Source organism: Synechococcus sp. CBW1004 (assembly GCF_015840715.1).
In the GTDB taxonomy this organism is placed as follows: domain Bacteria; phylum Cyanobacteriota; class Cyanobacteriia; order PCC-6307; family Cyanobiaceae; genus Cyanobium.
The window spans coordinates 671,601-785,431 of the sequence record NZ_CP060397.1; the positions used below are offsets into that span (position 1 = coordinate 671,601).

The 113,831-nt window shown below is 67.0% G+C and carries 102 protein-coding genes, 2 tRNA genes, 1 other RNA gene and 2 pseudogenes (2 of these 107 cut by a window edge); 43 read left to right on the forward strand and 64 right to left on the reverse strand.

The genetic code is table 11. The features are described from left to right. Window positions 1-212, reverse strand: partial view of an alkaline phosphatase family protein gene (locus H8F25_RS03220; RefSeq protein ID WP_231597037.1) — the 5' end (the start) only. 2,674 nt of this gene lie to the left of the window's left edge; 212 of the gene's 2,886 nt are visible here — the first part of the coding sequence; it begins with the start codon at window positions 210-212; its stop codon lies beyond the left edge, outside the window. Between the two features lie 1,118 nt (window positions 213-1,330). Between H8F25_RS03220 and H8F25_RS03225 the strand changes: the two genes are divergently transcribed. Together H8F25_RS03225 and H8F25_RS03230 are read left to right on the forward strand one after the other, a co-directional pair. Then, window positions 1,331-2,314 carry an IS5 family transposase gene (locus H8F25_RS03225; protein ID WP_197210200.1) on the forward strand — a complete coding sequence of 328 codons (984 nt, stop codon included), beginning with the start codon at window positions 1,331-1,333 and terminating at the stop codon, window positions 2,312-2,314. Window positions 2,315-2,582: 268 nt separating this feature from the next. Further along, a complete protein-coding gene (locus H8F25_RS03230) occupies window positions 2,583-3,566 on the forward strand; it encodes an IS5 family transposase (RefSeq protein ID WP_197211990.1) in 984 nt (327 codons plus the stop codon). 769 nt (window positions 3,567-4,335) lie between these two features. Here the strand turns inward: H8F25_RS03230 and H8F25_RS03235 are convergent. Together H8F25_RS03235 and H8F25_RS03240 are read right to left on the reverse strand one after the other, a co-directional pair. After that, the gene (locus tag H8F25_RS03235) at window positions 4,336-4,818 is read right to left on the reverse strand and encodes a PilZ domain-containing protein (RefSeq protein WP_197211991.1); all 483 of its coding nucleotides are present in this window, start codon (window positions 4,816-4,818) and stop codon (window positions 4,336-4,338) included. A gap of 246 nt (window positions 4,819-5,064) precedes the next feature. Continuing rightward, complete coding sequence (locus H8F25_RS03240; protein WP_231597038.1) at window positions 5,065-5,325, reverse strand: hypothetical protein; 261 nt, start codon at window positions 5,323-5,325, stop codon at window positions 5,065-5,067. A 96-nt stretch (window positions 5,326-5,421) separates the two neighbouring features. Here H8F25_RS03240 and H8F25_RS03245 point away from each other — a divergent pair, with 96 nt between their 5' ends. Then, on the forward strand, window positions 5,422-6,507 hold the full coding sequence (locus H8F25_RS03245; protein WP_197211992.1) for a class I SAM-dependent methyltransferase: 1,086 nt from the start codon (window positions 5,422-5,424) through the stop codon (window positions 6,505-6,507). Window positions 6,508-6,601: 94 nt separating this feature from the next. Here H8F25_RS03245 and H8F25_RS03250 read toward each other — a convergent pair whose 3' ends face one another. From H8F25_RS03250 to H8F25_RS03280, 7 genes are all read right to left on the reverse strand, one after another. Beyond that, window positions 6,602-6,835, reverse strand: coding sequence for a hypothetical protein (locus H8F25_RS03250; protein ID WP_197211993.1), 234 nt, complete (start codon window positions 6,833-6,835; stop codon window positions 6,602-6,604). A gap of 135 nt (window positions 6,836-6,970) precedes the next feature. Then, the gene (locus H8F25_RS03255) at window positions 6,971-7,354 is read right to left on the reverse strand and encodes a hypothetical protein (protein WP_197211994.1); all 384 of its coding nucleotides are present in this window, start codon (window positions 7,352-7,354) and stop codon (window positions 6,971-6,973) included. A 212-nt stretch (window positions 7,355-7,566) separates the two neighbouring features. Further along, window positions 7,567-9,813, reverse strand: a complete 2,247-nt coding sequence (locus H8F25_RS03260; protein ID WP_197211995.1) for an ATP-binding protein — start codon at window positions 9,811-9,813, stop codon at window positions 7,567-7,569. A gap of 143 nt (window positions 9,814-9,956) precedes the next feature. Continuing rightward, window positions 9,957-11,603, reverse strand: a complete 1,647-nt coding sequence (locus tag H8F25_RS03265; RefSeq protein ID WP_197211996.1) for a hypothetical protein — start codon at window positions 11,601-11,603, stop codon at window positions 9,957-9,959. Next, the gene (locus tag H8F25_RS03270) at window positions 11,582-12,901 is read right to left on the reverse strand and encodes a hypothetical protein (protein ID WP_197211997.1); all 1,320 of its coding nucleotides are present in this window, start codon (window positions 12,899-12,901) and stop codon (window positions 11,582-11,584) included. The genes H8F25_RS03265 and H8F25_RS03270 overlap by 22 nt, the downstream gene beginning before the upstream one ends. 305 nt (window positions 12,902-13,206) lie before the next feature. Continuing rightward, window positions 13,207-13,860, reverse strand: coding sequence for a class I SAM-dependent methyltransferase (locus H8F25_RS03275; protein ID WP_197211998.1), 654 nt, complete (start codon window positions 13,858-13,860; stop codon window positions 13,207-13,209). A gap of 4 nt (window positions 13,861-13,864) precedes the next feature. Next, window positions 13,865-14,050: a hypothetical protein gene (locus H8F25_RS03280; RefSeq protein ID WP_197213389.1), complete on the reverse strand. Its 186-nt coding sequence runs from the start codon at window positions 14,048-14,050 to the stop codon at window positions 13,865-13,867. 73 nt (window positions 14,051-14,123) lie between these two features. Here H8F25_RS03280 and H8F25_RS03285 point away from each other — a divergent pair, with 73 nt between their 5' ends. Further along, the gene (locus tag H8F25_RS03285; RefSeq protein ID WP_197211999.1) at window positions 14,124-14,297 is read left to right on the forward strand and encodes a DUF2256 domain-containing protein; all 174 of its coding nucleotides are present in this window, start codon (window positions 14,124-14,126) and stop codon (window positions 14,295-14,297) included. A gap of 55 nt (window positions 14,298-14,352) precedes the next feature. Here the strand turns inward: H8F25_RS03285 and H8F25_RS03290 are convergent, their stop codons facing one another. The 5 genes from H8F25_RS03290 to H8F25_RS03310 form a co-directional block, all read right to left on the reverse strand. Next, window positions 14,353-14,514 carry a hypothetical protein gene (locus H8F25_RS03290; protein ID WP_197212000.1) on the reverse strand — a complete coding sequence of 54 codons (162 nt, stop codon included), beginning with the start codon at window positions 14,512-14,514 and terminating at the stop codon, window positions 14,353-14,355. 270 nt (window positions 14,515-14,784) lie between these two features. Further along, window positions 14,785-15,174: a hypothetical protein gene (locus tag H8F25_RS03295; protein ID WP_197212001.1), complete on the reverse strand. Its 390-nt coding sequence runs from the start codon at window positions 15,172-15,174 to the stop codon at window positions 14,785-14,787. 67 nt (window positions 15,175-15,241) lie between these two features. Continuing rightward, entirely contained in the window at window positions 15,242-16,042 is an 801-nt protein-coding gene (folP, locus tag H8F25_RS03300; RefSeq protein ID WP_197213390.1) for a dihydropteroate synthase, read from the reverse strand. Window positions 16,043-16,178: 136 nt separating this feature from the next. After that, complete coding sequence (tpiA, locus tag H8F25_RS03305; protein ID WP_231597304.1) at window positions 16,179-16,880, reverse strand: triose-phosphate isomerase; 702 nt, start codon at window positions 16,878-16,880, stop codon at window positions 16,179-16,181. 71 nt (window positions 16,881-16,951) lie between these two features. Continuing rightward, the gene (locus H8F25_RS03310) at window positions 16,952-17,155 is read right to left on the reverse strand and encodes an RNA-binding S4 domain-containing protein (protein WP_197212003.1); all 204 of its coding nucleotides are present in this window, start codon (window positions 17,153-17,155) and stop codon (window positions 16,952-16,954) included. Between the two features lie 42 nt (window positions 17,156-17,197). Here H8F25_RS03310 and H8F25_RS03315 point away from each other — a divergent pair, with 42 nt between their 5' ends. Next, on the forward strand, window positions 17,198-18,946 hold the full coding sequence (locus H8F25_RS03315; protein WP_197212004.1) for an ABC transporter ATP-binding protein: 1,749 nt from the start codon (window positions 17,198-17,200) through the stop codon (window positions 18,944-18,946). A 45-nt stretch (window positions 18,947-18,991) separates the two neighbouring features. Further along, entirely contained in the window at window positions 18,992-19,216 is a 225-nt protein-coding gene (locus tag H8F25_RS03320; protein WP_370525869.1) for a DUF6447 family protein, read from the forward strand. A 131-nt stretch (window positions 19,217-19,347) separates the two neighbouring features. Here H8F25_RS03320 and H8F25_RS03325 read toward each other — a convergent pair whose 3' ends face one another. The 4 genes from H8F25_RS03325 to H8F25_RS03340 form a co-directional block, all read right to left on the reverse strand. Then, complete coding sequence (locus H8F25_RS03325) at window positions 19,348-20,367, reverse strand: ABC transporter substrate-binding protein (RefSeq protein WP_197212006.1); 1,020 nt, start codon at window positions 20,365-20,367, stop codon at window positions 19,348-19,350. 11 nt (window positions 20,368-20,378) lie between these two features. Continuing rightward, complete coding sequence (locus H8F25_RS03330) at window positions 20,379-21,167, reverse strand: ABC transporter ATP-binding protein (protein WP_197212007.1); 789 nt, start codon at window positions 21,165-21,167, stop codon at window positions 20,379-20,381. Then, entirely contained in the window at window positions 21,164-22,144 is a 981-nt protein-coding gene (locus tag H8F25_RS03335) for an ABC transporter permease (protein WP_197212008.1), read from the reverse strand. Before H8F25_RS03335 ends, H8F25_RS03330 begins: the two co-directional genes overlap by 4 nt. Window positions 22,145-22,534: 390 nt before the next feature. Next, entirely contained in the window at window positions 22,535-23,212 is a 678-nt protein-coding gene (locus tag H8F25_RS03340) for a DUF3386 domain-containing protein (protein ID WP_197212009.1), read from the reverse strand. 74 nt (window positions 23,213-23,286) lie between these two features. Here H8F25_RS03340 and H8F25_RS03345 point away from each other — a divergent pair, with 74 nt between their 5' ends. After that, complete coding sequence (locus H8F25_RS03345) at window positions 23,287-23,823, forward strand: clan AA aspartic protease (RefSeq protein ID WP_231597039.1); 537 nt, start codon at window positions 23,287-23,289, stop codon at window positions 23,821-23,823. On the opposite strand, the gene carB is transcribed toward H8F25_RS03345, so the two are convergent. Next, window positions 23,777-27,088, reverse strand: a complete 3,312-nt coding sequence (gene carB / locus H8F25_RS03350) for a carbamoyl-phosphate synthase large subunit (protein ID WP_197212010.1) — start codon at window positions 27,086-27,088, stop codon at window positions 23,777-23,779. The two genes, H8F25_RS03345 and carB, sit on opposite strands and share 47 nt — an antisense overlap. 172 nt (window positions 27,089-27,260) lie before the next feature. Here carB and H8F25_RS03355 point away from each other — a divergent pair, with 172 nt between their 5' ends. The 6 genes from H8F25_RS03355 to H8F25_RS03380 all read left to right on the forward strand — a co-directional run bounded on the left by H8F25_RS03355 (window position 27,261) and on the right by H8F25_RS03380 (window position 31,736). Continuing rightward, window positions 27,261-27,896 carry a DUF3318 domain-containing protein gene (locus H8F25_RS03355; protein ID WP_197212011.1) on the forward strand — a complete coding sequence of 212 codons (636 nt, stop codon included), beginning with the start codon at window positions 27,261-27,263 and terminating at the stop codon, window positions 27,894-27,896. Continuing rightward, a complete protein-coding gene (gene rsfS / locus H8F25_RS03360) occupies window positions 27,889-28,362 on the forward strand; it encodes a ribosome silencing factor (protein ID WP_370525802.1) in 474 nt (157 codons plus the stop codon). The genes H8F25_RS03355 and rsfS overlap by 8 nt, the downstream gene beginning before the upstream one ends. Before the next feature lie 44 nt (window positions 28,363-28,406). After that, window positions 28,407-28,913 carry a CGLD27 family protein gene (locus H8F25_RS03365; RefSeq protein WP_197213392.1) on the forward strand — a complete coding sequence of 169 codons (507 nt, stop codon included), beginning with the start codon at window positions 28,407-28,409 and terminating at the stop codon, window positions 28,911-28,913. A 25-nt stretch (window positions 28,914-28,938) separates the two neighbouring features. Beyond that, window positions 28,939-29,913 (forward strand): asparaginase, encoded by a 975-nt coding sequence (locus tag H8F25_RS03370; protein WP_197212013.1) that lies wholly within the window; start codon window positions 28,939-28,941, stop codon window positions 29,911-29,913. A 56-nt stretch (window positions 29,914-29,969) separates the two neighbouring features. Beyond that, window positions 29,970-30,046, forward strand: a tRNA-Met gene (locus H8F25_RS03375). Window positions 30,047-30,152: 106 nt separating this feature from the next. Beyond that, complete coding sequence (locus H8F25_RS03380) at window positions 30,153-31,736, forward strand: GMC oxidoreductase (protein WP_231597305.1); 1,584 nt, start codon at window positions 30,153-30,155, stop codon at window positions 31,734-31,736. 333 nt (window positions 31,737-32,069) lie between these two features. On the opposite strand, the gene H8F25_RS03385 is transcribed toward H8F25_RS03380, so the two are convergent. Next, the gene (locus H8F25_RS03385; protein WP_197212014.1) at window positions 32,070-33,314 is read right to left on the reverse strand and encodes a sirohydrochlorin chelatase; all 1,245 of its coding nucleotides are present in this window, start codon (window positions 33,312-33,314) and stop codon (window positions 32,070-32,072) included. 110 nt (window positions 33,315-33,424) lie between these two features. On the opposite strand from H8F25_RS03385, the gene H8F25_RS03390 reads away from it, so the two are divergent. From H8F25_RS03390 to H8F25_RS03400, 3 genes are all read left to right on the forward strand, one after another. Continuing rightward, window positions 33,425-34,081 (forward strand): ParB-like protein, encoded by a 657-nt coding sequence (locus tag H8F25_RS03390; RefSeq protein ID WP_197212015.1) that lies wholly within the window; start codon window positions 33,425-33,427, stop codon window positions 34,079-34,081. Window positions 34,082-34,141: 60 nt separating this feature from the next. Beyond that, window positions 34,142-34,588, forward strand: a complete 447-nt coding sequence (locus H8F25_RS03395; protein WP_197212016.1) for a universal stress protein — start codon at window positions 34,142-34,144, stop codon at window positions 34,586-34,588. An 82-nt stretch (window positions 34,589-34,670) separates the two neighbouring features. Then, entirely contained in the window at window positions 34,671-35,183 is a 513-nt protein-coding gene (locus tag H8F25_RS03400) for a hypothetical protein (RefSeq protein ID WP_197212017.1), read from the forward strand. A gap of 38 nt (window positions 35,184-35,221) precedes the next feature. On the opposite strand, the gene H8F25_RS17925 is transcribed toward H8F25_RS03400, so the two are convergent. The 3 genes from H8F25_RS17925 to H8F25_RS03410 form a co-directional block, all read right to left on the reverse strand. Then, entirely contained in the window at window positions 35,222-35,353 is a 132-nt protein-coding gene (locus H8F25_RS17925; RefSeq protein ID WP_255518303.1) for a hypothetical protein, read from the reverse strand. Between the two features lie 22 nt (window positions 35,354-35,375). Next, window positions 35,376-35,618 (reverse strand): Nif11-like leader peptide family natural product precursor, encoded by a 243-nt coding sequence (locus tag H8F25_RS03405; RefSeq protein WP_197212018.1) that lies wholly within the window; start codon window positions 35,616-35,618, stop codon window positions 35,376-35,378. 269 nt (window positions 35,619-35,887) lie between these two features. Continuing rightward, on the reverse strand, window positions 35,888-36,754 hold the full coding sequence (locus tag H8F25_RS03410) for a hypothetical protein (protein WP_197212019.1): 867 nt from the start codon (window positions 36,752-36,754) through the stop codon (window positions 35,888-35,890). Between the two features lie 48 nt (window positions 36,755-36,802). On the opposite strand from H8F25_RS03410, the gene H8F25_RS03415 reads away from it, so the two are divergent. Further along, the gene (locus tag H8F25_RS03415; RefSeq protein ID WP_197212020.1) at window positions 36,803-37,756 is read left to right on the forward strand and encodes a GGDEF domain-containing protein; all 954 of its coding nucleotides are present in this window, start codon (window positions 36,803-36,805) and stop codon (window positions 37,754-37,756) included. 70 nt (window positions 37,757-37,826) lie between these two features. Here H8F25_RS03415 and H8F25_RS03420 read toward each other — a convergent pair whose 3' ends face one another. Next, window positions 37,827-38,918, reverse strand: coding sequence for a ligase-associated DNA damage response exonuclease (locus H8F25_RS03420; protein WP_197212021.1), 1,092 nt, complete (start codon window positions 38,916-38,918; stop codon window positions 37,827-37,829). A 212-nt stretch (window positions 38,919-39,130) separates the two neighbouring features. Between H8F25_RS03420 and H8F25_RS03425 the strand changes: the two genes are divergently transcribed. Next, entirely contained in the window at window positions 39,131-40,219 is a 1,089-nt protein-coding gene (locus H8F25_RS03425; RefSeq protein ID WP_197212022.1) for a class I fructose-bisphosphate aldolase, read from the forward strand. A 42-nt stretch (window positions 40,220-40,261) separates the two neighbouring features. Here the strand turns inward: H8F25_RS03425 and nadA are convergent, their stop codons facing one another. Beyond that, window positions 40,262-41,203, reverse strand: coding sequence for a quinolinate synthase NadA (gene nadA, locus H8F25_RS03430; RefSeq protein ID WP_197213393.1), 942 nt, complete (start codon window positions 41,201-41,203; stop codon window positions 40,262-40,264). Between the two features lie 128 nt (window positions 41,204-41,331). On the opposite strand from nadA, the gene H8F25_RS03435 reads away from it, so the two are divergent. From H8F25_RS03435 to H8F25_RS03445, 3 genes are all read left to right on the forward strand, one after another. Further along, the gene (locus tag H8F25_RS03435; protein WP_197212023.1) at window positions 41,332-42,222 is read left to right on the forward strand and encodes a TIGR04168 family protein; all 891 of its coding nucleotides are present in this window, start codon (window positions 41,332-41,334) and stop codon (window positions 42,220-42,222) included. After that, the gene (locus H8F25_RS03440) at window positions 42,216-43,280 is read left to right on the forward strand and encodes a hypothetical protein (protein ID WP_197212024.1); all 1,065 of its coding nucleotides are present in this window, start codon (window positions 42,216-42,218) and stop codon (window positions 43,278-43,280) included. The genes H8F25_RS03435 and H8F25_RS03440 overlap by 7 nt, the downstream gene beginning before the upstream one ends. 329 nt (window positions 43,281-43,609) lie before the next feature. Continuing rightward, window positions 43,610-44,395: a glycoside hydrolase family 104 protein gene (locus tag H8F25_RS03445; protein WP_231597040.1), complete on the forward strand. Its 786-nt coding sequence runs from the start codon at window positions 43,610-43,612 to the stop codon at window positions 44,393-44,395. A gap of 282 nt (window positions 44,396-44,677) precedes the next feature. Here H8F25_RS03445 and H8F25_RS03450 read toward each other — a convergent pair whose 3' ends face one another. Then, window positions 44,678-45,442, reverse strand: a complete 765-nt coding sequence (locus H8F25_RS03450) for a TPM domain-containing protein (RefSeq protein WP_231597306.1) — start codon at window positions 45,440-45,442, stop codon at window positions 44,678-44,680. Between the two features lie 201 nt (window positions 45,443-45,643). Between H8F25_RS03450 and H8F25_RS03455 the strand changes: the two genes are divergently transcribed. Next, window positions 45,644-46,861 carry a class I SAM-dependent methyltransferase gene (locus tag H8F25_RS03455; RefSeq protein WP_231597041.1) on the forward strand — a complete coding sequence of 406 codons (1,218 nt, stop codon included), beginning with the start codon at window positions 45,644-45,646 and terminating at the stop codon, window positions 46,859-46,861. Window positions 46,862-46,905: 44 nt separating this feature from the next. Next, window positions 46,906-47,610, forward strand: a complete 705-nt coding sequence (locus H8F25_RS03460) for a hypothetical protein (protein ID WP_231597042.1) — start codon at window positions 46,906-46,908, stop codon at window positions 47,608-47,610. A gap of 39 nt (window positions 47,611-47,649) precedes the next feature. Here H8F25_RS03460 and aroB read toward each other — a convergent pair whose 3' ends face one another. The 5 genes from aroB to H8F25_RS03485 form a co-directional block, all read right to left on the reverse strand. Then, window positions 47,650-48,798 (reverse strand): 3-dehydroquinate synthase, encoded by a 1,149-nt coding sequence (gene aroB / locus H8F25_RS03465; protein WP_197212027.1) that lies wholly within the window; start codon window positions 48,796-48,798, stop codon window positions 47,650-47,652. 45 nt (window positions 48,799-48,843) lie between these two features. Beyond that, complete coding sequence (locus H8F25_RS03470; protein WP_197212028.1) at window positions 48,844-49,191, reverse strand: phenylpyruvate tautomerase MIF-related protein; 348 nt, start codon at window positions 49,189-49,191, stop codon at window positions 48,844-48,846. 120 nt (window positions 49,192-49,311) lie between these two features. Next, a complete protein-coding gene (recQ, locus tag H8F25_RS03475; protein WP_231597043.1) occupies window positions 49,312-51,156 on the reverse strand; it encodes a DNA helicase RecQ in 1,845 nt (614 codons plus the stop codon). A gap of 125 nt (window positions 51,157-51,281) precedes the next feature. Next, window positions 51,282-51,629 (reverse strand): hypothetical protein, encoded by a 348-nt coding sequence (locus H8F25_RS03480; protein WP_197212030.1) that lies wholly within the window; start codon window positions 51,627-51,629, stop codon window positions 51,282-51,284. 35 nt (window positions 51,630-51,664) lie between these two features. Then, window positions 51,665-52,048: a heavy-metal-associated domain-containing protein gene (locus tag H8F25_RS03485; protein WP_197212031.1), complete on the reverse strand. Its 384-nt coding sequence runs from the start codon at window positions 52,046-52,048 to the stop codon at window positions 51,665-51,667. A 175-nt stretch (window positions 52,049-52,223) separates the two neighbouring features. On the opposite strand from H8F25_RS03485, the gene H8F25_RS03490 reads away from it, so the two are divergent. The 5 genes from H8F25_RS03490 (at window position 52,224) to H8F25_RS03510 (ending at window position 56,961) form a co-directional block, all read left to right on the forward strand. After that, window positions 52,224-53,117 (forward strand): carbohydrate ABC transporter permease, encoded by an 894-nt coding sequence (locus tag H8F25_RS03490; RefSeq protein ID WP_231597307.1) that lies wholly within the window; start codon window positions 52,224-52,226, stop codon window positions 53,115-53,117. A 123-nt stretch (window positions 53,118-53,240) separates the two neighbouring features. After that, window positions 53,241-54,575: a 5-(carboxyamino)imidazole ribonucleotide synthase gene (locus tag H8F25_RS03495; protein ID WP_197212033.1), complete on the forward strand. Its 1,335-nt coding sequence runs from the start codon at window positions 53,241-53,243 to the stop codon at window positions 54,573-54,575. A 6-nt stretch (window positions 54,576-54,581) separates the two neighbouring features. Next, a non-coding RNA gene (ssrS, locus tag H8F25_RS03500) (6S RNA) lies at window positions 54,582-54,765 on the forward strand. A gap of 282 nt (window positions 54,766-55,047) precedes the next feature. After that, window positions 55,048-55,434, forward strand: coding sequence for a hypothetical protein (locus H8F25_RS03505; RefSeq protein ID WP_197212034.1), 387 nt, complete (start codon window positions 55,048-55,050; stop codon window positions 55,432-55,434). 357 nt (window positions 55,435-55,791) lie between these two features. After that, the gene (locus H8F25_RS03510; protein WP_231597308.1) at window positions 55,792-56,961 is read left to right on the forward strand and encodes a C39 family peptidase; all 1,170 of its coding nucleotides are present in this window, start codon (window positions 55,792-55,794) and stop codon (window positions 56,959-56,961) included. Window positions 56,962-56,968: 7 nt separating this feature from the next. On the opposite strand, the gene H8F25_RS03515 is transcribed toward H8F25_RS03510, so the two are convergent. The 3 genes from H8F25_RS03515 to clpS all read right to left on the reverse strand — a co-directional run bounded on the left by H8F25_RS03515 (window position 56,969) and on the right by clpS (window position 58,066). Further along, a complete protein-coding gene (locus H8F25_RS03515; RefSeq protein WP_197212036.1) occupies window positions 56,969-57,394 on the reverse strand; it encodes a hypothetical protein in 426 nt (141 codons plus the stop codon). Between the two features lie 88 nt (window positions 57,395-57,482). Continuing rightward, on the reverse strand, window positions 57,483-57,764 hold the full coding sequence (locus tag H8F25_RS03520) for a DUF2103 domain-containing protein (protein WP_197212037.1): 282 nt from the start codon (window positions 57,762-57,764) through the stop codon (window positions 57,483-57,485). Between the two features lie 35 nt (window positions 57,765-57,799). Continuing rightward, window positions 57,800-58,066 (reverse strand): ATP-dependent Clp protease adapter ClpS, encoded by a 267-nt coding sequence (clpS, locus tag H8F25_RS17515; RefSeq protein WP_231597044.1) that lies wholly within the window; start codon window positions 58,064-58,066, stop codon window positions 57,800-57,802. A gap of 246 nt (window positions 58,067-58,312) precedes the next feature. Here clpS and petN point away from each other — a divergent pair, with 246 nt between their 5' ends. The 4 genes from petN (at window position 58,313) to H8F25_RS03545 (ending at window position 61,479) form a co-directional block, all read left to right on the forward strand. After that, entirely contained in the window at window positions 58,313-58,414 is a 102-nt protein-coding gene (gene petN / locus H8F25_RS03530) for a cytochrome b6-f complex subunit PetN (RefSeq protein ID WP_197212039.1), read from the forward strand. Next, on the forward strand, window positions 58,392-58,559 hold the full coding sequence (locus H8F25_RS03535; RefSeq protein WP_197214075.1) for a hypothetical protein: 168 nt from the start codon (window positions 58,392-58,394) through the stop codon (window positions 58,557-58,559). The genes petN and H8F25_RS03535 overlap by 23 nt, the downstream gene beginning before the upstream one ends. A 164-nt stretch (window positions 58,560-58,723) precedes the next feature. Further along, window positions 58,724-59,929 carry a CofH family radical SAM protein gene (locus H8F25_RS03540; RefSeq protein WP_370525870.1) on the forward strand — a complete coding sequence of 402 codons (1,206 nt, stop codon included), beginning with the start codon at window positions 58,724-58,726 and terminating at the stop codon, window positions 59,927-59,929. Next, on the forward strand, window positions 59,926-61,479 hold the full coding sequence (locus H8F25_RS03545; protein ID WP_197212041.1) for a hypothetical protein: 1,554 nt from the start codon (window positions 59,926-59,928) through the stop codon (window positions 61,477-61,479). Before H8F25_RS03540 ends, H8F25_RS03545 begins: the two co-directional genes overlap by 4 nt. Here H8F25_RS03545 and psb29 read toward each other — a convergent pair. Then, on the reverse strand, window positions 61,442-62,170 hold the full coding sequence (gene psb29, locus H8F25_RS03550; RefSeq protein WP_197212042.1) for a photosystem II biogenesis protein Psp29: 729 nt from the start codon (window positions 62,168-62,170) through the stop codon (window positions 61,442-61,444). The genes H8F25_RS03545 and psb29 overlap by 38 nt on opposite strands. 123 nt (window positions 62,171-62,293) lie before the next feature. On the opposite strand from psb29, the gene clpP reads away from it, so the two are divergent. Then, window positions 62,294-62,884, forward strand: coding sequence for an ATP-dependent Clp endopeptidase proteolytic subunit ClpP (gene clpP, locus H8F25_RS03555; RefSeq protein WP_197212043.1), 591 nt, complete (start codon window positions 62,294-62,296; stop codon window positions 62,882-62,884). Window positions 62,885-63,314: 430 nt separating this feature from the next. Here clpP and ftsH read toward each other — a convergent pair whose 3' ends face one another. From ftsH to pyk, 4 genes are all read right to left on the reverse strand, one after another. After that, window positions 63,315-65,240: an ATP-dependent zinc metalloprotease FtsH gene (ftsH, locus tag H8F25_RS03560; protein ID WP_197212044.1), complete on the reverse strand. Its 1,926-nt coding sequence runs from the start codon at window positions 65,238-65,240 to the stop codon at window positions 63,315-63,317. A gap of 193 nt (window positions 65,241-65,433) precedes the next feature. After that, window positions 65,434-65,754 carry a DUF1830 domain-containing protein gene (locus H8F25_RS03565; protein ID WP_370525804.1) on the reverse strand — a complete coding sequence of 107 codons (321 nt, stop codon included), beginning with the start codon at window positions 65,752-65,754 and terminating at the stop codon, window positions 65,434-65,436. 134 nt (window positions 65,755-65,888) lie between these two features. Beyond that, the gene (locus tag H8F25_RS03570) at window positions 65,889-67,118 is read right to left on the reverse strand and encodes an ABC transporter permease (RefSeq protein WP_197212046.1); all 1,230 of its coding nucleotides are present in this window, start codon (window positions 67,116-67,118) and stop codon (window positions 65,889-65,891) included. A 144-nt stretch (window positions 67,119-67,262) separates the two neighbouring features. Further along, window positions 67,263-69,029 (reverse strand): pyruvate kinase, encoded by a 1,767-nt coding sequence (pyk, locus tag H8F25_RS03575; protein ID WP_197212047.1) that lies wholly within the window; start codon window positions 69,027-69,029, stop codon window positions 67,263-67,265. A gap of 76 nt (window positions 69,030-69,105) precedes the next feature. Between pyk and H8F25_RS03580 the strand changes: the two genes are divergently transcribed. Beyond that, a complete protein-coding gene (locus H8F25_RS03580; protein ID WP_197212048.1) occupies window positions 69,106-69,435 on the forward strand; it encodes a nucleoside triphosphate pyrophosphohydrolase family protein in 330 nt (109 codons plus the stop codon). Window positions 69,436-69,446: 11 nt separating this feature from the next. Beyond that, window positions 69,447-70,025, forward strand: a complete 579-nt coding sequence (locus H8F25_RS03585; RefSeq protein ID WP_370525805.1) for a hypothetical protein — start codon at window positions 69,447-69,449, stop codon at window positions 70,023-70,025. 93 nt (window positions 70,026-70,118) lie between these two features. Here the strand turns inward: H8F25_RS03585 and H8F25_RS03590 are convergent, their stop codons facing one another. From H8F25_RS03590 to ilvA, 3 genes and pseudogenes are all read right to left on the reverse strand, one after another. Beyond that, entirely contained in the window at window positions 70,119-70,400 is a 282-nt protein-coding gene (locus H8F25_RS03590; protein ID WP_197212049.1) for a YggT family protein, read from the reverse strand. A gap of 331 nt (window positions 70,401-70,731) precedes the next feature. Continuing rightward, window positions 70,732-71,259, reverse strand: a pseudogene (scpB, locus tag H8F25_RS03595) (SMC-Scp complex subunit ScpB); the annotation flags it as partial. Window positions 71,260-71,422: 163 nt separating this feature from the next. Further along, entirely contained in the window at window positions 71,423-73,045 is a 1,623-nt protein-coding gene (gene ilvA / locus H8F25_RS03600) for a threonine ammonia-lyase, biosynthetic (protein ID WP_197212050.1), read from the reverse strand. A gap of 99 nt (window positions 73,046-73,144) precedes the next feature. Between ilvA and dxs the strand changes: the two genes are divergently transcribed. Beyond that, complete coding sequence (gene dxs, locus H8F25_RS03605; RefSeq protein WP_197212051.1) at window positions 73,145-75,070, forward strand: 1-deoxy-D-xylulose-5-phosphate synthase; 1,926 nt, start codon at window positions 73,145-73,147, stop codon at window positions 75,068-75,070. A gap of 196 nt (window positions 75,071-75,266) precedes the next feature. After that, window positions 75,267-76,484: an NAD(P)/FAD-dependent oxidoreductase gene (locus tag H8F25_RS03610; RefSeq protein ID WP_231597045.1), complete on the forward strand. Its 1,218-nt coding sequence runs from the start codon at window positions 75,267-75,269 to the stop codon at window positions 76,482-76,484. A 73-nt stretch (window positions 76,485-76,557) separates the two neighbouring features. On the opposite strand, the gene psaK is transcribed toward H8F25_RS03610, so the two are convergent. The 3 genes and pseudogenes from psaK to H8F25_RS03625 form a co-directional block, all read right to left on the reverse strand. Further along, on the reverse strand, window positions 76,558-76,815 hold the full coding sequence (psaK, locus tag H8F25_RS03615; RefSeq protein ID WP_197212052.1) for a photosystem I reaction center subunit PsaK: 258 nt from the start codon (window positions 76,813-76,815) through the stop codon (window positions 76,558-76,560). Window positions 76,816-76,943: 128 nt separating this feature from the next. Then, the gene (locus H8F25_RS03620; protein ID WP_197212053.1) at window positions 76,944-77,294 is read right to left on the reverse strand and encodes a DUF3593 domain-containing protein; all 351 of its coding nucleotides are present in this window, start codon (window positions 77,292-77,294) and stop codon (window positions 76,944-76,946) included. A 107-nt stretch (window positions 77,295-77,401) separates the two neighbouring features. Beyond that, window positions 77,402-77,692 (reverse strand): annotated as a pseudogene (locus H8F25_RS03625) (DUF2499 domain-containing protein); the annotation flags it as partial. A gap of 50 nt (window positions 77,693-77,742) precedes the next feature. On the opposite strand from H8F25_RS03625, the gene csaB reads away from it, so the two are divergent. Continuing rightward, window positions 77,743-78,846 carry a polysaccharide pyruvyl transferase CsaB gene (gene csaB / locus H8F25_RS03630; RefSeq protein ID WP_197212055.1) on the forward strand — a complete coding sequence of 368 codons (1,104 nt, stop codon included), beginning with the start codon at window positions 77,743-77,745 and terminating at the stop codon, window positions 78,844-78,846. Window positions 78,847-78,989: 143 nt separating this feature from the next. Here the strand turns inward: csaB and H8F25_RS03635 are convergent, their stop codons facing one another. After that, window positions 78,990-79,862: a metallophosphoesterase gene (locus tag H8F25_RS03635; RefSeq protein ID WP_197212056.1), complete on the reverse strand. Its 873-nt coding sequence runs from the start codon at window positions 79,860-79,862 to the stop codon at window positions 78,990-78,992. 248 nt (window positions 79,863-80,110) lie between these two features. Between H8F25_RS03635 and H8F25_RS03640 the strand changes: the two genes are divergently transcribed. Continuing rightward, window positions 80,111-81,970 (forward strand): CHASE2 domain-containing protein, encoded by a 1,860-nt coding sequence (locus tag H8F25_RS03640; RefSeq protein WP_231597046.1) that lies wholly within the window; start codon window positions 80,111-80,113, stop codon window positions 81,968-81,970. Window positions 81,971-81,987: 17 nt separating this feature from the next. Here the strand turns inward: H8F25_RS03640 and glsA are convergent, their stop codons facing one another. The 4 genes from glsA to H8F25_RS03660 form a co-directional block, all read right to left on the reverse strand. Further along, window positions 81,988-83,805, reverse strand: a complete 1,818-nt coding sequence (gene glsA / locus H8F25_RS03645; protein WP_231597047.1) for a glutaminase A — start codon at window positions 83,803-83,805, stop codon at window positions 81,988-81,990. A gap of 226 nt (window positions 83,806-84,031) precedes the next feature. Next, complete coding sequence (locus H8F25_RS03650; protein ID WP_197212059.1) at window positions 84,032-84,727, reverse strand: hypothetical protein; 696 nt, start codon at window positions 84,725-84,727, stop codon at window positions 84,032-84,034. A 23-nt stretch (window positions 84,728-84,750) separates the two neighbouring features. Continuing rightward, window positions 84,751-86,031: a CHAT domain-containing protein gene (locus H8F25_RS03655; protein WP_231597048.1), complete on the reverse strand. Its 1,281-nt coding sequence runs from the start codon at window positions 86,029-86,031 to the stop codon at window positions 84,751-84,753. Continuing rightward, complete coding sequence (locus tag H8F25_RS03660; protein ID WP_197212061.1) at window positions 86,028-99,029, reverse strand: YDG domain-containing protein; 13,002 nt, start codon at window positions 99,027-99,029, stop codon at window positions 86,028-86,030. Before H8F25_RS03660 ends, H8F25_RS03655 begins: the two co-directional genes overlap by 4 nt. A gap of 297 nt (window positions 99,030-99,326) precedes the next feature. Between H8F25_RS03660 and H8F25_RS03665 the strand changes: the two genes are divergently transcribed. Continuing rightward, window positions 99,327-101,015 carry a ShlB/FhaC/HecB family hemolysin secretion/activation protein gene (locus H8F25_RS03665; protein WP_197212062.1) on the forward strand — a complete coding sequence of 563 codons (1,689 nt, stop codon included), beginning with the start codon at window positions 99,327-99,329 and terminating at the stop codon, window positions 101,013-101,015. Between the two features lie 117 nt (window positions 101,016-101,132). On the opposite strand, the gene H8F25_RS03670 is transcribed toward H8F25_RS03665, so the two are convergent. The 7 genes from H8F25_RS03670 to htpG form a co-directional block, all read right to left on the reverse strand. Beyond that, window positions 101,133-101,729 (reverse strand): peroxiredoxin, encoded by a 597-nt coding sequence (locus H8F25_RS03670; RefSeq protein WP_370525807.1) that lies wholly within the window; start codon window positions 101,727-101,729, stop codon window positions 101,133-101,135. Window positions 101,730-101,902: 173 nt separating this feature from the next. Next, complete coding sequence (rpmB, locus tag H8F25_RS03675; RefSeq protein WP_197212063.1) at window positions 101,903-102,139, reverse strand: 50S ribosomal protein L28; 237 nt, start codon at window positions 102,137-102,139, stop codon at window positions 101,903-101,905. A gap of 229 nt (window positions 102,140-102,368) precedes the next feature. Further along, entirely contained in the window at window positions 102,369-103,400 is a 1,032-nt protein-coding gene (locus tag H8F25_RS03680) for an ABC transporter ATP-binding protein (RefSeq protein WP_231597049.1), read from the reverse strand. Continuing rightward, complete coding sequence (locus tag H8F25_RS03685) at window positions 103,397-104,197, reverse strand: carbohydrate ABC transporter permease (protein WP_197212064.1); 801 nt, start codon at window positions 104,195-104,197, stop codon at window positions 103,397-103,399. Before H8F25_RS03685 ends, H8F25_RS03680 begins: the two co-directional genes overlap by 4 nt. After that, window positions 104,194-105,108: a carbohydrate ABC transporter permease gene (locus H8F25_RS03690; protein WP_231597050.1), complete on the reverse strand. Its 915-nt coding sequence runs from the start codon at window positions 105,106-105,108 to the stop codon at window positions 104,194-104,196. The genes H8F25_RS03685 and H8F25_RS03690 overlap by 4 nt, the downstream gene beginning before the upstream one ends. Window positions 105,109-105,149: 41 nt before the next feature. Next, complete coding sequence (locus tag H8F25_RS03695) at window positions 105,150-106,442, reverse strand: extracellular solute-binding protein (protein WP_231597051.1); 1,293 nt, start codon at window positions 106,440-106,442, stop codon at window positions 105,150-105,152. 259 nt (window positions 106,443-106,701) lie between these two features. Further along, entirely contained in the window at window positions 106,702-108,621 is a 1,920-nt protein-coding gene (htpG, locus tag H8F25_RS03700) for a molecular chaperone HtpG (protein ID WP_197213409.1), read from the reverse strand. A gap of 131 nt (window positions 108,622-108,752) precedes the next feature. On the opposite strand from htpG, the gene H8F25_RS03705 reads away from it, so the two are divergent. Beyond that, on the forward strand, window positions 108,753-109,496 hold the full coding sequence (locus H8F25_RS03705; protein ID WP_197212066.1) for a DUF3598 family protein: 744 nt from the start codon (window positions 108,753-108,755) through the stop codon (window positions 109,494-109,496). Between the two features lie 25 nt (window positions 109,497-109,521). Here H8F25_RS03705 and H8F25_RS03710 read toward each other — a convergent pair whose 3' ends face one another. The 4 genes from H8F25_RS03710 to H8F25_RS03725 form a co-directional block, all read right to left on the reverse strand. Further along, window positions 109,522-109,746, reverse strand: coding sequence for a 4Fe-4S dicluster domain-containing protein (locus H8F25_RS03710; RefSeq protein WP_197212067.1), 225 nt, complete (start codon window positions 109,744-109,746; stop codon window positions 109,522-109,524). 24 nt (window positions 109,747-109,770) lie between these two features. Next, window positions 109,771-110,946 (reverse strand): ATP phosphoribosyltransferase regulatory subunit, encoded by a 1,176-nt coding sequence (locus tag H8F25_RS03715; RefSeq protein WP_197212068.1) that lies wholly within the window; start codon window positions 110,944-110,946, stop codon window positions 109,771-109,773. A gap of 150 nt (window positions 110,947-111,096) precedes the next feature. Continuing rightward, window positions 111,097-112,008 carry an inositol monophosphatase family protein gene (locus tag H8F25_RS03720; RefSeq protein ID WP_197212069.1) on the reverse strand — a complete coding sequence of 304 codons (912 nt, stop codon included), beginning with the start codon at window positions 112,006-112,008 and terminating at the stop codon, window positions 111,097-111,099. A 98-nt stretch (window positions 112,009-112,106) separates the two neighbouring features. Beyond that, on the reverse strand, window positions 112,107-112,475 hold the full coding sequence (locus H8F25_RS03725; protein WP_197212070.1) for a 2Fe-2S iron-sulfur cluster-binding protein: 369 nt from the start codon (window positions 112,473-112,475) through the stop codon (window positions 112,107-112,109). A gap of 59 nt (window positions 112,476-112,534) precedes the next feature. On the opposite strand from H8F25_RS03725, the gene H8F25_RS03730 reads away from it, so the two are divergent. Then, window positions 112,535-112,621: transfer RNA gene (locus tag H8F25_RS03730), tRNA-Ser, on the forward strand. Window positions 112,622-112,815: 194 nt separating this feature from the next. On the opposite strand, the gene H8F25_RS03735 is transcribed toward H8F25_RS03730, so the two are convergent. Then, complete coding sequence (locus H8F25_RS03735) at window positions 112,816-113,019, reverse strand: hypothetical protein (protein WP_197212071.1); 204 nt, start codon at window positions 113,017-113,019, stop codon at window positions 112,816-112,818. Between the two features lie 197 nt (window positions 113,020-113,216). On the opposite strand from H8F25_RS03735, the gene H8F25_RS17930 reads away from it, so the two are divergent. After that, window positions 113,217-113,345 (forward strand): hypothetical protein, encoded by a 129-nt coding sequence (locus H8F25_RS17930; RefSeq protein WP_255518304.1) that lies wholly within the window; start codon window positions 113,217-113,219, stop codon window positions 113,343-113,345. Between the two features lie 91 nt (window positions 113,346-113,436). On the opposite strand, the gene pstB is transcribed toward H8F25_RS17930, so the two are convergent. Next, window positions 113,437-113,831: the 3' end of a phosphate ABC transporter ATP-binding protein PstB gene (gene pstB, locus H8F25_RS03745; RefSeq protein WP_197212072.1), read on the reverse strand. It continues 421 nt past the right edge of the window; only the last 395 of its 816 coding nucleotides appear in the window; its start codon lies beyond the right edge, outside the window — the gene reads right to left on this strand; its stop codon occupies window positions 113,437-113,439.

A 113,831-nucleotide genomic window follows, 5' to 3' on the forward strand; every position in this document is an offset into this window, starting at 1 on the left:
CCGTGCTTCGAGGGACGCTTGCCAGTGGCGATGCTCGTCCAGAGCATCGGCGAGAGATCGGGGTAGAGGGTGGCGTGGTTCCCGTGCACGCCACGGGCCATCAGCCCGGCGAGATTGGGCATCAACCCCGCCGCCAACAGCGGGCGGATTACCTTCCAGTCAGCCGCATCCCAGCCCAGAAGTAGCACCTTAGTGGCGGAATTATCAGGCATTGCAGGGGGAAGATTGATTTCGGATTACGCACAAGGAAAACATCGCTCTTGAAAGGAAGAGCCAAGGGCGTTGAATCTGATAACGCGATCTGGGACTGAGTTTTAGAATGCGCCAAGTGCTGAAAAACGACTAAGGCAGCAGACATCATGGAGTCCCAGATGCAGGCGCTCTAGAGGAAGAGGAGTGCCGGGCATTCCGGAGACGGCGGCGCAGACGGCGTGACTGCCCGTACACCAAGACGAGGGCTGGAAGGGCTGACGGGCCGGGAACGGCGGCTGGTCCGATGTCGCCGGCGGGGAGGAGAGCCCCCGTGCTTTCATAAGCCCATTGTCCCAACGTCACTGAGTAGGGGCTGGTCTGATAGGGACCGGCTTCGCCGCCCGTCATAGCCTTGACCTCAAGCCATCCATAATTGAGAGTGCCAGCATTGTCAAATCGGAACAGCAGGTATTGGGACGGGCCCGAAAATGGCAAGCGGCCAAGATTGATTATACTGCCGCCAGAATCAGCCCCAAGATTAACATTCGCGAAGCTCCCACCGTAAGTACCACCAGCCGAGAATGTTTCTCCGGCATTGACAAGAGCGGCTGGATTTAAACCCGGCCCGGATTTTCGCCAGAACATTTTGGGGCCGGCCACGAATACGCCAACATACCCGGAGCCCGATTGCGAACCGCCACCATTGACAGTTGCCCTTGTTCCCACGAAAATCTCGGCTCCATCAGCCAGGGGGGCCTGCACAAACCGCTCCTGCCCAGGCTGCCATCCCACGACAACATTATTCAAGTTGCTGCCTACAATGACGGCTGCAAGGGCTGGATCGGGGATGGCAATTGAAGCGGCTGACGCCGACAAAACAAGGATGGGATTAAGAAGGGACAAGCTCGAACCAGGACCTGAGGCAGCCTTGCCATCAAGAGATGCGACAGAGCGAAAACTGTGACTTTCCATACTAAAATTAATTAGTACACGTTATTGTACATGATCTCATCTACTTGTCAAGGGCGCCTCAAATAATCTACATTTGCCCGCCAACCTCCGAGCATCAGGGCCTATTAGGGAACCCCTGAAAAACCCGATAGAATCAGTACAGTTCCAATAATGAGACTGGCAGCGGATGGCGGCCCCCCTCCAGTTGGGTTTCACGGACTACGAGCAGACCTACGCCAAGAAGAAAACGCGCCGGCAGCGCTTCCTCGATGAGATGGAAGCCACAGTGCCCTGGGATCCTTTCCTGGCCTTGATTTCGCCTGTGTACCACAGGCCTTCTGCCAAGGGCGGGCGCCCACCGTTTCCGCTGGAGGTGATGCTGCGCATCCACCTGCTGCAGCAGTGGTTCACGCTTTCCGATCCCTTGATGGAGGAGATGCTGATCGATACCCCCTGCTTCCGCCGCTTTGCTGGGATCGACATGGTTGAGGACCGGATCCCTGACGAGACGACGATCCTGAACTTCCGCCACCTCCTGGAAGAGAATCGGATAGCAGAGCAGATCCTGGAGACGGTGAACCAGAGCCTGCGGGAGAAGGGCGTGATGCTTAAGGAGGGTACGATCCTCGATGCCACAATCATCAACGCTCCCAGTTCAACCAAGAACAAGACGGGCGAGCGGGATCCTGAAATGCACTCGGTGGCCAAAGGCAACCAGTGGTTCTTTGGGATGCGGTGCCACATCGGTGTGGATGCAGCCTCGGGTCTGGTCCATTCCGTGGTGAGCACGGCTGCCAACGTCCATGAGCTGAACACGGCACCCGATCGCGTCCATGGCGAGGAACGCGTGATCTACGGCGACTCTGGCCACATCGGCATCGAAAAGCGTGAGGCGTTCAAGGACTGCGAAGCAGAGATGCGCATCGCCATGAAGCCCGGACAGCGCCGAGTTCTACCGGACACCCCAGAGGGAAGACTGCTGGATCTGATGGAGGCGGCGAAAGCACATGTCAGGGCAAAGGTGGAGCATCCATTTCGGATCATCAAGTGCCAGTTTGGATTTCGGAAGGTCTTCTACCGAGGCATCCGCAAGAACAACCTCAAGCTGACGATGCTGTTTGCCCTCGCCAATCTCTGGATGGTGCGCGAACGTTGTCCTTCTACAGCGTAAATGACAGAATAAGTGTGCCATCTTGAGGGTGAGCAGCCAAAAATGATCGGGGAACTCACGAGAAATAAGCCAGTCAGGCCCTGGATTGGAGTACCTGGCGAGTAGCCAAGGACAAAATACCCCACTTGTGTCTCATTGGCGAGAATGAGACACGCTTGCGCTCAATTCCCGGTCTTGATCAGAGCTTCCTTAGAAGTCTGTCCCAGTTAGGGAACCCCTGAAAAACCCGATAGAATCAGTACAGTTCCAATAATGAGACTGGCAGCGGATGGCGGCCCCCCTCCAGTTGGGTTTCACGGACTACGAGCAGACCTACGCCAAGAAGAAAACGCGCCGGCAGCGCTTCCTCGATGAGATGGAAGCCACAGTGCCCTGGGATCCTTTCCTGGCCTTGATTTCGCCTGTGTACTACAGGCCTTCTGCCAAGGGCGGGCGCCCACCGTTTCCGCTGGAGGTGATGCTGCGCATCCACCTGCTGCAGCAGTGGTTCACGCTTTCCGATCCCTTGATGGAGGAGATGCTGATCGATACCCCCTGCTTCCGCCGCTTTGCTGGGATCGACATGGTTGAGGACCGGATCCCTGACGAGACGACGATCCTGAACTTCCGCCACCTCCTGGAAGAGAATCGGATAGCAGAACAGATCCTGGAGACGGTGAACCAGAGCCTGCGGGAGAAGGGCGTGATGCTTAAGGAGGGTACGATCCTCGATGCCACAATCATCAACGCTCCCAGTTCAACCAAGAACAAGACGGGCGAGCGGGATCCTGAAATGCACTCGGTGGCCAAAGGCAACCAGTGGTTCTTTGGGATGCGGTGCCACATCGGTGTGGATGCAGCCTCGGGTCTGGTCCATTCCGTGGTGAGCACGGCTGCCAACGTCCATGAGCTGAACACGGCACCCGATCGCGTCCATGGCGAGGAACGCGTGATCTACGGCGACTCTGGCCACATCGGCATCGAAAAGCGTGAGGCGTTCAAGGACTGCGAAGCAGAGATGCGCATCGCCATGAAGCCCGGACAGCGCCGAGTTCTACCGGACACCCCAGAGGGAAGACTGCTGGATCTGATGGAGGCGGCGAAAGCACATGTCAGGGCAAAGGTGGAGCATCCATTTCGGATCATCAAGTGCCAGTTTGGATTTCGGAAGGTCTTCTACCGAGGCATCCGCAAGAACAACCTCAAGCTGACGATGCTGTTTGCCCTCGCCAATCTCTGGATGGTGCGCGAACGTTGTCCTTCTACAGCATAAATGACAGAATAAGTGTGCCATCTTGAGGGTGAGCAGCCAAAAATGATCGGGGAACTCACGAGAAATAAGCCAGTCAGGCCCTGGATTGGAGCACCTGGCGAGTAGCCAAGGACAAAATACCCCACTTGTGTCTCATTGACGAGAATGAGACACGCTTGCGCTCAATTCCCGGTCTTGATCAGAGCTTCCCTAAATCTACGCGAGCCAGCAGCGCGCCGCTTATGTGTGCCAAAGGTTATTGACTATCTGTCATAAATGCATGTCGCTAGCGCAGTGCCTAGTGGGATATGGCTAATAGTTCCCAGCCCTCGTCTTGTCAGGCATATCGCATTTGCAATCGTTCTTCTGCTTCGATGATCCCTATCTCGCGACGGTCCCGGAAATATGCGCTTGTCTCTGGCTGGCCCAAGAATTGTCCCCAAGATCGTCCACAAGGAGGCCTTGTGTATCTCCCTGAGACTCATTTAACTGACTGGCTTTCTGCGCCAGCGCCCTCACCCCCACGAGTTCGTCATGTACTACGACGCCTGATCGCAGGACGATCGACCGATGTCACGCAGGGAAGGGCATCTGCGCCCTGCCTGACATCCAGCATCCACACGCCCCCGTCGGTTCCTCCGCCTCCAGCGGCAACCGGCGGGGGCGTTCCCTTCAAGGAAGACCGCAGCAGACCGTGGGCTGCCGCCAGTCTCCTGCCGGCGTGATGGGTTTCCTGTTGGGTGGAATGGGTCCTCAAGGCAGCCCTGCGGACCCATGGCTCCGTTCAGGGTCACCCCACGGCCCTTCCGTTCCGGGACATCGGGCCGGAGCCTCGGCCCAGTTCGAGTTCCTGCGGCAGGGCCTGCAGCGGCGGGTCGAATGCGACCCCCACAGCTGTGATCCAGTCGCGCACCTCCTGCCAGCACACCCTCAGGCGAAGGCGATCGAGCCCACCCTGGCCGGAGTTGCCGGCTCCGTGGCTGTGGAGTTCTCCCATCTCGCCGCGGCGCAACTCCACCAGTGAGCTGATCAGCAGGCACGCCCCGCCGAGGCTGAGATCCAGCAACTGCACCGGCATCGGAGGGAACAGGCCGCTGTCGAGCTCTAGGTGACAGCTGAACGGGTTCTCCAGCGGGTGGCGCTGATGGGAACGGCGCTCCTCCCAGTTCTGGCGCCAGTCCTGGCGCGCCTTCTCGAGATCTTCCTCGCTGGCGAGGCTTGCGGCATCCAGACTCGCCGTCCGGGAGGGTTCATCGGGTGGCAGATCGATCATCGGCTCGGGGTGACCGGCCGAGGGTTCGTGCCTGGAGAAACCTGGCACCACTGCCCCGACCTTTGCGGCGAACTTAATCACGGTGGTCAGCTGTTTGCGTCAGCTGCAGCACCGCTGCCTGTGATCGGCGTGGGGAAGGGGCGCACTCTTGTGCGATCGGGCTGGCGCGCGGTGATCGATTCCTCCACGTTCGGGGTTCAGCTGGTGTGGCTCCACGCGGCGCGGACCCCGTTGCGGGCCGGCGGCTCAGCCCTGCGGGCGCATCTGGGCGATGGCGCTGTCGTGCAGATGCTTCTCATGATCCTGGCGCTTCTTCCATGCCATCTGCTGGCCAATCGCGTCGGCATCGGCGTGTTCATCGGGGTGCGTCGTGATCTGGGCCAGATCTGCCTCATGACGGCGACGCTCCCGTTCGTGCTCACTCGCCCAGGCCACGAACTCCGGATCGGCGTGAGGATCGGAGCCGGCGGCGTGGCTGGCGGCGGCTGGCGGTTCGCTGGCGCTCATGGCGACAAGGATCTGGGTCCGGCTCCAGCCTGGCCCGTTCCGTGGACGCCCGGGCGCTGCTTCACAGGTCTTCAAACAGCGGCCTGACCTGCTGGAATGACTGCTCCCGCTGTGCCGTCGATCGTGGCCGAGACCCTGACCAAGCTGGCCTATCAGACCATGCAGCAGGGCAAGAGCCTGATGGGGCTCTTCCACAAGGAGACCAGCACCCGGCTGATGGAGCTCCTCGCTCCGCAGGCCAGCCCCAGGACCGAGCCGGTGCCGGCCCAGGTGCTCCAGGATCTGCGTGCCTCAATGGAGCAGCTCACCGAGCGCGACTGGCAGGACGCCGCGGCGGGGGTGTACCCGAGCTCCCTGCTGTTCGATGCTCCCTGGTTCGACTGGGCGACCCGCTACCCCCTGCTCTGGCTGGATCTGCCCCAGACCTGGAACCGTCGGCGTGAGCGCAACGTGCGCGATCTCCCTACGGACATCGATCCCCAGGACTACCCCAGCTACTACCTGCAGAACTTCCACCATCAGACCGATGGCTACCTGAGCGATCACTCGGCCGCTCTGTACGACCTGGGCGTCGAGATCCTGTTCAACGGCACCGCCGATCCGATGCGGCGTCGCATCCTCGCCCCGCTGCGTGCCGGTCTGGAGGCCTTTGTCGGTCGCCCGCCGGGCTCCCTGCGGGTGCTCGATGTGGCCACCGGCACCGGCCGAACCCTGCGGCAGCTGCGCGGCGCCCTGCCGCAGGCGCAGCTGGTGGGGCTCGATCTCTCCAGTTCCTATCTGCGACAGGCCAATCGCTGGCTGTCGCAGCTGCCCGGCGAGCTGCCCCAGCTCGTGCAGGGCAATGCCGAGGCCATGCCCTTCGCTGAGGGTTGCTTCCAGGCGATCAGCTGCGTGTATCTGCTGCATGAACTGCCCTCGGAAGCTCGCGCCAATGTGATCAGCGAGCTGTTCCGCCTGCTGGAGCCCGGTGGTGTGCTCGTACTGGCCGATTCGGTCCAGCTGCAGGACTCGCCCCAGTTCCGCGTGCCGATGGAGAACTTCCGTCGCGTCTTCCACGAGCCCTACTACCGCGACTACATCACCGATGACATCGACGCGCGGCTGGCCGGGGTGGGCTTCGAGGCGATCAACGCCGAGAGCCACTTCATGACCCGGGTCTGGAGCGCCCGCAAGCCCGGCTGAGCGGGGCGGAGGCGCGCTGCCGCGCGTGTTGTCCCACTGGGCCGACCGTGCTGGTCAGCCCCTTGTCGAGAAGCGCTCGCTCCATCCAAGGCGATCAGCGCTGCAGCACCCGGGCGAGGATCAGCCCCAGCCCTCCCCACCGCAGCACCGTCCAGAAGCGGTCCGCGGCAGCTTCCGGTGCCACCAGGGCCGTGGGGAGCGGATCGAGCAGGCGCTGGGCGAGGGCCAGGCGCTGCCTCTGGCGCCGCTGGGCGCTGCTGCTGCTGGTCTCCTGCCCGGCCTGGGGAGCCTGGGACAGGGCCAGCAGGTCCTCCAGCGGATGCAGCAATCCGCGACTGCGGGGCCGGTTTCTGGAGTCCCGCCCTCGCGGAGGACCTTGCCGGTGTTGAAGGGGTGGCATGGCAGTCGCTGGCCGACCCCCAGGATGCCTGACCCCCAACCCGGGTGTCAGTCCACCCCCCACTCAGATCAGTGTGATGCTCTCGAGCAGGCGGCGGCAGTGCATCAGCCGATCGCCGTCGATCGCCCAGCAGGCCACCTGGGCCGCAGTGCTCTGCGGGGTGTCGTGGAGTTCGTCCACCACGGCCTTGTGATAGCCCTCCAGTTGTTGCAGGAGAGCCAGGGCGATCTGCTGACACTCCCAGGGCTGGAGGTCCTGGGTCAGCAGCAGCGCCAGGGTCTGGGCCACCCGTCCCTCTCCGTCCTGGGGTGGGGGCTGGTCTTGCGAGGCGAGGAGCCGCTGCATTGCAACCAGTTCGCCGGGTGTGGAGGGAATGGAACGCTGATCAGGGCCGGCAGTGGATCCCCGCAGAGCACCGTTGCCGCCCAGAACATCCTGCGCCGGCAATTCCGGATGTCCTTCCGCGTTACGGTCCGGTCGGCTGTCCCCTTGGTCGTGGAAACGTGGACCGGTGCTGCGTGGTGCGTTCATGCGGACCTCCTGCCTGGATGACTTCAGCATCCACCCGTCTGCCGCTGCTGACGCATTTCTGATGCGAAAGACGCAAGAACCCTCCTCTCCCATGGAGATCGTCGGCGTGGGCGGAGGCCGCGGTGCTCCTAATCCCGTCGCCAGCGGTTCGGGAACCGCAGCATCGGCGTGCTCTCGTCCGTGTCGGCGGAGCGCGGCCGATCCCGGCCCTGCAGGCCTTGGTTCCCACAAGCGGTCTGAGGGAGCGCCCCAGGGTCCACTCCCTGCACGGCGAGGCTGTCGCGGCAGCGTTGAATCAGTTCCAGGCGCATCGTCTCCGGCTGCTCGATCCGGATCCCGGCGCCGAAGGAGAACAACCAGGTGCGCAGATCGACGTCGCTCGCCAGGGTCCAGACCGGCAGATCCAGCTCGATCGGATAGGGGTGGCTGTCGTCAGCCGGATTCGGCTCCAGCACATGGGGCGCCCGTGGGTGATGCCACCAGGTGTCCCCTGCAAGGGGCCTGGAGAAGCGGCAGTGTTCGAGCGGATACCGCCGCAGTCCTTCGCGCAGGAAGGCGAAGGCCCAAGGTGCGCAGCAGAAGCGCAGGGTCGCCAGGGCGCTGGCGCGGCGCTGGGGTGTGGCGCTGCTGATCGCGAGCTGCTGCGAGAGGTCTTCGCCGAAATAGATGCCGCCGCTGCAGTGCAGCAGTCGCTCCAGGCGAGCCAGTGCCGTGGCATGGGCCTCGTCGCTCCGATGCAGATCCCCCTCGGCCCCGACGAGGGACAGCCGGTCGAGCCGCTCGCTGCGGATGAGGCCCTGCTCGCGGCCGAGGTGATCCTCCTCGAACAGCAGGTACCAGCCGACGTTGTGGAAGATCAGCTGCAGGGGCCACACCCGCAGCTCGCCGCTGGGGCTCTCGGCATGGCTGCCGGCCCAGTCGAAGCGGCGCAGCAGCACGCGACGGCGTGTCACGATCGCCCGCTCGATCATCTCGACGCGGCGTGGTGCCGCCAGGGAATCGGGGCGCACCAGGGCGCTGTCCGTCACCACATGGCGGGCATAGCGGCGCACCGGCGTGCTCTCCTCCCGGCTCAGCCCAGCCCAGTCGAGCCGTTCATCCAGTTCGGCCAGCAGGCTCTGGGCGGAGGGATCGGCCAGTCGTTCGGCGGCCTGACGCACCACATCGTGGACCTCGCGCAGGCGGGGCGCGGACAGGACCGCCGTTCCTAGGCAGTACCCGTGGCGCACATTGTCATGGCGAGCGCGGAAGCCGTAGGGGGTGAGGATCTTCTCGACGTCCTTGCGCAGGCTGGCGCTCTCCCCCGGCAGGTAGCCGCCGGGGATGGCGCCGGTGGCGGCGATCAGGTGCTGCTGCAGGCTGGTGCCGCTCCGGCGCTGACGATCGAAGGGGGTCTGCAGCAGATGGCGCAGTAGGGTCATCGCCCGCTGGAACACCGGTGCGTCCCCCATCGGAGGCACCCCGCCACGCATGCCGCCGAGCCTGTCGCCGCCCGGAGGCGTTGCTGCCAGCTGAATCGGCGTCTGCTTCGGGCTGACGCTGCAGAAGCCGTTGTCCTCCAGCCAGGTCAGATCGCCGCGGATGGCGCTCACATCGCCGTAGCACTCGCCGTGGAGGCGCGCCAGACAGGCGGCCGCCCGCTCGGCCAGATCCCCTTCGGGCATGGGCGAGAGCAGGCTCTGCAGTTCGGCGGTTGTGCCGGGATCGCCTCCATCGAGATCGGGGTAGGTGATGAGCAGCCGGATCAGATACAGCAGCCGCTCCAGGTCCAGCAGACGCGAGTAGCCGTGTCGCTGCAGCTTGCGTTCGCGGTTGCCCGCCGCCCGGATGCGCTGCTCCAGACCCTGCAGGTGTGCTCGCAGCACCGGCTCCAGCTCACTCTGGTGCGTGGGCACGACGCTGCAGATCGCCGCGAACCCCTCCGCCCGGCAGGGGCCGAAGTGGGGATCGGCCAGAGCCGCGGCCATCTCCTGAATCACCGGCACCGGGACCGGTCGATCGCGGCGGGCATTCCATTCCAGGCAGGTCGGCAGGGGCGTGAACAGCCACCAGCCGATCCACTCCACCGGAGTGGGCAGCACCAGGGCCTGGGTCAGGGCCAGGCGCCAGGCCCTGCGGGCATGGGTGGCATCGACGATCACCGGAATCCCCTTCTCCACCGCCGCGATCAGGCGTTGCTGGAGCGGCGTCTGGATGTCTCGCCAGGGACCCTGCACGGCGGCATCGCCGAACACCTCGGCGCGGATCGCATCGGTGGAGAGGATCAGAACCGGCGGTTCACCCTGGTCCGTCAGCAGCGGTGCCAGGGCATGGGCGAGGGTGGTCTTGCCGCTGGCAGGCGGGCCGATCAGCAGGTGACAGCGCAGGGTGGCCATGCCGGGAGGCGGTGCAGAGGATCCTTGTTCGCACGAACGCTACCGGCCGTGGCGCTTGGAATTGCGGTCCGGGTTGCGGCGCTCCCGGCCGCCTTGGGCTGCGCCATGCACCGGGGCTGGCTGATGGCGGCGAAGTCTTCCCTTCAGCCTTCGAAGCGATCGCGGAAGCGCGTCGAGATCGCGTTCATCGCCACCATCATCAGTCCGACACCGACAAACACGAGGCCCCGTAACACCGGATCCGCCTGCGCCATGTCGAGCGACACCAGCCGCAGCAGGCAGGCCGCCAGCCCCAGCAGCGAGGCCTGCCGGAACCGGTTGTCACGGAGCACGACGCCGAGGACGAAGATCGCGAAGGCCTCCGCCGCCCAGAGAAGCGTGAGCAGCGCCGCGTCATACCGCTGGGCCAGATGCAGAGCCACCAGCACAAACAACGGCACCAGAAGCCAGCGGTGTGTCTGCCGAGCCAGACGAGCGCCGATCCACTGCAGCAGCCTGCCGCCGCCGGGATCGATCAGGGCGTTTGCCGGCAGCCAGCGATGGCAGAGCAGAGCGAACAGCCCCTGCAGCAGCATTGCCAGCAGCGTGATCACCGCGGGTGTCGCCAGTGGCGGGGTTCCAGGGGGCGCCGCCGTGCCGAGCTGTCCCAGGGTGGCCAGGAGCGCCATCCAGTAGATGAACACCGCGTAGAGGCCGATCCGAGGGGCCAGCCATCGCCGCAGTGGCCGGCTCAGCAGTGCCAGGGCCAGGAGCGACCATGCCATCGGTCGCAGCCGAGCCTCCACCTCCATGACCGTGGTGACCATGGTCCCCAGCAGGAGGAACTCCACGAACCAGGGGTGCAGGGCACGCCATAACAGCGAGCGGCGCAGTGTCGCTGAAGCCGGGAACCGCCACCAGCCCAGCAGCACCGCCAGCCCCAGCAGCGCGATCAGCAGCCGCGTCCGCACGGCCAGGCCGGCCAGCTCCACCACGCTGGAGCTCGGTGCGATGACCAGGAGGAAGGCCCCGCTGAACGCCAGCAGAGAGCCCAGGCCCATCACCAGAGCGTGGTTCACCTCCCGGCCATGCAGGCGGTCTGCGGCCAGCAGCCACGTCAGCGACAGCAGCAACCAGGCCATCCCGGGCAGAAGCGGCGAGATGGGCCGCAGCAGCATTAGTGCCGCCAGGCCGGCGGTGACGCCGAGCAGATCGAGCGCCAGGCTGCGGCTCAACCCCCGGCGGGCGCTCAGCCGTGTGGCCAGGGCCAGGCCTGTCAGCGGCAGCAGCTGGCCCAGCACCGCGCCGGTGGATGGGTCGCTCAGCAACGTCCAGAGCCATGCCCCCAGGTGCGCGCCTCCGACTGCCAGAGCCGTGGCTCGTCCCAGGCCCGGTGGCTGCCGGCAATGCTCCAGGAGCAGCAGGCCGCCCATGCCGCCCAGGGCCAGGAGCGGCCGCCAGGCAGGCGCCACCATCGCGGGGCCGATGAACATCAGGGCCCCGGCCAGCCAGCCCAGAAGCGGAGGCAGGGGCACCGGGACGGCGCGCTGCTGGAGCCCTTGCGTGACACCCGCCACCAGCGCACCGCCACCGATCAGCAGGCCGGCGTGCCGGAAGCGGATCGCTGCGGGCACAGTTGCGTCTGTTATCAGGCTGCCGATACCCAGCAGCAGCAGTAGCAAGGTCGCCACCACCACGATCACCCAGCCGATCCGCAGCACGATGGGGGGCTGTCCCTGCAGGCTCAGGCGCAGGAACAGCACGCTTTCCAGCAGCAGCAGCGCGCTGATCAACAGGGCGTCGAGCCCCACGGCCCGAGGCTGAGCAGAGCGACCATCACCAGGCTCTGACTGATCAGCAGCTGGCACAGGTGAAGGCCTTCCCCGCCGCTCTGTCGTGCCCGGAAGGCCAGCAGCAGCGCCGCCGCCGCCAGCACCAGCAGCCCGGCTGCACGCCAGGCAGCCAGCGGCGGAACCACCGCAAGGGTCAGAGCCAGCCCGGCCCATCCACTGATCAGTGCAGCCAGCCGCCAGGGGGCCAGCCGTCGACCCTGACCAGGGTTCTGCTGGAGAAGGATGCTGCTGCCGAACGCCAGCGCGGCGGCCATGAGTGCCTGGGTGCGCAGTCCCGGCGCGTCGTTCAGCTGGTTGGCGACCCGTACCAGCCAGCTCAGCTCGAATAGGCTGTAGCCGGCGTTAACCAGCAGCCGATGCCGGTTCCAGGGGCGACCGCGGGGAAGGATCTGCCCGCACAGCCCCACCAGGCTGGCGATCCAGAGGGTGCTCGTGTCCTGTTCCACCAGCGCCAGCGGCACCAGGTTCACCAGCACATGCAGGGAGGCGACGGTCGGATGGCGGGTGAGGACGGCCAGCAGCAGGTTCAACGCCATCCCCGCCAGTGCCAGCAGCAGGCCTTGCAGGGGATCGTTCAGCCACTGCAGTCCCACCTGCGGCAGGCTCCCGCCGGCCAGGCAGGCGAACAGGGCGAGGGCGGCTCCGCCGCTGCGCAGCCAGAGGCAGAGCGGGCGCCAGCGGCCGGGTGCACGCCAGATCAGTGAGGGGGCGATCAGGCCGGCGGCGATGGCCTGGGTGAGCAGGAAGCGTGGCAGTGGACCGAAGCGCAGCGCCAGGTTCACCACCAGGAAGGTGATACCGGCAACCAGGATCACCACTCCGAGGATGCCGGTGCCGTTGTCGATCAGCTGCTGCACCAGACGGCTCCGGAACGTCGCCGCAGCCGACCTCGGGACGGGTGTGGCGTCCTTCGCCAGGGCAGGGGCAGGCGACATCCACGCGTGCTCCGGCGACGTCGCATGTGTTCTTGAGGGCTCCGGCCTGCCCTGAGGTGTCCCCTCGGTAAGGGCCAGTCCGGCGGTCGGCGCTGGATCGTCCGCTTCGGCTGATGGGAGACGTGGGGTGTTCCAGGAGCGCTCAGGCTCAGGCGGCTGCAGCCCTTCCAGCGGCGCAGCCCGTGATGGAAACGGTTTTTCGGAGTCGGCGGCCCAGCTCTCCAGTCGTCGGATCCGCTCCTCCAGCTGCCTGATGCGATGCCGCTGGCCGGACAGCTGCCATACCGCCAGGATCAGCACCAGCAGGATCAGCAGGCCCATCCATCCCCGCGGCTGCGCTTCAGTCCCCTGCTAGCGGCAGATGATGCCGGCGTCGAGCGCAACCCGCTGCTGCACCCGAAGCCTGGAGGCAGCTGCCCGGCGATAGACCGGTCCCGATGGTCTGGGTCGTGGCCAGCTGGGCCGACCCGCCGTCCGCGTCGCTGAGCCGACCTGCCCCCAGCGTCACTGCGCCGACCGCCTTGGCTCGGAAGCCCTGCAGCCTCGTCGCTCCTGGATTGCTCGGAGCCTGCTGTGCCCGGCTCGAAGCGGGCGAGGGGAGTGTCACCCTGCCGGTCTGTTGGCGATCACTGCGTCGGTCTGGTGGCGATCACCGCGAAGAAGGGATCGCCCTTTCCGCCGATCCAGCCCAGCGGCCCTTCGGCTCGGGTGGATTCGGCGATGAGCTCCGGCTTCGGCCATCCCTGAGCGATCAGCACCCGGGCGACGGTCAGGAGATGGTCCTGGTCGCTGGCCTCGGCCCAGACCTGGGGAGCCTTCTGGAAGAACATGCGGTTGCTGAAGGCGATGATCCACTGCCCGCCCGGACGCAGCACCCGCCACAGCTCGCAGGCAACCGCTTCGGGAAACTGCAGGTACTGCCAGCCCGCCACGGTCAGGGCCGCATCGACGCTGCTGTCCTCCAGCGGCAGGGACTGCACACGGTTGAGGTTCTGGATCCAGTGGCGGTCGAGGCGTGGGTTGGCTTCCAGCTCCTGGCGGTTAAGCCCATGGCCGATCACTTCGGCGTAGGCGACCTCCTCGGGCAGGTGGCTGACCCAGCTGCTCATCAGATCGAGCACGACGGATCCAGCCGGGATGCGCTGCCGGTAGAGGTCGGTCAGGCGCAGCCGGAAGGCGCCGTCAAGATGCTGGACGAAGCGCGGATGGGCATAGAACAGGGCGTCATCGCTGGGATCGAGCTTGAGGCGCTCCGCCTCGCTCAGCACGGGGACAACCATCCGCTCAGAGCGAGCTGGGCTTCAGCCCGAGCGACTGGGCTGCCAGCTGCTCGCTCAGGGAGGCCTGCAGCTGCCAGACCTGCAGGAGGTTGCGGGCCAGGCTGCGCAGCGTCTCGATGTCCTGGCAGGAGTCGATGGCCCGGGCCTGGGCTTCGATCGCGAACTGGCGGCTCAGGGAGAGGCTTTCCACTTGGACCATACGTGCTTAACAACACGTTACAAAGCTGGCCGTCCCTGTGTGGCCGGTGCGCCAGGGTGGGTCCATGCCTCACCACGCCAATCGCCCCACCAAGATCTGTGCCTGCTGCGGCCGGCCTTTTCAATGGCGCCGCAAGTGGAAGCAGGTCTGGGAGGAGGTGCGTTACTGCTCCGATCGCTGCCGTGGCCAGGCCCGCCGCCCCGGAAAGCGCGGTTCCGCTCCCGGGGCTGATTGCTGATCATGGCCTGGGAGTGTTGGGGGCAGCGCAGCCGCCCCCAGGCGGGTTTCCCGCTTCAGAACAGGGTCAGGGAGATGCCCAGTCCCATCACCATTGCAGCGATCAATGCCACCGCCCACAGGGCATGGGAACGGGCATCCGCTGGGGTCTCGCCACTGCGCATCGCCACTTCATCGGCGTAGAGGTTGTCGTGGTTCTCCATGTCGTGGGTGTGCATGCTGGGGCCTCCCGGAGACTGCGACCTCAGGCTAGGAAGAACCGCCTGAGCGATCCAGTCCCGGCATCTGTCGTCACATCCGGGGCCGGCGGCCGGGATGCCAGGCCCTCGATGCCGTGTCTCCGACTGCCGAGTCGGCCCGGGGGATCTCGATGTGCTGCCTGCACCTGGATCGGAGCGCCTGCAACAGCTGGAGGTTGCTTCCTGGTCCGCCATGGGGACGGGTGCTGTGGCGGTGGTCTCAGGCAGCCCCATCGGGTCGGCACAGGATCACTCCAGAGAATGGGGCCGCAGGGCCTCGCGCACCTCCGCCACGAAGTCCGGATCGATCTGCTCGTGGTTCAGCTCCGCGTCACACAGATCGTCAATGAGGTCATAGAAGCGGATCTCGAACCAGTCCTGGAACAACGCAAAGGAGCGTGAGCTCGGCCAGAGCTGGGGGTCTGTGCACCAGGAACTCAGTTCTTTTTCAAAGATCGTTCCATAGACTTTCTGCAAGATCTCCCATCCCTCTTCATCATCCTCGTAGGGCGGCAGCAGATAAAGGCCATGGTCGTTTTCCTGCCAGCTGATCGCTTCCTCGCCGCTCACTCTGCGGGTCCAGTCGATCAGGGGTGGGCGCGGGCTGATGCCGACTGCGCAGCGATTGATGATCGCCATGATGACAGGCACAAGCACTCGTCATCATCTAAGCAGTCTTTCGAGCAGGCTGTCGGCGACCTTGGCCTCACTCCCGCCGTCGCGGCGGCCTGACGATCGCGTCCATCATCCTGGCGGTCTGCACGATCGGACCGACATCGTGGACCCGCAGCACGTCTGTGCCGGCGCGGATCGCCTCGGCACAGACCGCTGCCGTGCCCCAGAGCCTTGCCCGCGGTCTGGCCTCCGAGAGCACCTCGCCGATGAAGCGCTTGCGAGAGGGGCCGACCAGCAGCTGGAAGCCTTCCTGGCGCAGGCGGTCGAGGCCTCGGAGCAGCTGCAGATTCTGGTCGTGGGTCTTGGCGAAACCCAGGCCGGGATCCCAGATCAGCTGGCTCGTGGCCACACCCTCCAACTGGGCCACGCGGGTGCTCCGCCACAGTTCCGCGCAGACGTCTTCCACGACGTCTCCATAATCGGTCAGACGATCCATGCTGCGGCTGTCGCCACGGCTGTGCATCAGGACATAGGGGCAGCCGGCATCGGCCACGACGCGCAGGATCGCTGGGTCCCGCCTCCCGCCACTGACATCGTTGATCCAGTCCGCTCCGGCTTTCAGGGCGGCTTCCGCCACTTCGGCTTGAAAGGTGTCAACGGACAGCAGGGCGTCGGGGTGGGAGCCGCGGATCGCCGTCAGCACGGGCAGCAGCCGCTCCAGTTCCGTTGCTGGCCCGATCTCCTCGGCTCCCGGTCGCGTGCTCTGGGCCCCCAGATCCAGGATGTCGGCACCCTGATCGAGCATGCGCGACGCCTGCTTCAGGGCCTGCTCAGGCCGTTGAAAGCGGCCGCCGTCGCTGAAGGAATCCGGGGTGAGGTTGAGGATTCCCATCACCCAGGTGCGCTGCCCGCTCGGAAGGCAGGCGCGATCGGGCTTGTGCTCCGGAGCCGGAAGCGCGGAGGGATCGGACGCCTGCGATGCCCCCACGGGTTCAGGGATGGTCACGCCTGCTCTGCCCGGAGCGGCATCAGGCCGTCACCGGCACCTGGTAGTTGGCGATGCGCGCGAAGCTGGTGGGATCGAGGGAGGCGCCTCCGACCAGGACGCCGTCGATCTCCGGTTGTGCCATCAGGTCGTCGATGGTGGCCGGATTCACCGACCCGCCGTACTGCACCGTGACGTCGGGATGACTCACCCAGCCGCGGATCAGACCGCAGATGCGGTTGGCCTCGTCGGCCGCACAGGTCTTGCCGGTGCCGATGGCCCAGATCGGCTCGTAGGCCACGATCAGACGCAGGGGATCAACCCCTTCCAGGCCCTGCTCGATCTGTCGATGGATCACGCGCTCGGTTTCGCGTGCTTCGCGCTGGTCGAGACTCTCTCCCACACACAGGATCGGGATCAGGCCGAAGCGCTGTGCCGTGCGGGCCCGCAGATTGATCTGCTCGTCGGTCTCGCTGTAGTACTTGCGCGGCTCGCTGTGGCCGACGATCGCATGGCTGACACCGTGCTCCACCAGCATCGGCGCCGACACCATGCCGGTGTAGGCCCCGCTTTCCTCCCAGTGCACATTCTGGGCGGCGATGGCCACGCCGGCGCCCTCGAGATGGCGGCAGAGGGTGGGGATGGCGGTGAATGGTGGCGCCAGCACGACCTGCCGGTCGCCGGGGAGTTCAGCGATCAGCGGCCTGAAGACGGCGGCGAATTCCCGCGTCTGGGCGCAGGTCATGTGCATCTTCCAGTTGCCGGCGATCACGGACTTGCGCACCCGCAGCGTCTCCTGATGAACGTTCAGCCAAGTTAAGCGTTGGTCCGTCCCCCGCTCCCGGGTGTGACGAGCAGCTCGCGCCCATCGATCGCCACCGCGTCCCCGACGTGAAGCTGCCGGCCGCGACGGGTCTCGATCGCGCCATTGACACGCACGTCTCCGCGCTGGATGCGCAGCTTCGCTTCGCCACCGGTGGCCACCAGGCCACTCCACTTGAGGTACTGATCCAGCTTCAAGTGCAGAGCGGCCTCCCGGCGGAAGGGACGTAAGGTTTGCCGATGCTTGCATCCTCGCCGGCCGGCTTCCGCAGGCTGCTTCCCCTGCTGCGGCCCCACCGCCGGCGACTTCTCGCCGGTGCCCTCTGCACTGTGGTGTTCGTCGGCAGCTTTCCGGTGCTGGCCTGGTTGGCAGGGCAGCTGATTCCCGCCATCGGTGCCGGCGACATGCCGCGTGTGCTGCGCTCGGTGCTGGCGGCGCTGGGGGTGTTCCTGCTGCAGAAGACCGCCCAGTTCGGCCAGGACACGCTGCTGGCGGGACCTGCCCTGCAGGTGAGTCAGGAGCTGCGTCGACGCCTGTTTGCGCGGCTGCAGCAACTCGATTTCGCCGCACTCGAGAAGCTCTCCGCCGGCGATCTCACTTATCGCCTCACCGAGGACGCCGACCGGGTGGGGGAGGTGATCTACAAGACCATTCAGGACACCACCCCCAGCCTGTTGCAGCTGATCGTGGTGCTGGGCTACATGATCTGGCTCGACTGGCCCCTGGCGCTGGCCACCCTGCTGCTCGCACCGCTGGTGGCACTCCTGGTCAGCGCCTTCGGAGCCCGCGTGATTGCGGCTGCCGAGCGCAGCCAGAAGCAGGTCAGTGATCTGGCTGCTCTGCTGGGTGAGGCCATCGGGGGGTTGCCCCTGGTGCGCGCCTATGCCGCTGAACCCTGGCTGCAGCAGCGTTTCGATCAGGAGATCGATCTGCACCGCCGCGCCCGCTACCGCTCGATGCGGTTGCTCGCCCAGCAGCACCCTGTGGTGGGGTTCATCGAGGCCTTCGGCATCCTGGCGGTGCTGGTGATCGGCGCACTCCGCATCCGGGCCGGTGGTCTCGATGCCCAGGGATTCGCCACCTTCATGACGGCGTTGCTGATGCTGATCGATCCGATCTCGCATCTCACCACCAACTTCAACGAGTTCCAGCAGGGTCAGGCCTCGCTGCGTCGCCTGCGCGCCATCGAGAACGAGCCCGTCGAGTCCCCTGATCGACCCGGTGCCCGCCCCCTCGGTGCGGTGCGCGGTCAGCTGGTGTTCGAATCGGTCCGTTTCGGCTACAACCCGGAGCAGCCCGTGCTGCGCGATCTCGACCTCACCGTCGAGCCCGGCCAGGTGGTGGCGTTGGTTGGGCCCTCCGGCGCCGGCAAGAGCACACTCTTCTCACTTGTCCTTCGCTTCCACACCGCCCAGGGCGGTCGGGTGCTGCTCGATGGTGCGGATCTGGCCGATCTGCGCGTTCGCGATCTGCGACGGGCCGTGGCGATGGTGCCGCAGCAGAGCCGGGTGTTTTCGGGAACCGTGGCCGAGGCGATCGCCTTCGGCCGCCCGGTCAGCCGCGAGCAGATTCGCCAGGCCGCCACCCTGGCCAATGCCGCCGCGTTCATCGAGGCGTTGCCCCAGGGCTACGACAGCCGCATCGAGGAGCGGGGCAGCAACTTCTCCGGTGGTCAGCTGCAGCGGATGGCGATCGCGCGGGCCGTGCTGGGCAACCCTGCCGTCCTGCTACTAGATGAGGCCACCAGTGCTCTCGACGCTGAGGCTGAGGAGGCGGTGCAGCGGGGCCTTGAGCAGGCCATGGCCGGTCGGACCGTGCTGGTGATTGCCCACCGCCTGGCGACCGTGCAGCAGGCCGATCGGATCCTGGTGCTCGACGGGGGCCGCATCGTCGAACAGGGCAGCCATCGCCAGCTGATGGCACGCGGGGGCCGTTACCGCGATCTGTGCGAACGCCAGTTCATTGAAATGGCCCTGCCTGGGAGCTGATCAGGGCTTAACGCTTAGGGTGCAGGGGCCATTCATTCGTTGACGTTGGAAACTCCAGCACAGCAGCCCCCCGTGCTCACCTTCGAGGGCAAGCGCTACGACCTCAATGCTCTTCCCGACGATGTCAAGGAGCTTGTGCGTGGCATGCAGGTGGCCGATGCCCAGCTGCGCATGCATGAGGACACCCTAAAGGTGCTCGCCGTCGGCCGCCAGGCAATGGCAGCCAAACTAAATGATCGTCTCCAGACGATCCCCCCACTGGCGGACTGACCCTCGCCTGAAGAAAGCCCGATCAGCGCATGACACGCGCCTTAGAAGCCTTCGGAGTCAGAGGATGACACCGGAGGCTTTTTTGTTGCCTGGTGGGCCGATCACCGGCCGCAGAAGGCGGATGCGCGCGATCAGTCGACAACCTTGTTGGCCTTGGCCAGCAGTGCATCACTGACATCGAGGCCGATGGCCTTGGCCGTGCTGCGGTTGATCAGGATGTCGATCTTGGTGAGCGGCAGGAAAGCCATCGTCGCCGGCGATTCGCCCTTGAGCACCTTCACCGCCAGCTCGCCGGCAGCGTAGCCGTCGTCGTAGTAGGACCAGCCAAGGGTCGCCAGGGTTCCGGGGAGCTTGATGTCATCAGCATCGACGGAGATCACCGGGATCTTGTTCTTGAGCCCCACCTTGGCGATCGATCCAAAGCCCTGGATGGTGGCGTAATCGCCGATCTTCACAAAGGCCTGCACCTTTTTCTGGGCCAGTGCTTCGGCTGCCTGCAGCACTTCGCCGGAATTGGCCACGGACTGCTCTTCCACCGTGATGCCGCGCTTGGCAGCCTCCTCCTTGAGCAGCTTGGCCTCGAATTCCGAATTCGGTTCCCCGGGGTTGTAGATCAGGCCCACGCTCTTAAGACCCGGCACCAGTTCACGTGCCAGATCCAGTTCCTTGTCGACGGGACTGGTGCCGATCGTGCCGACCACATTCGGGCGGTGCTGTCCGACGCCTCCGGGAGGCGTGCCCGCCCCCGCTCCCCAGGGGTTGGAGGTGTAGGCGAACACCACTGGGGTTGTCTCCGGGACCTCCTTCATGGCGGCCTGCAGCGGCGGGGTGCCGATCGCGAAGATCAGATCGGCTTTGCCACCGACGAACTGCTTCATGATCAGGGTGCTATTGGGCAGTTCGCCGGCGGCATCCTTCTGGACGAAGTTGATCGTCTTGCCTTCTTCGTAGCCCGCCTTTGCCAGGGCGGCGATGAAGCCCCGGCGCACCTCATTCGGAGGCGGGGCATCCACCATCTGCAGCATCGCCACCGTTGGACCTTTCACCTTGGTGGCCGTGCCTCCTCCCTGACGGCCGCAGGCCGCCAGCACCACACTGCTGCCGAGTCCGGCTCCCATCAGAACGAGGAAGCGGCGGCGATCGATGCTCATGGGGGATGACGTCAAACGGACGTCATTCTGGCGGTTCCGTACATCGCTCGCAAGCTTGCTTCGCTCAACTGTTGTCGTTCGGTGGCGCTCCAGTCGCCCACCAGCTCTCCGTCGTGCAGCATCACCAGTCGGTCGCCATAGCTGAGGGCCTGGTCCAGGCTGTGGGTCACCATCAGGGCCGTGCTGCCCAGTTGGCGCACGAGCCTGTCGGTGAGGGCCATCACCTGGGCTTCGGCGCGTGGATCGAGGGCGGCGGTGTGTTCATCGAGCAGCAGGAGCTGAGGCTGGCCAAGGGTCGCCATCACCAGGGAGATCGTCTGACGCTGCCCCCCGGACAGCTGGCCCACCAACGTGTCGAGGCGGTCGGCCAGGGGCAGACCCAGCTGCACCAGAAGATCGCGGTAGCGGCGCTTGTCTGCGCGGCCCGGATGGATGCCGCTCAGGCCGCGGACGCTGATCGCCGGGCGGCGGCGACGTTCCGCCAGCCGTAGGTTCTCGGCGATGCTTAGGCCCGGGCAGGTGCCGTCGAGGGGGTTCTGCATCACCCGGCCGATGCGCTGGGCGCGGCGATAGTCGCTCATACCGCTGATCAGCCGACCCTGCAGTTCGATCCGGCCGGAGTTGGCCATCAGGGTTCCGGCAAGGAGATTGAGCAGCGTCGACTTTCCGGAGCCGTTGCTGCCGATCACCACCAGGAACTGTCCGGGGGGGCAGTGGAGCTGGAAGTCCTTGAAGAGCTGGCGCCAGCGGCCTCCGGGAACCGGATGTCCCCAGCGGAGATCGTCCACGACCAGGGTCATCGGGCCTCCACGGCAGGGGGATGCTCGATGTCGTCGCCGGAGACCGGCGGGTCGTCGCCCGGATCTGTCTGCGTCGTGTCCGGCTGTGTGTCGGATTCACAGCCGTTGCGGGAGGTGAGCCCCGGGATTTTGAGATGGCCCAGGGAGAGGCCGATCAGCAGCAGCACAGCCGTCGCCAGTTTGAGATCGACCGGCTCGAGGCCCAGCTGCAGCGCGATCGCAATCAGCAGGCGGAACAGAATCGCACCGATGGCGACGGCCAGCAGCGCACGCTTGACCGATCGCGGCCGGAGCAGCGATTCGCCGATGATCACCATGCCGAGGCCGAGCACCAGAGAGCCGATGCCCATGGTGACGTCGGCGAAACCCTGATAGACGGCGACCAGGGCTCCCGCCAGGGCCACCAAGGCATTCGCCAGGGCGATGCCGAAGGTCAGGGCGCGGGCCGGACTGATGGCGTTGGCGCGCGTCATGGTTGGGTTGTTGCCAATCGCCCGCAGGGCCAGTCCGAGATCGGTGGAGAGCAGCAGGGCCAGCAGGCCGATCAGACCGAGCACGATGGCCGTGAGCGCCAGGGCCCAGCGGCCGTCGTCCCCGAGCCCCAGGTCCGGCAGCCAGCTCACCAGCGTTCCGCTCTCCGTCAGCGGGATGTTGGAGCGCCCCATCAATCGCAGCGTGATCGAGTAGAGGCCCGTCGTGGTGAGGATGCCCGAGAACAGATCGTTCACCCCGAGGCGGGTATGGATCAGGGCTGTGACCGTGCCGGCGAGGCCACCACCGATCAGGGCCCAGAGCAGGGCCTGCGCCACCGGGATGCCCTGACTGAGCATCAGGGCTGCGATGCAACCACCGAGGGCGAAGGCACCATCGACAGTGAGGTCGGCAAAGTTGAGGACGCGCAGCGTCAGATAGGTGCCAAGCGCCAGACCGGCATAGGCCAGTCCCTGGTCGTAGGCCCCCAGCCAGAGGGAAAGCATGGCCGCATTGTGCCCTGCCACGGGCATCGGCGCCGCCGCCATCACCAACCCCGGTCATCGCGGGCTTCGGCCCCCAACGGCTGTCGGCCGTCAAAGGGCTCGACCGGGCCTCGGGCACTGCTCCCTGACGCCCGCACCGGAAGGCGTGGAGCTGCCCGCGGAAGGCCGTCAGTGCTGGCAGCGTCGCTGTTCATCGGAGCGCCGGACTCCCCCTGCTGGTTCTGTCTGGCGACCCGTGAGCCAGGTCGTTGACGGCGTCGCTGATGGCCGCTTGGACGAGCTATCGGGCCCAGCGCCCTGGGATCCGTTGTCGCCGGCCAGGGGCATGGAGAGCGGAGTCGCGGGGACAACCCCGTGCAGCCCTGCCGCGCCGCCCTGTGCTGACTCAGCTCAGGGCTCCAGGTCCAGGAAGCGGAAGACGGTGCGCTGGTCCGCCCCCTCCTCCCGGGTCTCCACCACCCGCTCGCTCAGCACCCATGGGCCACCCTCGACCAGCGGCACGAAGGTGTCGGTGAAGTGGCTGAGACCGCCGCGCGGGGCGCCGCTGGCGGGATCGCTGTACTGACTGGTGTAAGTGCGGCTCAGATAACCACTGCCCGTGTGGGTGACGCTCTCGGTGAAGATCGTCACCACCGTGCCGTGGATGTGGCGGTGCACCATCGTCACCACATCGTCCTTGATGCGATAGCGGTCCCCCTCGCCCTTGCCGCCCACGATCACTTCGGTGCCCACATCATCGGTATCGCCGGCGGTGAAGGTGTTCTCGCCATGGGTCTGCTCGAAGGCACGGCGCACGCGATGGATCGCAACCTCCCAGAGCTGGGAGGCGAGGGCCTTGTGGACCTCGGCATCCTCGATGCCCTCCACCGTGGCCTTGAGATCGGCGCCCACCTGGAAACGCCCCTCCAGCCGTCGGCCAGCCCGCTCGAAGACACAGCGGCCCTGATAGCCGGCGAAGTCTGGATCCCAGGTGTAGCGGTTCTCGTAGGCTGCGCGGAAGGCCTCGCGCAGGTCACTGCCGGGAGCGATCACGGCAGGGGTGGGCGCCTCGGTGGGAGCGGCGGTCACGGTGGTGCTGGCAGGGAGGAGGAGGGCGTGTCCCGCAGAGGGGGCAGCCAGCGGCAACCCTACCCACTTCCTAGGTGCAGCCAGGCCAGGGCTGGGCCCTGGGGCATCCCCGGTTCAGCCCGTTCGGTGTTCCCACGGATCTCACACCCCTGGCACCCGATAGTGTTGAGAGGCTCAGCAGTCCGCTGGCCATGGGTTACGTGCATGCCACGATCGAACTGAGCAATCCACGGGAACCGGCGCTTCAGCCGATTCAGACCCGGGCTCTGGCCGACAGCGGCGCTCTGATGCTCTGCATCCCGGAACATCTGGCGCTGCAGCTGCGGCTCCGCACCGAGTCCGAGCGCGAAGTGACCGTGGCCGATGGGCGCTCGATGACGGTGCCCTACGTGGGTCCGGTCAAGGTGAGCTTCCAGGACCGCATCTGCTTCGTGGGGGCGCTGGTGCTGGGCGATGACGTGCTGCTGGGGGCCGTGCCCATGGAGGACATGGACCTGTGCATCAACCCCGCGCATCATTGTCTGGAGCCCGATCCCCGCAGCCCCAACATTCCGCACGCCCTGGTCAAGCGGGCCGGGAGCCGACGGGGTGCAGATCCTGCAGGGCGTTGACCGGCAACGTCTCGTCCTGCAGGGCGGCGATGGCTTCGACTGCGGCGCGGGCACCGGCCAGGGTGGTCACGGCCGGCACGGCGTAGTCGATGGCGGCACGCCGCAGATACCTGTCGTCGTGGGCGGCCTGGCGTCCCACCGGCGTGTTGATCACCAGCTGGATCTCACCGGAGCGGATCGCATCCTCGATGTTGGGACGCCCCTCATGCACCTTGAGGATCGATTCCACCGCGAGGCCCGACTCCCGCAGGGAGCGGGCAGTGCCCTCGGTGGCCACCAGCCGGAAGCCCAGTTCCGACAGCCGTTGGGCCACGGGCACCAGGGCCGGCTTGTCGCGATCGTGGGTGGAGAGGAACACGGTGCCGCCGGTGGGCAGGGCTTCGCCCGCCGCCAGCTCGGCCTTGGCATAGGCCAGTCCGAAGCTGCGGGCGGTGCCCATCACCTCGCCGGTGCTGCGCATCTCCGGCCCCAGGATCGAATCGGCGCCGGGGAAACGCTTGAACGGCAGCACTGCCTCCTTGACGGCCTGCAGGGGGGGCACTGGCTCACGGGTGAGGCCGATCTGCTCAAGGCTGCGGCCGGCCATGATCCGGCTGGCGATCTTGGCCAGCGGCACGCCGGTGGCCTTGGCCACGAACGGCACCGTTCGGGACGCCCTTGGATTGGCTTCGATGATGTAGACGTCGCCGTCCTTGATGGCGAACTGCAGGTTGATCAGCCCGTTCACCTGAAGCGCCAGGGCCAGGGCCTCGCTCCACTGCCGGATCGTGGCCAGCGCCTGGGCCTCGAGGCTCACCGCCGGCAGAGCGCAGGCGGAATCACCGGAGTGAACACCGGCCGGCTCGATGTGCTCCATCAGGCCTCCGATCACCACACGACCGGTGGCATCACAGAGCGCATCGACGTCCACTTCCGTGGCGTTCTCGAGATATTGATCGATCAGCACCGGGTGATCCGGTTCGACGTTCACCGCTTCGGCCATGTAGCGGTTGAGTTCCTCCTCGCCGTAGACGACTTCCATGGCGCGGCCGCCGAGCACATAGGAGGGGCGCACAACGACGGGATAGCCGACCCTGTCGGCCACGGCGCGGGCCTCGGCCTCGCTGCGCGCGAGACCGTTGCGCGGCTGGCGGATCTCCAGCCGCCGCAGGATCGCCTCGAACTGCTCGCGGTCTTCGGCGCTGTCAATCGATTCCGGTGAGGTGCCCCAGATGCGTGTGCCGGTGGTCTTGCCTGCGGGACTTTCGAGCCAGCGCAGCAGCGGGATCGCCAGCTTCAGGGGCGTCTGGCCGCCGAACTGGACGATGACACCGACGGGCTTCTCAACCTCGATCACATTGAGCACATCCTCGAGGGTGAGCGGCTCGAAGTAGAGGCGATCGGAGGTGTCGTAATCGGTGGAGACCGTCTCGGGGTTGCTGTTCACCATCACCGTGGCGAAGCCTTCCGCCTGCAACGCAAAGGAGGCATGCACGCAGCAGTAGTCGAATTCGATGCCCTGGCCGATGCGATTGGGGCCGCCGCCCAGGATCATCACCTTGGGGCGCGTCTCAGGCTGCACTTCGGTTTCCGGGGGGATCAGCGTCAGGCTGCCGTCGGGATTGAGACGCTGCAACGGCTGCTCGTAGGTCGCGTAGTGGTATGGCGTCGTCGAGGCGAATTCCGAGGCGCAGGTGTCCACCGTCTTGAACACGGCGCTGATCCCGAGTCCCTGGCGGCGGTTGCGCACCTCCAGTTCATGGCTGCCGGTGGCCCAGGCGATCTGGCGGTCGGAGAAGCCGAGCTGCTTGAGCTCGAGCAGGGCTTCCGCTTCGAGATCCGCGAGCTGGCGTCCGCTGAGCAGCCGTTGCTGGGCCTCGAGGATGCGGCGCAGCTTGGCCAGGAACCAGGGGTCGATCGCCGAGATGCGGTGGATGTCGGCATCGCTGTAGCCGGCCACCATCGCCGCCCTCACCGAGAAGATCCGATCCGGGGAGGGGGTGCGGAGCTGCCGCTCCAGTTCCGAGCGCTCGGGTGGCGCGTCCGACCGGTCGCAGCCCCAGCCGGCGTGGCCGGTCTCCAGGGAGCGCAGGGCCTTCTGGAACGACTCCTCGAAGCAGCGGCCGATGGCCATCGCCTCCCCCACCGATTTCATCGCCGTGGTGAGCACCGCCGGGCTGCCCCGGAACTTCTCGAAGGCGAAGCGGGGAATCTTCGTCACCACGTAATCGATCGTGGGCTCGAAGCAGGCGGGCGTCTTGCCGGTGATGTCGTTGACGATCTCGTCGAGCGTGTAGCCCACCGCCAGGCGTGCCGCGATCTTGGCGATCGGGAAGCCGGTGGCCTTGCTGGCCAGTGCCGAACTGCGGCTGACGCGCGGGTTCATCTCGATCACGATCACGTCGCCATTGGCGGGATTGATCGCGAACTGAATGTTGCTGCCGCCGGTGTCGACGCCGATCTCGCGGATGATGGCGATCGACTGATCCCGCAGGCGCTGGTACTCGCGGTCGGTCAGGGTCTGCGCTGGGGCGACGGTGATCGAATCACCCGTGTGCACCCCCATCGGATCGAGATTCTCGATCGAGCACACGATCACCACGTTGTCGGCGGTGTCGCGCATCACTTCCAGCTCGAACTCCTTCCAGCCGAGCAGCGACTGCTCGATCAGGATCTGGTTCACCGGACTGGCATCGAGGCCGCTCAGGCAGATCGCGCGGAACTCCTCCGGGTTGTAGGCGATGCCGCCGCCGGAGCCGCCCAGAGTGAAGGCGGGCCGGATGATGCGCGGATAGCTGCCGATGCGCTCGCCGACGGCCTCGGCTTCCTCCAGCGTCTTGGCGATCCCTGAGGGACACACCGCCACCCCGATCCGCTCCATGGCCTGCTTGAACAGATCGCGGTCCTCGGCCTTCTCGATCGCCTGAAGATCCGCTCCGATCAGTTCGACGCCGAAGCGTTCCAGGGTTCCGTCACGGGCCAGCGCCACTGCCAGGTTGAGAGCGGTCTGGCCCCCCATGGTCGGCAGCAGGGCATCGGGGCGCTCCAGCTCGATCACCCGGCGCACCACCTCGGGGGTGAGCGGCTCGATGTAGGTGCGATCCGCCATGTCCGGATCGGTCATGATCGAGGCAGGGTTGGAGTTCACCAGCACCACTTCGAACCCCTCTGCCTTGAGGGCCTTGCAGGCCTGGGTGCCGGAGTAGTCGAACTCGCAGGCCTGTCCGATCACGATCGGACCCGACCCCAGCAGCAGGATGCGCCTGAGATCCGTGCGGCGGGGCATGAAGCGTCGTTGACCTGATCGACCCAAGCCTCTCACGGGGCCCTCTGCACCCCGGGCCGCCGCACCAGCGCTTCGGGCAGGCCGTGATGCCGCGTGCCGGGTCCTCCGGCCCGGAAGGTGATCGCTAACCTGCCTGCAGATCCGGCTGCCCATTCCCCCGGACCCGACAGCGATGAGCGAACTCCAGCGCCTGAAGGGGCTGCTTCCCCCCGAGATGCAGAGCTGGGTGTTCGTGGAAGCCGCCGCCTCCGTCGATCCGCCGCTGATCACCCTTGAGGAGATCGGCCGCGACGAGATCGAGATTCAGGTGGATCTCGAGAAGTGGGACGCCCTGGCGCTCGACCATCGCAACCTGCTCTTCTGGCACGAGGTGGGGCGCATTCAGAACGACGCGGTTCCGCGTGACGGCTGGGAGATGGCGGCCCTGGCGATCGGTCTGGGTGGTGCCATCGGCGAGCTGTGGGTGCAGGACGGTCTGCTCCTGCTGATGGCCCTCGGGCTTTCCGGCTTCGCCGGCTACCGCCTCTATCTCAAGAACAACTCCGAGAAGCGCCTGCAGGACGCCATCGCCGCCGATGAGCGGGCGATCGATCTCGCCTGCCGTTTCGGCTATTCCCTGCCGAACGCCTACAAGAGCCTTGGAGGCGCCCTCAAGGAGCTGGTGGAGCAGACCCGCAAGAAGAAGCGCCGCGCCTTCTACGAGGACCGGCTTGAGGCCCTGCGCCGCAGCGCCGGCAAGGCACGTGCCGAAATGGCCCAGCAGCAGGGCTCCCGTCAGTCCGTCAGCAGCGAGAACGTCTATGGCTGAGGTCCATTCCCCCGATGACACTGCACCCGTGTCCCGGCCCAGCCCCGATCCCACCCGTGCCAGGCTCGATGTCGACGACAGCCGTGCGCTGGCGCTGCTGGCCGCTGAGGCCTGCGATGACCGCAAGGCGGTCGATATCCGCCTGATTCGTGTCGACGAGGTCAGCTCCCTGTCCGACTGGTTCGTGATCTGCAGCGGTCTCACCGATGTGCAGGTCCGCGCCATCGCCCGCTCCGTGGAGGATGCGATCGAGGAGCAGTGCGCTCGGCTGCCGCTGCGGCGGGAAGGCCAGAGCGAGGGGCGTTGGGTGCTGCTCGATTACGGCGAGCTGATCGTGCACGTGCTCACCCCCCAGGAGCGCTCCTATTACGACCTGGAATCGTTCTGGGGCCACGGGGAACAGGAGCGCTACGTCAGTCCGCTGGCTCCCGCCGATCTCCCTCCACCTGTGGGTGGCACGGCGTGAGCCCGCGCGAAGCAGCTGGTGGTGCGGCGGAGGGGCTTCCCCGCCTGGATGGCATCGCCTGCCCGGTGCCTGCGGAACAACAGCCGCTGCAGGAATACCAGCAGCTTGAGGCCTCCTGGTTCTTCGCCTGGCCCTCGACCTCCACGCCAGCGCTCCTCCGCCCACTGGGTGTGGCCTGGTTTCTTGCGCTCCTGCCGGCCTTGCTGGTGGCGAGCGGCAGCTATGTCCTGAGGCATCACCCGCTGCCGCTTCTCCTGGCGGCTCTGGTGGTGGCTCTTCTGTTGCCCCTGCTGCTGTTGGTACGGCAGTGGCTGGGATGGAGCTACGTGCGCCGGCGTCTGGTGCTGGAGCGCGTGGAGTACGAGGAGTCCGGTTGGTACGACGGCCAGGTCTGGGAGAAACCGCTCGCCTGGCGTCAGCGCGATCTCCTGGTGGCACGCCATCAGGTCAAGCCGGTGATGGATCGTCTGCGTCGCGCTCTGCTCCTGACCATCGCCCTGATGGCCGGTGGTCTGCTCCTCCTGGTGGCCGGGCTCTGGCAGGCTCTCTGAGTCACGGTGGGCGACCGCCCCGCGTATGGCCCAACCTTCTCCCAGCTTTCCCGGCTCCACCCGCAGCGCCAAGACGCCCCTCGAGGTGCGGCTCGAGCGGGAGGGGATCCCCGAGTCACGCCATCGCGTCCATGCGGTGGTCTGCGATCAGCGCGGTCGGGTGCTGATGCGTGCCGGTGATCCGCAGCAGCTCAGTTTCGTTCGTTCGGCTCTCAAACCCTTCCAGGCCACCATCTTCGTCAGCAGTGGCGCGGCTGACCGCTGTGGCTGCGGTGACCGGGGTCTGGCGATCGCCTGTGCCTCCCATGCCGGCACCGCCGCCCACGCCCGTGAGGCGTTCAAGCTGCTGTGGGGTGCCGAACTGGAGGTGGAGCAGCTGCAGTGCCCGGTGCCGAGCGGCGGCCGCAGCCCTCTGGAGCACAACTGCTCCGGCAAGCATGCGGCCTTCCTGGCGAGCTGCCGCCAGATGCACTGGCCCCTCGAGACCTATCTGCAGCCCAATCACCCGCTGCAGCAGGAGGTGCTCAAGCGGGTGGCCGAACTGCTGGCGGTGCCGGCAGCGGAGCTGGTGGTGGCCCGCGACGACTGCGGTGCCCCCACCCTGCAGCTGCAGCTCGCCCAGATGGCCCTCCTCTATGCCCACCTCGGTGCCGGCGCCCTGCCTGATCTGGAGCGGCTCAGCCGCGCCATGCTCGCCCATCCGGAGCTGGTGGCCGGTGAGGACCGCTTTGATACCGAGCTGATGCGACTCGGGCATGGCCAGGTGATCAGCAAGGGCGGCGCCGAGGGCATTCAGTGCCTCAGCCGCGTCGGCGAGGGGCTGGGAATGGCGATCAAGGTGGAGGACGGCTCGGCCCGGGCCAAGCACGCCGTGGCCCTGCACCTGCTCGAGCAGCTGGACTGGCTGACCCCGGCCGGCCTTGAGCAGCTGCGACACCGCTTCCTCGAGCCGGCGCCGCATCTGCGCCTCTCGGTGCTCGGGGAGCTGCGTTTCGACTGAGTCCAGCCGGGGTGCTCCAGGGGGGGACACCCCGGCTGGTATGATTCAACACATGCCGCGGGGTAGAGCAGTCTGGTAGCTCGTCGGGCTCATAACCCGAAGGTCGGTGGTTCAAATCCGCCCCCCGCCACCACTTCCCCTCCCCGGCTCTGCCGGGTTTTTTTGTGCCCGTGTCCGTCGCCGATGCCCCCTTCGACGCCGTGGTGGTGGGGGCAGGTGCCACGGGTGGCGTCGCGGCGATGACCCTGGCGGAGGCCGGCCTGAGGGTCCTGGTGCTGGAGGCAGGGCCGGAGGTGCGTCCCGAACAGCTGCGCAGCCGTGAACCTCTCCACAGCCTGCAGCGGCTCGCCTGGTTCTCCGAAGGATCCCGCCGTCTGCAGGTCAACCACCCCGGCTACTGGAAGAACAACCCGTCGCTGTTCGTCGACGAGCGGCAGAACCCCTACAGCACCCCCGACGACGCGCCGTTCCTGTGGACGCGTGGGCGGCAGGTGGGCGGCAAGAGCCTCACCTGGGGGGGGATCACCCTTCGGCTCTCGGATCTGGAGTTCCGCGCCGGCGAACGCGATGGGATCGGTCCCAGCTGGCCGATCGCCAGCAAGGATCTTGCTCCCTTCTACGACCGCCTGGAACGGCTTCTCGGGGTCCATGGTCAACGGGATGGCCTGCCCCAGCTTCCCGATGGTCACTACAGGCCGCCGCTGCCCTTCACGCCCGGCGAGCGGCACCTGGGTGCGGCGATCGCCCGTGAGCTGGGGCTGCCTTTGATCCACTCCCGCGGCTTCGCACTGCACCAGCCCAGCCCCGATCAGCCCTGGCCGGCGTCCGCTGCCCAGGGGGTGACGCTGCGGCGCGCCCTGGCGACCGGTCGGGTGCGGCTGCGGCCTGAGTCGGTCGTCAGCCACCTGGAGTTCGACCGCGGCCAGCAACGGGCCGAGGCGGTGGTGCTCGTCGACGCCCGCACCGGCAGGCTGCAGCGGATCGCGGCTCCATTGGTGGTGCTCTGCGCCTCGACGATCGAGACGGTGCGGATCCTGCTGCAGTCCAGCGAACAGCACCGCACCGGGGGCCTGATCGATCCCTCCGGCTGTCTCGGCCGCTTCCTGATGGATCACATCTCCACCTGTCGCTTCTTCTCGATCCCGGACATTCCCCCGCCCCAGGGTCCCGTGGAGCTCTCTGGTGCCGGCAGCTGCTTCATCCCCAACACCGTCAATCTCGCTGACGACGGCACGCTTCCGTTCCGTCGCGGCTATGGCATCTGGACGGCCCTGCAGCGCTTCGATCCACCGGCACTCCTGCAGCGGCGCCCCGGCGAGGCCGTGGGCTTTCTGATCGCCCACGGCGAAGTGCTGCCGGATGCCGCCAACCATGTGCGGCTTGATCCGGTGCTTCGCGACGGCCACGGGCTTCCTGCGGCGCACATCAGCTGCCGCTGGGGCAGCAACGAAGCGGCGATGGTCGCCCACATGCACGCCCGCATGCAGGAGGTGGTGGCCGCCGCCGGCGGAACGATCCGCCCGATCGAGGAGCTGTTCCGTCTGCCTCTTCTCGAACCCCTGGTGCGGCGCTCCCCCGCCGTGCGGCCCGAGGCGCCTCCACCCGGTTACTACATCCATGAGCTCGGCGGGGCGCGCATGGCCGCTCGAGCCGAGGACGGCGTTGTCGACGCGTGGAATCGCTGCTGGGGCGCCAGAAATGTGCTCGTCACCGATGGAGCCTGCTGGCCGACGGCCGGTTGGCAGAGCCCCACGCTGACCGAAATGGCGGTGACCTGGCGTGCCTGTGAGGCCGCCGCTCGCGGCCACGCCGATCCGGACTGAACACCCCATCCGAACTCCACGGTGGCGACCGCGATCCCCGCTGCGGATTCCCCCGGGCGTGGATCACGGTTCAGCTGTGAGCATCCGCGCACCCGCAGGCCGCACGGTGTCATTGACCACAGTCCTGGGCGGAGCGAATCCGCACAATCACAGGGCGACCTTTCCAGGGTCGGGCAAGGGAGAAACAACAGGCGAGGGTTGGCCCCCTCGCCTTTTTCATGGCTCAGGCCGCGATTCTTCCGATTTCTGTGGAAAAAACAGGCAAAAGCGGTGGAAAACTGCGCACCGATGCGGAAATCGCAGGGTCAGTGCTGGTCTCATGTGCGCACCACGTCAGGGAGATCCCTGCCGAAGCGTGCGCGGGCCGAGCGGGTGATCCGCATGGGGATAGGGGGTGTGGTGGTGGGCTTGGGCGTCTTCAGCGCTGTTCCGCTGGTTCCCGAGGGAGCTCAGCGAGGCCGATTCCGGAGCATCGCCGTCTGCGTGGCTGTGGTCATGTCCCTGGAGATGACCCTCCCCATGACTGTGTGCATGGCCATGGCTGTGCCCATGAGTGTGCCCGTGGCTGTGGGGGTGCTCGTGGCTGAGGCCGGCAGGGAGGGCGCTGATCTCCTGGCAGGCCCCGGTGCATTCGGTCTCACACAGCTGGCAGCTCTCCACCAGACCCTCAACGTGATGGTGATGGCTGTGCTGGGGCGCACCCACCTCCTGCTCAAATCCCAGCACCTGGGCGCGGTACTTGCAGAGCGAACAGTTCATGTCGGTGTCGCCCCGCAGCACCTCCTCCACCCGCTCCCGGAAGGTGCCCAGCACGTCGGGGTGATCGCCGAGGTAGCCGGCATGCAGGAAGGAGATCTCCGGGTGGTCTTCGGCCACCCGGTCGCTGTGCTGGCGGATGCGGCTGACCAGCACGCCCGAGAACAGGAAGTACGGAAAGACCACGATCCGCCGGTAGCCCAGCTTCACCACGGCCCGCAGTCCCGGTTCAACCAGCGGGAAGGTGACCCCGGAGTAGAGCGTTTCGCCCCAGCCGAAGCCGAAACCTTCCACCAGCATCCGCGTCACCTTGGCGACATTGGAGTTCGCGTCGGGGTCGGAGGAACCCCGTCCCACCACCACCAGCAGCGTTTCGGAGACCGGGATCGCGGCAAGCCCCTGGTCGTGCCGACGCCGGTCGTCCTGCTCCAGGCTGGCGCGGATGCGGGCTCCCGCCGCCAGGATCATGCGCCGGTCGACCCCCAGTTCCCGGCCGTAGTCGATGCGCAGTCCCGTTTCGGCGGCGTAGGTGTTGAGCACCGACGGAATGTCGTTCTTCGCGTGGCCGGCCGCGAACAGCATCGCCGGTACCGCCAGCACATGCTCGACTCCCCGGTGGCGCAGGGCATCGAGACCATCGCGCAGGATCGGCCTGGCGAATTCCAGGTAGCCGTACTCCAGCGGCACCGGCTCGAGATCCCGGCGCAGGGCCTCGGCCAGGGCGGCGAATTCGGCCACGGCCAGCCGGTTGCGGCTGCCATGGCCGCAGACCAGAACGCCGATGCGGCCGTGGGGTCCTGCAGGGGAGAGGGCGGAAGTCATGGGGGCGCACACCTGGGCCGACCCTATTCCCGGCCGGTCATCGGATCAGCCCTGGCGTTCCGGTCCCCGCCGCCGCCGCGCCGACCCCCCGGGGACGCAAGGATGGCTTCATGAGCCTCCGGATCCCCCCTTATCAGCCCCTGCCGGCTCCGGCCAGGGACACGCCGATCCTGCAGCTGCCGATCGCCCGGCTGCACCCCACCCAGATGTGCGTGGGACTGGCCGAGGTACGCAGCCGCCAGGTGGATTTCAGTCAGGACAGCCGCGAGCGGCGCCAGCGCTACCTGCGCAGCAAGCCCATCCCGCTCGTCTGCCTCGACGGACGCGAGTTCTGGATGGTGGATCGCCATCACCGCCTGCGGGGCCTGATCGAGATCGATCCCGAGGCCGAAGCCTTCGGCTACAGCGTCCTGGAACTGAGCGGCCTCGATCGGCGTGGTGTTCTGGAGGCCCTGCATGCCCGGGGCTGGCTGTACCTCTATGACGGCCGGGGTCTTGGACCCCTCTCGCCCCTGGCCCTGCCGGAGTTCCTCAGCGGCCTGCAGGACGACCCCTACCGCAGCCTCGTGTGGAAGCTGAAGAAGGAGGGTCTCATCGATCCGGCGCCGTTGATTCCCTTCCATGAGTTCCGCTGGGCTGCGTGGCTCAGGCGCAGGCCCCTGCCTCCCTTCAGTTCGTCGGAACTGGAGCCGGCCCTCCCCTCTGCCCGCACCCTCGTTCGTTCGAGTGCCGCCTCCCACCTCGCCGGCTGGAAGGGGCGCCGCTGAGACGGCGGCCAGCGGGCAGGGCTAGACAGGGGGCGGTGTTGAAGCCTGCAAGCAGCTGCCATGCCCTATTCCCACATCCTGGTGCCCAGCGATGGCAGCGAGCTCTCACGACGTGCCATCGCCCATGCCGTGCAGCTGGCCTCCCGGCTCGGCGCTCGCCTCACCTTTCTCCACGTCCACGCCAATGTGCCGCTGCCCCTCGGGGGCCTTGGAGAGGCTCTGGAACCGCGCACGATGGAGGCCCTGATCGCCGCGAGTCTGCAGGAGTCGGATCGGATTCTTGAGGAGGCTGCCACTCAGGCCGACAGCGCTGGCGTGCCCTACCGCTGCGAACGGGTCCCCGGGGACCTGCCCCATCGCGGCATCCTTGCCACCGCATCCCGTCTCGGCTGCGACCTGATCGTGATGGCCTCCCATGGCCGGCGCGGGTTGAGCGGGCTCCTGATCGGCAGTGAGACGCAGCGGGTGCTGGCGGAGGCTCCCTGCCCTGTGCTGGTGCACCGTTGACCGGCCGTCCACCGCTGTCGCGCTTGAGATGTCGGTGATGTGCGGCAGGATGGGGTGTCCTGCGGACGAGGACGGTTCGGCCATGTCCCGTGATCGAGATCCCCTCCAGATCCCTCGGGCGGGGCTGGAGGCAGCCCCCCTGGCCGGACTGGTGTCGATCCCGTTGCCAGGTCGGACGGTGCCCCTGCCGTCGGGCCGGCTGGTCGCCGAATCCACCCTCGGTGCGGTCGTTGTTTACGGCATCTACCAGGCTCTGCTCAGCGCGCTCCGCTGCGAGGCTCTCGTGCGTCGCGGTGAACTCGATCGCCAGGCCCAGGTCCGTATCGTGAGTCGGTCCGCCTGGGCGGCCATGCAGCAGGGAGCGGCCATCGGAGTGGTCCTCAGCCTGGTGGTGCTGGTGCTCCCCTGGCTGAGCCTGCCGCTGGGATTGCTGAGTGTGGTCGGCGCCGGTCGTGCCTCCCTCGATCTCGCCCATGCCTTCTGGGATGGCCTGAGCCCGCTGCAGCGCCATGACCTGCATCGTGCGGCCTATGCGGCAGGTGTGAGCCTCCACCGCCTGTTGGGTGGTGGTCGCCTTGCAGCCGGGTCGCTCTGATCGGCTTTCGCCCTGGGGTCTGATCAGGACGGGTCTGATCAGGACGCGCTGAAGAATCCCCGCGAGCTCAGCCAGCCGATCACCAGGAGCAGCGGCACCACGAAGGCCAGGAAGATCTGAAGCCTCACCAGACGGTCGGGTGGGGCGGAGGAGGGTTTGGAGGGGGGCATCGGCAGCGGCAACTGGATCCGATTATCCGGTCCGCTCTAGACCTCCCTGCTGTTCTCGAACCACAGGTGCCTTGTCGACGCTGGCGGCGCAGGGACGCTGATGCAGTCGCCAGGCCAGCTTCAGATCCTGGTCATCGATGTCAAAGCCAAGCCGCCGCCCGGCCAGCACCAGTTCGGTTCTGGAGCGGCAGTGCATCAGCGCGCGCCGCAGGGCCGCCTCGCTCTCGGCCTGCTCCACGAGCCGCTCGAGTTCACTCCAGCTCATCCGTCTCCGCCGTGGCGGGTTCAGCCTGGCAACGACGGCGCCGGCGCACCACCCTCCATCAAGGAGCCGATCCGGAATGTCCGGCCGGGTCGCTGAGCAGCCGCCGTCTGCGCTGCGGGCCTCCGGCTTATCTCCTGTGCAGAGGATGCGGTGCGGCGGTGATGCCCTGACGGCGTGCCGTGAGGCCCGGGTTCCAGGCGTCAGGGCCGGGGGCCTGCGGGACGACGGGCCAGGCACCTGCGCACATTGACTAGAATTAGCGATTGTCATCAGACTGATTCCTGCGCTTGCGCCTGTTCTCCCTCTTCAGGCACGATCGAGCATCGGTCCTGATCCTGAGTTTGCTGGCGATTGCCGCAAACCAGATTGGCGTTGATCTGTTTTATGGGACCCGACTTTATCTGGGCTCCATTCCAGTCGTGCTTGCCCTGCTGTTGTTCGGCAAGCGTGGACTTCTGGTCGGTGTGGCTTCGGTTCTGTGCGTCCCCCGGCTCTGGCTGGAGCCACAGGTTGCGATTGTGCAACTGGCTGAGGTGTTCTGGCTGGCCGGCTTTCTTCACCTCGGAAACGAACGCCGTGAAGCTCGTGAGCGAGGAGAAATTGTTCTGGCAGACATGCTGTTCTGGATTGTCGTCGCCATTCCGCTCGACATCCTGATGTTTGGTGTCCTCGCCAGTGACGATCTCCCCACCGTGCTGGATCGTTCCCTGCTTCAGGGAGTCAACGGCATCGTCAACACCGCTGCTGCCTTCAGCCTTTTGATTCTGATCCGCATTGACCAGAGTCGACGGGATCCGGCCCGCAGCGTCTCCCTGCAGGGGCTGATGCTCATCTCCCTGCTCGGCCTCATCCTGCTCTCCGGCATGTTCTCCCTGGCCGTCGCTGTGCGACAGCTCGACCGGGAGGTCATCGATGATCGGCTGGCGCGCTTCCGCCAGCTGGCCCTCACCTCCGCCGTTCTGCAGAGCGAGGCACTCGAGGACCTGTCTGGCCTGGGTCGTCACCACCAGTCGCCCCTGGATTTTCAGGTCTTCGATGGTGAAGGCAGGATCATCTACGACAGCAATCCGGCTCTGTTTCAGACGCTCGAGACCCGCTACGTGGAACCGGGATCGCCGCTGCCGCAGCACCCGCAAGTGGACGAGCCTCTTGATCTGTTGATTCCCGCGGAGTCGCAGCCATCCATGATCTCAGGCCTCCGTGGTTACTGGCGCTATCAGAGCACGGATGATCTGGAGGCCCGCACGGGAGCGTTCGCGGCATCCGCACCGGACAGGATGGTGGTGGTGGTGGTCGAGCCTGCCCGGAACGGCATCCGTGAGCTCCAGGCACAGAGCAGCGGTGAGATTCGTTCGCTGGCCCTGCTTGTCCTGGTCGCGATGATCGTGGCTCGGGGTATCTCAGGATTCGTTGTTCGCCAGATTCCCGAGCGGCCCCTTCTGCACGGTTTCCGTGCCGAGGATGATCCCTCGGCCCCGGAGGGCACGGCCGGCTCCCCGCCTCCGGAGAGATTCCATTCGGTGCTCAGCGAGTTGCAGCCCTTGTTGCAGGCCCTGCGCGCCCGCGCCGATGTTCTCGTGAATCTGCGCGAGTCGTTCCGACGAAGCGAGCGTCAACGTCACCGTCTGGAGGAGGAAGTCGGCAGGCTGAACATCATCGATCCACTGACAGGCTGTTTCAATCGCCGCGAACTGTATCGGCGGCTCGATCATGAGCTGCGACTCAGCGGCCGCGAAGAGCGCGAATTGAGTTTTCTCTGTCTGGAAATCGATCATCTTCGCCACATCCATGACAGCTACGGCGAGCCTGTTTCCGCGGAGGTGCTGCGCCGGATCGCCCTGGAGCTGCGCAATCGCTCCCGCGCCACGGACTTTCTCTGTCGCCTCGGTCCCGAGCAGTTCGGGCTGCTCTTGCCTGCCTGCGATGCCGTGTCGGCTGGAAAAGTGGCTTCGATGCTGAGCGATGTGGTGCGCTCCCTGGAGATCCGCCACGAGCGATCCATCCTCGCCGTCACCCTCAGTGTCGGGGTGGCATCGCTTCAGTCCCACCGGGACGATCCGGATGCGTTGATCAAGCGCGCCCAGAGCGCCTTGTACCGGGCCAAGGCCGAAGGACGCGACCGCGTGGTGATCGCCTGAGCCGCCGCCGGCCCTCCGGCTGCTCCCGGTGCTTTCGAAACGATCGCGATCCGTGTGTCTGTCTGTCAGCTCAGGGACCGTCGCCCTCCTGACGCCCTGGGCTGGCTTCCGACTCTCTGAAGGCGCTTGCACCCGGCTCCCGCTCATCCAGGCCATCACCCCGCTCGGCGGCGAAGTCCCCCTCCAGCGGTTCGGCGGCGAGGTCCTCCACTTCCCGCAGGTAGCGGGCCAGCGGAGCGGCGCTGCCGTGGGTCACATAGATCTGGCGGGCGCCGCTCTCGCGCACGCTACGCAGCAGCCCGGGCCAGTCCGCGTGATCGCTCAGGACGAACCCCCGTTCATAGCCCCGCCGCCGCCGGGCGCCCCGCACGGCCATCCAGCCGCTGACGAACGCGGTCTGGGGATGGCGGAAACGACGCATCCAGGCGGAGCGATGGGCTGAGGGGGGCGCCAGGATCAGCCTCCCAGCCAGGGATTCGCCGCGGGGCACGGCGCTCACCGGTCGGGTGGGCACCATCGCCACCCCGGCCTGCCGGTAGGCCTCCATCAGGTTCTCGACGGCGCCATGCAGCAGCACCTCCTCACGGACGCCGATCGCCTGCAGCTCTGCCAGGATCCGCTGCGCCTTGCCGAAGGCATAGGCGAACAGCAGCGAGGGCCGCTCCGGAGCCGCCTGCCACCAGCGGTGGATGTCGGCGGCCACCTCCCCGCCGGGTTGCCAGCGGTAGAGCGGCAGGCCGAAGGTGGCTTCGGTGATGAACACATCGGCCTGCACAGGCTCGAACGGGGTGCAGCTGGGATCGGGGCAACGTTTGTAGTCGCCGCTCACCAGCCAGCTCTCCCCGGCGCCCTCCAGCCGGATCTGGGCACTGCCCAGCACATGGCCGGCGCTGTGGAAGGAGACACGCGCGTCGCCGATGCGGTGCACCTGGCCGTAGTCCAGTGGCAGCAGCTGAATCCGATCCCCGAGCCGCTGCCGCAGGATCGCTTCGCTGCTGCCGATCGCCCAGTACTCCCCGCAGCCAGGACGGGCGTGGTCGGCATGGGCATGGGTGATCAGGGCGCGGGGAACAGGCCGCCAGGGATCGATCCAGGCCTGGGCGGCCGGGCAGTAAAGGCCCTGGGGGGTCAGCCGCAGCAGTCCGCCGGCAGGCAGGGGCATGGGCGGAAGATCAGGGTGGCAGCCGGGTTGGCCGTGGCGCCGTAGCGCCCCAAGGGTAGGAAGACCCCCTGCGGCGGGTGGGCAGGCGCGGAGCCTTGGGCCGTGGTTGGTCCCCCTGTCTCCGCAGCGAGCGGCTGGGCCAGGTGAGGGCCGGTCGCGTTGACGTCCGGGATGGCCCTCGTTAGCCATGGGGCATCGCTGTCTTCTCCGCCATGGCCCTCGACGCGTTCCGCGACGAACTGGCGGCTACCGCTGCCGCTCTGTCCGCCCCTGGCACCGGTCTGCTGGCGGCTGATGAATCCACCGCCACGATCGGCAAGCGCTTCGCGGCCATCGGCCTGGAGAACAGCGAGGCGAATCGGCGCTCCTACCGCAGTCTGCTGGCCAGTGCCCCTGAACTGGCGGAGGCGATCAGCGGCGTGATCCTGTTCGAGGAAACCCTGTTTCAGGACAGCGTTTCGGAGGTTGGTGAGCCAGGTCCGCCGATTGTGACGCTGTTCGAGCAGCAGGGGATCATCCCCGGCATCAAGGTGGACCAGGGCGTGGAATCCCTGGCCGGCGGCCTGGCCGGTGAGAGCTGGTGCACAGGACTGAAGGGACTGTCCGAGCGGGCCGCGCGGTACTACGCCCGTGGCGCCCGTTTCGCCAAGTGGCGGGCGGTGCTGCGCATCAGTTCCGTGGGCTGCCCCAGTGAGCTGGCGGTGCGTGAGAACGCCTGGGGGCTGGCCCGCTACGCCCGCACCGTGCAGGAGCAGGGGCTGGTGCCGATCGTCGAGCCCGAGATCCTGATGGACGGCGACCACGACATCGCCACCACCGCCTCTGTGCAGGAGTGGGTGCTGCGCACGGTGTACGAGGCGCTGGCCGTCAATGGTGTGTTTCTGGAGGGCAGCCTGCTCAAGCCCTCGATGACCCTGGCGGGCGCGGATTGCCCGGAGCGGCCGGGCCTTGAGGAGGTGGGGGCGTTCACCGTGCGCACCCTCAGCCGCAGCGTGCCGGCGGCGGTGCCCGCGATCCTGTTCCTCTCGGGCGGTCTCAGCGAGGAGGATGCGAGCCTCTGCCTCAACGCCATCAACCAGGCCGCCGCCGAGGGCTTCGCTCCGTGGCACCTGGGCTTCTCGTTCGGCAGGGCCCTGCAGCATTCCTGCCTGAAGCACTGGAACGGCACTGATCGGCAGGCTGGCCAGGCCGCGCTGCTGGCGAGAGCACGGGCCAATGGTGCCGCGAGCCGCGGTGCCTATGCGGCCGGAACGGAGCCCTCCGACGACGCCAGTCTGTTCGTGGCTGACTACAGCTACTGAGTCCTCGGGTGTGCCGCGGCGGGATCGACAGTTTGGTTCCGTTCAGGTGCTCATCGCCAGCATCCGCTCGATCGGGGCCAGGGCCCGGACGCGGGTCTCCTCGTCAAGCTCGATCTGCGGCTGCAGGGTTTCGAGGCAGCGCCAGAGTTTCTCGAGGGTGTTGAGGCGCATGTAGGGGCAGGTGTTGCAGCTGCAGCTGTCGCTGCCGGGCACATCGAGGAACTGCTTCCCGGGTGCCTTCAGCCGCATCTGATGCAGGATGCCCGGCTCGGTGAGCACGATGAACGTGGTGGCGTCGCTGCTCTGCACCCACTGCAGCAGCTTGCTGGTGGAACCGATGAAATCGGCGAGGTCCAGCAGGTGTTGCTGACATTCGGGGTGGGCGATCACCTCGGCTTCTGGGTGCTGCTGCTTCAGCTTCAGGAGGGCCTCCTCGCTGAAGGTTTCATGCACGATGCAGCTCCCTGGCCAGAGGGTGAGCTCGCGGCCGCTCTGACGCGCGACCCAGCGTCCGAGGTTCTGATCGGGCGCGAACAGGATCGGCTGATCGGCGGGCAGCTGCTGCACGAGCTGCACTGCATTGCTGCTGGTGCAGATCAGGTCGCTCTGGGCCTTCACCGCGGCCGAACAGTTGATGTAGCTCACCACCGTGTGAGCCGGGTAGCGGGCCCGGAAGGCGGCGAAGGCCTCGGCGGGGCAGTCATCGGCCAGGCTGCAGCCGGCGGCCGGATCAGGCACCAGAACCGTCTTGCCGGGATTGAGGATCTTGGCGGTCTCCGCCATGAAATGGACGCCGCAGAAGACGATCACATCGGCGTCGGTGCTGGCCGCCTTGCGGGACAGCTCCAGGGAATCCCCGATGAAATCGGCGATGTCCTGGATGGTGTCGTCCTGGTAGTAATGCGCCAGGATCACGGCATTGCGGCGGCGCTTCAGGTCCCGGATCGCCTGCGGCAGCTCGGCAGCCGGTGGTGCAGCAGGCAGTTCGGTGGGCTGGGGCTCCTCCCCTTCGCCCCGGACCTGGGTGAGCTCTGAGAGGCTCGGACTCTGGGTGAAGACCAACCGCTCCCTCGCATCGGGCAGGATGAGGGCAGCCTAGGAAGCCGGCCGGCTTGAGCGTTCTCCACCTCGCCATCGCCGGCGATCTCCATGATCAGTGGGATGCGTCGGACCACGAGCTGCTGGCCCGCCTCCGGCCCGATGCCCTGCTTCTGGTGGGTGATTTCAGTGACGGCGACACCCGGATTCCGATGCTGCTGGCGGGGCTGGATCTGCCTGTGGCCTGCATCGTCGGCAACCACGATGCCGGCAAGGACGGCACGGGCCGCCGTCTGCGCGAACAGCTCGGGCTCCTGGGGGAGCTCCATTGCGGCTGGGGTCTGCGCGAGCTTCGGCCACCGGGTCTGGCGGTGGTGGGCGGCCGTCCCGCCACGGCGGGGGGAGGCTTCCATCTCTCCCGCGCCGTGCGCTCGGTCTTCGGCCCGGTGAGCCAGCAGGAGTCGGCCGATCGCATCACCCGCGCTGCCCTGGCGGCCGATTCGACCCTCCCCCTGGTGCTGCTGGCCCATGCCGGCCCCACCGGTCTGGGCAGCGCCGCCGCCGATCCTTGCGGACGCGACTGGAAGAATCCCCCCTGTGACTGGGGAGATCGGGATCTGGCGCTCGCCATCACCCAGATCCGGCGGCGCCGGCCCCTGCCTCTGGTGATCTTCGGTCACATGCACCACACCCTGCGCCACAACCGGGGGGAGCGGCTGAGCTTCCAGCGTGATGCCGAGGGCACCCTCTATCTCAACTGCGCCTGTGTCCCGCGCCATGGCACCGACCTGCAGGGACGCCGGCTGCGTCATTTCAGCTGGGTGAGACTGGAGGACGGCCATCCCGCTCACATCAGCCACCGCTGGTACGAACCTGGCGGTGCGCTCCTCTACGAGGAGGTGCTCTGGCAGGCGTCCCCGCCGCCGCAGACGCGGCCAACGCAGGTCCTCACCTCCCGATGCTGATCTACGCCTGCATCAGTTCCCATGGCTTCGGCCATGGTTCCCGCACGGCATCGGTGCTGGCTGAGCTGGCGGCGCTGCGGCCCGATTGGCGGCTGGTCCTGTCCACGGCTCTGCCGGACACCTTTCTGACGCTGGCCTTTGGCAGCGTCGCCTATGAGCGCCGCCCCCACCGCTGGGATGTCGGCATGGTGCAGGCGAATGCTCTGGAGGTGGATCCCGGGGCCACCGTGCAGGCCCTTGCCCGGCTCGACCGTGAGCTCGATGCCAGGATCGCTGAGGAGGTGGCCTGGCTGCAGAGGCAGGGCGAGCCGCTGCTGGTGCTCGGCGATGTGCCGCCGCCGGCGGCTCGGATTGCCGCCGCGCTCGGAGCCCCGCTGGCCTGGCTGGCGAGTTTTGGTTGGGATGCGATCTACGAACCCTTCGGTGGTGCGCTGGCGCAGCGGGCTCAGGCCTGCCGGGAGCTCTACAGCCAGGGCGATCTGTTGCTGCACTGCCCCCTGTCGCTGCCGATGCCCTGGGGGCTTCCGGAGCAGGAGCTGGGCCTCACCTGTTCCCGTCCCCGCCTGGATCCGACGCTGCTGGCCGCACAGCTCGGGCTCCCGGCTGAGCGGGAGCGTTGCGTGCTCATCAGCTTCGGCGGCCTGGGACTTGACCTGGACCCCTCGCTTCCGGCCCGCTGGCCTGACCATGTGTTTCTCGGTTCCGACGCCGCCCTTGCGGCGGTGCCCAACGGCCGTCTGCTCCCCCCTGACGTGCGCCCGCTCGATGTGATGCCTCTGGTGGGGCGCCTGATCACGAAGGCGGGCTACAGCAGTTTCTGCGAGGCCTTCAGCCAAGGCGTGGGCATCCATCTGGTCGAGCGCCATGGTTTTGCCGAAGCGCCGGTGCTGGAGCAGGCGCTTCGGGATCACGGCAGCCATCGCCTGCTGCGTCGCGACCAGCTGCAGACCGGCGACTGGGAACTGGATCAGCCGTTGCTGCCCGCTCGGCTCGGCCCGATTCGGGACGACGGCGCGTCAGTTGCCGCAAGGTCTCTGGCGGCGCTGGCCGAGTCCTGATCGGAGCATTGATCAGCAGTTCCGATCAGATCGATCGGAATGTTCCGATGTTCTGTGCATTTGATGCTCAGAACTCACTTGCAGACTGTGTTGCGAACTGCACCGGTTATTTCTGATACAAGTGGACGGTAGTCCGATTGTCACAGTAACGATCGCGTCGCTTGGGCTCGATAGGCAAAGTACCGCCACATTCACTTTCACTCCTTCCTCTCAACGGCGAGCGCACCAGAAGCGTCTCGCCTTCCTGGTCTGCGCTCACGTCAGTTCTCCTCCGGGAGTTCTTAGCCGATCACGCATCAGCCGGGATGTTGTCCTCTGCATTCGTCGTTTTGACCCGTCTTCCCTCCGCCCGTGTCGCCATCGCCCTGGCCGGCCTGTGCCTGAGTGCCACCGCCGCCCCCGCCCTGGCCACCGAGACGAGTGATCCCTGGGCCACCGTCGTTCATCAGGCCGCTGTTCCCCAGGTGGCGGTCCTCCCGTCCGTTCCCCCTCCGGCTCCTCGTCTTTTTGCCGTGACGCCCGAGCGTCAGGCTCTGCTGCACACCATCCGCTACGCCGAAGGCACCTGGAAAAACGGTGAGCGCATCGGCTATCACGTCATGTTCGGCGGCAGTCTCACCCCGAGCCTTGACCGTCACCCCAACCGCGTCAACCACAGCGCCCGCTATTCCAGTGCTGCGGCTGGGGCTTACCAGTTCATGCCCTTCACCTGGGACATGATTGTCCGGAAGCTCGGTTTCCGCGATTTTCAGCCCGAGGCTCAGGATCAGGGAGCCCTGTTCCTGATTCAGCGCCGCGGCGCTCTGCACCTCGTCGATCGTGGTGACTTCACTCCCGAGCTGGCCGCCAGGCTTGCTCCCGAGTGGGCTTCATTCCCGACTCTGGCCGGCCGGAGCTTTTACGGTCAGCCGGTCAAGCGTTATGACGAGCTGCGTCGCTTTTATCAACAGAGTCTTGCCCAGCTGCGCCAGAATTCTGGGCAGATCTATGAAAATGTCGCGATTCAGCAGGTTCCCCGCTGTTCTGACGACAGCCTCATGTGTCGTCTCGAGGGGATCGGTCCCAAGCCGCGTGCCACCGCCTCCGTGCCTGCGGTGACGCTTGAGGCCAACTGATCTGGACCGCGATCCCGTGATTCGCGATTGCAGTCATCAAAGCTCCAGAAGACCGGCCCTGGCCTTCCTGTCAAGCCCCCTGAACGGGGGCTTTTTGCTGGACATCCCGCCAGCAGGGATGGGTTGCTCATCCTGATCCAAAGGTCGTGGTCTGGCAGCGGTCTCTGGCGCTCTGTGCTCCGGGACGTTGCCCGACGTCCCACATCGCACGGCTGCGACGGGGAGTCTTGTGGCAGTGCTGCGGCCGGAATGCGATGGACGCTCAGGCCTCGAGTCGCGCTCTCAACCTTCCTCCTTCTCCTTCAACCGCCGACCCAGGGTGAGCTGAGCCACCAGATAGGCACCGACCGCTCCCCCTCCAAAGCCGAGGGCGTTCCGGATCAGGGGCAGCACCTCGGGCGTGCGGGTCACGATCGGAGCCACGCCGAACACGCCGAACAGGATCACCCAGAGCGGTGAAAGCAGCAGCACCCAGCCCCACTCCACCCGCCGCCCCGGTTGGCGCGGAAAGGCGGCGAAGCCGGCGATCAGGCCGCCGAGAATCGAGGTGGACAGGGTGAGCAGCCACTGCTCCTGCGGCAGTCCGGGCACCACCTGGCAGCCGCCGATGTTCAGACACCCTTTCACCGCATGCAGCGAATCGAGCACGGCGGCGTCCTGGCCGTGTTCGCGCACATAGAACTGATTGCCGTAGCGGGTCTGCAGCTCCACCCAGAAGGTGCGCGGCATCAGGGCGAACAGCGCATCGCCGACGTTGAAGTTGAGCAGATTGCCCCCACGCTCATCGGCCACCACCAGCAGGCTGCGGTCATCGAGGCCCCAGAACTCCCGCACGGCCAGGCCCGGGGTGCGGTCGTACTGGGTGAGCACGCGCAGCTTCCAGCCGCTGGTGTCCTCGAATTCCCGCAGTTCGTCCTCCAGTGCCTGGCGCTGGCCGTCGGTGAGCAGCTTGGCCAGGTCGATCACCGGCGTGTCGTGATCCGGCAGCAGATCGGGGTTGTCGTAGGCCCATGCAGGCCCGCCCAGCGGGGCCAGCAGCAGGAGCATCGCCAGCGCCAGGCCCAGCAGCCAGGGGCGGAGCGGAAGGCCGGTGCGGAGGGCGATGGCCGGTCGGCTGGGCATGCTGCGAGCTCAGGGATCCGCATTCTCTCTCCCGCACCAGGGGGGGCGTTGGCCTGCATGCCCGCAGATCGGATCCGCACTCAGGCTGCGGCAGCATGGACATCCCGTGGCCTGCGCCCGTTCCCGTTGCCCGATCCCACCGCCGCGCCGGCCCGCTGCCATCACTCCTGTCCTCCCTGGCTGGCCGAGCGGATTCAGCAGGGCGGGGGCCGTGTGTCCTTCCGCACCTACATGGAGTGGGTGCTGCACGACCCCGTCCATGGCGCCTATGCCAGCGGACGCCTGCGGATCGGCCCGCAGGGCGATTTCAGCACCGCTCCCTCCCTCAGTGACGACTTCGCAGCGTTGCTGGCGCCGCAGCTGGCCGCCTGGCTGGAGCAGCTGGGCCCTGGGCCCCTGGCACTGGTGGAGGCGGGGCCTGGCGAGGGAAGCCTGGCCGCGGATCTGGCTCTCGAGCTGGCGCGGGGCTGGCCGCATCTGGCGGCCAGGACCGAGCTGGTGCTGGTGGATCCCAGTGCCGGCCTTGTGGAACGCCAGCGCCAGCGGCTGGCCGGCTGCCCGTTGCCGGTCCGCTGGGCAACGTTCGAGCGGCTGGCCGCACAGCCCCTGGTGGGGGTCGTGCTGGCCCATGAGGTGCTCGATGCGCTGCCGGTGGAGCGGATCGTCTGGGATGGGCGCTGCTGGCGACATCAGCAGGTGGGCCTGATCCCCGCCGCCTCGCCCTCCGGTGGCAGCGATGACCGTGCCTCGCTCGAGCTGGTGGCCGGGGAGCCCCTCCAGCCGTGCGAGCTGCAACGGCTGGCGGAGCTGGGTCTGGCGGATCCCGGCCTCCAGCGGCCCGCTGGCTGGAGCACGGAGCTGCATCCGGGGCTCGAGCCCTGGCTTCGGGACTGCGGAGCCTGCCTGAGGACGGGGGTTCTGCTGGTGATCGACTACGCCCTGGAGGCGTTCCGCTACTACGCACCGCAGCGCTCCTGCGGCACGCTGATGGCCTATCGCGCCCAGCAGGCCTCATCGGACCCACTCCGCGAACCCGGCCGCTGGGACTTGACGGCCCACCTCTGCCTCGAGAGCCTCACGGCGGCGGCCGAAGCCAGCGGTTGGCAGGGGCTGGGCCAGCGCCGCCAGGGGGAGGCCCTGCTGGCTCTGGGCCTGGCTCAGCGACTGCATGGACTGCAGCAGCAGCCGGAGCTGCCCCTCGCTGATCTGCTGGCGCGTCGTGAGGCCCTGCTGCGGCTGGTGGATCCTGCAGCTCTGGGGGATTTCCGCTGGACGGCCTTCAGTCGCGGCACGTGCATGCTCCAGCGACCGCCTCTGTTTCTCCTGGATCCGCCCCTGTACTGACCCGCTCCTGCGCCCTGGCCAGACTGCGGCCAAGCCTCCAGATCATGGCCATGGCACCAGGTGGTATTCCGCTCCAGCTTCAGACACCGACGCGCGAGTCCCCAGCCGAGCGCCTGCGTCAGCGGTTGACCGAAGGGCGCGGTCGATGGGTGGTGATCGCCTCACTGACCCTGGTGTGGGTGATGGATCTGTTGCTCACGGCCCATCTGGAGCGGGATCAGAGCATTGAACCGGCGATGAAGGGAGTGGTCACCATGGTGGAGCGGGTCGGCACGCTGGTGTTCGTGGCGGTGACTGTGGGCCTGATGGTGTCCCTGTTCCGTGGCGGCCAGCGCAGCCTGTTCCGCTGGGGGTTTGTCTACCTGGCCTTCTCTGTTCTGCAGGTGATCGACAACATCGGTTGCATGATCTTCACCGCAGGTCATCATCAGGGAGGCGGACTGATGGGCCTGTGGGATGTCGGGGCGGTCTACATGGAGAGCGTTCTGGTGTTCATGTTCATGTACGTCTTCCTGGACGTGAGCACACCGGGGGGCGTATTTGTCTGGCCCAGTCGCGAAGGCGAGCAGCCGCCCGTTCCCCACATCATCGACTACCTGTTCATCTCGTTGAACGTGAACTCCACCTATGGCCCCACCAGTGAGGCCCTGGTGTCCCGCCCGGCCAAGCTGGTGATGTCCCTGCAGGTGCTGCTGGCGATCGTGATGCTCACGGTGCTGATCGCCCGGGCGGTGAGTTCCACCAGTTGAGGCGGTGCTGCCTCGCACCGCAGTACAGGTTTGCATACCTCACGAGCAGCGCTCGAGAGCCGCAAGGATCGCGGCCGAATCGCTGTCATCGCGGATCTCCACCGTGCCGATGCCGGTGGGCAGCACGAAGCGGACCCTCCCCTCCCGCACCTTCTTGTCACCCTGCAGGCAGGAGAGCACCGCCGCGGGATCCAGATCCGGCCAGCGCTGCGGCAACCCTGCGGCGGCGATCACCTCTCGCTGGCGACGCTGATCCTCGGCGCTCCACAGACCGCGCACCAGGCTGAGTTCGCCGGCGGCCACCATGCCGATCGCCACCGCCTCGCCATGCAGCCAGGTGCCATAGCCGCACAGGGTCTCGACCACGTGGCCGAGGGTGTGGCCGTAGTTGAGGATCGCCCGCAGGCCCCCTTCCCGTTCATCGGCCGCCACCACCCTCGCCTTGGCGGCGGCGGAGCGCTCCAGCAACGACTGCAGCAGCCCAGCCCCCACGGCGTCCTGACTGGCCAGTCCGGCTGATGGATCGCGCGTCGCGGCGGCCTTGAGCTCCCCGAACAGCTGAGCGTCGCCGATGACGCCGTACTTGATCACCTCGGCCATGCCGGCCCGGAATTCGCGCTCCGGCAGGGTGGCCAAGGTGGCGGGATCGATCAGCACCAGCCGCGGCTGATGGAAGGCGCCGATCAGATTCTTGCCGCCGGGATGGTTGACGCCGGTCTTGCCGCCGATCGCCGCATCCACCATCGCCAGCAGGGTCGTGGGCACCTGCACCACGGCGATGCCGCGCAGCCAGGTGGCGGCCGCGAAGCCGGCCATGTCGCCCACGACACCGCCGCCGAGAGCGACGATCAGCGAGCCCCGCTCCAGCTTCCGCGCGAAGCAGGCGTCATGGATCAGCGCCACGGTGGCGGGGGTTTTCTGATCCTCGCCAGCCTCGATCACCAGCGTGCCCGCGTCGAAGCCGGCGTCCTGGAGTGAGCCCAGCGCCTGCGCGCCGTAGTGCTCCTGCACCACCGGGTTGGTGACCACCAGCACCTTGGTGCCGGCCCTGAACCCCTGGGCCAGCAGCTGCTCTCCCAGCTGGCTCAGGCCGCCGTCGCCGATCAGGATCGGATAGGGGTTGGTGCTCAGCTCCACGCGGATGCTGCGCAGGCCGATCTCGCGCGGGGGGCTTGGCGTGGTGGTCATGGCGGCGGACTCTGTGAGGGCGAGGCTACGGGCCGGGGTGGGCGCTCATCCGAAGGTGCTGCCATCCCAGCCCCACAGCCGGGCCGGCACATCCTCGAACCCGATGTAGACGCGGGCGCCCGGCAGGGAGAGATGACGCTCCAGCAGGGAGCACACGGCCGCGATGATGCGCTGTGGCTGGTCGCCATCGAGCTGGCCGATGCTCTTCACCTCCACATAGCCGCAGGGTGCGGTGGTGCCGCCGAACTGCATCGGCACCCCGCCGCTGAGCAGCACCATCACGTAGCGCTCGGGCTTGCCCAGAAGGGAGGCCAGCTCACGGGAGAGCTCCCGCAGCAGCGGCGACGGATCGGCGGGGGCGGGCGCCGAGGTCTGGATGTGGATCAGGGGCATGGGGTTCGGGAGGCACCGCACGCCATCCTCGGCGAGCCCACGGATGCGGGTGGGTCACAGCCCTCCTTCCGTTGCGTGGTCAGATCCGCTCCGGTTCGGGGAGGGGCGGATTCACGGGGTTCAGTCCCCCAGCTCGCGCAGGGCCGCCAGGAGCGACGCGCCGTAGCGCTCCAGCTTGGCCTGACCCACGCCGGCCACGCCGGCGAGCTCCGCCTCGTCGTTGGGCTGGCGGCTGGCGATCTCGATCAGGGTGCGGTCGTGGAAGACGACATAGGGCGGCACCCCCTGGCTGCGGGCCTGTTCCAGCCGCCACTGACGCAGGGCCTCGAAGCGCTGCTGGGCGTCGGCGGGCAGCTCCTGCAGCGGCCTGGCACTGCTGCGTTCCCCCGCTGAGGGACGGCGACGCTCCCGCGCCGGCGGCGGCAGCCGCAGCTCCAGCCGGGTCTCTCCCCGCAGCAACGGCCGCACCAGAGCGTCGTCGCCGAACGCCAGCCCCCCGCGACGTTCGGCATCGCTGGTCAGGAATCCCCTGGCCACCAGCTGCCGGAACAGGGCGCGCCACTGGCCCCGGTCGAGTTCGCCGCCGATGCCATGCACGCTGAGGCTGGCGTGGCCCAGCTCGCGGATGCGGGCGGTGTCGGCGCCGAGCAGCACATCCACCAGGTGAGCGGCGCCGAAGCGGGCACCGGTGCGGTACACAGCCGAGAGGGCCTTCTGCGCCATCACCGTGCAGTCGCTGAGCTGCTGGGGCTCCAGGCAGCCGTCGCAGTTGCCGCAGTCCTGCTCCAGCTCCTCGCCGAAGTGGCGCAGCAGCACCCGGCGGCGGCAGCCGGAGGCCTCGCTGTAGCCGATCAGGGCGTCGAGCTTGCCGTGCTCGATCCGCTTCTGCGCCTCGCCGGCCTCCGAGTCCTCGATGAAGCGCCGCAGCTGCGGCACATCGCCGCTGCCGTGCACCATCCAGGCCACGGCGGGCAGGCCGTCGCGGCCGGCCCGGCCGGTCTCCTGGTAGTAGGCCTCGAGGCTCTTGGGAAGATCCACATGCGCCACGAAGCGGACATCGGGCTTGTCGATGCCCATGCCGAAGGCGATCGTGGCCACGACGATCACGCCGCTGCGGTTGCGGAAGCGCAGCAACGCCTCTGAGCGTGCCTCGCTCGAGAGGCCCGCGTGATACGCCACCGCATCGAAACCGGCGGCCTGCAGATCGGCGGCGAAGCGCTCCACCCGGCTGCGCGAGCGGGCGTAGACGATGCCGGCTTCGCCGCGACGGTCCGCGAGAAAGGCCAGCAGCTGGCTGCGGGCGTCCTCCTTGTCACGCAGCAGATAGCGGATGTTGGGCCGATCGAAGCTGGCCAGAAACACCCGGCCGTCCTGCAGTCGCAGGCGCTCACGGATCTCGTCACGGGTGCGCGGATCGGCGGTGGCGGTGAGCGCGATGCGCGGGATGCCGGCGAAGCGCTCGGCCAGCACCGCCAGCTGCAGGTACTCGGGCCGGAAATCGTGACCCCATTGCGAGACGCAGTGGGCCTCGTCGATGGCGAACAGGGCCAGTGGCAGTGCCGCCAGGCGATCGAGAAAGCCGGGGCTCAGCAGGCGCTCCGGAGAGACATAGAGAAGGTTGAGAGCGCCGCTCTCCAGCTGACGCCACACCGCCGCCGCCTCCCCGCCCTCCAGGGCCGAGTGGAGGGCGGCGGCGCTGACGCCGGTCTGGCGCAGACCCTCCACCTGGTCCTGCATCAGGGCGATCAGCGGAGAGATCACCACGCCCACGCCGGGCCGGCAGAGCGAGGGAATCTGATAGCAGAGCGATTTGCCGCCACCGGTGGGCATCAGCACCAGCGCCGACCCGCCCGCGACCACGTGCGCGACGATCCCGGCCTGTGGGCCGCGGAAGGCGGCATAGCCGAACACCCGCTGCAGCACTTCGGCGGGATCGGGATGCAGGTCGCTGGGGACGGCGGTCACAGGCGCATGGGTGGCGATGGTGGTTCTGCGGGGCACAGGGGATCGATGGCCACGGGGATCCATGGCAATGGTTCCACCCGCGTGCTCATCCGGTGTCCGGGCCGCCGTCCTGGGGCCAGCCCTGCTCATCGGTTGATCAGTCGTGGCAGCACAAATGCGGCGCTGAAGCCGATGGTGAAGGCCGTGCAGGAGAGGCCGTACAGCCAGCGGGCCTGGCGCAGCCGCCGGCGGCAGCGCTGGGCCTGGCGGGGATCGGAGGGGCAGGGGAGGCGGGCACTGCGGGCCAGGGTCGCGCCCCCCAGCACCAGGGCGAGGGCCGCCAGAGCGAACACCAGCGATTTCTGCTGCGAGAGCAGCACCAGGCCCGGGAACCAGCTGAGCAGGGCCGCCAGCACCGAGCCCGCACCCAGCAGCACCAGAAGCGCCGGAAGCGCGCAGCAGATGAGCGTGCCGGAGCAGAACAGCAGGCTCATGGCCGCTGCCTGGCGCGCTCCCGGCAGAGGTGGCCTCAAGGCGCCACCGGGCTGCGGCGGATCTGCCGCACCGCGAAGCCGGCATCGCGCATCAGGGTTCGCAGGGTCTGATCGGCGACCATGCTTCCCGGTCGGAACTGCAGGCTCAGGCGACCACGCTCCAGATCCAGGAGAACCTGCTGGGCACCCGGCAGGCTGCGGAGCCGCTGCTCCAGGCCCTGGACGCAGAGCGAACAATCCATGCCGTGGAGCAGCAGCTCGACCCGGGTGCCCGTCGCCCCCGCCCAGGCGGGAGTCGCCGGCCCGATGACCAGCAGGAGCCAGAGCAACCAGTTCCGGATCCTGGCCTCGAGGCTGACAACGGCGGCCTCGGATGTGCGGTGACGGGATGCCACGGCTTCCCGGCCGGGGGCACTCATGGGCCCGGAGCGATGGACCCACTCATTCTCCGCATCCGGGAGGGCGGATGGTGCATCCGGGATGTCCTGCAGTCCTGCTGCGTCGCCGGGGCTGTTGGAGCAGGCCGGATCGGTCAGGATGCCACCGATTTCGCCCGCGCCCGTGGCTTCCCCCTCCGAGCGTCCCGCCGCGTCCATCCCACGGCCGGCAACCGCCCGCAGCTCCACGCTCACCGCCTGGGCCTTCCTTGCCCCGGCGCTTCTGCTTCTGGGCCTCTCCGTGCTGATCCCGGCGTTGCTGGCCCTGCTGATGAGCTTCAGCCGCAGCGGACTCGATGTGAGCGAGCCGCTGCAGTTCGTCGGCCTGGCCAACTTTCGTCGCCTGCTGGTCGATCCGATGCTCCAGCGCGTCGCCGTCACCACGTTCGTGTACCTGATCGGAGTGGTGCCCCCGATCGTGCTCGGTTCCCTGGGCCTGGCGGTTCTGGTCAATCGCTCGCTGCCGGGCATTCACTGGTTCCGCGGCGCTTTCTACACACCGGTGCTGGTGTCTCTGGTGGTGGCGGCGATCGCCTTCCGCTGGCTCTATGCGGAGAACGGCCTGATCAATGGATGGCTGAGTGCGCTGCTGGGCAGCCGCTTCGAGCCGATCGGCTTCCTCACCTCGCCGTTGCTCGCACTGCCCTCGGTGATGGTCGTGACCCTCTGGAAGGGGCTTGGCTACTACATGGTGATCTTCCTGGCGGGTCTGCAGGGGATCGCCCCGGAGCTGTACGAGGCGGCGGCTCTTGATGGCAGTGAGGGCTGGCGCTGTCACCGCGATATCACCCTGCCTCTGCTGCGCCCTTACATCACGCTGGTGGCGGTGATTTCGGCGATCGGCGCCACCAAGGTGTTCGAGGAGGTGTATCTCATGACCCAGGGAGGCCCGGCGGACGCCACGCGCACGATCGTCTATTACGTCTACGACCAGGCCTTCTCGGAACTGGAGATCAGCTACGCCTGCACGGTGGGCCTGGCGCTGTTTCTGGCGGTGCTGCTGCTCAGCCTGGTGCGTTATCTGTTCGCGGGCGACCGTGGTCTGACCTGATCCGTCCCCTCGCTGATCCGGGCGACAGGGCTGGATGGCGGGATGCGAGGTGCGAGGGTGGGCCCCGCCGTTTCCGTCCGGGCTCCTGCCGGTCTGCGGCGATGCCTCCGATCCCTGCAGGCCATGACCATCTCTGCCGATCCCTCGTCAGCACCCCTGCGCTCGATGGGCATCGTCGGTGGTGGCCAGCTGGCCTGGATGCTGGCCGAGGCGGCTGAGGGCCTCGGTGTGGATCTGCATGTGCAGACTCCCAACGGAGATGACCCCGCCACCAGCCGCGCCAGCTCGGTGGTGGTGGCTGCCCTCGATGACGTCAGTGCCACCCGCTTGCTCGCCGAGCGCTGTGCCGCCGTCAGTTTCGAGAATGAGTGGATTCCCCTGGATGCGTTGGCCCCGCTCGCTGTCGAGGGGGTGCAGTTCGTGCCTTCGCTGCAGGCCCTGGAACCCCTCGTGGATAAGCGGCGCCAGCGGCAGCTGCTGGATGCCCTGCATCTGCCCACGCTGCGCTGGTGTTGCCTGGAGGAGACGCTGCAGCCACCGGAGCCGCCGCTGCAGGGTGACGGCGAATCGGGTGATGCGGAAACGGTATCTGCGAGCGGTGAGGGCAGCCTGGCGGAGTGGCTGCAGACCCGTCCCGCCCATGACCTTCAGCCTTCCGAGCCGTGTCTGCCGGAGGGCTTCGCCTTCCCGGTCATGGCCAAGGCCACCAGCGGCGGTTACGACGGCCGTGGCACCCGTCTGTTGCATGGCCAGGCCGATCTGGAGGCTCTGCTGGCCGAGGTGAAGCCCTCCGCCTGGATCCTCGAAGAGCTGGTCCGTTTTGAGCAGGAGCTGGCGCTGGTGGCCTGCCGGGATCGCCACGGCCGGGTGGAACTCTTTCCTCTGGTGCAGACCCATCAGCATCGCCAGGTGTGCGACTGGGTGCTGTTCCCCGCGGCGGTGGATCATGCCGTGGAGGCCTTCGCTCGCAATATCGCCGCCTCGCTGCTCACCGCCCTGGACTACGTCGGCGTGCTCTCGATCGAGTTCTTCTACGGCCCAGGTGGCCTGCAGATCAATGAGCTGGCTCCCCGAACCCACAACTCCGGCCACTACACGATCGAGGCCTGCCAGACGAGCCAGTTCGCGCAACAGGTCCGGATCGTCACCGGTCAACCGATGGGATCGACGCAGCCCAGGCTGGCAGGGGCGCTGATGGTGAATCTCCTCGGCACTGCTGCCATGGCCTCCCCCGAGGATGTGGAGGACCGGCTGGTGCGGCTGCGGCAGCTGCCCGGGGTGCATCTGCACTGGTATGGCAAGCGCGGGCAGCGACCGGGACGCAAGCTCGGCCATCTCACCATCCCGCTGCAGGCCGGCAGTGAGGAGGAGCGCCGCAACGAGTGTCGGCGCTGGCTGGAGCAGGTGCGCGCCATCTGGCCACGCTTCGACAGCCCGGCAGCGGCGCGCGCCGCCTAGGATTTCTCCGGACTGCTGTGTTGGTGACTGCCTTTCACAGTTTTCTGATCTGACTCCCTTTTCGACTTGGGGAGTCTTCAGCGTCAGCGACGTAGACCGGCCTCGTAGCCGGAAACGAAGCCTCGCCCCTGACTCCCCTTCTGGTTCCACCAGGTCGAACACTGGGGCAAGACGGCACAGCGGTCCACCCTCTTTTTCCTCTCCTACCCTCCGGACGCTCGACCAGGCTGGACGTTCGTCCTTCTCGGCCTGGATCGTGATCCCGGCCGGGCCGCTCCCGATACGGCCGGCACCCCCTGGCTGAGAGGGGTTGCTGGCTGCTTCGTCTGCACCCCCTCCCCGTGTCCCGGGCTCAGGGCTGCCGGGAATCCGCTGCGGGGGGTGCCTGTGCCCCCTCGCTCCGGAGTCTCCGCTCGGCAGCCACCGGGCTGTGGCCCGCGGCTGATTAGCTTGCGAACAGCGCAATTCCCCCATGGCTGCACGGTTCCAGGAGGCCTTCGAGTCGCTGCTGCAGCGGGCCCCCTCGCCCCTGTTCCCCAGGGCGAGACAGCTCTACCTGCGCAAGTACTGCCTGGAGGGAAGCGAGGCCGGGCCCTTGCGCACCTTCCTGCTGGAGGAGGAGACCAATGAGCAGGACGGCGGTCTGCTGCTGACGGTGCGAGCCCGCCGTTTTGCCGTGGTCCACTGGCAGGGGCCCCAGCTCGCTCTGCAGGAGTACCGGGCCTACCTGCAAGGCCGCTGGGATCTTGAGCCCGAGCAGCTGCAGCCGGTCGATGACACCCCCTGGTTTCGCCAGGGAGGGGCCTGGGCCTGGTTCCGGGCCGAGGCGGTCTATGCGCGCCACTTCACGATGGCCTGATCCAGAGGAGCAGGCGACAGACGGCATCGGGCCTTCGAAGCTCAGATCGCGGGGAGGACGTCCAGGCAGCATTTCCCTGCGATATGCCTGGATCCACCTGTCAGGGAAAGGGGAAGTTCTCGGCCGGGGTCGTTGTCCTGGAGGAGCAGGATTCATACGCTGATCCCTGATTTCCTGCCAGTGCATGCGGTGGCTGCTCCTGTTCCTCCCGAGGCGATTCGGCTGATTCAGGAATTCGAAGGCTGCGCTCGCCTCGATTCCCGCGACGGTCTGATCCACGCCTATCCCGATCCGCACAGTGGTGATGAACCCCATACGATCGGTTGGGGAACGACGATCTATCCAGATGGGCGCAAGGTGCGGATCGGAGACACGATCACTCCCGAGGAGGCTGATGCCTTCTTTGTGACCTCTCTCCAGGAGCGTTATTGGGAGCCCATCGCCGCCAGGATTCCCTTCTGGCAGGACATGAACGCTCTGATGCAGTCGGCGCTGTGTAGTTTTGCTTATAATCTAGGCCCTGCTTTCTACGGTTCTGATGGCTTTGGCACCATCAGCGCCTGTCTGCGGGAGAAGCGTTGGGATGATGTCCCGAAGGCCCTGATGCTGTACATGAATCCAGGCAGCAGCGTCGAGGCCGGTCTGCGCAGGCGTCGCGACGCTGAAGGCGAGCTTTGGCGCAAGGGCCTCGAGCAGCTGAAGGGTCGGGCGCCTGCTGCACCGTCGATCCTGCTTGAGGCGATCACTGAAACCTTCCTCAAGAAGGAGAAGCTTGACTCTTCGCTGCTGGCGCCACATCAGCTGGTTCCGGTCGAGACTGGCAAGCAGTGGAAGGTGGAGCGGTTCCTGGAGGCGGATGGAAACTCGCAGAAGGTTCAGCTGGCCTACGGAGCGGGGCAGTGGTGGATCTACCAGCCCCATTGGAAGCCTGTCGGCGCAACGCTGGCGCCTGCCGCACCGGTCTCAGCTTCGGCGGTGGCACGCCAGGCCGGAGCGGCGGGCGGCATTGATCTGAAGGTGCCCTATCTCAGTCAGCTGGACAACCGTCTGAATCCCTATGGCAGTTGCAATGTCACCTGCGTGGCGATGTGCCTGTTCTTCCTGGGCTATCCGAGGCGGCCGGGCACTCAGCTGGAGGATGAGCTCTATCAGAAGCTCGAGGATCTGGGTCGCAGCAGGCACGACCCCTACGATTTGCAGTATCTGATCGGGACTTATCCCGGCTTCAAGGATATTTTTCGCGTCGATGGTGGCTTCCGCGATATCCGGACCTCCATTGACGCTGGCAATCCTGTGATCGTGCATGGATACTTCACGCGGTCGGGTCATATTGTTGTCATTCGTGGCTACGACGACAAGGGTTTTATCGTCAATGATCCCTATGGCGAGTGGTTCAGCACTGGTTATGACAACTCGCGATCCGGCGAGAGACTGCATTACTCCTATGGCCTGATTGCCCGCACCTGTTCCCCGGAATCCCAGGGTGATCCACGCCACATCTGGTATCACACGGTCTTCAGGGTGTGACCTGTCTTCAGGGTGCGATCAGTGACTGCTCGAGCGAATCCTGCTGGATCGGGGCGACAAAGGAGCTGTTCGCGCGTACCCGGCAGACCGTGGCCTTCCCCCGTTCTCTGAAACGGGCGTCAACAAGGATGTCGATCGGTTTGACGGCGACAAGCAGCGTGGGCTTCCCCTCAGGCCACATCGGCTCGTTCTGTTGCTCCGGCTCCACCAGCTGCACGACCGATCCATACCGCAATGCGATCCAGGCCCGCCCCTGTCGGTCGCGGCAGAGCAGGCCGCGCGGATCGCGATCCACCACCAGCCAGAACCGTTGCGGGGTGGAGCCCCGGGGGCCGGCGATCCGGATCGAGCGAAAATCCCCCCGGGCGTCCGGCCGCACCACATCCGCCACCTGCGCGCGGGCGGCCGGTGGCCAGAGCAGGGTCAGGGCCACAACCACGTACAGGAGACCGAGGCCGTCGGCTGCCGGCTGGTCTTGGCCTGTCCTCGGGCGCGGGGGAAGGGCCATGGCTGCTTCCTCCTCAGCCTTCTGCGGCCAGGCGATCCAGCTCCAGCTGCAGGGTCTCGCGATCGAGTCCTGTCACCACGAAGACCTCCTGGGCGCTGCTGCCGCGGCGGGCCACCAGTTTGTGGCCGCCGGTGATCGGCGTGGAGACGCGCAGCCGCAGACCGACGCAGCGTCCGCGCACCCGGCTGATCACCGCGGGCGTCACCGTGTCGATGCTGGCGTGTTCCGCAAGCCTCCTCAGCAGGGGGATCAGGCCCTCGAGGTAGGTGCTGTGCGTGATCACCAGGCGGCCCATGGCGCGGCGAGGAGCTGGGGAAACGAGCCTGGCGCTCAGTCGCGCTCCAGCGGAGCCATCGTCAGGCCCTCGCCACCAAGGAGCTGGTGGTAAAGCTCGGCCTGCTCCTGAGGTCCCCGCCAGACCACCGCCGATCCCTCGCCGTCGATGCGATGGGCCAGTTCCCAGGCCCGGTCCGGCTGCATTCCGGGCAGATGGCGCACCAGGCAGTCGACCACGTGCTGGAAGGTGTTGATGTTGTCGTCCAGCACGATCACCCGGTAGTTGGGGTAGGGCTGCCGCACCCTCTGCCGTTCCTGCACCGCTGTGGGACTGGCGTTCGTGGCGCTGATTGCGGAACCTGCCGAGGCTGCGGGCCGGGGCGGCGTCGTGACTGGCCTGAAGGCTTTCCCGATCGGGAAGGGCGGAAGGCTGGGAACAGCCACGGGCCGTGAGGCCCTGCAGCACTCCACTGGGTTGCAGACCATGGCGAGCCCCGCCGGGTTCTCCTCCCACCCTAGGTAACATCCGCTGGTGTTTTCCCGCAGGACGACTGCGGTGCCGCCCCGATGTTGATCACCCTCGGCTGGGCCGCTCTGGCCGCCACGTTCACCTTCTCGATCGCGATGGTTGTCTGGGGCCGCAACGGTGACAACACCCTGGGCTTCTGATTTCAGCTTCTCCCCCACCACGGTGCTCGCTGCGGTGGCGTTGCTGCTGCTGGTGTTCGTCAGTGGTGGCGTCGTTTACCTCTCGAGCGTCGAATGGCGGGATCGCCGCCGCCGTCAGGCGGCCTCGGCCGGCAGCCGCCGCTGAGCCTCAGTGCTTCTGCCTGGGAGATGGCGGGCCGCCTCTTGGTTAGCCCTCCCGAGGCCCACACGGCTGATCCGTTCCAGAATCTGCCGCTGGATGCGCTCCTGGCTGATCTGGAACACGCGCATCAGCAGCTTCTGGCCGGTGTTTCGCAGCATCCGACCGGCTTGACCGGTGCTGCCCGGTCAGCCGACCCGTCCCAAGCCCATTGCCCTCCTCCTCCGAGCGCTTCGGATCTGTACGGCTCGCCTCTGCCGGGACTTGCCCTCGCCCTGATGCAGCGCCGCTGGACCGGGGTCGAGCGCGAACGGATCCGTGTCGCCGCCGACGCACTGCGCCGCCGCCTGGCGGGTAACACGGTCACCTATGTGATCAACCGCAACCTCAACAGCAGCAACATCTGCCGGTTGCGCTGCGGTTTCTGTGCCTTCCGCAGGGATGAGGGCGAAGCTGGCGCCTATCGGCTTTCGCTGGAGCAGCTGGGTGAGCGCGCCGCGGAGGCCCGCCGGCTCGGGGCGACGGAGCTGTGCCTCCAGGCCGCTCTCGATCCCCAGGCCCGATTGCGGGGGAGTCATCTGGCCTGGGCGGAACAGCTGCTGCGGCATCTTGCGGCGGCAGCGCCCGGGGCACATCTCCATGCCTTCTCCCCCCAGGAGCTCCTGTTCTTCGCCCAGGCTGACCGCCTGCCTCTCGATGCGGTGCTGCTGCGCCTGCGGCAGGCGGGGCTGGGATCGGTGCCCGGCACCGCCGCGGAGGTGCTCAGTGAGCGCATCCGCCGGGTCATCTGCCCCGAGAAGCTCTCCGCCCGGGCGTGGGTGACGGTGATGCTCCAGCTGCAGCGCCATGGACTGACTGCCACCAGCACGCTGATGGGCGGCCACATCGAGCAGGCGGCCGATCGGGTCGCCCATCTGCTGACTCTCGTCGCCCTGCAGCGGCACGCATGGCAGCATCACAACCGCGGCTTCAGCGAGTTCGTGCTGCTCCCCTTCATCGGTGCGTCCGCGCCTGCGCCCCTGCGCCAAAGGGTCGGACGGGATCAGCCCGACACCGAGGCGATGCTCCTGCTCACAGCGCAGGCCCGGCTGCTGCTCGGCCCCTGGTTCGTCCACCACCAGCCCAGCTGGGTGAAGCTCACCCTGCCCCAGGCCATCGAGGCCCTGCGCTGGGGCTGCGACGACATCGGCGGGACCTTGATGGAAGAGCACATCACGACCATGGCGGGCGCCGGCGGCGGAACCTGCCAGACCCCTCAGGACCTGCAGCGGGCTGTGTGCTCGATCGGCCGACCCGTCCGCCAGCGCACCACCCTCTATGGCGTCCCGCCGGTTGACGACGCGTTCCATCCCGCCGCCACGGGTCTCCCGTCATGAGCGACAGCACCGACACACCCCTGCCGCCACCTGACGGCGCCGGGCCCAACCCGGGCGCCGGGCCCCGCAGGCTGCTCCAGCGTCTCCAGCCATGGAGGCTGTCATGGCCGAGCCGGCCACCGCTGCCCCTCACCTCACTGGCGCTCCTGTTGCTGCTGCTGCTGCCGGCGTTTCAGCTGTGGCGCCTCCCCCGCCCGCGGGCCGTGGGTCTGGAGCAGCTCCTGGAAGCGGCCAGCCTCCTGCAGAGCTTCCCTCCCACGCCGGATCGGCCCGTACCGGCTCTCTGGCGTGAGCGGCTCGGTGCCGAGCAGGCCGAGCCTCTCTGGCGGCGTCAGCGCGGGCCCTGGTGGCAGCTCTGGGGCGATCACACCGATGCGGCCCCTTTGCTCGCCTTCTCCGCCGCCTCGCTTCCCGGCGGCCCTGCCGCCGCCCTGCCGGCCAATGGCCTGCGCATCGGCGATCTGGTGGTGATCGCCGCCGATCCGTTGTCCCGCCAGTTGTTGCGCGACCGGCTGCTGCCGCAGCAGCGGCTCAGCCGCGGCCTCAATCGCCGCTGCCTCGAACGGCTGCGCCAGGACCAGTCGGTCCTGTGGAGCAGCACGGGTCTGGGGGTGATCACGGGTCCGGTCGCCCCTCTGCTGCAGCGCCTGTCAAGGGGGTGCCTCAGCTTCTCGCTCGCCGACGGCGGCCTGGTCTGGCAGGGCGAAGCCGGTGATGGTGCAGGACTGCTCGCCCCCCTGGATGCCTCCGGATCCGGTCGCTCCGACGCCCTGCCCCCGCTGCCGACCGATCGCCTTCTGGAACTGGAGGGTGGGGCCACCGATCTGCTGCTCGAGGGACTGTTGTCCCGCCCCCTGATCCGTGATCCCCTCAGCCGTCGCTATGGCCTGGATGCCGGTCGTCTGGCCCTGCTGCGTCGCACTCCCTTCCGCCTCCAGCTGAGAGCGCTCCCCAAAGGGCCCTTCCAGGCTTCCCTGGAACTGCAGCTCCCGGTGGGTCGGCAGCAGCGTGACTGGCAGACCCTGCTCGAGCAGCTCAGTCGTTCCCTAGTGCAGCAGGGCCTGACTTCCGCCGGTGATCCACCGGGAGCGACCTCGGCTCCCTCGCCCATCGAGGCCCCTGCTGCCGCCGGCGGTGAGGGATCCAGCCCCGTGGCGGCACGGCCATCGGCGGGCAGCGCCACCAGCGCGCCATCCAGGCCTTCCGATCCCAGAGGCGCCACCTGGAAGCGAACCGATGGGGTCATCGTCGGCGGGTGGCGCTGGATCACCTCCGCGCAACGCGATCCCCAGCTGCTGTTCTTCCTGGGACCCGTGCCGGCGGATCCGCTGCTGCCGATCGCCCGCGCCGACAGTCAGCTGCCGGGCCCCGGAGGCCTGCGGCTGCGCAGCCGGCCCGATGCCCTTCAGGCCCTGGGTCTGCTCCCGGCGGAGGTGCCGGAACTGGTGCGGCGCGCCGACCAGCTGTGGATGGTGGCTGAACCGCCTGCCGGTGCGGATCCCGCCACCGCCCTCAGCCGGCTGTCGGGGGGGCTGCGGGTTCCCCGCTGACGTCACCACCAGGGGCGGCGGGGGCGTCGCCGGCAGCCTGCCGTTCGCGACGGCGTCTCTCGGCGGCGACGGTCTCCTCCATGAGTTCCACCGCCTGGGCCATCTTCTCGAGGTTGCTGGTGTAGAGGCTGAGATCCTTGTCGAGCCGGTCCCGCAGCAGACCCATCGAGGCACCGATCTCGTGGGCGGCCTGCCGCAGGGTCTGGGGGTCCATGGCATCGGCGCCCTGGGCCTGCTCCAGCAGGGTGAGCAGCCCGACCGCCATCAGCCGGGAGTAGTGGAAGTCCTCACGGCGGATGCTCGCGAGCGCTTCGGCCAGGGGGGCCGGAGCTCCCTCACCCTGACGTTCGATCCATTGACGCACCTCTTCGACGGAGTGCTGCCCGAGCGTCTGCAGAGCCTCCTGCTGCTGCCGCCGCAGGCTGGCGGCATCGAAGCCGGAGGAGGTACACAGGGCCTGGAACAGGGCCTCGCGCTGGCCTTCCGGCCGGTAGCCCTTGCTGAAGCTGTCGAACACCTGCACAAGCCCGGTGGCGAACAGGGGGTCAGGCCGGAAGCCCCGCTGGCGGCTGAGCAGATGCAGTTCGACCAGCAGTTCATCTGTCATCCGCCGGTAGAGCGGACTGATGACGTGGGGAAAAGCGCTGTGGAAGGCGCGCTTGCTGTCGGCGACGGTCAGTGCTTCGCTCACGCGACGGGGGGAGACCTCAGGGTCCAGCGACCTTAGCGCTGCGATCCCGGCAAGGGCCCGCCGTGCCGGAGCAGCTCAGTAGAGTGCTCGCATCGATGAGTTCCCTCCATGCCCTCTTCATCCGTGATCCCGATCGTGATCGAGGAGTCGGGTCGTGGCGAGAGGGCCTTTGACATCTACTCCCGCCTGCTGCGCGAGCGGATCATCTTTCTTGGGGAGCCGGTGACCGCTGAATCAGCCAACCGGGTGGTCGCCCAATTGCTGTTCCTGGAAGCCGAAGATCCGGACAAGGATATTTTTCTCTACATCAATTCCCCCGGCGGTTCCGTCTACGACGGACTGGGCATCTTCGACACGATGCAGCACATCAAGCCTGACGTCCAGACCGTCTGTGTCGGACTGGCGGCATCGATGGGGGCCTTTCTGCTGTGTGCCGGTGCCAAGGGCAAGCGCAGCAGTCTTACCCATTCGCGCATCATGATCCACCAGCCCCTGGGTGGAGCTCGCGGCCAGGCCAGTGACATCCGCATCCAGGCGGATGAGATTCTCTATCTGAAGGACAAACTCAACCGTGAGCTCTCCGACCGCACCGGTCAGCCGCTGGATCGGATTCAGACGGATACCGACCGTGACTTCTTCATGTCACCGGCTGAAGCTGTTGAGTACGGACTCATTGACAAGGTGATCGAAAAGCGCCCGGTGCGACCCATCTGAATCGTCCCTGATTCTCTCCCGAATCTTCCTTCTTCGCCCCCACTTTGCACGGGGCTGATTCTCAGCGGCTGCGTGGATTCGCGGTACCCTGCTGTTCCCTCTCTCAGACGCTGAGCCACGAGCGGGACTTCAGCTTTCCGTTGTCTCCGGCTTCAGGGTTCTGATGGGGTCCGGGGATTGCAGCAGGAGTGAATCCGCTCCTGTGCCTTCGGGGAATCGGTGGATGGATCCTTCGGTTCCCCCCAGGCTCTGCGCATCCTTCATCCACAGCTGCAGCGGATGGTGGCCGCCCCTGGTACAGGAGCAGGGATGCGGCCAACGATGTCGCTCCAGGCACCGCTGCGCAGGCCGGCTTCTCGAAACTCCCGGGCAAAAAAAACGCCGCCCTGTGGGGCGGCGGGATACATGATGTGCGTGGGCACAGTGCCGATCAGGCCGCCGGAGCGGCGGTCAGCACAGGGGTGAAGCGTTCTTTCTCGGGGATGCTGGTGAACTCCGAGACGATGGCCCGGAACTCATCACCGTCGAGGGTTTCCTTCTCGATCAGCAGCTCCACCACCCGATCCATGCAGGCACGCTGCTGACTCACGAGTCTGACGGTCTCGGCATAGCAGCTCTGAACGATCTGACGCACCGCGGCATCGACCCGGGCGGCGGTGGCATCGGAACCGTCGCTGCGGGTCATCAGATCACGGCCCAGGAAAACCTCCTGGCTGCCGGACTCAAGTGAGAACTGACCGATGTCGCTCATGCCGAACCGGGTCACCATCTGGCGGGCGATCGACGCCACCTGCTGAATGTCTCCGCCGGCTCCGGTGGTCACCTCGGAATGGCCGAACACCACATCTTCCGCCGCACGGCCACCGAGGGCTCCCATGATGCGGGCTCGCAGCTGGGCACGACTCACGAGCATCTGCTCTTCATCGGGTGCGAACCACGTCAGACCCTGGGCCTGGCCGCGGGGAATGAGGGTGACCTTCTGGACGGGGTCGTGATCCTTGACCAGGGTGCCAACGAGAGCGTGGCCCACCTCGTGATAAGCGATCAGGCGCTTACTGCGGCCGTCGGTGAGCGGCTTGCCCTCCATGCCGGCGATGACGCGGTCAACGGCATCATCGATCTCACCAAGTCCGATCGCCTCCTTGCGGCGACGGGCCGTGAGGATGGCGGCCTCGTTGAGCAGGTTGGCCAGATCGGCCCCGGTGAAACCGGGAGTGCGTCGGGCGATCGCCTCGAGGGATACCCCATCCTCAAGCTTCTTGTTGCGGGCATGCACCGCCAGGATCGAGAGCCGACCTTTGATGTCGGGGGCATCGACGCTGACCTGACGGTCAAAACGGCCGGGGCGCATCAGCGCCGAATCGAGCACATCGGGCCGGTTGGTGGCAGCGATGATGATGATGCCGCTGTTGCCCTCAAAGCCGTCCATCTCGGTGAGGAGCTGGTTGAGGGTCTGCTCGCGCTCGTCGTTGCCACCACCGATGCCTGCACCGCGCTGACGACCGACGGCGTCGATCTCATCGATGAAGATCAGGCAGGGGCTGTTCTCCTTGGCTCGTTTGAAGAGGTCGCGGACTCGGCTGGCGCCGACACCCACGAACATCTCGACGAATTCCGAACCCGACAGCGAGAAGAACGGAACCCCGGCCTCGCCGGCGATCGCTTTCGCCAGCAGGGTCTTGCCGGTGCCGGGAGGGCCCACCAGCAGCACGCCCTTGGGAATGCGCGCGCCCACGGAGGTGAACCGTTCGGGGGTCTTCAGGAAGGTGACCACCTCCTGGAGGTCCTGCTTGGCCTCCTCGACGCCCGCGACATCGTCGAACTTGACGCCCGTCTGGGCTTCCATCGCGAAGCGGGCCTTCGTCTTGCCGAACTGCATCGCCTGGCCGGGACCGCCGGGCATGCCGTTCGAGCGGCGTGCCAGGAGGATGAGTGAACCGATCAGCAGAAGCGGGAAGAGGAGATTGCCGATCAGGCCGAGGGCCGGCGGTGCGCTCTTGGGAGGATGGATGTCAAAACTGATGCCCTGCTGCTTGAGGTTGTTGATCAGTTCAGGTGCCAGACCGGGCAGGTCGACCCGCAGGCGCTGCACCCGGTTGTCCAGATCGGGATCGACCGCCTCGACCACGGCCGTGCGACCGCCGTCGTAAACATCCACAGCTGTGACGCGCCCGGCCTCGACGTAATCGAGGAACCGGCCGTAGCTCATCCGGGCCACCGCCGTGTTGCGCGGAGCCACGGTGGGCCCGTTGGCGCCCAGGCGGTTCGGACCGCTGCCGATCAGCTGCCAGCCCAGAAACAGGGCGACGGCGATGGGCAGAACCCAAAGAGCGATCAGACGCCAGCGCTGGTTCATCGGGTGGCTTGCATTTTGACGAAGTGTAAACGCGGCTTCATCCAGCTGCGGCAGGATCACCGGCCTTTGATTCTGAGTCACTCCTCCCTTGCGCCGCCTCAGCGGCGCAACCTGGAGGGACGACGGTTCGATCGCCCGACCTGCGAGCGAGGCGTCAGGCCGCTGGTGCCGCAAAAGATCCCTGGCGTTCGGCTCAGCCGGCTTCAAGCCAGGGATTGGCGGTTTCCAGCTCCTGAGCCTCCAGGGCGTCAGCCAGAGCGCCGATCGGCTCACAGCTCAGCTCGAGGGCCGGGCACGACTCGAGCAGCTCGGGACCGCCCAGCCCATGGGTCCAGATCTCCACCTCGCTGTCCTTGGGGCACTGGAAACTGAGCAGCTCGAACGGAAACACCACCCGTTCCAGGAAGAAGGCATGGGGCCCGCAGCAACGCAGGATGACCATGCGGTCGGACTTATTGCGGAAGCCGCAATCCAGCAGGGTCTGGAGCTCCAAGTTGCGATTGTTGGGGGCCAAATCATTTACCCATCGCTCCGCCAGGGGCATGTGTGACTTTCGTCACGGTTTCCCGTCCTTAAGGGTTTCTCCGGAATCCCGCGGGCTCCTGGGTTCCGTGCGGCAAGCCCTCGCCAAGGGAGGCTGACCAGTCTTCAGAGGCTGCGCAGGGCGACGATCGGATCCAGTTGCGCGGCCCGGCGCGCCGGCACCACCCCAAAGAAGAGTCCGATCGAGCCGGAGAGCAGGACCGTACCTGCCACGGTGGCAGGGGCGATCGCTGCCGGCAGGGGTGTGAACAGCGCCACCAGGCTCACCGCCGAAATGCCCACGGCGCTGCCCACGACGCCACCGGCGCAGGCGAGCACCATCGATTCCACCAGGAACTGGAGCAGCACATCCGTGCTGCGGGCTCCAAGGGCCTTGCGGAGTCCGATCTCCTCGGTGCGTTCGCTCACCGACACCAGCATGATGTTCATGATGCCGATGCCGCCCACGAGCAGAGAGACGGCGGCGATCGCGGCCAGCATCAGCGTCAGGCCGCCGGTGATCGTGCCCACGATCGACTGGGCCTCCTTCTGGGAACGCACCACGAAGTCGTCCTCCCGCAGGATGCGGTGGCGCTGGCGCAGCAGATTGGTGATCTGGAAATTGGCGGCGCTGGTGCGCTGCTCGTCCACGGCTTCGACCGAGATGAAGCTCAGCACAACGCCATAGGTGGGATCGCGGCCGCTCAGCCGGCTCACCATGGTGGTCAGCGGGATGTAAGCCGCCTCATCCTGGTTGGATCCGAAGACCGCGCCCTTGGGGGCCATCACACCGATGACCTCAAAGGACTGATCACGGATGCGCACCTGCCGGCCGATCGCCTGACCCGTGGGGATCAGCTTGTCGCGCAGGTCCGGACCCAGCACCACCACGCTGCGGGCGCTGCGCACATCGCTCTCGCTCAGAAAGCGGCCCTGAGCCACCTCGAAGCTGCGGACCGGCACGAAATCCGGTGTGACCCCCGAGATGGAGCTGGTGACGGCCTGGGCGCCGGACTGGACGACCTCACTGAGCGTGATCTGCGGAACAACGCGCCGCACGCTGGGCACCTGCTCGGCGATCGCTTCGGCGTCCTCCAGGACGAGGGTCTTGGGAACGTCGATGCCCTGACGACGGGTGTCGTTTCGCCCCGGCAGGATGAAGAGCACATTGGCTCCCAGGCTGCTGAGCTGGCTGTCGGCCAGATTCTGGGCCCCACGCCCGACCCCCACCAGGGTGATCACCGAGGCGTTGCCGATCACGATGCCCAGCATGGTGAGCAGACTGCGCATGCGGTTGGCACGCAGGGTGCTCAGGGCCATACCCACCGTTTCCAGCGGCGGCAATTTCGGGGCCATGGGGTGGGAGCCGTGGGGAAGGGGACAGGCACACGCCCTGCTGCCGGAGGCAGCGCCGGAACCCGATCGTTCCGCGGGGACCTTCAGATCCCTGCGGTCTTGACCGGGGCCCTGGTCAGGGCGGACCCGGATCGGGTCGGCCGTCTAAAAGGATGGCGTGCCGCGCATCTCGATGGGGCTCAGGGCGCCGCGATGCACCAGCCCCTCCTCCACCGACAAGGTGATGATCTCTCCCTGCCGCAGGAAGGAGGTGGCATTGCTCACCCCCACAACGGCGGGAATGCCCAGGCGCTCGGCGATCACCGCTGCATGGCTCTCCCTCCCCTCCACCTCGGTGATCACGCCGCGGGACCGTCGGATCGTTTCCAGGTAGGCGGCGCTGGTCTCGCGCACCACCAGGATTTCGCCGTTCTCCAGGGAGGCGGCCTCCTCGGGGGTTCTGGCCACGCGCACCTTGCCGTTGACCGAGCCTCTGCCGATGCCGCGTCCGCGGCCCAGGACCGCTGAAACCATGCCGACCCGCACCAGATCGGTCGAGCCGCTGACGCCCTCCAGCGTGCCCTGGGTCTGGACCACCAGATCGCCTTCCTGGAGAAGCCCCCGGCTCTGGGCGACGCCCATGGCGATGTTGAAGGTGCTGCCGCTGTTGGCCTGCTCCGCCACCAGCAACGGGTTCACTCCCCAGACCAGCTGCAGCTGCCGGGCCACCTGCACATCGCTGGTGATGGCCAGGATCGGGGTGCTGGGCCGGAACTTGCTGACATTGCGCGCGGTGGAGCCGCTCTTGGTGAGCGGCAGGATGGCGGCGGCGTTGAGGTTGCGGGCGATGGTGCTGACCGCCTGGCAGATGGCGTTGGGGATCGTGGTGGCCATCTGGGTGTCGATCACCCGCTGGGGGTAATCGCGCTCGATGCGGCGGGCGATCTGGTCCATGGTCGCCACGGCCTCGACGGGGTAATCCCCCACCGCCGTCTCGTTGGAGAGCATCACCGCGTCGGTGCCGTCGAGGATGGCATTGGCCACATCGCTCACCTCGGCCCGGGTGGGACGGGGACAGCCCGCCATCGAATCGAGCATCTGCGTGGCCGTGATGATCGGAATGCCCAGGCTGTTGGCCTTGCGGATCAGTTCCTTCTGCAGCAGCGGCACCTCTTCGGCGGGCATCTCGACGCCGAGGTCACCACGGGCAACCATCACACCGTCACACAGAGGAAGGATCGCGTCGATCGCGTCGATCGCCTCAAATTTCTCGATCTTGGCCACCACCGGCGTGGTGTGACCGTGACTGCGGATCAGCTCGCGGATCTCCTGCATGTCGGAGGGATTGCGCACGAAGCTGAGGGCCACCCAGTCGACACCCTGCTGCAGGCCGAAGGTGAGATCACGGCGGTCCTTGTCGGTGAGCGCCCGGATCGAGAGCTGCACATCCGGGAAATTGACCCCTTTGTTGTTGGACAGCACGCCGCCGACGGTGACGCTGCAGTGCAGGGTCTGGGCGGGCTGATCGACGGATTCGACCAGCATCTCGACTCGACCGTCGTCGAGCAGGATGCGGCTGCCGGCGGTCACTTCGTCGGCCAGCCGGTCGTAGGTGACGGTGGCGATCTCGCGATTGCAGCTCACATCGCGGGAGGTGAGGCTGAAACGCTCCCCCTTCGCGAGGGTGATCGGGCCTTCGGCGAAGCGGCCAAGGCGGATCTTCGGTCCCTGCAGATCCTGGAGGATGCCGATGTGAACGCCCATCTCGTGGGCGACAGCGCGGATGGTGGCGATGCGGGTGGCGTGTTCGCTGTGATCGCCGTGAGAGAAGTTGAGACGGAAGGTGGTGGCGCCGGCCTCGATCAACCGCCGCAGCACCTCAGGCGATTCGGTGGCAGGCCCGATGGTGGCCACGATCTTGGTGCGACGCATGGGATCGCGGACCGGCCCTTGGCCGCTGAGACTCAGCCGGAAACTACCATCCGGCCACCTCCCGCCCCTGCCTGTCATGGACCTGCGCACCTATCAGCAGCGTTCAAGGGCGACGGCGCGCTACCCCCAGGTGGGAGCGAACCCCATCTATCCCACCCTGGGACTCTGCGGTGAGGCCGGGGAGGTGGCCGACAAGGTGAAGAAGGTGCTGCGCGACCGCGAGGGTGTCTTCGATGGCGCCGTGATCGACGATCTGCGCCTGGAACTCGGCGACGTGCTCTGGTACGTGGCCCAGCTGGCGACGGAGCTGGAGCTCGATCTGGCCGAGATCGCCGAAGCCAATCTGGCCAAGCTCGCCAGCCGTGCCGCCCGTAACGTGATCGCAGGCAGTGGCGACCGGCGTTGAGGGGCATCCCGATGAAGCAGCAGCCCCAGCTACGAGTTCTGTGGCCCTGCGCCCTTCCTGCGGCTTCCTCGCCGGAAAGCTGCGCCGGCCGTTCGCTGACGTCGTGGGCCGGCAGTCTGCTGCCGCTGCTTGGAGCCCTGTTGCTGGCGCTTCTGCTCACCGCACCGCTCAGTGCCGCCCCGGCATGGGCCGCGGACCTTCTGGTCTCCGATGTGCGCCTCGAGCCCTGCCCCGCCGAGGATGCCGGCAGCCAGCCGGAGCTGCGGCGCCCCACCGGTGCCAGCTGCTATGCCCTGCGCGGAAGGGTCACCAATCCAGGCCGTCAGCCGGTTGTGGACACCGATGTGTTCGCCCTGATTCTCGACAGCAGCGGCGAGCCGGTGCTCCCCAACCGCAGCCGGGTGGGCTCGATCGGCGATGTACCGCCTGGGGATTCCGAGTTCGCGCTGCGCCTGGCAGTGCCGGCGGGAACGCCAGGGCCGTTTGAGGTGCGCAATCCCCGTGCCCGCGGGTTCAAGGCACCCGTGCGCAGCCGGGCGGCGGAGGGAGAGGAGCTGCTGCCATTGGAAGAAGCCGTCTCACCGGGGTGAACGACCCGGGTGCTGAGACCAGCTGGTTGATAACCGCTGCTGAAGGTCGGATGACGGAGTCGCTTCTCCGTTGGTCTGACGACCCCGCAGGGATCAGAGCAGCGTCATCCTGGCGCCTTCGATCAGGCTCTGCAGCAACTGCAGCGCCAGAAAGGCCAGCAGCGCGGAGAGATCGAGGCCCCCGATCGGCGGGATGAGACCGCGGAAGGCATTGAGGTAGGGGTCGGTGATGGCGCTCACACCGGAGAGCACGGGGTTGCCCCAGTCGAGGTTGGGGAACCAGCTCAGCAGCACCCGCACCAGCAGCACCAGCAGATAGATGCTCAGGGTCTGGGCCAGGACTCCCAGCAGAAAATCGAGTGCGTTCAGGGGCATGGTGGCTGGCTTGGAGGTGGGGGAGGCCGTCGGTCTGCGGCAGCCGTCACGAGGACAGCTTGCCAGTGCCGGCACCCTTCCGGCGGACAGCGGTCGCTCCCGGCCCCAGGGTGCAGCCCGGTCCGGGCATGCAGCGGCCTTGGAAGCCCAATCCTCAGTCGGCGGTGATGGCTGCTGCCGGCTTGTCCTCCTCCCAGAGGTCCGGATCGGGCTCTGCAGGCGTTTCGCCGCCCGTCGCCGGCTCTGCAGCGATGCCCGTCTCGCCGACACCACCCACGGCGGAGCGATCGGCACGACGCCTGCGGCTCCCGGCTTGTCCGCTCGTCAGCGCCTCGCCCTTGACTGAGAAGGTGCGGTGGAACTTTTCGCTGAGGCTCAGCCAGTAGGAACGGCCGTCGCTCTGGCGGCGGCGTTCGATGAAGTCCTGGGCGAGCAGCTCGCGGATGTGGTCGTAGGCACCGGAGCCGCGCAGGTCCACCAGCTCTGACTGCAGGATCCGCTTCTTGAGCGCGATCGTCGCCAGGGTGCGCAGGGCGGCCGTGGAGAGATCCACCGGCAACAGGCTCTGCACCAGATCGCCCAGGCTTTCGCGCAGCTGCAGGCTGAAGCTCTGGCCCTCCTGGCGGATCTCCAGTGCCGTGTCGCGGTGGGCGTAGTCGGCCATCAGGGTGATCAGGGCCAGCTCGGTCTCCTCGCGTTCGATGCCGGCGATGGCGGCGAGCTCGGCCAGGGGAACCGGACGGCCCTTCAGGTAGAGAATCGCCTCCAGCCGGGCCGGCAGCGACAGGGTGCGGAGCGTCTCCTGGGCCACGGCCTCTGCTACGGGAGTCGCCTGGGAATCGGGATCGGTGCTGGCCATGGCGGGATTTCAGCAGACCCGCCGCCTTCAGGCCAATGGGAACCCGGTGGAGCCACGCCTGGTGGCAGCCGCGCCGGGACACCGGTCGCGATCCCTCCTGCCCTCCATGGCTGCCGTCGGCCCATGGGGAGCGTCCCCAGGCGAGCCCCCCGGCGGGCCCTGTTCAGGAGGCGGCCAGAGCCGCCAGGGCCGGCCGCGCCGGGCTCGCCTCACCCAGGAACAGCTGGTAGGCGGGATTGTCTGTCTCCTCCCAGTGCTGGTAGGGGAGATCGGCGAGGAAGCGGCGCCACTCCTCCAGCTCGGCATCAGGCACCTGCACGCCCACGACGATGCGGCCGACGTCGGCGCCGTGGTTGCGGTAATGGAAGATGCTGATGTTCCAGTTCGGGTGGAGGGCGCTGACGAACGCCATCAGCGCACCGGGACGCTCCGGGAACTCGAAGCGGTAGAGCAGCTCCTTCCCCGCCGGCGGCTGCCCCTCACGGCCGGGTGGCAGCCGGCCGCCCACCATGTGGCAGAGGTGCAGCTTGGCGAGCTCGTTGTCACTGAGGTCCAGACAGGGAAAGCCGTGCTGCTCGAGGCCGGCGATCAGGGAGGTGGTGTCATCGCGACCGCTGATCTGCACGCCCACGAAGATGTGGGCCCGCTGGGGATCGGCGAGCCGGTAGCTGAACTCGGTGAGGTTGTGCTGGCCAAGCAGGCCGCAGAAGCGCCTGAGGCTGCCGGGTCCCTCCGGGATCTCCACCGCGAGCAGCGCCTCGCGTTCCTCGCCCAGTTCGGCCCGCTCCGCGACAAAGAGCAGCCGGTCAAAGTTCATGTTGGCGCCGCAGGCGATCGCCACCAGCGTCCGGCCGCTGAGAGCGCGGGCCTGCACATCCTTCTTCATCCCCGCCACCGCGAGGGCGCCGGCGGGCTCCAGGATCGAGCGCGTGTCCTCGAAGACGTCCTTGATCGCCGCGCAGATCTCGTCGGTGTCCACCGTGACCATGGCATCGACGTACTCGCGGGCCAGCTCGAAGGTGAGCTCTCCCACCTGGCGGACCGCCACGCCATCGGCGAACAGGCCCACCTGCTCGAGCCGCACCCGCTCACCGCAGGCCAGCGAGCGGGTCATGGCGTCGGCATCGATGGGTTCGACACCGATCACCTGCACCCGTGGCCAGAGGCTCTTGACGTAGGCCGCCACGCCGGCGATGAGACCGCCGCCCCCGACGGCCACGTAGATGGCATCGGGGGGCTCCGAGCACTGGCGCAGGATCTCGAGGCCGATCGTGCCCTGACCGGCGATCACCTCCGGATCGTCGAACGGGTGGATGAAGGTCAGCCCCCCGATCTCCTCCAGCCGCTTCGCCTCCGTGCAGGCCTCGTCGTAGGTGTCGCCATGCAGCACCACCTCGGCGCCGCGGGCCGCCACCGATCGCACCTTCATCTCCGGCGTGGTCACCGGCATGACGATCACGGCGCGGCACCCAAGGCGCTGGGCGGCGAGGGCAACCCCCTGGGCATGGTTACCGGCGCTGGCGGCGATCACACCGCGCTCGAGTTCGGCGGCGCTGAGCCGGGCCATCCGGTTGTAGGCACCGCGCAGCTTGAAGCTGAACACCGGCTGAAGGTCCTCGCGCTTGAGGAGCACCTGGTTGCCGAGCCGGCGCGACAGGTTCGGAGCTGGGTCGAGCGGCGATTCGATCGCCACGTCATAGACGCGGGCCCGCAGGATGCGCTGCAGGTAGGGACTGGCGAGCGGAAAGCTCTGCGGTCCGTAGGGGTTGGCCAGCGGTTCGCTCATGTCACCGAGTCTGCCAATCGGGGGCCCAAACGGTCGCGGATGCCGCCGACCGGCCGGGGGGGCGCCGTAGATTGCTGCTCCCGAGGCAGTTGAGACGGCATGCATGCAAGTGAGCTGAGCCACCCCAATCAGCTGCACGGGCTCACTGTCGCCGAGCTGGAGGCGATCGCCCGCCAGATCCGGGAGAAGCACCTCGAGGTGGTCTCCACCAGCGGAGGACATCTCGGGCCCGGTCTCGGGGTGGTCGAGCTGACCCTCGCCCTCTATCAGACTCTCGATCTCGACCACGACCGGGTGGTCTGGGATGTGGGACACCAGGCCTACCCCCACAAACTGGTCACCGGCCGTTGGAACAATTTTCATACCCTCCGTCAGAAGGATGGCGTCGCCGGCTATCTCAAACGCTGTGAGAGCCGCTTCGATCACTTCGGTGCCGGCCATGCCTCCACGTCGATCTCGGCGGCTCTGGGCATGGCCCTGGCCCGTGATCAGCGCGGCGAGGACTTCAAATGCGTGGCCGTGATCGGAGACGGCGCCCTCACCGGCGGCATGGCCCTGGAGGCGATCAACCACGCCGGCCATCTGCCGAAGACGCGCCTTCTGGTGGTGCTGAACGACAACGACATGTCGATCAGCCCCCCGGTGGGAGCCCTGTCCACCCACCTGAACCGGATGCGGCTGAGCAAGCCGGTTCAGTTCCTGCAGGGCAACGCCGAGGAGGCGATCCGCAGCCTTCCTTTCCTGCATGGTGAGCTGCCCGCTGAGCTGCAGAACCTCAAGGAGAGCCTGAGGCGCCTGGCGGTGCCGAAGGTCGGAGCCGTGTTCGAGGAGCTGGGCTTCACCTACATGGGGCCGGTCGATGGCCATGACATCGGCGCCATGATCCGCACCTTCCAGGCGGCCCACCGTGAGGAGGGGCCGGTGCTGGTGCATGTGGCGACGACCAAGGGCAAGGGCTATGCGTACGCCGAGGCCGACCAGGTGGGATACCACGCCCAGAGCGCCTTCGATCTCGCCACCGGCAAGGCCTATCCCTCCAGCAAGCCCAAGCCGCCGAGCTGGAGCAAGGTGTTCGGCCAGACCCTGGTCAAGATCTGCGAGCAGGATCCGCGGGTGGTCGGGATCACCGCCGCGATGGCCACCGGCACCGGCCTCGACATCCTGGAGAAAGCCCTGCCGAAGCAGTATTTCGACGTCGGCATCGCCGAGCAGCACGCCGTCACCATGGCGGCGGGCATGGCCTGCGAGGGCCTGCGGCCGGTGGTGGCGATCTACAGCACCTTCCTGCAGCGCGCCTACGACCAGCTGATCCACGACGTCGGAATCCAGAACCTGCCCGTCACCTTCGTTCTCGATCGCGCCGGCATCGTCGGCGCCGACGGCCCCACCCACCAGGGCCAGTACGACATCAGCTATCTGCGCGCCGTCCCCAACTTCACGGTGATGGCGCCGAAGGATGAGGCCGAACTGCAGCGCATGCTGGTCACCTCGATCGACCATGACGGGCCCTGTGCCATCCGCTTCCCCCGCGGCGAGGGCGAAGGGGTGCCGCTGATGGAGGAGGGCTGGCAGCCCCTGGAGATCGGCCGGGGCGAGGTGCTTGCCGAGGGTGAGGACCTGCTGATCGTGGCCTATGGCTCGATGGTCTATCCGGCCATGTCCACCGCCGGGTTGCTGCAGGAGCGCGGGGTGCGCGCCACGGTGATCAACGCCCGCTTCCTGCGGCCGCTGGATGAAGCGCTGATCGCGCCCCTGGCCCGCCGCATCGGCCGGGTGGTGACGATGGAGGAGGGCGCCCTGCCCGGAGGCTTCGGCGCTGCCGTGGTGGAGGCCCTCAACGATCAGGAGGTGCTCGTGCCGGTGCTGCGCCTCGGCATCCCTGATGTGCTCGTCGATCACGCCTCGCCGGATCAGAGCAAGCAGGCCCTCGGTCTGACCCCGCCGCAGATGGCGGAGCGGATCCTTGAGCGCTTCGCCGCCTCCCTTGCCCGTCTGCCCCGCCAGGCGGTGGCGGCCCGCGCCTGATCCACGGGGGCTTGCTCTCCGTTCCTGCGGCAGCCCCTCATGACGGGTTTGGTCACCCCGCAGCAGAGGCCTGTGCTGTCCCGCTGGGTGGCTCGTCTGAGCCTGAGGCCCCGCCTTCACCTTGCCGTTCCATGACAACGAGCCCCGCCACCCAGGGACTCCTGGCTTGAGCCACACCCCTCACCCATCCGATGTCTTGGCAGACAACGCAGGCCGGGATCTCAGGACCACGGTGCTGGTGGTGGGGGCCGGGCCCGCCGGCGGTGACCTGGCTCGCCGCGTGGCGTCTGCCGGGGTCTCTGTGTTGCTGGTGGACCAGCTGGCTGATCTCTCCCAGGCCGCCTTCAGCAGTGCTGCCCTGCCGATCTCCGCTCTCGAGCGTCATGGTCTGCCGGCCGCTGTGGTGGCGCATCGCTGGAGCCGCTGGCAGCTGCACGGGCCCGGAGAGGCTTGCCGCGAGTGGCGCGCTGAGCGTCCGCTGGGAGTGGTGCTTGATTTCGCTGCCCTGCGCCGATGGCTGGCCGACGAGGCCGTGCGCTGGGGGGCCCGGCTGCAGCTCGGCTGGCGCGCGCTCGACTGCCGCAGCCAGCCCGACGGCACGCTGCTCACCCGTCTGCGTGATCGCCGCGGCGTGGTGCATCACTGCCGCAGCCGCTGGGTGATCGATGCCTCCGGGCAGGGGCGGGCGCTGCTGGGGGATCCGCCAGACCCTGCCGATCTGGTTTCAGGACTGGGTGTGGAGTGGCTTCTGGAGGTGGGACCCTCCACCTGGGAGCGCTGGCGTGATCGTCTGAGCTTCTGCCTGGGGACGGACTGGGTGCCGCAGGGCTATGGCTGGATCTTCCCGATGCAGCCGGGCCGGCTCAAGGTGGGAGTGTGCCGGCTGCAGGATCCCGGTCGACGGCAACCGCCTTTGGCGCCGCTTCTGGAGGGCTTGATGCAGCGGCAGCTGGTTCAGCAGGGTGAAACCCCGCGGGTGCTGGACCGCCATGGTGGCCTGATCCGCAGCTCGATTCGTCGCCGCGAGCCCCATCGTCGCGGTCGGCTGGTCGGCCTCGGCGACGCGGTGAGCACTGCCAACCTGCTGGGCGGCGAGGGCATCCGCCATGCACTGACCAGCAGCCAGGTGTTGGCTCCGCTGCTGCTGCAGGCGGTGGCGCAGGAGCGGGAGGAGCCTCTGAAGGCTTACGCGTGGCAGCTCCGCCGGCGCCTCGGACCGCGCTGGAGCCTCAGTGGCCGTCTGGCATGCCGCACCTGGCTGGGTCTGCACGACGGTCGCGGCGATCAGCATCTCGCGCGGCTGCTCTCCGGTCTGGAGGTCTGCCCCGCCGAGGATCTGTCGGCGCTGTTGTTTGAGTACCGCTTCGAGCGCTACGGGCTGAGGGCGCTCCCCTATCTGCTCGGTTGGCGCTGACTGGAGCAGTCAGGGAGGGGCGCCCCTGGGAGCGCGCCCTCCGGATGGACAGGTTGGTGGTGGAACCGGCGTTTCAGAGCACGCCGCGGGCAGCCAGGCCCTGGATGGCACCCATGCCGATGAGGTGGCCCAGGGCGGTGGTGCCGAGCATGGCGCCATGGCTGAAGCCGCCGAACAGGGAGGGGCTGGGCAGCTGCAGACCGACGTTGGGCTGCTTGATCGTCGCCTTGCCGATGGCGATGGCGATCACGTTGCAGACGATCATCACCAGAGCCACCTTCGGAGACCAGGTGACGGTGGCGGGGGCGATGGCCAGCAGAGGAGCGAACATCGATTTCAGGGCACGACGCCTCATCTTCTGAGCAGAGCCCGCTGCCTGCCGGTTCGCTTAAGACTTGTTCATTGCGGAGCGCTGCCAGGACGCCGGATCGTTCTCCCGGAGCGGCGGCCGGCCAGGGCTCATCGATCGCCGGGCGGGCCGGGATCCGGCCCAGCTCTGCCGCTGGTGAGCGTGAAGCCCAGCACCACCAGCAGGTTGCTGAGGGTGAGCAAGGCCTCGGCGCCGCCGTGCAACGGGTCGACATCGGCCAGTTGCCGGCCATAGACGCGCAGTGCCACGATCGCGGCGGCGATCGTCACGGCCACGAAGACGAGCGTGAACTGAAAACCGCGCAGGGCCAGACGCGGGAACGCCGGCAGCCGAGACGCCCACCACAGGAAGGCCAGGTAGGGGAGCAGCGACAGCACGAACAGGGGGGTCGGATCGATCGACCCGAGCCGCTGCAGCAGCGACATGGGCAGCTCGTTCATGGTTGAACAGCGGGGAACCCGCCCGTGTCGGCTGCGCCTGTCGCACCAGGGGCTGCCGGTCCCGTTGCGGGCTGAGGCGGATCCACCGGGGCCTGGTCCAGGCCGAGCCGCTGGCGTTGCAGGAGATTCCAGGCTGCGACCGCCAGGGCGACATTGCCGGCCGTCGTCAGGCCGGCCTGCAGCACCACCAGACCCTTGAGTTCGGCGCTGTTGTCGAACAGGTGCCAGGTGCAGGCCGCCATGGCGCTGGCCAGGGCCGGCAGCATCGCCAGGGACAGCCAGCGCCAGCCACCTTCACCCCGTATCTGGCCAAACCGCTGGATCGCGACCATCGCCGCCACCCACTCCAGCACCGAGGCGATGTGAATCCACCAGGTGCCGAGCGACAGAGCGTGCATCAGGCCGCGGAGGGGACCCGTAATGTACGGAGCCGTGCCCTGCCGACGCCTTGAGCGCCCGCGATTCCGCCGTCAGCCCGCCCCGGGTGCTGCTGTGCGGCTACTACGGCGAGCACAATCTCGGCGACGACGCCCTGCTGGAGGTGCTGCTGCGCCAGCTGCCCCAGGGCTGGACGCCTCGCATCACCGCCTTCGACCAGGAGCAGATCCGGCAGCGCTTCCAGGCGGAGTGGCCCACCCTGGAGACAGTGGACCGACGCAGCCCCCGTGCGGTGCTGCAGGCTCTGGCCGGCTGTCAGGCCCTGGTGCTCGGTGGGGGCAGCCTGCTGCAGGACGCCACCAGCTTCCGCAGTCTTCTCTATTACGCGGCTCTGATCCTGGCGGCCCGCAGCCGGGGATTGCCCGTGCTGCTCTGGGGCCAGGGCCTCGGCCCGCTGCGCCGCCGCCGCAGCCGCGCCCTCGCCCGCCTGCTGCTGGGGCTCGTGAACGGCATCAGCTGGCGCGACGCCGCCTCCGCTCACCTGGCGGCTGGCTGGGGAATCCGCGCCGCCCATGGCAGCGATCCGGTCTGGGGGCTGGAGCCGTTGGAGTGGCATGGCCGGGGCGGCCCGATCGTGCTGTGCTGGCGTCCGGTCGATCAGCTTGATGACGCTGGCTGGCGCCAGCTGCTCACAGCGTTGGAGCAGCTGGCGGAACGTACAGGCAGGCCGGTGCACTGGCTGCCCTTCCATCAGCACCAGGATCGCGATCTGCTGGTGGAGCTGCAGCGGCGCCGCCTGGTGGGCGAGGCGCTGCGGCGCCGCAGCGTGCAGGTGGAAGCCGCCACGCCGGAGCAGGCGATGCAGCACTTCCAGGGCGCTTCCCTGGTGCTGGCGATGCGCCTGCATGGCCTGATCCTGGCGGCCCTGGCCGGCAGCCCCTGCGCCGCACTCAGCTACGACCCGAAGGTCGCCGCCGCCGCTGGGGCCCTCGGCTGCCCCTGCCTCGAGCTGGGCGAGCTGCAGCCGGCTGAGCTCGTCGCCGTTGAGGCGCTGCTGGCCAGCTGGCAGCCGCTGCTGGATCAGCCTGGCGATCCGGGCCGGCGCGAGCGGCTGCGGTCGGACACCCGCGTCCACGCCGAGCTTCTGCAGCGGCTGGCTCGCTCCGCCTCCTGATCTCCCGGGTAGAGGTCAGGACCGGCTGGTTGGCCTGATGCCAGCTGCCTGCTTGGCGCGGAACGGAGCCCTCAGGCCTGAGTTCCGACGGCTTGGGTCTGCCTGCTGGCGCTCCTGGTCGGTTGGCTCGCCTCTGAGCCGGCTCAGATCAGAACGCCGCCGCGATCGAGCCGGGCCCTGTCGAGCTGCTGCCCGGACGTGTTCCAGGCCTCGATCGTGAGGCTGCCGGCATCGGCGTGCAGGGAGGCGAAGCCGTAGGTGCTCACCGCCCGGGCGCTGTTGGGGCCAGGTACCACCGGCCGCAGTGTGGCGCCGCCGTTGCCCACATCCAGATAGGTGGTGCCGTCGATCGGCCGGCTGCGCTCGTAGTTGTGGTCGTGGCCGTGGATGTACAGCTGCACGCCGTGGCGCTGGAACAGTGGGGTCAGCCGGGCGATGGCGGCGCGGTCGTTGCCGTAGAGGCCGGAGGAATAGATCGGGTGGTGGCCGACGACAACCTTCCAGGGGGCGCTGCTGGCAGCGAGCACCCGTTTCAGCCAGGGCAGCTGGTGCTGCCAGGCGGCGTTGCCGTTGGTGTCGAGCATGAGGAACTCCACCGGCCCCCGCCGCAGCGTGTACCAGCGGCCCTTCATGCCGAAGCCTGGATAGGCGAGCTGGCCGGCGCCCTTGGCGGTGCGGATGTCGTGGTTGCCGAGCACCGCATGGAAGGGCACCCGCGCGCGCAGCAGATCGCGGTAGGGCCGCTCGAAGGCCGCTTCCACCCGCGCCATCTCGCCCGCGTTGTAGATGTTGTCGCCGCCGAGGATCACCAGATCGGCCGGATCCCGGCGATGCAGGGCGGCCATCGCGGCACCGACCGCCAGCTGGTGCCGATCGCCGCTGCCGCTGTCCGCGGTGGCCAGCCAGTGCAGATGCTCGGTCCTGCCGCTGGGGCCGGCGTGCCCACGCCGGCTGGCGAGCCCGACGCTGAGCGACGCCAGGGTCAGCTGCAGGAGCCTGCGGCGGGAGAGGGCCATGCTGGGGATCCGTGCGGCCGGAAGGTTAAGGGCGATTCGCCCGCCCTCGCTGTGGCTGCTCCGTCACACAGCCCGTCCATGCCGACCGGCAACGATCCATGGCTCTACAACGGTGGGAGCGGTACGGGGACCTGTGGCCCGTTTGAACGAACCGCCGTCCTCCCGCAGGGGTGAACCCCATGCCACAACCGCTTCCTGATTCCTGGCCCGCGCGCCTCAGGCGGCGGGCTGGGCATGTGCTCCTGTCCTTGCGGGCGTTCTCCCCTTACGCCGCTGCTGCGCTGCTGCTGCTGGCCCTGGGCCGCAGCCCGATCAACGAGACCCTCAACCTCCTCTTCTACGACCTCGTGATCGGCATGCGGGCGAGTCCGTCAGGTGCCGACAGCGGCATCCTGGTGGTCGCCATCGATGAAGAGGACATCCGTCGCTATGGCTGGCCGATCGACGACGCCCTCCTCTGCCGTGGGATCGATCGCCTGCTGAGCGGCGGTGCCACTGCGGTGGGGCTGGACATCTATCGCGACAAGGGCGTCGGACCGGATCAGGAATGCCTGCGTCAGCGTTTCAGGGACGAGCCGCGCCTGGTCTCGATCTTCAACGTCGCCGGGCCGATCGGCCCGGTTCCAGGCACGCCGCCCGGTCGCCAGGCCTTCAATGATCTGGTGCTGGATCCTGACGGCGTCGTGCGGCGTGATCTCGTCCATGTGGGTGGCCAGGACGAGGCCACGGTGGCGCTGCCGCTGCGGCTGATGGAAGTGGGCCTGGGGGCTCACTGGCTGCGCCGCGCTGTCGAAGGAGGCACGGCCCCTGGCCCCTGGCTGACCAGCCGCTCCTCCGGTTACGACCAGCTCGACGACGGCGGCTACCAGCAGATGCTGGTGTTCCGGCAGCTGGGCAGTTTTCCGCAGGTGCACCTGCGCGATCTGCTGTCTGCGGACGGGGTCGCCCCGGAGCGGATCCGCCAGCGGCTGGTGCTCATCGGCAGCACGGCCCCCTCCCTGCGCGATGTGTTCTCCGTGCCCCACACGCGCTTCGCCCGGGGGGCCAGCCAGTTGCTGATCCCTGGGGTTGAGGTGCACGCCCACCGGCTGGCAAGCCTTCTCGATCGCCGCGATGGCATCGTCATTCACCGCATCGGTCCGATCCCCGTCGCAGCCAGGCGTGGCCTGGAGGCCCTGGCCCTGCTGCTGGGCGTCGCGACTGGAGAAGGGATCCGCAGCCTTCGCCGCAGCGTCCTGGCCGTGGTGCTTCTGGTGCTGCTGCTGATCGGCTCCGCCCTGATGCTGCTGCTGGTCGCGGGAATCTGGATCGGACCGAGCATGCCGGTCGCCGGTCTGGCCATCGTCTCCGCGGCCGGCTGGGTGCGACGCGGTGCCACCAGTCAGCTGCAGCGGATGCAGATTGAGCGGCTGCTGGGTCAGACCACCTCGCCGGCGGTGGCCCAGCAACTCTGGCTTCAGCGGGAGGATCTGCTGCGGGATGGTCGCTTCGAGGGGCGCCAGCTGTCTGTGACGGTGCTGATGACCGACATGGTGGGCTTCACCTCGGTGTCGGAGCGGCTGGCGCCGGGAGATCTTCTGGACTGGCTGAACAAGGGCATGGCCTCCCTGGTGCCTGCGATCACCCAACGCAAGGGCATGGTCAACAAGTTCACCGGCGATGGGGTGCTGGCGGTGTTCGGCGCTCCGCTCAGCCTGGGAGAGCAGGCCGATGCCCTCGCCGCGATCGAGGCCGCGCTGACCATCCAGGACGATTTTGCTGCCCTCAACGCGCGGCTCGAGGCGGCGGGGGAACCGGCGATGCGCATCCGCGTGGGGGTGCATTCTGGTCCCGTGCTGGCGGGGTCGATGGGCAGCAGCGAGCGCCTCGAGTACGCCGTCATCGGCGACACGGTCAACTGCGCCTCGCGGCTCGAGAGCCTCGACAAGGACCGCCACGACAACATCTGCCGGGTCCTCGTCTCCTCCAGCACCAGGGCCCTGTTGCCTGACGACCTGCCGGTTGCGTGGAACTCCTGGGGGCCGATGGCGGTGAAAGGAAGGAGCGAGCCGCTGGAGATCTGGGAGCTGCGCGGCCGCCTTGGGCAGGCTGAAACGACGACAGCCTGAGGTGTGGCGATGGGTGCTCAGACCAGTTCGCTGCGGGACAGCTGGACGCTGGTCTGGGAGAGTTTCAGGCCCAGATCGCAGGTGAGGGCCTTGAGCAGATCGAGCGCGGCTGCGGGTTGCCGCTCCTGCAGATTCTCGAAATCGGAGCGCTGAAGCACCCAGCATCGGCCTCCGTCGACCGCGGTGATGTCGGCGATGCGCCGGTTGCCGGTGATGAAGGCAATCTCGCCGAAGCACATGCCAGGCCCGAACGTGGCCAGCCGGGTGCGATGCGGCTCCCCCGACAGCGCCTCGAATTCAATGTGGGTGCTGAACAGGCCGTCCCGCACGAGGAACAGTTCATTGCCGGGGTCGCCGCGGTTGATGACCGCTTCTCCTGGTTGGAAGCCGCGCTCGAGCAGCAGGGCCTCCAGTGCGGCTCGGCTCTCGGAAGGCAGGCGGCTGAGGAAGCAAGCCTCGCTGTCCGCAGCCGTGCTGATCGGCTGCTCGCCGCTGGTTCCCTCCATCAGCAGGTTCTCGGCTGTTTCGATCGCGAAGTCGAGTTGGTCGAGCAGCTGCAGGCCCTCGAGCTGCTGGCCGGCGGCCTGAAACATCGCCAGGCGGCCGGCTCGCGAGACGAGCACCTGCAGGCCGCGTTCGAGCAGGAGCCTCAGCTGCCGGTTGAGCAGCTCGTCTGAGGAAGGCGGCAGTTCGGTGACGTGGGCCATGTCGAGAATCAGCACGCGGGTCTGCGGCGGCAGCGCCACCACTGCAGCCGCGAGCTGCTCAAGGGCAGCGAAATCGAGCACGCCCTGGATCTGGATGATGCGGAGCCGGTCGCGATGGGGCTGCAGAAGCGCCAGCTCCCGTTCGCTGCGCCAGCGCCGTGAGGTGCGCTGGCTGCCGCTGTAGACGCGTCGGATCGTGTTGCCTGCCTGGGGAGACTGGTTGAACAGGCTCATCCCGACACCATGGGAGAGCTGGGTGCAGACCGCCACGCCCCGCACGCTGTTGCCGAATCCATCGAGCGGCGGTGAGTAGACGGCGATGCCCAGTCGTCCGGGTACCACCGCCAGCACGCCTCCCGCCACGCCGCTTTTGGCCGGAATGCCGACGTCATGCAGCCACTGACCGGCGAAGTCGTACATGCCGCAGCTGCCCATCAGTGCCAGCACCCGCACACTGATGTCCGGACTGAGCGGCTGTCGGCCCGTGATCGGATTCCGTCCCTGACAGGCGAGAGTGGCGGCCATCACGGCCAGATCGCGGCAGTCCACGCTGATCGCGCACTGGCGGAAGTAGAGATCGAGGCCAGGCTCCGGTGCCGCTTCGATGATGTTGGAATTGCGCAGCAGATAGCCGATGGCACGGTTGCGGTGGCCGGTCTCGCTTTCCGATTGATAGACAGCCTGGTCGACCTCCAACGCGCGGGCGGCGAGTTCGGAGAAGAAGTCGAGAACCAGCTGATCGGCTCCCAGGGGATCATGGGCACTGATCTGGGCTGAGATCGCGATCGCCCCGGCATTGATCATCGGGTTGCGCGGCTTGCCGGTGTCAGGGTCAAGGCTGATGGCGTTGAAGGCCTCTCCGGAGGGCTCCACGTCCACCTTCAGCGCCAGCCGTTCCGGCGTCAGCAGTTTGATGCCGAGGCCGAACACGAAGGGTTTGGAGATCGACTGGATCGTGAACGGTTTGCGCGTGTCACCCACCTCATAGATGCGGCCGCTGGCCGTGGTGATCGCAATCCCGAAATCCTGTGGACAGGCCTTTGCCAGTTCCGGGATGTAGGACGCCACCTCTCCCTCATCCAATGAGGCGAAGCGACTGTGCAGCTCATTGAGGACGTCCTGGATCACATTCGCCGAGCCGGCCTGCCCGGCATGGCTTGATTCCTCAGGGGGAATAACGTCCGATGGGATGGGGGCCAACGGATGCAGGCAAAATCTCATCCATCCCATCCCATTTCGGGATGGGATTCTGTGATCGGTGCTACGGCTCGCCAGGTCGCCCGCATAGAGACTCTGTAGCGCTGACCTGCAGCCTGTGGTTCGTTCAATGCATCACCACTCGTAGCATCGCCATTCAGGACTTGTTCAGCGTCAGGCAGCGCACCGGCAGCGTCGCGGGCCAATCGGTGGTGATCAGGTCACTGAGCCCGAAGGCCTGGCTCACCTCGGCAAGCGGAACCCGTCCCCCACAGGACTGCCGGAGCCTCATCAGAACGGTCTGCACACGCCTGTCTTCAGCGGAGACATCTTTCACCAGCAGGCTCAGGGCTGGGGGCGCCTCTGCGGCGATGAAGGCGAGGGGATCATCGCTGGCTGTCGCGCTGGCACTGTCGCAGCGGTAGGAGGAGGACCAGACGGTGTCCGCTCCGCTGGGCGCTGGGGTGAGCAACGTGATGCCGGCCCCTGCTGCGGGCAGTTCACGCTGCTGCGGCGTTGAAGGGGCTCCCTTGAGCGGCCGGAACTCCACCCGGATCGGCTGGGGCGTGGCGATCGGGCCCTCCAGCAGAGCCACGCTGCGATCGGCACCAGGGGCATACACGCTGGAGGTCGGCACCAGATGGGCCAGCGTTCTCGAGGTGCATTCTCCCCGTGTCCCTCCACCGACCCGACGGCCCGGAAACGTGTTGCGCGGATTGGCCTGAGCCAGGGCCTGCCCGGCGCAGATCAGCACCAGCGCGGCACTCCACAGCAGTGCCAGGCGACGGGCCGTCGAGCGGATGGTGCGGGACGAGGCGGACCGGCGCGGGCCGGCAGGGGTGGAAATGGACACGATGTGTGGGTGGGGGGGTGCGGTTACCAGGGGGTACCCATCAGGGTGATGCCGGCCCAGTAGAAGGGATGCTCCAGGCCGCTGGCGATGCGACGCTGCTGATTGGCCGTCAGCCCGCTGAGCAGGGGTCTGTCGCCCACGCCCAGCATCTGGTTGTCCTTCAGCCGGATCAGACCGGAGGCCATCGCCCTGCGGGTGGCCTGAAGGGCTTCAGCCTTTGGCAGGCCCTCCTCCAGATAGCGGTAAAACTGCACGAAGAAGGCCGAGGTGGCGACATCGTCGACGTACCAGAGGGTTCCGATGGCGCTGCGGGCTCCGGCCTGCAGCGCCAGCCCGGCAAATCCGAGTTCACTGTCCTTGTCGCCGAGCGCGGTGCGGCAGGCACTGAGGGCCAGCAGCTCCAGCGGTGCACTGCCGGCGCGCCGCTGGCGCAGATTGGCAAAGTCCCGGAGGCTCATCGGGCCCGTGCCTGTGTAGAGACGCGCCTGGCCAGGCCCACCCGGCAGGAACTCGGCATGGGTGGCCACGTGCACCCGGTCGAAGCTCTCCTCGCCGGCTTTCTGCACGAGTACATCAGGGGTGAAGGATCGGTTGACGTAGCGCTCATCCCCGCTGTCCGGTGTCACGCGCTCGAGCTCCTGGGGCACCAGGGGAAGGGGGGCCAGCCCATCGAACTCGGAGGCGCCCACCGCCAGCTTGCGGCGGCTGTCGGCATTGCTGTCCGGCACATCAAGCGGCATCAAGCCGAGTGAGGGGGTGATCGCCATCGCGAAGCGCTCACCGGCGTAGGTCGTGCCGTCATGGAGGGCCGCGAAGGGCACAGCCTGCAGGCCGGGATCGGCCGAGATCAGCAGGGTGGTGATCGCCAGCTGCTGCATGTCCGCGCTCAGCGGTTCCAGCAACAGCTGATGGAGGCGCCGCGAGGGTGAGGACGGGTTGGCAACGTCCATGGCCTGCTGTCTCGCGAGGCGGCCATAGAGATCCCGCAACAGGTCGCCCAGTTCCTGGGTGGGAACCGTCACCCGCTTCCCGATGAGCTCACTGCGGCTGGGAATCAGGGTGAGGTCGAGGATGCTGTCGCGCCCCTGAGGATCCTGGGTCACGGTCAGGCGCAGCACCGCAGGTTCGTAGCGCTCCGGGTCAAAGCCAGTCGCCGAGATGGTCGCCGCTGCGGTGGGGACCGCTGCCACAGCTGGAGGGGAATCGGCCGCATGGCCTGGGCTGCAGCAGCACAGCAGGGACAGCAGCAGGGACATCCCCGCCGCGGGATAGCTCTGATGGGCAGTCTGGAGGCGTCCGATCATCGGCGGCAGGACGAAGCGTTCGGATCGAGGCGGCAGCGGCGTTGCCGTTCCCTCTCCCGCAGCCAGGCCTGCACGCTCTGCATGAGGCTCTGCAGCCGCTCGGGAGTCGGGGTTTCCACGGGCCCTGCATCAGCAAGCCCCAGCTTCTCGGCGGTGTTGCGCTGGGCTGTGGCTTCGGAGTTGAGGAAGGTCTCGCGAGCCTGAACGCCCGGCACCGGTGTACTGGTGACGGCGGTGAAGGAGAGGCCGGGGCCGGGTCCGGTGCTGCCGGTCGCCGCTGAGGTGGTCTCACTGGGGCTCAGGTTCGCAAAGCCCAGGGACGTCTCAAGATCGACCCGGGCCAAGTTGTCGAGCGGCGAGGATTCGATCGGACCGATCACTGTTCCCGTCAGCGCTGGGGAGCCGCTGGGAGTCGTCGCGGGGGTGTTGGCGGCAATCGGTGGTTGCGAGAGGGTCTCGCCAGCCAGAACGGCCGCTGCAAATCGTTGTTCCGCGGTCGTGGGGATGTCGTCGTTCGTTGGTGGCTGCTGGGAGCCACCGTTGTTCGGATTCGGCGGTGTCGGAGGCGTTGGAATTGGAGGAGTTGGCGGTGTCGGTGGACCAAGTGGGAAGCGGGTCTGTGCGTTGTTGATCAGCGTGCCGCCGGGGCCCACGGTGAAGGTCTGCCGTCCGCCGGGACCAAGCAGGATCGTGGTGGCGCTATCAAGGGTCAGTTCGCGGGTGGAGAGCGAGCCGACCTGCAGGTCTCCACCAGTGCCGCCAACGACGTTGAGGGTGGATTCCTGCACGCCGATCCGTCCGGCTTCGATGGTGACCGAACCACCTTCGGCTGGGGGATCAGCCTCGATCAGGCTGCCGCTGATCGTGATGCCGGCCACCGTTCCGGCGGCAGCGTCAGCACCCGAAAGCCCGTTGATCGTGATCACACCGCCGGTGGTGCCACTGGCATCCCCGGTGGCGGAGGTGCGAAGGCTGGCATTGCGGAGCCGCACGGCCGTGTCGGAGGTGGCGGTGCTGCTTCCCCGCAGGGCGATGGTGCCGCCGCTGCCGGTGCCGCGGGCGTCGAGACCGGTGTCGTCGATCTCGATGGCACCGGCATTGGCCGTGAGGGTGATCGAGCCGCCCGGTGCGGTGACGATGCTGCTTTGATCGATGGAGGTGCCGCTGATCCGCAACGGACCACTGAGCTGGGAGATCGCCACGTCGGTGAAGCCGTTGAGCTGGCCGCCGGTCTGGTCGTAGCCGCCCGTGATGACGAGGCTGCCACTGCCCTGGAGGCTGCCGCTCTGCACCAGCAACGCACCGTTGAACACCACGGACGTGCCGGCGATGGCGGTGAGGTTGGCACCGTTCAGCAGATAGCGCCCGGTACCGCTGCTGTCGAAGCTCGTGCCGCCAAGCAGGGTGTGGCTGCCGCCGCTCCAGACCAGCAGTGCCCCGTCGTTCACCCGGTAACTGCCATCACTGTCGCTGCCGCCGCCGCTCAGGCTGAGGGAACCGGACGCCACGGTGGTGTTGCCGCCGCTGCTGTTGAAGCTCCCCGGCACAGAGCTGGTGCCATCGGAGACCAGGCTGCCGCTGTTCTGGAAGGTCAGGCCTCCACCATTCAGGGCGAGCGTGGCACCGTCGAAGCTGGTGCGTCCGCCATTGAGGATTCTGTTGCTGCCACCGATGGCCGTGGTGCTACCGCTGATGGTCAGGGCAGCAGCCGGAGCCTCCCCGGACCCTCCCTGAACCACCAGAGTGCGGCCATCCCACCGGGTCGTGTCGCCGCTGATGGTGAACGCTGTTCCGGGGTTGAGCACCACCTGACCGCCGCCGCTCCAGACACCATCGCTCCAGGTGCCGGAGCCGTTCATAAGCGTGAGCGTGCCTCCCCCGCCCAGGCTGCCGCCGGTCTGGCTGTAGGTGGGCTGGCCGCTTCCTCCGGTGAGGGCCAGGTCGCGGCCGAGATTGAGGTTGCCGCTGTTGCTCAGCTGGCCCACGCTCAGTCCTGGTGCCTGGATCAGGAGGCTGCCCTGGTTGGTGATGGCCTGTAGGCTGGTCGCGCCCACGGCCGCGTCGAAGGTGACTGGACCGGTGGAGGAGGGGATAAGAACTGCCGCCACGTTCTGTCCGTCGGGGAGGTAGTCCCAGTTGCTGGGATCGCTCCAGGCGCCGCCGCCACTGGAGAGCCAGGTGGCGAGCGCACGGGTTGTGATCGAGGCAGTGGTGTCAGCGGCGGTGGCGACGCTGTAGTTTGCGGCGTCGGTGCCGCTCGGGTTGATGCTGATACTCACCAGCTTGCCTGTGCCGACATTGCGGTCCGCGAAGCTGCCTGTGGCGTTGAGACTCACCTGGTCACCGTTCAGCACGCCTGGCAGAGAAGCGGGAACGGTGAGGCTGGCGGTTGTTGTGCCGTCGTAGATCTTGTCGCTGGCGGAAATCGCGCTGACGTTGAGAGGAAGTGGCGTGACCGCGTAGTTGGCCGTCGGAGTGGAGAAGGGAGAGAAGGAATAGTTGGCGGCGTCGGCTCCGTCGAGAGCACTGACGCTCTGCTGATAGGAGCCTGCGCGGAGATTGCCGCTGCCGCTCAGCAGTGGGTTGGCAATGGCAGCGCTGGCGGAGACGACATCACCGGCCAGAAGGCCGGAGAAGGACACGGCACCGGCTGGAGCGGGGGTGCCGTAGACGGTGTTGACCGGAGCGATGGCACTGACCGAAAGCGCCAGCGGCGTGATGGAGTAGTTGGGAGATGCTGTTGTGAAGCCGTCAAAGGAGTAGTTGGCGGCATCAGTGCCTGTCAGCCCCGATGCGCTCTGGGTGTAGCTGCCAACGACTGGCTTACCGCTGCTGCTGAGGGCGGAGATGTTGACCGACGCGGTTGAGCCCACCGCATCAGAGCCGAGGATGTTGTTGAAGCTGACGGAACCGGGAGAGAGATCGGAGCCGTAGATCGAGCTTCCAGGAGAAATGGCGGCACCAGTGAGAGCGAGGGTGGTGATGGTATAATTATCAGTTGCTGTTGTGAAGCCGTCGAAGGAGTAGTTGGCGGCATCAGTGCCTGTCAGCCCCGATGCGCTCTGGGTGTAGCTGCCAACGACTGGCTTACCGCTGCTGCTGAGAGTGAGGGTCGAGATGTTGACCGACGCGGTTGAGCCCACCACATCAGAGCCGAGGATGTTGGTGAAGCTGACGGAACCGGGAGAGAGATCGGAGCCGTAGATCGAGCTGCCGGGAGCAATGGCGGTACCTGTGAGTGCCAGACGGTCGACGGTGTAGTTGGCCGTCGGAGTGGAGAAGGGAGAGAAGGAATAGTTGGCGGCGTCGGCTCCGTCGAGAGCACTGACGCTCTGCTGATAGGAACCAGCGCGGAGACTGCCGCTGCCGCTCAGCAGTGGGTTGGCAATGGCAGCGCTGGCGGAGACGACATCACCGGCCAGGAGCCCGGAGAAGGAAACGGCGCCGGTGGGTGCGGCGGTGCCGTAGACGGTGTTGACCGGAGCGATGGCACTGACCGAAAGCGCCAGCGGCGTGACGGTGTAGTTGGGAGATGCTGTTGTGAAGTCGTCGAAGGAGTAGTTGGCGGCATCAGTGCCCGTCAGCCCCGATGCGCTCTGGGTGTAGCTTCCAACGACCGGCTTACCGCTGCTGCTGAGGGCGGAGATGTTGACCGACGCGCTCGAGCCCACCACATCAGAGCCGAGGATGTTGGTGAAGCTGACGGAACCGGGAGAGAGATCGGAGCCGTAGATCGAGCTTCCAGGAGAAATGGTGGCACCAGTGAGAGCGAGGGTGGTGATGGTATAATTATCAGTTGCTGTTGTGAAGCCGTCGAAGGAGTAGTTGGCGGCATCAGTGCCTGTCAGCCCCGATGCGCTCTGGGTGTAGCTGCCAACGACCGGCTTACCGCTGCTGCTGAGGGCCGAGATGTTGACCGACGCGCTCGAGCCCACCACATCAGAGCCGAGGATGTTGGTGAAGCTGACGGAACCGGGAGAGAGATCGGAGCCGTAGATCGAGCTGCCGGGAGCAATGGCGGTACCTGTGAGTGCCAGACGGTCGACGGTGTAGTTGGCCGTCGGAGTGGAGAAGGGAGAGAAGGAATAGTTGGCGGCGTCGGCTCCGTCGAGAGCACTGACGCTCTGCTGATAGGAACCAGCGCGGAGACTGCCGCTGCCGCTCAGCAGTGGTTTGGCAATGGCAGCGCTGGCGGAGACGACATCACCGGCCAGGAGCCCGGAGAAGGAAACGGCGCCGGTGGGTGCGGCGGTGCCGTAGACGGTGTTGACCGGAGCAATGGCACTGACCGAAAGCGCCAGCGGCGTGACGGTGTAGTTGGGAGATGCTGTTGTGAAGTCGTCGAAGGAGTAGTTGGCGGCATCAGTGCCCGTCAGCCCCGATGCGCTCTGGGTGTAGCTTCCAACGACCGGCTTACCGCTGCTGCTGAGGGCCGAGATGTTGACCGACGCGCTCGAGCCCACCACATCAGAGCCGAGGATGTTGGTGAAGCTGACGGAACCGGGAGAGAGATCGGAGCCGTAGATCGAGCTTCCAGGAGAAATGGTGGCACCAGTGAGAGCGAGGGTGGTGATGGTATAATTATCAGTTGCTGTTGTGAATCCGTCGAAGGAGTAGTTGGCGGCATCAGTGCCTGTCAGCCCCGATGCGCTCTGGGTGTAGCTGCCAACGACCGGCTTACCGCTGCTGCTGAGGGTGAGGGTCGAGATGTTGACCGACGCGGTTGAGCCCACCGCATCAGAGCCGAGGATGTTGTTGAAGCTGACGGAACCGGGAGAGAGATCGGAGCCGTAGATCGAGCTGCCGGGAGCAATGGCGGTACCTGTGAGTGCCAGACGGTCGACGGTGTAGTTGGCCGTCGGAGTGGAGAAGGGAGAGAAGGAATAGTTGGCGGCGTCGGCTCCGTCGAGAGCACTGACGCTCTGCTGATAGGAGCCTGCGCGGAGATTGCCGCTGCCGCTCAGCAGTGGGTTGGCAATGGCAGCGCTGGCGGAGACGACATCACCGGCCAGAAGGCCGGAGAAGGACACGGCACCGGCTGGAGCGGGGGTGCCGTAGACGGTGGAGACCGGAGCGATGGCACTGACCGAAAGCGCCAGCGGCGTGATGGAGTAGTTGGGAGATGCTGTTGTGAAGCCGTCGAAGGAGTAGTTGGCGGCATCAGTGCCTGTCAGCCCCGATGCGCTCTGGGTGTAGCTGCCAACGACTGGCTTACCGCTGCTGCTGAGGGTGAGGGTCGAGATGTTGACCGACGCGGTTGAGCCCACCGCATCAGAGCCGAGGATGTTGGTGAAGCTGACGGAACCGGGAGAGAGATCGGAGCCGTAGATCGAGCTTCCAGGAGAAATGGCGGCACCTGTGAGTGCCAGCGGCGTGACGGTGTAGTTGGCGGTGGCAGTGGTGAAGGGCGTTAAGGAATAGTTAGCGGCATCGTCGCCCCCGATGAAAGGTACGGTCTGCGTGTAGGAGCCAGCGGCCAGCCGACCACTGCTGCTGAAGGAGGGATCGTCGATGAGGGCGCTGGCAGAGATCTGATCTCCACTGATCAGGCCGGACAGGAAGACTTCGCCAGCGGGTGCCAGAATGCCGTACGGGGTGGAGACATCGGCGATGCCATTGACGCTGAGCGGTCGCGGGGTGATTTCCCCGGATTCGCTGCTCAGGGTGGATGTGGTCAGGCTGTAGCCGAACACCGGCACGCTGCCTTGCCCGGCGCCGGAGGTGGCCGAGGCAATACTCAGACCGTTGGCAGTCACTGGCTTGCCTGTTCCTGCATCTTCCGGGCCGGGATTGGTGACTGTGCTGGTTCCGGGCCCGGTGTAGTCGGCGGCCGCAGCGTTCAGCAGGATGACATCGCCATCGATGGCGCCGCTCACCGAGAAATTGAGGGCCGTCAGCAAAGCAGTGGCGGTGCCGTCATACACCTTGCTGACGTTGACCAGCTCGGCGCTGATGCTGGGGGCGACGGCATAAAGCACGCCATTGCCGCTGCCGAGAATCTCGCCTCCATCGTTGAAGATATTGTTGTACTGCTTGAAGGCAATGGGCAAGCCTCCAAGGGAATCCTCAAGCGGACTGTTCGAGTAGACAAGCCAGCGGCCTTCCGTGCCGACGCTGAACACGGTGCTGCCCGCCTCGTTGATGAATGGCCCGCCGGAAACCACGACCAGGGCATCGCCGCTGCCATTGGCTGCGATCTGGGCTCCACTGGTCAGTCGCACACCCTGGGAGGACTGCAGCAGAACATCGGTCCCTGCCGAGATGGAGCCACCGAGCTCAACAGCATCGCTGCTGTTGAGGTTGATGGCCCCATCTATGCTCAGGACCTGGGATCCATTCTCGATGGCAATTCCCCTCTGGAGACTCTGTACACTGGCCAGGGCAGTGCCTGCAGTTCCCGAGAGAGTGATGGAGGCCTGGGAGGACACAGAGGAGTTGCCCCCGATGACCAGGCCATCGGCACTGGCGATAGCGTCGCCACCATTGTTCGCATCATCATCGAATCCTCCGATTCCATCGAGTTGGAGCGAACCGGTCTGGCTTGCAACCGATGTGCCTTGTAGCAACCGGATGCCGCTGGCGTCACCGCCGCCGGGGCCTCCCCCTTCGCCGACGAGGGTGATGGCGCCGCTCTCGCTCTTGAAGCGACTTCCGAGGGCTTCGAGTCCGACAGCATTGGCTGTCACCGAACCGTCGACCAAGCCATTCACCGTGATCGCACCCGTCTGGGTTTCCATGGTGGAGCCGGACAGAGCAGCCCCACGGCTGGTCGCACTGATCTGGATGTCACTGCCGGATGTGAGGATCCGAGCGTCCTCCATGGCGACGCGTTCGCCGCTCACACTGACCAGTCCTTCGGCTGGATTGCCTGGGAGGCTGATCTGTGTGCCGACCAGAGCCAGCGTTCCCTGCTGCGCTTCCAGAAGAAGGCCCTGATCGACGGTGATTGAAGTTCCGATCCCAGCGCCGTTTCGTTCGATCGTGAGAGAGCTGCCCGGGGCCTGGACGATGGCGTCCAGTGATCTTGCATTGATCGTGCCGCCCTGAATCAGAATCCCGGACGAGATCGGCGCGATCGTGATGTCGCCAGCGCTGCTGAGGGAGCCGCCGACCTGGGTGTAGGCGCCGGTGATGGTGAGGTCGGAGTTGCTGCTGAGGCTGCCGCCGTTGAGGAACAGATCCCCGTTGAGCTGGGATGGTGTGGTGGTGGAGGCGAGGGTGAGGGAACCGCCCTCGAAGATGGTGAGGTTGTTGTTGCTTCCGGAGTAGAGCGTGGCGATGGTCTGCTCGTCGAGCAGGAAGACCTCGGTTCCGGCGACCAGATCAATCCGCACATCGCTTTCGAACGTGGGCAGCTGATTGGTGTTCCAGTTCAGGGGGTTGGACCAGCTGTTGTCTTCGCCGGCGCCGCCATTCCAGCAGACGAAACCCCTGCCGCAACCGCCGCCTGAACCCGACTGGGTGAGGCGATACAGGGTACCCTCAGCGACGATGCTGCCGTTTAGATCGGCGGGGGTGATCGGATTGAAGCCACCGGTCATCGAGGCGGCGCTGATGATGTCGAAGCTCTGGCCCTCTGCTGGCGTGCTGCCGAGGGTGACGATCAGGTTGCCGTCCAGCAGTGCGTTGCCGGTGACCACCAGTTGATCGGATTGCAGGCCGCCCCCGAACGAGTCGTTGCCGCCGCCGCCGACCAACAGATCGACAGCCAGTGTGCTGTTGCCGGTGAGGGCGAGATTGCCCTGGATGGTGAGGATGCCGGCGCTGCCATCACCTCCTGGGCTGATCGTGCCGTCGTTGGTGAGCGTTGGCGTTGCGATGGTCCCCTGGCCGCTGATCAGTCCGTTTTCGCTGTTGGTGAAGCCAGCGAGAACGTTGAGCGTGCCGTCCTGAATTTCGAGGGTGCCACCGGCGATCGCCAGAGCCTGGGCGCTCACCTCACCGGTCACCGTGGTGGTGCCGCCGGTGGGCAGGGTGACCAGGCCGCTGCCGCTGAACAGGGTGCCCTCCAGATCCAGCTGGCTGACGGAGGGGAAGCTGACAGGGCCATCGGAGAACACCTCTCCGGCCAGCACCAAGGGGCCGCCGCTGCTGCCGATCGTGATCGCGAAGGTGGATTCGCTTTCGCTGGGGCTGGCCAGGGGGGTCACGCCATCGCTCTCTTCCGGGCCGACGGAGGCGCTCTGGATCAGGGTCCCGCCATCGCTCTCTTCCGGGCCGACGGAGGCGCTCTGGATCAGGGTCCCGCCTTGGCTGCGCACCGCCACGCCGCCGGCCGTGCCGCCGTTGCCGGTGATGCTGATGGCGCCTCCGCTGCTGGTGAGGGTGGAGCCGCTGCGGATCTCCACGCCAAAGCTGCCTGTGGATCCAAGCGCTAGGGCGGCTCCAGATCCACCGGTGCCATCGAGGCTGATGTTGCTGGATCCACCGGTGATCAGAGTGGATTGGCTGATGCTGATGGCTCCGCTTTCAGCGGAACCGCTGGAACCAGCCGTATCGGCGGTGCCTCCTAGACCTTCGATGGTGATGCCGCCGCTGAGCTCGCCGGCACCACGTAAGATATCTACAGCAATAAAGATGTCAAACAGGTTGAGACCATTGGCATAGGCTTCGGCGGTGGCAACGGCACTCCCGCCGGTGCCCAGTAAGGAAATGGATCCGCCTGCTGAAGTGGAGAGATCAACGGTGTTAAAGATCTCGATCCCCGTGCTATCGGCAATGCTGCCACTGGTGATACCCCCTTCGCCAGCCAGCTCGATGGACCCTGAGGTATTTGCAAGGATGCTGTTGGAGATCTCAATGCCATAGGCAGGGGCTTCCCCCCCGATATCTGTGGCCGTGGCTTGACCGCCGAAGCCTTGGAGCACAATCGATCCGTTTTGAGTTTCACTGCCGGCATTGACGCCGATGGTGTTCTCGTCGAGGTCGATGCCCTTGGCGTCGGCCGTGCTGCTGCCCGTGGCCGTGCCGCCGGTGCCGACCATGGAGATGGGACCTGATTGGGTCGCGATGTCCGTTGAGAAAAAGATGTCGATGCCGATGGCGTCAGCGAAGCTGGCGTCCGCAGTTCCGCCCTCGCCGATCAGCTCGATGGAGCCGCTGGTGTTCCCGAGGAAAGTGTCGGAGACCTCCATGCCGCCGGCATCTGCAGATCCGTCGATGTCTGTGGCCGTCGCCTGCCCACCGAAGCCTTGGAGCACCATCGATCCGTTTTGAGTTTCACTGCCGGCATTGACGCCGATGGTGTTCTCGTCGAGGTCGATGCCCTTGGCGTCGGCTTCGGTGGTGGCTGTGGCGGTGCCGCCGGTGCCGACCATGGAGATCGGACCTGATTGGGTCGCGATGTCCGTTGGGTCAAAGATGTCGATGCCGGTGGCGTCAGCGAAGCTGCCGTCCGCAGTTCCGCCCTCGCCGATCAGCTCGATGGAGCCGCTGGTGTTCTCAAGGACACTGTCGGAGACCTCCATGCCGCCGGCATCTGCAGATCCGTCGATGTCTGTGGCCGTCGCCTGCCCACCGAAGCCTTGGAGCACCATCGATCCGGTTGCAGATCCACTGCCGGCATTGACGCCGATGGTGTTCTCGTCGAGGTCGATGCCCTTGGCGTCGGCTTCGGTGGTGGCAGTGGCGGTGCCGCCGTTGCCGACCATGGAGATCGGACCTGATTGGGTCGCGATGTCCGTTGGGTCGAAGATGTCGATGCCTGTGGCATCAGCGAAGCTGGCGATAGCGGTTCCGCCTTCGCCGATCAGTTCGATCGAACCGGTGGTGTTCTCGAAGAACGTGTCAGAGACCTCGATGCCGTCTGCATCTGCAGATCCGTCGATAGCTGTGGCCGTCGCCTGACCGCCGAAGCCCTGGAGCACAATCGATCCGGTTGGAGTTTCACTGCCGGCATTGATGCCGATGGTGTTGTCGTCGAGGTCGATGCCCTTGGCCCTGGCCCTGGTGGTGGCTGTGGCGGTGCCGCCGTTGCCGACCATGGAGATCAGACCTGATTGGGTCGCGATGTCCGTTGGGTCAAAGATGTCGATGCCGATGGCAAAAGCGAAGCTGCCGTCCGCTATTCCGCCCTTGCCGATCAGCTGGATTGAGCCGGTGGTGTTCTCGAAGAGACTGTTGGAGACGTCGATGGCGCAGGCAACGGCACTCGAATCCAAGCCGGTTGCCGTTGCTGTCCCGCCAATGCCTTCAATGGTGATGCCATTCGCTTCGCCACCAGGAGAGGTGACTCCGATCCTGATGGTGGTGGCGTCCAAGTCAATGCCATTGGCATTAGCTCTGGTGGTGGCTGCGGCGGTGCCGCCTGTGCCCAGCAAGGAAATGGATCCGCCTGCTGAGGTGGAGAGATCAACGGTGTTAAAGATCTCGATCCCCGTGCTATCGGCAATGCTGCCACTGGTGATACCCCCTTCGCCAGCCAGCTCGATGGACCCTGAGGTATTTGCAAGGATGCTGTTGGAGATCTCAATGCCATAGGCAGGGGCTTCCCCCCCGATATCTGTGGCCGTGGCTTGACCGCCGAAGCCTTGGAGTGTGATCGAGCCGATTGCATTTCCGCTGTCGGCATTGACGCTGATGGTGTTGTCGTCGAGGTCAATGCCAGTGGCTCCGGCCGTGCTGCTTCCCGTGGCCGTGCCGCCAATACCGAGCAGAGAGATGGGGCCCGATTGGGTGGAGATGTCAGTTGGGTCGAAGATGTCGATTCCGGTGGCATCAGCGAAGCTGGCGTCAGCGGTTCCGCCTTCGCCGATCAGCTCGATTGAGCCGCTGGTGTTCTCGAGGAAACTGTCGGAGACCTCCATGCCGCCGGCATCTGCAGATCCGTCGATGGCTGTGGCCGTCGCCTGCCCGCCGAAGCCTTGGAGCACAAGCGATCCGGTTGCAGATTCACTGCCGGCATTGACGCCGATGGTGTTGTCGTCGAGGTCGATGCCCTTGGCGTCGGCCGTGCTGCTGCCCGTGGCCGTGCCGCCGGTGCCGACCATGGAGATCGGACCTGATTGGGTCGCGATGTCCGTTGGGTCAAAGATGTCGATGCCGTTGGCAAAAGCGAAGCTGCCGTCCGCTGTTCCGCCCTCGCCGATCAGCTCGATGGAGCCGCTGGTGTTCTCGAAGAGGCTGTTGGAGATTTCGATGCCGAAGGCATCGGCACTCGAATCCAAGCCGGTTGCCGTTGCTGTCCCGCCAATGCCATCAATGGTGATGCCATTCGCCTCGCCACCAGGAGAAGTGCCTCCGATCCTGAGGGTGGTGGCGTCCAGGTCGATGCCATTGGCATCGGCTCCGGTGGTGGCTGTCGCGGTGCCGCCTGTGCCCTGGAGGGAAATGGATCCGCCTGCTGATGTCGAGAAATCAACAGCATTCAAGATATCAGCAACACTGAAGATTTCGATTCCCGTGCTGTCGGCGAAGCTGCCATTGGTGACGCCCCCTGTGCCAACCAGGGCGATGGAGCCGGAGGCATTCTCCATGATGGTGTTGGAGATCTCGATGCCAAACGCGTTCGCGCTGGCACCGTCTGCGCTGCTGGTGGCTTCGCTGCCCGTTCCCGTGAGGGAAATGTTGCCGGATTGGTTGGAAATCCTGGCTGTTTGTACGTCGATGCCTGTGGCGAATGCGCTGCGGCCGTTGGCTGATCCGCCTTCGCCGATCAGATCGATGTTGCCGCTGCTGTTGTTGATGGTGGCATCGAACAGCTGGAGACCGGTCGACAGGGCGACGCTGTCCGGTGAAGCGACCGTGCCGCCGTAGCCGCTGAGGCTGATGGCGCCGGATTCGCTGGACAGCAGGCTGACTGATTCGTTGGTGCTGCTGATCCGCAGGCCGGTGGATACAACGCTGCTGGCACCGCCGCTGCCGAACGCCGTGATGGCTCCGGTCTGTGTGATCACGCTGCTGTCGGTGATTTCGATGCCGATCGCTCCGAACCCTCCGCTGCCGCCGAAGCCGCTGAGGCTGATGCTGCCGGATTCGCTGAAGAGTTCGCTGCTCGTCAACACGAGGCCGCTGGCTGAGCCGCCATCGGCGGTGCCGCCTTCGCCACTGAGCGAAATGTCGCCGCTGGTGCTGCTGATGCTGGAGTCGATGATCTGCAGGCCGTTGCTGCTGACGGAGGTGCCGTTGATCGTGATCGCTCCCTCTGAGGTCGTGAGGGATCCGTTGTCGATCAGCACTCCTCTTGTGTTGCCAGTGAGTGTGATCGAGCCCGTCCGGTTCTCGAGATTGATGGCGCTGGAACCTTCGTTGGGTTCGAGCCGGATGCCGGCGCCGCTCAGTTCCACATCACCGTTGGGAGTCGTGCCCGATTCCACTGGGCCGCCACCGGTGATCACGCTGCCGCTCAGTTGCACATCCCCCGCCTGCGCATCCATCAGCAGGCTCTGATCCACGGTCAGAAGACCACCGTCAAGGACCAGATTGCCGTTGCTCATGAGCCCCAGGGGCTCCAGCTGATTGAGAGAATCGGCGTTGGTGACCAGCCCCTGCGGGCCGAGTTGGGGAGTGCCGTTCAGCAGGTCCGCCTCCTCGGCGCTGGTCTGAACGGCGTCGAACAGCTGATCACCGTTGGTGCCAAGCTTCAGGCCGGTGGCCGTGCTGAGGGTGAGATTGAGCACATTGCTGAACCCACCGCCACTGCCGATGGTGAGGCCGGCAGGAGAGAGCCAGAAGAGATTGGCGGCGTTCTGCAGGCTGATCGGAACGCCAATGTACGTGGGTGAGAGAACCCCAACGATCAGATTCCCGACACCACTGGCTGGCTGGCTGTTGCTAAAGATGACGCTATTAATCGTTCCCAGCCTGCCGTTTGAGCGCGTGTCGAAGTTCTGGAATCGGTGAAAGAGATTGTTTCCCGCACTGCGTCCACCAGTGATGGAAAGGCCACAGAGACCCTCACCGCAGTTCTGATTGACCACCGTCCCGAGGGATTTCTCGCCGCCGGCGGGAGTGACATCGGCTCGTGCGCTGGCGCCGGCCGCCAGCAGCAGCGCCGCCACGAGAGCTGTGGGAATGGACCGTCGAAGCAGCGGACGCGGTTGGCCCCGGTAGTCTGTGTTCTCAGGACCGGTTGTCTGCACTCCTGCTCCTTGCCTGGCTATCAGCTTAAGAAACTAATTCAGACCACCGTCCCTGACAACGTCTGAATGTATTATCTGCTACCGAAAGCTCCCTTGTCGGCGGTCGAGTGCGGGGCGGATTGTTTCATCCTCTGTGTCAGCAGGGGGATTGGTTCTACGTCCGACCATTCCAATTTGTTGCACCTGCATAATGCCGCCATCCATTGCCTGAACCCGGTGCTGGCCCTCCTCCCCCTAATGGCCCAGCTGGTGGCACCGCCGCTTCAGAACAGTCCGGTGCGCCTGCCGGGACCCGATGCGGGGGAGCGGCGGCCGGCATCCCAGCCGACGCCACCGCCGCTCGACGTCGAGGTTGCCCCGCCTCCCGCAGAGCCTGTGGAACCTCCGGCTGCTGAGCCGGGAGTGACGCGGCAAGGACTGCCTCAGGTCAGGGGGCTGACGGTCTATTCGCCTGAAATCCTCATCAGCATTCTGGAGAGATGTCGCACCATCGCCGATCCGGCTGAGCGTCTCAACGCTTGCGCCGCTGCTCTCAAGGCACGCCTTGAGGCTGATGGTTATCTCAACACGCGTGTCTACACCAGTTCAACACCAGCACCAGGGGTGCTGGATGTCGTGGAGGGACGCATCGTCGAGCTGCGGGTGGAGGGGCCCGATACTTGGCTGAACCGACGGGTGAGTCGGTTGCTCTCCCCCCTGCGTGGCAGTGTGCTGCGCGTTTCCAAGGTCGAACGCGATCTGCAGCTGCTTCGCCGCAGACCCGAGCTCGCCGAGGTGCGCGGTAACCTGACGCGTCTCGGCAGTGACCCCAGTCAGGCGGTGCTCCGGGTGCGGGTGAGTCCGGGAGTCCCGGACTGGAACGGCGAACTGTCGGCCCGCAATGACGGCAGCAACGGCTCCGGTGAGTTCCGCGGTGTCGCCAGCCTGGCCCGTCAGAGTGTGCTCAGGCGTGGTGACACCCTGCTTCTATACGGGGAGGCGAACGCCAGTGATAACGCCGATTTCGGTGCGCTGATCAGCTCGCTCAGCTATTCCTTTCCCTTCACGGATACCGTCTCACTCACGGGAGCCTTCGGCTACAGCCGCCGCAATCTGGTGGAGCTGCCATCACCGAGCGACGGCTTCTCCACCAGCCAGTACCAGGGCCTCGGCCAGCTGGAATGGGTCTTCCGTGAAACACTGCGGGATCGCTGGAGCGTGTTCGCCGCCTACAGCGGCAACCGCAGCAACACCTATTTAAACGACCGCGCCCTGCCGGACATCCTGCCGGAGGTCACCCGTGCACCCTCCAGCGGTTACCTGCGGTTCGGCTTGTCGGCCAGCAGCATAGCCAACAGGGCCGGTTGGAGTGGCAACGTCTACCTGCTGCAGGGGGTCTCAGCTGCCACTCCTGAGAACCAGCGCAGGGAGCTGGCCCAGGTTGGGATTGATCCTGGCCAGTCCACCGCAATGGGGGGCATTCTGTCGGTGGGCTGGGCGTTCGCTCCGCGTTGGCAGTTGAATGTGCGTGGTGCAGGTCAGGTGGCCTTCCGTCAGCTCACTTCTCCGATGCAGTTCAGCATCGGTTCCGATGTCGGTCTGCGCGGTCTGCCCGGCCAGCTCGTCAGTGGAGACAATGGTTGGTTGGGCACGGCGGAGGTTGTTCACTCCTTCTGGCAGAAGGGTGCGAATGTTCTGCAGGTCGTGCCGTTCTTCGGGGCCGGTGGCATCAGCACCTCCTTTCCTGATCTCACCATCACGGACACCGTGGGCTCAGGCGGTGTTCTGGTCCGTTGGCTCTCCGGCAATCACTGGTCCCTGGAACTGGGCTGGGTGGAGCAGTTCGAGGTGAACAACAACCTCGGCGTCTGGCAGGATTGGCTCCTGGGCAGTGGCCTGTACGGAAAGGTTCAATATCGGTTCTGACTTTCTGCCTGTTGCCGGAGCCTCAAACCGCGTGGCTGCCTCGCACCGGAGACTCGGTGGGGTTCAGGCGAGGGCGTTGCAGATAGCCATCTCCCTCTGATTGGGCCGGGCACTGCCTCAGGCGCTGGCCGTCTGCAACCGCTGCAGCTCGGCGAACACCTCGTTGGCATGGCCTGCTGGGCGCACGGCCGTCCAGGCGGCCCGCAGCACGCCGTCCGGATCGATCAGGAAGGTGTGGCGCTGCGAGAAGGGCGCCAGCCAGGAGCCGTAGCGGCGGCTCACCTCACCGCCGGGATCGGAGAGCAGCGGATAGGCCAGCCCCTCGCTGTTGCAGAAGGCCGCATGGTCCTCGGGGCCGTCGGCGCTGATGCCCACCACCGCTGCTCCGGCGTTCTGGTAGTCGGCCAGGGCACGCTGGAAGCCGCGCGCCTCGAGCGTGCAGCCACTGGTGAAGTCGCGCGGATAGAAGTACAGCGCCAGCCACTGTCCGCGGAAGTCCTCCAGGGACAGGTGGGTGGGACTTGGCTCGGCCGGGCTGTCGGAGCGCCTCCCGATCGCGGCAGCGGGCGCCACGCCATCAAGGCTGAAGTCAGGGGCGGCGGCATCGAGAGCCGGCAGGGTGCCCCCGATGGCCAGGGCGCGGCCTGGACGGAGCGTCAGGGCGCCCAGGCCGAACGCGAAGGCGGACAGCAGCTGGCGACGGCTGAGGGACACGGGGCGGAACGGCGACAGACGGCGGCAAGCCTGGCGCGGTCTGGGCGCCCATGTGGTTCACAGACTGATCGCCGCCCGGGACCGGGGAGCACTCCGGCGATCACGGGCGGGGATGGCGGATCAGTCCCGGGCGCAGGTGAGCGGGAACTGACGGCGGATGCCGATTGCCCTCTTCAGATGCGGCTCAGATCGACACCGAGCTCACGGGCGTAGGCGCCGAGGCCCTTCTTCTGGATGGTGCGCAGAGCCTTGGTGGAGACGCGCAGGCGGACGAATCGGTTGCCCTCGGCCCACCACAGACGGCGCTCCTGCAGATTCACCTGCTGCAGTTTCTTGGTGCGCACGTGTGAGTGGCTGACGGCCATGCCGTTGTTGGCGCGCTTGCCGGTGAGCTGGCAGACCCGGGACATGACGGATGCGGTGCGAAGGGCAGAGGTGAAGACGTGTGCGGGTCAGGGTTTGGTCTGGAAACAGGATTTGGTCTGGAACAGCCTTCGCCTGGAAATGACCCACAGGCAACAAACTTACCAAACCACTGTTCAGGCCTGAGTTGAGGCTCCTGCTGTTGCAGCGGACGCTCCTGGCGATTGGAACGCTCACGACGCTCAGCCGCCCCGTTCCTGCCGGCGGCCCCGGCTCTCAGCCGCCGGCCTGAACGGCGTCGAGGCGTTCGCCGCCTGCGGCATCGAACCACAGTTCATCGTCCAGGTTCCAGCCCACCTGAAGCCCCTCGCCCAGTTCAATCTGGGCACCGAGCAGCATGCGCAGCTCGCCTCGGGGCGTCTCCAGCCAGAGCAGCTGCTGCGATCCCCACCATTCGCGCCGCTGCAGCCGCGCCGGCAGGCCGCCCTCGTTCACCGGCCGCAGATGCTCCGGCCGCAGCCCCAGCTGCCGGCCCCCCTCCGGCGGCAGCAGGTTGATCGCCGGCCGCCCCAGGAAGCCGGCCACGAAGCGATTGGCGGGCTTCGCATAGAGCTCGCGGGCGGTGCCGAGCTGCTGCAGGCGGCCATCGCGCAGCAGGGCGATGCGGTCGGCCATCCCCATCGCCTCCTGCTGGTCGTGGGTGACGTAGATCACCGGCGGTTCGCCGCCGCAGAGCAGCCGCCGCAGCTCCGGGCGCAGCTCCTCGCGCAGCTGGGCGTCGAGGTTGCTCATCGGTTCATCGAGCAGCACCAGGCGGGGCTGGCGCAGCAGGGCCCGGGCCAGGGCCACCCGCTGGCGCTGGCCGCCCGAGAGCTGGGCGGGGCGGCGCTGCTGCAGGTCGCTCAGCTGCAGCAGCTCCAGCACGGATGCGATCCGCTGTTCCCGTTCCCGCAGCGGCACGCCCCGGATGCGCAGGCCGAGGCTGAGGTTGCCGTGCACGCTCAGGTGGGGATACAGGGCGTAGCTCTGAAACACCATCGCCACCTGCCGCTGTCCGCCCGGCTGGTCGGTGATGTCCTGGCCGCCGAGCAGGATGCGACCGCTGCTCACCGGATCGAGACCCGCCAGCAGGCGCAGGGTGGTGGTCTTGCCGCAGCCGCTCGGCCCGAGCAGCGCCAGGCATTCACCGGCCCCTACCGACAGGCTGAGCGCATCGAGCAGGCAGCGTTCCCCCAGCCGCCGGCTCACGGCGTCGAGCCGCAGTCCTGGCCGCTCCTGTGCTGCATCCATTGTCGGCAGTGGGTTCATCCCTTGATCGCTCCCTGGGTGAGCCCGCTCACGATGGCGCGCTGGAACAGCAGCACCAGCAGCAGCAGCGGCAGGCTGCCGAGCACGGTGGCCGCCGCAAACGCCCCGTAGGGCACCGTGAACAGCGACGAGCCGGCGATGCGGGCGATCGCCGGGGGCAGGGTCAGCAGTTCGGGGCGACTGATCCAGGTGAGGGCGATCGGATATTCATTCCAGCTGCCCAGGAACACCAGGATGGCGGTACTGCCCATCGCCGGTGCGAGCAGAGGCAGCAGCACGTGCCGCAGCCGTGCCATCAGATTGAGCCCCTCGAGCCGTGCCGCATCCTCCAGCTCCGGAGGCAGATCGGCGAAGGCGGCTCGCAGGAGCAGCACCGCCAGCGGCAGCGACAGGCCCGTGTAGGGCAGGCACAATGCCAGAAGCTGATTGCCGAAGCCCAGGGCGCGGGCCAGCTGCAGCAGGGCCAGGAACAGCAGCACGGTCGGGAAGATCGCGGCCGCCAGCAGGGCCAGGGTCGCGAGCCAGCGCAGGCCACCGCGCAGACGCTGCAGGGCGTAGGCGCAGGGCACCGCCAGCGTCAGGGTGAGCGCCGTGGTGCCGGCCCCCACGATCGTGCTGTTCAGCAGGTAGCGCCAGATGGGTGGATCAGCCTGCAGGAGCTGGCGGTAGTTCTCCAGGGTCCAGAACGCCCCTGGTGCCACGGCACCGGGATCGACCAGGGCCTCGGGGGTGACGAGCGAGCTGTAGAGCTGCCACACCAGTGGTGCCATGGTCCAGGCCAGCAGCAGGGCTCTCATCGCCCGGCCTCCATCAGTCGGCTCAGGCTCAGGCGCCACAGCAGCCAGCCCGCCAGGGTGAGCGCACTGAGCAGCAGGAAGGTGGCCAGCACCAGGGTGGCGCTGTAGCCGAAATCGAGGAAGCGCATCGCCTGCAGATAGGCATAGAGCGCCAGGCTCTCGGTGCTGCCGGCGGGGCCGCCGCGGCTGAGAACCTGCACCAGATCAAACAGGCCCAGGGCCTGTGCCAGTCGGAACAGGAGCGCCAGGGCCATCCAGGGTGTGAGCAGGGGCAGGGTCAGCCGCCGCAGGATCTGAAGGTTGCTGGCGCCCTCCAGCCGCAGGCTCTCCTCCAGCTCGGGCGGGATCGACTGAAGGCCGGCCAGCAGAAGCAATGCCACGAAGGGCGTGGTCTTCCAGACATCGGCCAGCACCACGAACAGCCAGGTGGTGCTGGGCGTGGTGAGGAAGCCGTAGGGGGGCAGCCCGAGGGCCTGGATCACGGTGTTGAGCGGGCCGTAGGGATCGTTGAAGATCCAGCGCCAGCCCAGGGCAAGCACGGTGCCCGGGAGGGCCCAGGGCAGCAGCACCGCTGCGCGGAGTGCGCCGCGCCCGCGACCGGGGCGGTGCAGCAGCAGGGCGATCGCCAGGCCGAGGGCCAGCTCCAGCGCCATCGAGACGGCGGCGAAGCGCAGCGTGAAGGCGGCGTCATTCCAGAAGCGGGCATCGCCGAGCAGGCGGCGCCAGTTGGCGCCGCCGTTGGGGATCGCCTGAAGGCCGGTGAGCACCGAGCTCGCCTGGCCGCTGAGCCAGCTCACCTGCAGCAGCGGCCACAGGTAGACCGCCGCGAGCAGCAGCAGTGCCGGCAGCATCAGCAGCGCCAGAGCCAGAGGCCCCTGCGTAAGCCGCGCTCCCCGGACGGGTTCCGGCATGCCGGCTGCCTGGGAGAGCGTGGATCGGGAGGTCGGCCGGTTCATGGAGCCTCCCCCGCGGCCGAGGCCAGCAGGACTTCGCTCTGGCCCTGGGCCGTCGCCATGGCCGTGGCGGCGGGACGCGGATCGGTGAGCATGCCGTTCACCTGGCGTTGCAGCAGATCACTGAGCTGGGCATAGAGGGGCGTCAGCGGCCGTACCAGCGGCCCCTGCTCCAGGGCCTGGCGCTGCACGTCCAGCAGCGGATGGCGGCGCTGCAGGTCGGGATCGTCATAGAGAGCGGCCCAGGTGGGGGCGTAGCCCTGATCGAGCACCAGCGCCTTCTGGGTTTCGGGGCCGGTGAACCAGCGGATCACCTCGGCGGCCTGCTGCGGATGGGCGCTGCCCTTAAGCAGCGACAGGCCCCAGGTTCCGAGCGTGCCGCCGCTGCGCTCGCCCGGGGCGCTGATCACCGGACTGACACCGACCTTGCCGACCACCGGACCGCCCCCCTTCTCGATCTCGCGCCAGGCGTAGGGCCAGTTGCGCAGGAAGGCGGCATCACCGGCGGCGAACAGCTGCAGCGCTTCGTTCTCCGCGAAGTTGGCCACCGCGGCGGGGCTGACGCCGGTGCGCACCAGCGAGTCCAGCCAGGCGGCGGCCCGCACGGCCCCGGCGCCATCGAGTTCGGTGTGCCCGCCCGCGCGCCCCTCGCCCGGCTGCCACCAGCGGCCGCCGAAGGCGTGGATGGCTTCGAGCATCACGCAGCTCAGGCCCTCGTACTGGCGCCCCTGCCAGACGTAGCCCCAGCGCACCTTGCCCTCCTGCTGCAGCCGTCGCGCGATCCGCTCGAGCTCCTCGGTGGTGCGGGGCGGCTGATCCATCAGATCGGTGCGCCAGTAGAGCAGCCCCGTGTCGCCGGTGAGCGGCATGCGCCACAGATGGCCGCCGAAGCCGTTGCCGAGCCGCGCTCCTGGCACCATCGCGTCAAGCGCGTCGTCGCCCAGCAGATCCTCCAGGGGCGTCAGCCAGCCGGCGGCCACGTAGCGGGCTGTCCAGCTGACATCCATCAGCAGCAGGTCGTAGGGGGTGGAGCCCAGCAGCAGGCTGCCGATCGCCAGATCAGACATCGCCTCGGTGTCGAGCGGCCCGCGCGCCACCTCGATGCGCAGATCGCGGTGCTCGTGGTTGAAGGCCGCCACCAGCGGCGCCGTGGCATCGACGAACGGTGAGGGCATCAGCACCCGCACCGTTATGGGGGGAGCCTGCGGCGGGGCGCGCAGGGCCGAGGGAAGCAGGGCACCCGGCAGGAAGGCCAGGGCCAGGCTGAGCAGCACACCCAGCAGAACGGCCAAGGGCGGTGTGCCCAGACGCAGACCCCTCGTCGCGGAGCCCGGGTGCGGTCTCAACATGCGGTGAACCAGAGACCGTCAGACCGTGGGGCCAGGTGCAGGCGGGCGGAGGGAACCGGGCTGATCGTGCGGGCGTCGAGGGCGACCATCGATGGGGTGCCGCGCGGACACTGATCCTAGGAACCCCGGCTCCCGACGGCAATCACCTCAGGCCCGGGGCTTCACGGAGCCCATACAGGCCCGACGCGATTGCTCAGCAGGTTCAGGCCAGCTTCTCCATCAGGCGTCCCATCAGGTCGCTGCTGCGCTGCTGGAAGCCGGCCAGCTCGTTGGGCTCCAGGCCGCCCACGGCCAGGCGGGCCAGGTCGTAGAGGTGGCGGCTCAGATCGCCGGCCAGCTGTTCGCTGGGCGATTCGGCGGCGCCCGTGGTGAGGATCGCGCCGGCTGACAGCTTCTGCAGACCGGCCACCAGGGGATGGCGGCGGTTGATCAGCAGCACGTGGTGATCGGGCAGGCCCGGCAGCTTCTGCTGCATCAGCGCGTCGAGGTCGTTGAAGCGGCGCATCTGCTCCGGCAGAAGGATCAGCGCCGCCGGGGCGTTGTCGCCCTTGAGCGCCTGCACCTGCAGGGTCACCTTGTCGTTGTCGAGAGCCTTCCTGAACAGCTCGCGCAGCTTCTCGGAGGCATCCTTGCCGTCGGCGTCGGCCAGCTCGCTCTCCTGCTCCTGCAGCGAGTCGTCCAGTTCGCTGTCGACCCGCTGGAACTTCAGCTCCTCATGGCGCTGCTCCAGCCAGGGGATGAACTGGGTGTCGATGAAGGTGTCGGCCAGCAGCACCTCGGCGCCCTGGCTCTTCCACAGCGCCAGCGCTCCGGCCTGGGCCGCCTCATCGGTGCAGTAGAGGATGCGCTTGTCGTTGCCGGCCTCCAGACGCGAGCGGTAGCCGGACAGGGTGGTGAAGGCCTTGCCCTCGGGGCCGGGAATGGGATCGAGGCTCTGGCCTTCGGCGGGCTCATCCTGCGTGGCAGCGGCAGTCGTGCCGAACAGCACCAGTTCCGCCACCTGATCGGCGAACTTGTCGTCCTCCATGGCGCCGATCTTGATGAAAGGAGCCAGCGATTCCCAGATCTCGGCATAGCGCTTCGGATCGTCGCGCTGCAGCTCCTTGAGCCGGTCGCCCACCTTCTTGGCGACGAAGCCGCCGATCGAGCGCACGCGCCGGTCGGTCTGCAGCGCCGAGCGGCTGACGTTGAGCGGGATGTCAGGCGAATCGATGACGCCACGCAGCGGCAGCAGGTAGCGGGGCACCACCTCCTTGATCGAATCGCTGACGAAGACGTTGTTGCAGTAGAGCTTGATCTCGCCCTTCTCCCAGTCGGCCCTCCCTGTGGATTTGGGGAAGTAGAGGATGCCCTGCAGGGTGTAGGGATAGTCGGTGTTCAGATGCACCCACAGCAGCGGGTCGCCCTGGAACGGATACAGGTAGCGATACAGCTCGATGTAGTCGTTGTCGCTCAGATCACGCGGACTCTTTTTCCAGGGCGATTCGCGCTTGTTGACCGTCTCGCCCTCCAGCTGCACCTCCACCGGCAGGAAGTCGCAGTAGGTGGTGATCAGCGTGCGGATGCGGGCGGGTTCGATGTACTCGAGCTCCTCCTCCATCAGGTGCAGGATCACATCGGTGCCGGGCTCGGAGCGCTCGGCCGCCTCCAGAGTGAAGCTGGGCGACCCATCGCAGCTCCAGCGCACCGCCTCGCTGCCGCCCCGGGCCGAGAGGGTCACCAGCTCCACCTGCTTCGCCACCATGAAGCTGGAGTAGAAGCCCAGGCCGAAGTGGCCGATGATCGCGTCGCTCTCGCTCTTGTACTTCTCCAGGAAGTCCTCGGCGCTGGAGAAGGCAACCTGGTTGATGTAGCGCTTCACCTCCTCGGCGTTCATGCCGATGCCGTTGTCGGAGATGGTCAGCGTCTTCGCTTCGCGGTCGATGCGGATCGACACCTTGCCCTCGGGCCCTTCGCTGCAGTCGCCGGCCATGGCGGCCATGCGCCGCTTGCTGATCGCATCGACGCTGTTGCTGACCAGCTCGCGCAGGAACACCTCGTGGCCGCTGTAGACGGCCTTCTTGATGATCGGGAAGATGTTCTCGGTATGGATCTGGATCTGACCCTGTTCCGTCTGCAGCACCGTTTCACGCCTGGTGGACAAGGCCTCCAGACTCTCCCGGCGCCGCCGGGCTTGCCAAGCGCCGCGATGGGCAGGAAACCGACCCGCAAGCGGATCTCCATAGGATCGCGGCCCTCCCAGCGCTTGCGTCCATGGCCAGTCAGTGGCAGAACTTTCTGCAGAACCTTGGCGTGTGGCGCGGCTCCTTCACCGGGATCAGCCCCTCCGGGGCGGTGCTGAAGGACACGCCTTCGCTGCTGACTCTGGCCGCCGGTGAGACCGACGCCACCGGGGCGGTCACGATGGTGCGCTTCGGCCTGCAGCGCTTCGAGGGGGGCGACCGGGGCGCCGCTCCCAGCAGCGACATGGGCCAGGAGTACCGCAGTCTCGGCCGCCAGGTGGTGTTCTTCGAGACGGGCACCTTCTGCAAGGGCTCGCTGCAGCTGGCGCCGAGCACCGTGTTCGGCGGCGAATTCGGTTTCCTCCACGGCGACCGCCGTCACCGCCTGGTGCTGCTCTACGGCGAGGACGGCGCCCGCGACCAGTTGGTGCTGATCCGCGAATTCCGGCAGGGCAGCGCCGCCCAGGAGTGCCCGCCGCTGACGCCAGAACAGCTGCAGGGAACCTGGAGGGGCAGCAGCGCCACGATCACGGCCGACTGGCCCGAGCCGGATCACACCACGGTCGAGCTGTCGTTCGGCCCCGAGCAGCTGGCGGCCTTCCAGTGGCTGCCCGATGGCGGTTACGTGTCCTGGCCGGAGCAGGTGAGCCACCGCCAGGCCTTCACCACCGAAGGCGGCTGGTTGACCGGTCCGAACCGGCTGGAGCGCCTGATCCGCCGCTACGACGGCAGCGGCGCCTGGCTATCCGCCACCCACGAGATCCTCAGCCGCTGAGGCCAGCTCAGCTGAGGCCAGTTCTTCAGCCGCGGCGCTGCAGCTCGGGCTTCTCCTCGGGCACGATCGCCCCCTCCACCGGGCACACCTGCAGGCAGATGCCGCAGTCGATGCAGGTGTCGAAGTCGATCCAGTAGAAGGCCGTGCCCTTGCTGTTGGCGCCCTGTCCGGGATGGATGCAGGCCACCGGGCAGGCATCGACGCAATCGGCCACGCCCTCGCAGACGTCGGTGAGGATTGTGTGGGCCATGGCCGGAAGAAAGCGGCGCTGAGCCTAGCCAGCCAGCCAGATCGCCCCCCGGCAGCCGCGCAGCAGCGCCAGCTGCTCGGCCTCGGCCTCGCTGTTGCAGGGCCGGCCATGCAGCTCGGCCGCCTCGCCCGCCTGATGCAGCTCCGCCATGCGGCCCAGCACCGCCTCCAGATCGCCCTTGCCCGACGCCACCAGCCAGGGGGCCGGCGCCTGGCTCTGGGGAGCGTGCTGCTGCAGCAGGTCGCGGATCGCCTCGATCGCGAAGCCGAAGCCGGTGCCCGCCGCCTGATCCGGATCGGCGCTGAAGCGGCGCACCAGCCCGTCGTAGCGGCCGCCACTGGCGATCGCCACCGGGGCGTCGGCGCCCTGGCAGACGAGTTTCAGCACCAGGCCGTCATAGAGATCGAAGTGGGGCTGGAAGGTGGGGTCGAGCTGCAGGCGCACCCCTTGCCGCTCGGCCGCCGGTGCCACCGCGGCCAGGGTGGCGGCCAGGCTCTCGAGCAAGGGAACCCGGCCGATCCATTGCTCCAGTTCGGCCAGAACGGAGGCGGGTTCGCCCCGCAGGGTGAGCAGGGCCGTCAGCCGCTGGCGTTGCTCTTCAGGCAGGGGCAGCTGGGCCAGAGCGAGAGGATCGAAGTCGGTGAGAGCCCGGCGGGTGACGCTGCGCTGCGCCTCCGGCAGCGGCTCCAGCAGGGCATCGAGCAGGCCGTGGTGGCCCACCAGCAGGGTGGGCTGATGCTCGGGCCGCAGGCCCAGGGTGGCGGTGGCCGCCAGCAGCAGCTGCATCAGCTCACGATCGGCGGCGGCCGAGGGTTCGCCCAGCAGTTCCACGCCGCTCTGGATCGCCTCATGCAGCCGCTGGCCATCGCCTTCGGCGACGGAGCTGCGGAAGGTGACGCCATCGGCCCACAGCCGCAGCGGCCGGGGGCGATCCGCCAGGCGGGTGCAGGCGGCGCGGGCGATCGAGGCGGTCAGTTCGGGCCGCAGGCCCAGCGGTTCATCGGCCGCCAGGCGCACCACCTCCCTGCCGGCGATGGCGCCGCCGGCTTCGAGCGTGTCCAGTCGCTCGATCGTCGGGGGATCCACCTCCTGATAGCCCCACAGGCGGTACACCTCGGCCAGCTGAGCGCGCAGCCGACGGTTGCTGTCCACCTCCCAGGGGTTGCGGTCGCGGGCGCCGGCGGCGGGTTGCAGGGCCATGAAGGGGTGGCGGGGCGCTCGGAAACCTGTTGATCCTATGGATCGCCCCGGTGGCGGAAATGTGTCGCCGGCCTGGTGGAGCAGCCGGGATCGTTGCGGAGTCCCTGATGGTGGTGCTTGCTGAGCCATCCCACGCCCCGACGGTCTGGCTCAGCCCCCAGCGGCAGCCTCATCCAGTTCCGGGGCGCCGTAGCAGGCGCCGGGCAGGGGGCGGCAGGAGGCCAGGCCCTGCATCAGCGCCTGCAGCAGGCCCGGGCTGCAGGCGATCAGGCGGCCGCTGCTGATCTCGAGGGGGCCGCCCTCGTAGCTGCAGACCACGCCACCGGCCAGCTCCACCAGGGCGACGCCGGCGGCCAGATCCCACGGCGACAGGCCCCGCTCCCAGTAGCCGTCCAGCTGGCCGGAGGCCACGTAGGCCAGATCCACCGCCGCAGCGCCCGGCCGGCGCACGCCGCGGGTACGATGCGTGAACCAGGCGAATTCGGCGTAGTTGTTGTCCAGTCGCCCGTGACGGTCGTAGGCGAAGCCGGTGGCGAGCAGCGAATCGCCCAACTGCTCCGCACCGCTGACCTGCATCGGGGTGTCGTTGCACCAGGCGCCATGCCCGGGTGCCGCCCAGAAGAACTGGCGCAGGGCCGGCACCGCCAGAGCCCCCAGCAGCGGCAGCCCACGCCAGGTGAGACCCACCGAGGTGGCGAAGAACGGGAAGCTGTGGGCGAAGTTGGTGGTGCCATCCAGGGGATCGACGCACCACTCCAGATCGCCAGAGCCGGCACGGCGACCACTCTCTTCGGCGAGCACGCCCACGCCAGGGCTGCGCTCGGCCAGTACCGCGAGCACCGCCGCCTCGGCGGCCTCGTCGGCTTCGGTGACCAGATCGCCGGCCCGCCCCTTTTCGCGGATCCGTTCCAGGCGACCGAAGTGGCCTTCCAGGGCCCGGCCGCCGGCCTCGGCCGCCAGGCGTGCCGTGAGGGCCAGCTCGGCCACCTCGGCCGCGCTCAGGCCGCTGCCGCGCTGGGAGCGGCCGGTGAGGCTCAGGGCCTCCAGATCAGGGGTGCTCATCGGCTCTGCAGGCGTGCCTGCACTTGGCTGTCGGTGATCGCTCCCAGCATCTCGGGTCAGGGGCGCAGGCCGTGAAGCGGGCCCCGCCATCGCGACGCCTATTCGTCGTCCAGGGGCAGGCCGGGGCGCACCGCACCGCGGCCGAAATGCCGCCCGAACTGGAGCTCGTAGACCTCGTCCTCGTCCTGGGTCTCCACCACCAGGGGGCCGTCGGCCCGGGCTACGCACAGCAGGCCGTATCCCTTGGCCCGCAGCTCGCGCGACAGGCCCAGGGCCTCGCTCTGATCGATCGTTCCCTCCAGCACCCGCACCGCACAGGCGGTGCAGCAGCCGTTGCGGCAGCTGAAGGGCAGGGGATCCCCCTGCTGCTCGAAGCTGCGCAGGATGTACTCCCCTTCCGGGACGTGGTGCTGGATCACCCGGCCGGCCTGGCGCCAGTGAACGGTGATCGGAAAGGTGCGGGTCATCGGGCCGAGGAGGTGGGGCTGGTCCCCTGCTACATTCGCACTTGCCCCTTTTTGCCGCTGGAGAGGTGGCCGAGTGGTCGAAGGCGCAGCACTGGAAATGCTGTATAGGGGCAACTCTATCGAGGGTTCGAATCCCTCCCTCTCCGCTGTCACCGGCCTTCGGGCCGGTTTTTTTATGGGCAGAAATGCTGAAGGTATGGCGGATTCGACTGATTCCCCCATGGCAGGCAGCTCCGTGATCAAGAAAGCGAACACACCTGTTTCCGTGTGCTTGCTGGCGACAATCGCAGATTGATCACATGGCCTCAACCATGCGTCTGGCGGCGCTTCTGTTGCCGCCTCATGGGGCAGTGGGCCTGAAGAACGGTGCCTCCACCTGCTGGCGGATGAACCAGTTGGTGGCTGCTTTCTGGGTATGCCAGGCACGCAGCAGCTGCTTGGCCACCTGCCGCAGTTCCTCCGGATCGGCCGTGGCATCGATGGCGCGGCTGAGGCGCTCGATTTCGAACTTCTGGCCGGTGGTGAGTTCCATCGGGGCTGGCATGCTTCTGCTCCATTCACTGCCGGCAAGTTATCGAGCCATTCCTGATCAGATGTGACAGCCGCTACCGAAGCACCACCCCGTCAGTGTTTCAACTTGTAACGACGCTCGCGCTGATCAGGATTTCCTAGGATGCTCATCAAGGATTCTTTTCTCTCCTCATGCGCTTGAGCTGGCCGCAGCACCTGCAGACAGCGCGCATGCTCGAGAGAGCCGACGACACGCAGCGCGGCATGGCGCTGGCTCTGATGGGTGTCTCCCTGCTCATCCTGGTGGAAGATCTGCTCGAAGTGGAGCGAGCCTCCGCCACCCAGCAACGCATCCGCTGATCCCCTGTGGGCGCCTGTCCCACGCCTTCCGCGCGTGGGCTGTTCTGTCGAGGACGTCTTCCCTGCTGGATCAGCGCGGCTGGTTACCGATTCAGCCGAAGCGGCCGCTCACGTAGTCCTGGGTGGCTTGCTGGCCGGGGGCATTGAAGATCTTCTCGGTTTCGCTGTACTCCACCAGATAGCCCACCTTGCCGCTACCGCCTTCCACGGCCTCGGCGTTGAAGAAGGCCGTCATGTCAGCCACGCGCACGGCCTGCTGCATGTTGTGGGTGACGATGATGATCGTGTAGTTGCGCTTGAGTTCATGCATCGTCTCCTCGATCTTCAGGGTGGAGATCGGATCGAGGGCTGAGCAGGGCTCGTCCATCAGAATCACATCCGGCTCGGTGGCGATGGCGCGGGCGATGCAGAGGCGTTGTTGCTGGCCGCCGGAGAGGGCCAGGCCGCTGTCCTGCAGTTTGTCCTTGCATTCATCCCACACCGCCG

Coding starts and splice junctions, on each gene's coding strand:
- H8F25_RS03275 (WP_197211998.1), bottom strand. CDS start 13,860: ATGGTTGTCCCCGTGCTGAGCGAGGCGGAGCGCCTCAAGCTCGATCCC.
- folP (WP_197213390.1), bottom strand. CDS start 16,042: ATGGGAATCCTCAACCTCACCCCGGATTCCTTCAGCGACGGCGGCCGC.
- H8F25_RS03245 (WP_197211992.1), top strand. CDS start 5,422: ATGACTGCTCCCGCTGTGCCGTCGATCGTGGCCGAGACCCTGACCAAG.
- ilvA (WP_197212050.1), bottom strand. CDS start 73,045: ATGAGCGAACCGCTGGCCAACCCCTACGGACCGCAGAGCTTTCCGCTC.
- H8F25_RS03585 (WP_370525805.1), top strand. CDS start 69,447: ATGAAGCAGCAGCCCCAGCTACGAGTTCTGTGGCCCTGCGCCCTTCCT.
- H8F25_RS03385 (WP_197212014.1), bottom strand. CDS start 33,314: ATGACTTCCGCCCTCTCCCCTGCAGGACCCCACGGCCGCATCGGCGTT.
- carB (WP_197212010.1), bottom strand. CDS start 27,088: ATGCCCCGCCGCACGGATCTCAGGCGCATCCTGCTGCTGGGGTCGGGT.
- H8F25_RS03390 (WP_197212015.1), top strand. CDS start 33,425: ATGAGCCTCCGGATCCCCCCTTATCAGCCCCTGCCGGCTCCGGCCAGG.
- H8F25_RS03440 (WP_197212024.1), top strand. CDS start 42,216: ATGCTGATCTACGCCTGCATCAGTTCCCATGGCTTCGGCCATGGTTCC.
- H8F25_RS03520 (WP_197212037.1), bottom strand. CDS start 57,764: ATGGGCCGCCTGGTGATCACGCACAGCACCTACCTCGAGGGCCTGATC.
- H8F25_RS03325 (WP_197212006.1), bottom strand. CDS start 20,367: ATGAGCATCGATCGCCGCCGCTTCCTCGTTCTGATGGGAGCCGGACTC.
- dxs (WP_197212051.1), top strand. CDS start 73,145: ATGCATGCAAGTGAGCTGAGCCACCCCAATCAGCTGCACGGGCTCACT.
- H8F25_RS03680 (WP_231597049.1), bottom strand. CDS start 103,400: ATGAACCCACTGCCGACAATGGATGCAGCACAGGAGCGGCCAGGACTG.
- H8F25_RS03405 (WP_197212018.1), bottom strand. CDS start 35,618: ATGAGCTGGAGTGAACTCGAGCGGCTCGTGGAGCAGGCCGAGAGCGAG.
- H8F25_RS03480 (WP_197212030.1), bottom strand. CDS start 51,629: ATGAGCCTGCTGTTCTGCTCCGGCACGCTCATCTGCTGCGCGCTTCCG.
- H8F25_RS03580 (WP_197212048.1), top strand. CDS start 69,106: ATGGACCTGCGCACCTATCAGCAGCGTTCAAGGGCGACGGCGCGCTAC.
- H8F25_RS03705 (WP_197212066.1), top strand. CDS start 108,753: ATGGCCAGTCAGTGGCAGAACTTTCTGCAGAACCTTGGCGTGTGGCGC.
- H8F25_RS03485 (WP_197212031.1), bottom strand. CDS start 52,048: ATGAGTGCCCCCGGCCGGGAAGCCGTGGCATCCCGTCACCGCACATCC.
- H8F25_RS03315 (WP_197212004.1), top strand. CDS start 17,198: ATGCTTGCATCCTCGCCGGCCGGCTTCCGCAGGCTGCTTCCCCTGCTG.
- H8F25_RS03225 (WP_197210200.1), top strand. CDS start 1,331: ATGGCGGCCCCCCTCCAGTTGGGTTTCACGGACTACGAGCAGACCTAC.
- H8F25_RS03330 (WP_197212007.1), bottom strand. CDS start 21,167: ATGACCCTGGTCGTGGACGATCTCCGCTGGGGACATCCGGTTCCCGGA.
- H8F25_RS03720 (WP_197212069.1), bottom strand. CDS start 112,008: ATGAGCACCCCTGATCTGGAGGCCCTGAGCCTCACCGGCCGCTCCCAG.
- H8F25_RS03400 (WP_197212017.1), top strand. CDS start 34,671: ATGTCCCGTGATCGAGATCCCCTCCAGATCCCTCGGGCGGGGCTGGAG.
- H8F25_RS03260 (WP_197211995.1), bottom strand. CDS start 9,813: ATGGCCACCCTGCGCTGTCACCTGCTGATCGGCCCGCCTGCCAGCGGC.
- H8F25_RS03285 (WP_197211999.1), top strand. CDS start 14,124: ATGCCTCACCACGCCAATCGCCCCACCAAGATCTGTGCCTGCTGCGGC.
- H8F25_RS03590 (WP_197212049.1), bottom strand. CDS start 70,400: ATGCCCCTGAACGCACTCGATTTTCTGCTGGGAGTCCTGGCCCAGACC.
- H8F25_RS03230 (WP_197211990.1), top strand. CDS start 2,583: ATGGCGGCCCCCCTCCAGTTGGGTTTCACGGACTACGAGCAGACCTAC.
- H8F25_RS03295 (WP_197212001.1), bottom strand. CDS start 15,174: ATGGCGATCATCAATCGCTGCGCAGTCGGCATCAGCCCGCGCCCACCC.
- H8F25_RS03425 (WP_197212022.1), top strand. CDS start 39,131: ATGGCCCTCGACGCGTTCCGCGACGAACTGGCGGCTACCGCTGCCGCT.
- H8F25_RS03635 (WP_197212056.1), bottom strand. CDS start 79,862: ATGGCCCTCTCCCGCCGCAGGCTCCTGCAGCTGACCCTGGCGTCGCTC.
- H8F25_RS03620 (WP_197212053.1), bottom strand. CDS start 77,294: ATGAACGAGCTGCCCATGTCGCTGCTGCAGCGGCTCGGGTCGATCGAT.
- rsfS (WP_370525802.1), top strand. CDS start 27,889: ATGGCTGAGGTCCATTCCCCCGATGACACTGCACCCGTGTCCCGGCCC.
- H8F25_RS03335 (WP_197212008.1), bottom strand. CDS start 22,144: ATGCTTTCCCTCTGGCTGGGGGCCTACGACCAGGGACTGGCCTATGCC.
- H8F25_RS17930 (WP_255518304.1), top strand. CDS start 113,217: ATGCTCGAGAGAGCCGACGACACGCAGCGCGGCATGGCGCTGGCTCTG.
- H8F25_RS03495 (WP_197212033.1), top strand. CDS start 53,241: ATGACCATCTCTGCCGATCCCTCGTCAGCACCCCTGCGCTCGATGGGC.
- H8F25_RS03685 (WP_197212064.1), bottom strand. CDS start 104,197: ATGAGAGCCCTGCTGCTGGCCTGGACCATGGCACCACTGGTGTGGCAG.
- H8F25_RS03570 (WP_197212046.1), bottom strand. CDS start 67,118: ATGGCCCCGAAATTGCCGCCGCTGGAAACGGTGGGTATGGCCCTGAGC.
- aroB (WP_197212027.1), bottom strand. CDS start 48,798: ATGACCACCACGCCAAGCCCCCCGCGCGAGATCGGCCTGCGCAGCATC.
- H8F25_RS03735 (WP_197212071.1), bottom strand. CDS start 113,019: ATGCCAGCCCCGATGGAACTCACCACCGGCCAGAAGTTCGAAATCGAG.
- H8F25_RS03690 (WP_231597050.1), bottom strand. CDS start 105,108: ATGCCGGAACCCGTCCGGGGAGCGCGGCTTACGCAGGGGCCTCTGGCT.
- H8F25_RS03655 (WP_231597048.1), bottom strand. CDS start 86,031: ATGATCGGACGCCTCCAGACTGCCCATCAGAGCTATCCCGCGGCGGGG.
- H8F25_RS03725 (WP_197212070.1), bottom strand. CDS start 112,475: ATGACCCGCACCTTTCCGATCACCGTTCACTGGCGCCAGGCCGGCCGG.
- H8F25_RS03395 (WP_197212016.1), top strand. CDS start 34,142: ATGCCCTATTCCCACATCCTGGTGCCCAGCGATGGCAGCGAGCTCTCA.
- H8F25_RS03470 (WP_197212028.1), bottom strand. CDS start 49,191: ATGCCCCTGATCCACATCCAGACCTCGGCGCCCGCCCCCGCCGATCCG.
- H8F25_RS03545 (WP_197212041.1), top strand. CDS start 59,926: ATGAGCGACAGCACCGACACACCCCTGCCGCCACCTGACGGCGCCGGG.
- H8F25_RS03270 (WP_197211997.1), bottom strand. CDS start 12,901: ATGGGCCTGCTGATCCTGCTGGTGCTGATCCTGGCGGTATGGCAGCTG.
- rpmB (WP_197212063.1), bottom strand. CDS start 102,139: ATGTCCCGGGTCTGCCAGCTCACCGGCAAGCGCGCCAACAACGGCATG.
- H8F25_RS03710 (WP_197212067.1), bottom strand. CDS start 109,746: ATGGCCCACACAATCCTCACCGACGTCTGCGAGGGCGTGGCCGATTGC.
- H8F25_RS03240 (WP_231597038.1), bottom strand. CDS start 5,325: ATGAGCGCCAGCGAACCGCCAGCCGCCGCCAGCCACGCCGCCGGCTCC.
- H8F25_RS17925 (WP_255518303.1), bottom strand. CDS start 35,353: ATGCCCCCCTCCAAACCCTCCTCCGCCCCACCCGACCGTCTGGTGAGG.
- pyk (WP_197212047.1), bottom strand. CDS start 69,029: ATGCGTCGCACCAAGATCGTGGCCACCATCGGGCCTGCCACCGAATCG.
- H8F25_RS03505 (WP_197212034.1), top strand. CDS start 55,048: ATGGCTGCACGGTTCCAGGAGGCCTTCGAGTCGCTGCTGCAGCGGGCC.
- petN (WP_197212039.1), top strand. CDS start 58,313: ATGTTGATCACCCTCGGCTGGGCCGCTCTGGCCGCCACGTTCACCTTC.
- H8F25_RS03235 (WP_197211991.1), bottom strand. CDS start 4,818: ATGATCGATCTGCCACCCGATGAACCCTCCCGGACGGCGAGTCTGGAT.
- H8F25_RS03355 (WP_197212011.1), top strand. CDS start 27,261: ATGAGCGAACTCCAGCGCCTGAAGGGGCTGCTTCCCCCCGAGATGCAG.
- ftsH (WP_197212044.1), bottom strand. CDS start 65,240: ATGAACCAGCGCTGGCGTCTGATCGCTCTTTGGGTTCTGCCCATCGCC.
- psaK (WP_197212052.1), bottom strand. CDS start 76,815: ATGTTCGCTCCTCTGCTGGCCATCGCCCCCGCCACCGTCACCTGGTCT.
- tpiA (WP_231597304.1), bottom strand. CDS start 16,880: ATGACCTGCGCCCAGACGCGGGAATTCGCCGCCGTCTTCAGGCCGCTG.
- H8F25_RS03290 (WP_197212000.1), bottom strand. CDS start 14,514: ATGCACACCCACGACATGGAGAACCACGACAACCTCTACGCCGATGAA.
- H8F25_RS03460 (WP_231597042.1), top strand. CDS start 46,906: ATGGCCATGGCACCAGGTGGTATTCCGCTCCAGCTTCAGACACCGACG.
- H8F25_RS03370 (WP_197212013.1), top strand. CDS start 28,939: ATGGCCCAACCTTCTCCCAGCTTTCCCGGCTCCACCCGCAGCGCCAAG.
- H8F25_RS03715 (WP_197212068.1), bottom strand. CDS start 110,946: ATGGCCCTGCAACCCGCCGCCGGCGCCCGCGACCGCAACCCCTGGGAG.
- H8F25_RS03415 (WP_197212020.1), top strand. CDS start 36,803: ATGATCTCAGGCCTCCGTGGTTACTGGCGCTATCAGAGCACGGATGAT.
- H8F25_RS03420 (WP_197212021.1), bottom strand. CDS start 38,918: ATGCCCCTGCCTGCCGGCGGACTGCTGCGGCTGACCCCCCAGGGCCTT.
- H8F25_RS03450 (WP_231597306.1), bottom strand. CDS start 45,442: ATGCTCCTGCTGCTGGCCCCGCTGGGCGGGCCTGCATGGGCCTACGAC.
- H8F25_RS03380 (WP_231597305.1), top strand. CDS start 30,153: ATGACCCTGGCGGAGGCCGGCCTGAGGGTCCTGGTGCTGGAGGCAGGG.